Source organism: Streptomyces sp. NPDC020490 (genome assembly GCF_044335305.1).
Classification (GTDB): domain Bacteria; phylum Actinomycetota; class Actinomycetes; order Streptomycetales; family Streptomycetaceae; genus Streptomyces.
Window position 1 is genome coordinate 16,217 of record NZ_JBIRUY010000032.1, and the last position, 106,656, is coordinate 122,872.

The 106,656-nt window shown below is 72.9% G+C and carries 92 protein-coding genes, 2 pseudogenes and 1 riboswitch; of the genes and pseudogenes, 37 read left to right on the forward strand and 57 right to left on the reverse strand.

The window, feature by feature from the left end; genetic code table 11:
- Positions 1-142: 142 nt before the first annotated feature.
- Positions 143-547 (reverse strand): hypothetical protein, encoded by a 405-nt coding sequence (locus ACH4ZX_RS28855; RefSeq protein WP_398278816.1) that lies wholly within the window; start codon positions 545-547, stop codon positions 143-145.
- Positions 548-654: 107 nt separating this feature from the next.
- On the opposite strand from ACH4ZX_RS28855, the gene ACH4ZX_RS28860 reads away from it, so the two are divergent.
- Positions 655-1,143, forward strand: coding sequence for a DUF1877 family protein (locus tag ACH4ZX_RS28860; protein ID WP_398278819.1), 489 nt, complete (start codon positions 655-657; stop codon positions 1,141-1,143).
- A gap of 9 nt (positions 1,144-1,152) precedes the next feature.
- Here ACH4ZX_RS28860 and ACH4ZX_RS28865 read toward each other — a convergent pair whose 3' ends face one another.
- The 3 genes from ACH4ZX_RS28865 to ACH4ZX_RS28875 all read right to left on the reverse strand — a co-directional run bounded on the left by ACH4ZX_RS28865 (position 1,153) and on the right by ACH4ZX_RS28875 (position 4,173).
- Positions 1,153-1,785: a hypothetical protein gene (locus ACH4ZX_RS28865; RefSeq protein ID WP_398278822.1), complete on the reverse strand. Its 633-nt coding sequence runs from the start codon at positions 1,783-1,785 to the stop codon at positions 1,153-1,155.
- 106 nt (positions 1,786-1,891) lie between these two features.
- Positions 1,892-2,407 (reverse strand): hypothetical protein, encoded by a 516-nt coding sequence (locus tag ACH4ZX_RS28870; protein WP_398278825.1) that lies wholly within the window; start codon positions 2,405-2,407, stop codon positions 1,892-1,894.
- Between the two features lie 161 nt (positions 2,408-2,568).
- Complete coding sequence (locus tag ACH4ZX_RS28875; RefSeq protein WP_398278828.1) at positions 2,569-4,173, reverse strand: family 20 glycosylhydrolase; 1,605 nt, start codon at positions 4,171-4,173, stop codon at positions 2,569-2,571.
- A 205-nt stretch (positions 4,174-4,378) separates the two neighbouring features.
- Here ACH4ZX_RS28875 and ACH4ZX_RS28880 point away from each other — a divergent pair, with 205 nt between their 5' ends.
- From ACH4ZX_RS28880 to ACH4ZX_RS28900, 5 genes are all read left to right on the forward strand, one after another.
- Positions 4,379-4,918: a 2-oxo-4-hydroxy-4-carboxy-5-ureidoimidazoline decarboxylase gene (locus ACH4ZX_RS28880; protein ID WP_398278831.1), complete on the forward strand. Its 540-nt coding sequence runs from the start codon at positions 4,379-4,381 to the stop codon at positions 4,916-4,918.
- Positions 4,919-5,171: 253 nt separating this feature from the next.
- Positions 5,172-5,552, forward strand: coding sequence for a succinate dehydrogenase, cytochrome b556 subunit (sdhC, locus tag ACH4ZX_RS28885; protein WP_324789028.1), 381 nt, complete (start codon positions 5,172-5,174; stop codon positions 5,550-5,552).
- A 5-nt stretch (positions 5,553-5,557) separates the two neighbouring features.
- On the forward strand, positions 5,558-6,040 hold the full coding sequence (locus ACH4ZX_RS28890; RefSeq protein ID WP_324789029.1) for a succinate dehydrogenase hydrophobic membrane anchor subunit: 483 nt from the start codon (positions 5,558-5,560) through the stop codon (positions 6,038-6,040).
- 19 nt (positions 6,041-6,059) lie between these two features.
- Positions 6,060-7,814: a succinate dehydrogenase flavoprotein subunit gene (sdhA, locus tag ACH4ZX_RS28895; RefSeq protein WP_398278835.1), complete on the forward strand. Its 1,755-nt coding sequence runs from the start codon at positions 6,060-6,062 to the stop codon at positions 7,812-7,814.
- Entirely contained in the window at positions 7,814-8,575 is a 762-nt protein-coding gene (locus tag ACH4ZX_RS28900) for a succinate dehydrogenase iron-sulfur subunit (RefSeq protein WP_398278838.1), read from the forward strand. The genes sdhA and ACH4ZX_RS28900 overlap by 1 nt, the downstream gene beginning before the upstream one ends.
- A 304-nt stretch (positions 8,576-8,879) precedes the next feature.
- Here the strand turns inward: ACH4ZX_RS28900 and ACH4ZX_RS28905 are convergent, their stop codons facing one another.
- From ACH4ZX_RS28905 to ACH4ZX_RS28915, 3 genes are all read right to left on the reverse strand, one after another.
- Positions 8,880-9,143, reverse strand: a complete 264-nt coding sequence (locus tag ACH4ZX_RS28905) for a TM2 domain-containing protein (protein WP_324789032.1) — start codon at positions 9,141-9,143, stop codon at positions 8,880-8,882.
- Between the two features lie 215 nt (positions 9,144-9,358).
- On the reverse strand, positions 9,359-9,766 hold the full coding sequence (locus tag ACH4ZX_RS28910) for a DUF2752 domain-containing protein (protein ID WP_398278841.1): 408 nt from the start codon (positions 9,764-9,766) through the stop codon (positions 9,359-9,361).
- Complete coding sequence (locus tag ACH4ZX_RS28915) at positions 9,759-10,208, reverse strand: TM2 domain-containing protein (RefSeq protein WP_398278844.1); 450 nt, start codon at positions 10,206-10,208, stop codon at positions 9,759-9,761. Before ACH4ZX_RS28915 ends, ACH4ZX_RS28910 begins: the two co-directional genes overlap by 8 nt.
- Positions 10,209-10,324: 116 nt before the next feature.
- Between ACH4ZX_RS28915 and ACH4ZX_RS28920 the strand changes: the two genes are divergently transcribed.
- Together ACH4ZX_RS28920 and ACH4ZX_RS28925 are read left to right on the forward strand one after the other, a co-directional pair.
- The gene (locus tag ACH4ZX_RS28920; protein ID WP_398278847.1) at positions 10,325-11,074 is read left to right on the forward strand and encodes a TetR family transcriptional regulator; all 750 of its coding nucleotides are present in this window, start codon (positions 10,325-10,327) and stop codon (positions 11,072-11,074) included.
- A gap of 90 nt (positions 11,075-11,164) precedes the next feature.
- On the forward strand, positions 11,165-11,782 hold the full coding sequence (locus ACH4ZX_RS28925) for a Uma2 family endonuclease (protein ID WP_398278850.1): 618 nt from the start codon (positions 11,165-11,167) through the stop codon (positions 11,780-11,782).
- On the opposite strand, the gene ACH4ZX_RS28930 is transcribed toward ACH4ZX_RS28925, so the two are convergent.
- On the reverse strand, positions 11,775-14,183 hold the full coding sequence (locus tag ACH4ZX_RS28930) for an MMPL family transporter (RefSeq protein ID WP_398279054.1): 2,409 nt from the start codon (positions 14,181-14,183) through the stop codon (positions 11,775-11,777). The two genes, ACH4ZX_RS28925 and ACH4ZX_RS28930, sit on opposite strands and share 8 nt — an antisense overlap.
- A gap of 165 nt (positions 14,184-14,348) precedes the next feature.
- Here ACH4ZX_RS28930 and ACH4ZX_RS28935 point away from each other — a divergent pair, with 165 nt between their 5' ends.
- Positions 14,349-15,074, forward strand: coding sequence for a response regulator transcription factor (locus ACH4ZX_RS28935; RefSeq protein WP_398278853.1), 726 nt, complete (start codon positions 14,349-14,351; stop codon positions 15,072-15,074).
- A complete protein-coding gene (locus ACH4ZX_RS28940) occupies positions 15,071-16,525 on the forward strand; it encodes an ATP-binding protein (RefSeq protein ID WP_398278856.1) in 1,455 nt (484 codons plus the stop codon). The genes ACH4ZX_RS28935 and ACH4ZX_RS28940 overlap by 4 nt, the downstream gene beginning before the upstream one ends.
- Before the next feature lie 123 nt (positions 16,526-16,648).
- Here the strand turns inward: ACH4ZX_RS28940 and ACH4ZX_RS28945 are convergent, their stop codons facing one another.
- Positions 16,649-17,371, reverse strand: a complete 723-nt coding sequence (locus tag ACH4ZX_RS28945) for an IclR family transcriptional regulator (RefSeq protein ID WP_398279057.1) — start codon at positions 17,369-17,371, stop codon at positions 16,649-16,651.
- Between the two features lie 132 nt (positions 17,372-17,503).
- Between ACH4ZX_RS28945 and mhpD the strand changes: the two genes are divergently transcribed.
- Genes mhpD through dmpG form a run of 3 tightly spaced genes read left to right on the forward strand, consistent with a single transcriptional unit; the run spans position 17,504 to position 20,381 of the window.
- Positions 17,504-18,355, forward strand: coding sequence for a 2-keto-4-pentenoate hydratase (gene mhpD, locus ACH4ZX_RS28950; RefSeq protein WP_398278859.1), 852 nt, complete (start codon positions 17,504-17,506; stop codon positions 18,353-18,355).
- Entirely contained in the window at positions 18,352-19,323 is a 972-nt protein-coding gene (locus ACH4ZX_RS28955) for an acetaldehyde dehydrogenase (acetylating) (protein WP_398278862.1), read from the forward strand. The genes mhpD and ACH4ZX_RS28955 overlap by 4 nt, the downstream gene beginning before the upstream one ends.
- Positions 19,320-20,381, forward strand: coding sequence for a 4-hydroxy-2-oxovalerate aldolase (dmpG, locus tag ACH4ZX_RS28960; RefSeq protein WP_398278865.1), 1,062 nt, complete (start codon positions 19,320-19,322; stop codon positions 20,379-20,381). The genes ACH4ZX_RS28955 and dmpG overlap by 4 nt, the downstream gene beginning before the upstream one ends.
- An 829-nt stretch (positions 20,382-21,210) precedes the next feature.
- On the opposite strand, the gene ACH4ZX_RS28965 is transcribed toward dmpG, so the two are convergent.
- The gene (locus ACH4ZX_RS28965) at positions 21,211-22,503 is read right to left on the reverse strand and encodes a metallophosphoesterase (RefSeq protein WP_398279061.1); all 1,293 of its coding nucleotides are present in this window, start codon (positions 22,501-22,503) and stop codon (positions 21,211-21,213) included.
- Between the two features lie 133 nt (positions 22,504-22,636).
- Positions 22,637-22,876, reverse strand: coding sequence for an SCO4848 family membrane protein (locus ACH4ZX_RS28970; protein ID WP_351888132.1), 240 nt, complete (start codon positions 22,874-22,876; stop codon positions 22,637-22,639).
- A gap of 91 nt (positions 22,877-22,967) precedes the next feature.
- Here ACH4ZX_RS28970 and ACH4ZX_RS28975 point away from each other — a divergent pair, with 91 nt between their 5' ends.
- The gene (locus ACH4ZX_RS28975; protein ID WP_398278868.1) at positions 22,968-24,245 is read left to right on the forward strand and encodes a D-alanyl-D-alanine carboxypeptidase family protein; all 1,278 of its coding nucleotides are present in this window, start codon (positions 22,968-22,970) and stop codon (positions 24,243-24,245) included.
- On the opposite strand, the gene ACH4ZX_RS28980 is transcribed toward ACH4ZX_RS28975, so the two are convergent.
- The 4 genes from ACH4ZX_RS28980 to ACH4ZX_RS28995 are packed head-to-tail and all read right to left on the reverse strand — an operon-like array spanning position 24,193 to position 27,026.
- On the reverse strand, positions 24,193-25,110 hold the full coding sequence (locus tag ACH4ZX_RS28980; RefSeq protein WP_398278871.1) for a YihY/virulence factor BrkB family protein: 918 nt from the start codon (positions 25,108-25,110) through the stop codon (positions 24,193-24,195). The two genes, ACH4ZX_RS28975 and ACH4ZX_RS28980, sit on opposite strands and share 53 nt — an antisense overlap.
- Complete coding sequence (locus ACH4ZX_RS28985) at positions 25,098-25,565, reverse strand: GtrA family protein (RefSeq protein WP_398278874.1); 468 nt, start codon at positions 25,563-25,565, stop codon at positions 25,098-25,100. Before ACH4ZX_RS28985 ends, ACH4ZX_RS28980 begins: the two co-directional genes overlap by 13 nt.
- A complete protein-coding gene (locus ACH4ZX_RS28990; protein ID WP_398278877.1) occupies positions 25,562-26,542 on the reverse strand; it encodes a decaprenyl-phosphate phosphoribosyltransferase in 981 nt (326 codons plus the stop codon). The genes ACH4ZX_RS28985 and ACH4ZX_RS28990 overlap by 4 nt, the downstream gene beginning before the upstream one ends.
- Positions 26,535-27,026, reverse strand: a complete 492-nt coding sequence (locus ACH4ZX_RS28995) for a phosphatase PAP2 family protein (RefSeq protein WP_398279064.1) — start codon at positions 27,024-27,026, stop codon at positions 26,535-26,537. Before ACH4ZX_RS28995 ends, ACH4ZX_RS28990 begins: the two co-directional genes overlap by 8 nt.
- A gap of 250 nt (positions 27,027-27,276) precedes the next feature.
- Here ACH4ZX_RS28995 and ACH4ZX_RS29000 point away from each other — a divergent pair, with 250 nt between their 5' ends.
- Both ACH4ZX_RS29000 and ACH4ZX_RS29005 read left to right on the forward strand, forming a co-directional pair.
- Positions 27,277-28,626, forward strand: coding sequence for an FAD-binding protein (locus ACH4ZX_RS29000; RefSeq protein ID WP_398278880.1), 1,350 nt, complete (start codon positions 27,277-27,279; stop codon positions 28,624-28,626).
- 11 nt (positions 28,627-28,637) lie between these two features.
- Positions 28,638-29,393, forward strand: coding sequence for a decaprenylphospho-beta-D-erythro-pentofuranosid-2-ulose 2-reductase (locus ACH4ZX_RS29005; protein ID WP_398278883.1), 756 nt, complete (start codon positions 28,638-28,640; stop codon positions 29,391-29,393).
- Between the two features lie 24 nt (positions 29,394-29,417).
- Here the strand turns inward: ACH4ZX_RS29005 and ACH4ZX_RS29010 are convergent, their stop codons facing one another.
- The 3 genes from ACH4ZX_RS29010 to ACH4ZX_RS29020 all read right to left on the reverse strand — a co-directional run bounded on the left by ACH4ZX_RS29010 (position 29,418) and on the right by ACH4ZX_RS29020 (position 32,797).
- Positions 29,418-29,996 carry a 2'-5' RNA ligase family protein gene (locus ACH4ZX_RS29010; protein WP_360751089.1) on the reverse strand — a complete coding sequence of 193 codons (579 nt, stop codon included), beginning with the start codon at positions 29,994-29,996 and terminating at the stop codon, positions 29,418-29,420.
- 140 nt (positions 29,997-30,136) lie between these two features.
- Positions 30,137-31,147, reverse strand: coding sequence for a tryptophan--tRNA ligase (gene trpS, locus ACH4ZX_RS29015; RefSeq protein ID WP_398278886.1), 1,011 nt, complete (start codon positions 31,145-31,147; stop codon positions 30,137-30,139).
- Between the two features lie 195 nt (positions 31,148-31,342).
- Complete coding sequence (locus tag ACH4ZX_RS29020) at positions 31,343-32,797, reverse strand: glycine hydroxymethyltransferase (protein WP_398278889.1); 1,455 nt, start codon at positions 32,795-32,797, stop codon at positions 31,343-31,345.
- A gap of 31 nt (positions 32,798-32,828) precedes the next feature.
- A riboswitch (ZMP/ZTP riboswitch) is annotated at positions 32,829-32,940 on the reverse strand.
- A 90-nt stretch (positions 32,941-33,030) separates the two neighbouring features.
- Between ACH4ZX_RS29020 and rocD the strand changes: the two genes are divergently transcribed.
- A complete protein-coding gene (rocD, locus tag ACH4ZX_RS29025; RefSeq protein WP_398278892.1) occupies positions 33,031-34,236 on the forward strand; it encodes an ornithine--oxo-acid transaminase in 1,206 nt (401 codons plus the stop codon).
- A gap of 19 nt (positions 34,237-34,255) precedes the next feature.
- Here rocD and ACH4ZX_RS29030 read toward each other — a convergent pair whose 3' ends face one another.
- From ACH4ZX_RS29030 to ACH4ZX_RS29040, 3 genes are all read right to left on the reverse strand, one after another.
- Positions 34,256-35,440: a glutathionylspermidine synthase family protein gene (locus tag ACH4ZX_RS29030; RefSeq protein WP_398278895.1), complete on the reverse strand. Its 1,185-nt coding sequence runs from the start codon at positions 35,438-35,440 to the stop codon at positions 34,256-34,258.
- Between the two features lie 6 nt (positions 35,441-35,446).
- The gene (locus ACH4ZX_RS29035; RefSeq protein ID WP_398278898.1) at positions 35,447-35,794 is read right to left on the reverse strand and encodes a hypothetical protein; all 348 of its coding nucleotides are present in this window, start codon (positions 35,792-35,794) and stop codon (positions 35,447-35,449) included.
- An 86-nt stretch (positions 35,795-35,880) separates the two neighbouring features.
- Entirely contained in the window at positions 35,881-37,296 is a 1,416-nt protein-coding gene (locus tag ACH4ZX_RS29040; protein ID WP_398278901.1) for a PLP-dependent aminotransferase family protein, read from the reverse strand.
- Positions 37,297-37,342: 46 nt separating this feature from the next.
- Here ACH4ZX_RS29040 and ACH4ZX_RS29045 point away from each other — a divergent pair, with 46 nt between their 5' ends.
- From ACH4ZX_RS29045 to ACH4ZX_RS29055, 3 genes are read left to right on the forward strand one after another with little or no spacing between them, the layout of a single operon-like run.
- The gene (locus tag ACH4ZX_RS29045; protein ID WP_398278904.1) at positions 37,343-37,843 is read left to right on the forward strand and encodes a carboxymuconolactone decarboxylase family protein; all 501 of its coding nucleotides are present in this window, start codon (positions 37,343-37,345) and stop codon (positions 37,841-37,843) included.
- A complete protein-coding gene (locus ACH4ZX_RS29050) occupies positions 37,840-38,301 on the forward strand; it encodes a carboxymuconolactone decarboxylase family protein (protein WP_398278907.1) in 462 nt (153 codons plus the stop codon). The genes ACH4ZX_RS29045 and ACH4ZX_RS29050 overlap by 4 nt, the downstream gene beginning before the upstream one ends.
- Positions 38,298-39,020 (forward strand): isocitrate lyase/phosphoenolpyruvate mutase family protein, encoded by a 723-nt coding sequence (locus ACH4ZX_RS29055; RefSeq protein ID WP_398278910.1) that lies wholly within the window; start codon positions 38,298-38,300, stop codon positions 39,018-39,020. Before ACH4ZX_RS29050 ends, ACH4ZX_RS29055 begins: the two co-directional genes overlap by 4 nt.
- Positions 39,021-39,050: 30 nt before the next feature.
- Here the strand turns inward: ACH4ZX_RS29055 and ACH4ZX_RS29060 are convergent, their stop codons facing one another.
- The 12 genes from ACH4ZX_RS29060 to ACH4ZX_RS29115 form a co-directional block, all read right to left on the reverse strand.
- Positions 39,051-40,013, reverse strand: a complete 963-nt coding sequence (locus ACH4ZX_RS29060; RefSeq protein WP_398278913.1) for an ABC transporter substrate-binding protein — start codon at positions 40,011-40,013, stop codon at positions 39,051-39,053.
- A gap of 1 nt (position 40,014) precedes the next feature.
- Positions 40,015-41,973, reverse strand: a complete 1,959-nt coding sequence (locus tag ACH4ZX_RS29065) for an ABC transporter permease (RefSeq protein ID WP_398278916.1) — start codon at positions 41,971-41,973, stop codon at positions 40,015-40,017.
- Entirely contained in the window at positions 41,973-43,022 is a 1,050-nt protein-coding gene (locus tag ACH4ZX_RS29070) for a glycine betaine/L-proline ABC transporter ATP-binding protein (RefSeq protein ID WP_398278919.1), read from the reverse strand. Before ACH4ZX_RS29070 ends, ACH4ZX_RS29065 begins: the two co-directional genes overlap by 1 nt.
- Positions 43,019-44,551 carry a GMC family oxidoreductase gene (locus ACH4ZX_RS29075; protein ID WP_398278922.1) on the reverse strand — a complete coding sequence of 511 codons (1,533 nt, stop codon included), beginning with the start codon at positions 44,549-44,551 and terminating at the stop codon, positions 43,019-43,021. The genes ACH4ZX_RS29070 and ACH4ZX_RS29075 overlap by 4 nt, the downstream gene beginning before the upstream one ends.
- Positions 44,552-44,704: 153 nt before the next feature.
- Positions 44,705-46,246, reverse strand: a complete 1,542-nt coding sequence (locus ACH4ZX_RS29080; protein ID WP_398278925.1) for an aldehyde dehydrogenase family protein — start codon at positions 46,244-46,246, stop codon at positions 44,705-44,707.
- A gap of 273 nt (positions 46,247-46,519) precedes the next feature.
- The gene (locus ACH4ZX_RS29085; protein ID WP_398278928.1) at positions 46,520-47,731 is read right to left on the reverse strand and encodes a hypothetical protein; all 1,212 of its coding nucleotides are present in this window, start codon (positions 47,729-47,731) and stop codon (positions 46,520-46,522) included.
- A 10-nt stretch (positions 47,732-47,741) separates the two neighbouring features.
- Complete coding sequence (locus ACH4ZX_RS29090) at positions 47,742-48,101, reverse strand: hypothetical protein (RefSeq protein ID WP_398278931.1); 360 nt, start codon at positions 48,099-48,101, stop codon at positions 47,742-47,744.
- Positions 48,091-49,869: a hypothetical protein gene (locus tag ACH4ZX_RS29095; RefSeq protein ID WP_398279067.1), complete on the reverse strand. Its 1,779-nt coding sequence runs from the start codon at positions 49,867-49,869 to the stop codon at positions 48,091-48,093. Before ACH4ZX_RS29095 ends, ACH4ZX_RS29090 begins: the two co-directional genes overlap by 11 nt.
- Positions 49,870-50,148: 279 nt before the next feature.
- A complete protein-coding gene (locus ACH4ZX_RS29100; protein ID WP_360751119.1) occupies positions 50,149-51,138 on the reverse strand; it encodes a malate dehydrogenase in 990 nt (329 codons plus the stop codon).
- Between the two features lie 416 nt (positions 51,139-51,554).
- Positions 51,555-52,763, reverse strand: a complete 1,209-nt coding sequence (locus tag ACH4ZX_RS29105; protein ID WP_398278934.1) for a DUF2690 domain-containing protein — start codon at positions 52,761-52,763, stop codon at positions 51,555-51,557.
- Positions 52,764-53,341: 578 nt separating this feature from the next.
- Complete coding sequence (locus tag ACH4ZX_RS29110; protein ID WP_398278937.1) at positions 53,342-53,806, reverse strand: DUF3017 domain-containing protein; 465 nt, start codon at positions 53,804-53,806, stop codon at positions 53,342-53,344.
- Positions 53,796-54,650 carry a bifunctional methylenetetrahydrofolate dehydrogenase/methenyltetrahydrofolate cyclohydrolase gene (locus ACH4ZX_RS29115; RefSeq protein ID WP_398278940.1) on the reverse strand — a complete coding sequence of 285 codons (855 nt, stop codon included), beginning with the start codon at positions 54,648-54,650 and terminating at the stop codon, positions 53,796-53,798. The genes ACH4ZX_RS29110 and ACH4ZX_RS29115 overlap by 11 nt, the downstream gene beginning before the upstream one ends.
- Positions 54,651-54,932: 282 nt before the next feature.
- Between ACH4ZX_RS29115 and ACH4ZX_RS29120 the strand changes: the two genes are divergently transcribed.
- Entirely contained in the window at positions 54,933-55,562 is a 630-nt protein-coding gene (locus tag ACH4ZX_RS29120; RefSeq protein WP_398278943.1) for a hypothetical protein, read from the forward strand.
- A 193-nt stretch (positions 55,563-55,755) separates the two neighbouring features.
- Here the strand turns inward: ACH4ZX_RS29120 and purH are convergent, their stop codons facing one another.
- Together purH and purN are read right to left on the reverse strand one after the other, a co-directional pair.
- Positions 55,756-57,321, reverse strand: a complete 1,566-nt coding sequence (gene purH / locus ACH4ZX_RS29125; protein ID WP_398278946.1) for a bifunctional phosphoribosylaminoimidazolecarboxamide formyltransferase/IMP cyclohydrolase — start codon at positions 57,319-57,321, stop codon at positions 55,756-55,758.
- The gene (gene purN, locus ACH4ZX_RS29130; RefSeq protein WP_398278949.1) at positions 57,318-57,947 is read right to left on the reverse strand and encodes a phosphoribosylglycinamide formyltransferase; all 630 of its coding nucleotides are present in this window, start codon (positions 57,945-57,947) and stop codon (positions 57,318-57,320) included. The genes purH and purN overlap by 4 nt, the downstream gene beginning before the upstream one ends.
- A 278-nt stretch (positions 57,948-58,225) precedes the next feature.
- On the opposite strand from purN, the gene ACH4ZX_RS29135 reads away from it, so the two are divergent.
- On the forward strand, positions 58,226-59,047 hold the full coding sequence (locus ACH4ZX_RS29135) for a hypothetical protein (protein ID WP_398278952.1): 822 nt from the start codon (positions 58,226-58,228) through the stop codon (positions 59,045-59,047).
- Between the two features lies 1 nt (position 59,048).
- On the opposite strand, the gene ACH4ZX_RS29140 is transcribed toward ACH4ZX_RS29135, so the two are convergent.
- Entirely contained in the window at positions 59,049-60,755 is a 1,707-nt protein-coding gene (locus ACH4ZX_RS29140) for a DUF6350 family protein (RefSeq protein WP_398278955.1), read from the reverse strand.
- On the opposite strand from ACH4ZX_RS29140, the gene ACH4ZX_RS29145 reads away from it, so the two are divergent.
- Positions 60,690-61,823: an RNA polymerase sigma factor gene (locus ACH4ZX_RS29145; RefSeq protein WP_398278958.1), complete on the forward strand. Its 1,134-nt coding sequence runs from the start codon at positions 60,690-60,692 to the stop codon at positions 61,821-61,823. The two genes, ACH4ZX_RS29140 and ACH4ZX_RS29145, sit on opposite strands and share 66 nt — an antisense overlap.
- Before the next feature lie 179 nt (positions 61,824-62,002).
- Here the strand turns inward: ACH4ZX_RS29145 and sucD are convergent, their stop codons facing one another.
- The 7 genes from sucD to ACH4ZX_RS29180 form a co-directional block, all read right to left on the reverse strand.
- Entirely contained in the window at positions 62,003-62,887 is an 885-nt protein-coding gene (sucD, locus tag ACH4ZX_RS29150; protein WP_398278961.1) for a succinate--CoA ligase subunit alpha, read from the reverse strand.
- Between the two features lie 27 nt (positions 62,888-62,914).
- Positions 62,915-64,096, reverse strand: coding sequence for an ADP-forming succinate--CoA ligase subunit beta (sucC, locus tag ACH4ZX_RS29155; RefSeq protein WP_398278964.1), 1,182 nt, complete (start codon positions 64,094-64,096; stop codon positions 62,915-62,917).
- Positions 64,097-64,625: 529 nt separating this feature from the next.
- Positions 64,626-65,144: a hypothetical protein gene (locus ACH4ZX_RS29160; protein ID WP_398278967.1), complete on the reverse strand. Its 519-nt coding sequence runs from the start codon at positions 65,142-65,144 to the stop codon at positions 64,626-64,628.
- Positions 65,145-65,436: 292 nt separating this feature from the next.
- Positions 65,437-66,477 carry a hypothetical protein gene (locus tag ACH4ZX_RS29165; RefSeq protein ID WP_398278970.1) on the reverse strand — a complete coding sequence of 347 codons (1,041 nt, stop codon included), beginning with the start codon at positions 66,475-66,477 and terminating at the stop codon, positions 65,437-65,439.
- 272 nt (positions 66,478-66,749) lie between these two features.
- A complete protein-coding gene (locus ACH4ZX_RS29170; protein ID WP_398278973.1) occupies positions 66,750-68,009 on the reverse strand; it encodes a VWA domain-containing protein in 1,260 nt (419 codons plus the stop codon).
- A gap of 154 nt (positions 68,010-68,163) precedes the next feature.
- Entirely contained in the window at positions 68,164-70,710 is a 2,547-nt protein-coding gene (locus ACH4ZX_RS29175; protein WP_398278976.1) for a DUF5682 family protein, read from the reverse strand.
- Positions 70,711-70,838: 128 nt separating this feature from the next.
- On the reverse strand, positions 70,839-72,038 hold the full coding sequence (locus ACH4ZX_RS29180; RefSeq protein ID WP_398278979.1) for an AAA family ATPase: 1,200 nt from the start codon (positions 72,036-72,038) through the stop codon (positions 70,839-70,841).
- A gap of 133 nt (positions 72,039-72,171) precedes the next feature.
- On the opposite strand from ACH4ZX_RS29180, the gene ACH4ZX_RS29185 reads away from it, so the two are divergent.
- Positions 72,172-73,521 (forward strand): SWIM zinc finger family protein, encoded by a 1,350-nt coding sequence (locus ACH4ZX_RS29185; protein WP_398278982.1) that lies wholly within the window; start codon positions 72,172-72,174, stop codon positions 73,519-73,521.
- A 250-nt stretch (positions 73,522-73,771) separates the two neighbouring features.
- Positions 73,772-75,403: a DUF5691 domain-containing protein gene (locus tag ACH4ZX_RS29190; protein ID WP_398278984.1), complete on the forward strand. Its 1,632-nt coding sequence runs from the start codon at positions 73,772-73,774 to the stop codon at positions 75,401-75,403.
- Between the two features lie 374 nt (positions 75,404-75,777).
- Here ACH4ZX_RS29190 and ACH4ZX_RS29195 read toward each other — a convergent pair whose 3' ends face one another.
- Complete coding sequence (locus ACH4ZX_RS29195) at positions 75,778-76,194, reverse strand: cobalamin B12-binding domain-containing protein (RefSeq protein ID WP_133927567.1); 417 nt, start codon at positions 76,192-76,194, stop codon at positions 75,778-75,780.
- Between the two features lie 638 nt (positions 76,195-76,832).
- On the opposite strand from ACH4ZX_RS29195, the gene ACH4ZX_RS29200 reads away from it, so the two are divergent.
- Together ACH4ZX_RS29200 and ACH4ZX_RS29205 are read left to right on the forward strand one after the other, a co-directional pair.
- Entirely contained in the window at positions 76,833-77,696 is an 864-nt protein-coding gene (locus tag ACH4ZX_RS29200) for an esterase/lipase family protein (protein WP_398278987.1), read from the forward strand.
- 219 nt (positions 77,697-77,915) lie between these two features.
- Positions 77,916-79,424: a M23 family metallopeptidase gene (locus tag ACH4ZX_RS29205; protein ID WP_398278990.1), complete on the forward strand. Its 1,509-nt coding sequence runs from the start codon at positions 77,916-77,918 to the stop codon at positions 79,422-79,424.
- Between the two features lie 104 nt (positions 79,425-79,528).
- On the opposite strand, the gene pcrA is transcribed toward ACH4ZX_RS29205, so the two are convergent.
- Positions 79,529-82,009 carry a DNA helicase PcrA gene (gene pcrA, locus ACH4ZX_RS29210; RefSeq protein WP_398278993.1) on the reverse strand — a complete coding sequence of 827 codons (2,481 nt, stop codon included), beginning with the start codon at positions 82,007-82,009 and terminating at the stop codon, positions 79,529-79,531.
- Between the two features lie 463 nt (positions 82,010-82,472).
- Here pcrA and ACH4ZX_RS29215 point away from each other — a divergent pair.
- Positions 82,473-83,627: pseudogene (locus ACH4ZX_RS29215) on the forward strand (NlpC/P60 family protein).
- A gap of 67 nt (positions 83,628-83,694) precedes the next feature.
- Here the strand turns inward: ACH4ZX_RS29215 and ACH4ZX_RS29220 are convergent.
- The 4 genes from ACH4ZX_RS29220 to ACH4ZX_RS29235 all read right to left on the reverse strand — a co-directional run bounded on the left by ACH4ZX_RS29220 (position 83,695) and on the right by ACH4ZX_RS29235 (position 85,687).
- Positions 83,695-84,069 carry a VOC family protein gene (locus ACH4ZX_RS29220; RefSeq protein ID WP_398278996.1) on the reverse strand — a complete coding sequence of 125 codons (375 nt, stop codon included), beginning with the start codon at positions 84,067-84,069 and terminating at the stop codon, positions 83,695-83,697.
- Between the two features lie 195 nt (positions 84,070-84,264).
- Positions 84,265-84,618 (reverse strand): hypothetical protein, encoded by a 354-nt coding sequence (locus ACH4ZX_RS29225; RefSeq protein ID WP_398278999.1) that lies wholly within the window; start codon positions 84,616-84,618, stop codon positions 84,265-84,267.
- 11 nt (positions 84,619-84,629) lie between these two features.
- Positions 84,630-84,851, reverse strand: coding sequence for a DUF397 domain-containing protein (locus ACH4ZX_RS29230; RefSeq protein ID WP_398279002.1), 222 nt, complete (start codon positions 84,849-84,851; stop codon positions 84,630-84,632).
- Positions 84,848-85,687 carry a helix-turn-helix domain-containing protein gene (locus ACH4ZX_RS29235; RefSeq protein WP_398279005.1) on the reverse strand — a complete coding sequence of 280 codons (840 nt, stop codon included), beginning with the start codon at positions 85,685-85,687 and terminating at the stop codon, positions 84,848-84,850. Before ACH4ZX_RS29235 ends, ACH4ZX_RS29230 begins: the two co-directional genes overlap by 4 nt.
- Positions 85,688-85,797: 110 nt before the next feature.
- On the opposite strand from ACH4ZX_RS29235, the gene ACH4ZX_RS29240 reads away from it, so the two are divergent.
- Positions 85,798-86,241: an ATP-binding protein gene (locus ACH4ZX_RS29240; protein ID WP_398279008.1), complete on the forward strand. Its 444-nt coding sequence runs from the start codon at positions 85,798-85,800 to the stop codon at positions 86,239-86,241.
- Positions 86,242-86,315: 74 nt separating this feature from the next.
- On the forward strand, positions 86,316-87,860 hold the full coding sequence (locus tag ACH4ZX_RS29245; protein ID WP_398279011.1) for a protein kinase: 1,545 nt from the start codon (positions 86,316-86,318) through the stop codon (positions 87,858-87,860).
- 63 nt (positions 87,861-87,923) lie between these two features.
- On the opposite strand, the gene ACH4ZX_RS29250 is transcribed toward ACH4ZX_RS29245, so the two are convergent.
- Together ACH4ZX_RS29250 and ACH4ZX_RS29255 are read right to left on the reverse strand one after the other, a co-directional pair.
- Positions 87,924-88,646: a LuxR C-terminal-related transcriptional regulator gene (locus ACH4ZX_RS29250; RefSeq protein ID WP_398279014.1), complete on the reverse strand. Its 723-nt coding sequence runs from the start codon at positions 88,644-88,646 to the stop codon at positions 87,924-87,926.
- On the reverse strand, positions 88,643-89,941 hold the full coding sequence (locus tag ACH4ZX_RS29255) for a PspC domain-containing protein (protein WP_398279017.1): 1,299 nt from the start codon (positions 89,939-89,941) through the stop codon (positions 88,643-88,645). The genes ACH4ZX_RS29250 and ACH4ZX_RS29255 overlap by 4 nt, the downstream gene beginning before the upstream one ends.
- A gap of 179 nt (positions 89,942-90,120) precedes the next feature.
- On the opposite strand from ACH4ZX_RS29255, the gene ACH4ZX_RS29260 reads away from it, so the two are divergent.
- Complete coding sequence (locus tag ACH4ZX_RS29260) at positions 90,121-91,644, forward strand: PspC domain-containing protein (RefSeq protein WP_398279020.1); 1,524 nt, start codon at positions 90,121-90,123, stop codon at positions 91,642-91,644.
- Entirely contained in the window at positions 91,631-91,873 is a 243-nt protein-coding gene (locus tag ACH4ZX_RS29265; protein WP_398279023.1) for a hypothetical protein, read from the forward strand. The genes ACH4ZX_RS29260 and ACH4ZX_RS29265 overlap by 14 nt, the downstream gene beginning before the upstream one ends.
- Before the next feature lie 440 nt (positions 91,874-92,313).
- On the opposite strand, the gene ACH4ZX_RS29270 is transcribed toward ACH4ZX_RS29265, so the two are convergent.
- Positions 92,314-93,603: a hypothetical protein gene (locus ACH4ZX_RS29270; RefSeq protein ID WP_398279026.1), complete on the reverse strand. Its 1,290-nt coding sequence runs from the start codon at positions 93,601-93,603 to the stop codon at positions 92,314-92,316.
- Positions 93,604-93,791: 188 nt separating this feature from the next.
- Here ACH4ZX_RS29270 and ACH4ZX_RS29275 point away from each other — a divergent pair, with 188 nt between their 5' ends.
- On the forward strand, positions 93,792-94,676 hold the full coding sequence (locus ACH4ZX_RS29275; protein ID WP_398279029.1) for a DUF4429 domain-containing protein: 885 nt from the start codon (positions 93,792-93,794) through the stop codon (positions 94,674-94,676).
- A gap of 90 nt (positions 94,677-94,766) precedes the next feature.
- Here the strand turns inward: ACH4ZX_RS29275 and ACH4ZX_RS29280 are convergent, their stop codons facing one another.
- Positions 94,767-95,570 carry a class II aldolase/adducin family protein gene (locus ACH4ZX_RS29280; RefSeq protein ID WP_360751186.1) on the reverse strand — a complete coding sequence of 268 codons (804 nt, stop codon included), beginning with the start codon at positions 95,568-95,570 and terminating at the stop codon, positions 94,767-94,769.
- Positions 95,571-95,803: 233 nt separating this feature from the next.
- Here ACH4ZX_RS29280 and ACH4ZX_RS29285 point away from each other — a divergent pair, with 233 nt between their 5' ends.
- A complete protein-coding gene (locus tag ACH4ZX_RS29285) occupies positions 95,804-96,277 on the forward strand; it encodes a pyridoxamine 5'-phosphate oxidase family protein (RefSeq protein ID WP_398279032.1) in 474 nt (157 codons plus the stop codon).
- A 9-nt stretch (positions 96,278-96,286) separates the two neighbouring features.
- On the opposite strand, the gene guaA is transcribed toward ACH4ZX_RS29285, so the two are convergent.
- Positions 96,287-97,864, reverse strand: a complete 1,578-nt coding sequence (gene guaA / locus ACH4ZX_RS29290; RefSeq protein ID WP_324789097.1) for a glutamine-hydrolyzing GMP synthase — start codon at positions 97,862-97,864, stop codon at positions 96,287-96,289.
- A 387-nt stretch (positions 97,865-98,251) separates the two neighbouring features.
- Here guaA and ACH4ZX_RS29295 point away from each other — a divergent pair, with 387 nt between their 5' ends.
- Together ACH4ZX_RS29295 and ACH4ZX_RS29300 are read left to right on the forward strand one after the other, a co-directional pair.
- Positions 98,252-98,641 carry a chorismate mutase gene (locus ACH4ZX_RS29295; protein WP_398279036.1) on the forward strand — a complete coding sequence of 130 codons (390 nt, stop codon included), beginning with the start codon at positions 98,252-98,254 and terminating at the stop codon, positions 98,639-98,641.
- 734 nt (positions 98,642-99,375) lie between these two features.
- Positions 99,376-100,410 carry a cell wall protein gene (locus tag ACH4ZX_RS29300; RefSeq protein ID WP_398279039.1) on the forward strand — a complete coding sequence of 345 codons (1,035 nt, stop codon included), beginning with the start codon at positions 99,376-99,378 and terminating at the stop codon, positions 100,408-100,410.
- Between the two features lie 186 nt (positions 100,411-100,596).
- Here ACH4ZX_RS29300 and ACH4ZX_RS29305 read toward each other — a convergent pair whose 3' ends face one another.
- The 3 genes from ACH4ZX_RS29305 to ACH4ZX_RS29315 form a co-directional block, all read right to left on the reverse strand.
- Complete coding sequence (locus ACH4ZX_RS29305) at positions 100,597-102,405, reverse strand: GMC family oxidoreductase N-terminal domain-containing protein (protein WP_398279042.1); 1,809 nt, start codon at positions 102,403-102,405, stop codon at positions 100,597-100,599.
- An 83-nt stretch (positions 102,406-102,488) separates the two neighbouring features.
- On the reverse strand, positions 102,489-104,102 hold the full coding sequence (locus ACH4ZX_RS29310; protein WP_398279045.1) for a succinic semialdehyde dehydrogenase: 1,614 nt from the start codon (positions 104,100-104,102) through the stop codon (positions 102,489-102,491).
- Between the two features lie 147 nt (positions 104,103-104,249).
- The gene (locus ACH4ZX_RS29315; protein ID WP_398279048.1) at positions 104,250-105,965 is read right to left on the reverse strand and encodes a serine/threonine-protein kinase; all 1,716 of its coding nucleotides are present in this window, start codon (positions 105,963-105,965) and stop codon (positions 104,250-104,252) included.
- A gap of 145 nt (positions 105,966-106,110) precedes the next feature.
- Between ACH4ZX_RS29315 and ACH4ZX_RS29320 the strand changes: the two are divergent.
- Positions 106,111-106,584 (forward strand): annotated as a pseudogene (locus ACH4ZX_RS29320) (tyrosine-type recombinase/integrase); the annotation flags it as partial.
- Positions 106,585-106,656 lie beyond the last annotated feature (72 nt).

Here is a 106,656-nt window from a genome sequence, read left to right on the forward strand (position 1 = left end):
CACCCGTGTTTTGTGGGTGGTCGGCGCCCCCCGCGCCCCCCCCCCCCCCCCCGGGGGGGGGGGGCGCCCGGCCCCGCCCCCCCCCCCCCCCCGCCCCCGGGGGGGGGCCCCCCCCCCGGGGGGGGGGCCCCCCGGCCCGTCGTCACGGCTGACCGGCGCCGCCGGTCGCGTCCCGGCACAGCAGCCGCAGCGAGCCCTGGCCGGCGAAGCAGCGCCGGGCCTCGTCGATGGGGTCCCACAGCCGCCCGTCCGGCGTGCGGATCCAGTGGTCGCCGCCGGACGCCCACCACTCGGCGCCGGTCTGCCGCACGATCACCTCACCGGCGTACGCGCCGAAACCGCGCAGCACCTGGTCCACGGCGGCGTACGGCGGCTGCTCCCGGCGTATCTCGTCGATCATCCGGTCCACCCGCCACAGACTCTGCGCCGAGTAGTCGAGACGCACCCGCGCCCCTTCCCGCATGGTCGCCACCGCGTCCGCCGCCCACCGCACCGGCTTCACCGCGGCCGAGGGCCTCGTGTCCTGCTGCGTCTCCCGCTGTGTCATCGTCGTCACATCACCAAGAGCGTGGTGGTGCCACGAATCGTCACGCCGATCACGGTCCCGGGAGTGTGACGATCGGGCGTCCCGCTGCGCTCTGGTCACTGATGAGCATGTACTTCCACCTCCGCGCGGTGCCGCCCCCGGCCCTGCGCAACAGCGCCGCATGGATGCGCCGGCTGTTCGAGGACGACTGGGACACCGTGCGCGAACGGATCGGCCGGCACCGCGAAGAGGTGCTGGACGGGACCTACCTCGACCACGACCTGCTCTACGCCGGCGCTCCCCCGCACCACGCGCCGGGCGGCCCACGGGCCGACGTGGTGCTGGGCGGGCGGCCGCTCCCGCAGCCCGGGACCGGCAGACCGCCGTTCCTGCTGCTGACCGCGGCCCAGGCGGCGCGGGTCGCCACGTTCCTCCGCTCGGCGGACTTCGAGGGCCTGTGGCAGCTCGCCCGCGACGCCCTGCTGCCCGCCCACGGCGGACCCGCCGCCGAGGAGGAGCTGCACGCCGTCCTCGCCGTGGCGCACCGGGACCTGACCGCGTTCTACGGGCGCACCGCCCGCCACGGCGACGCGGTGGTGAAGTGCCTGCTGCTCTGAGCGCCGGGCTCAGCGCTCAGCACGCCCCCGCGCCCGCCGGGAGACCACCGCGCGCAGCACCCGGCGGCCCTCGACCGACGCCTCCAGGGCGCCCCGGAGGCCGCCCGCGCCGTGCGCGGCGAGCAGTTCCAGGACGGCGATCTGGCGGCGCAGCTCGGCGGCGACCAGCGGCGACGCGCCGTCCGTGCGGCCCTCGCGGCAGGTGTCGACCGACGACGCCCCGTCGGCCACCGGGTCGAGCAGCCGGTGGATCCGGAGGGCGGCGACGGAACAGCCGTCGGCCCACTCCCGCACCGCGGCGGCGGACAGCTCGGCGGGGGCGGCGGCCAGCATCCGGCGGGCCAGCAGCACGGCCTCGTCCTCGCCGGTGCCGTCCGGGCCGGTCGTGCCCTCGCCGGTGCCGTCCCCGTCGGTCGTGCCCTCGCCGATGCCGTCCGCGCCGGTCGCGCCCTCGCCGGCCAGCTTGCCGCGTGCCTGCTGCAGACCGGCGGCCCAGTCGCCGTTGCCGGCCAGGCCGGCCCACAGCGGCCGCAGGGCCTCGTCGTCACCGCCGAGCAGCGGCAGGCACCGATCCAAACAAGCCAGGCCGCTGGCAGCCAGTCCGCGTTCGTCGGCCTGAGCGATCAGTTCCACCAGGCTCATCCACGCCTCCCTCTGCGGGCCCCTGCAGAGTCCTCCGCAGGCCTCAGCAGGCGCCTTCCTGACGGAGCCCGCGCTTCCCCTTACTGCGTGCGACGGGCCGGGAGTGTCACAGCGGCACCACGCCGAGCCGGTCGAGCAGCCGGAAGAAGAGGTTTTCGGCCAAGGGGTCGGTGTCGGGATCGGGGTCGGCGGTCAGCACCTCGAGCAGCGGTTCCTCGGCCACCTCGTGCCCGGCCTCGGCGGCCCAGGCGACGGCCCGGACGGCGGCGTCGCCGGGCTGGAGGAAGTAGTCCTCCACGGTGAGGCCGTCCCGGCCGTCGGCGAGGTAGCCGGCCATCGCGGCGCGCGCCAGACACGTCGTCCACGCCCCGCTCCGGGGCGCCGCCGCCTCCACCACGACGCAGTCGCTGTCCATGACGTACCCGAACAGCGCGGGCGCCCCGGTCTCCCGGGCCAGGACGTTCATGTTCCCGACCTCGCCCTCGCCGTTCGGGTACTCCCACAGCTGCCAGCCGCCGGACGCGGTCCCGCGCCGCACCATGCCCTCGGCCCCGGCCAGCGCGTCCAGCTCCGCCAGCGGCCGCTCGCTGCGGCCCACGACGAAGTACCCCCAGTAGCCCATGTCCCGTTCCCCCACGGCGTTGTCGGCTTCGGCCCGGGCCCGAATACACCACATTCGTACGGCCGTTCGCAGCCGTATCGGGCAACCCGCGCCCCGGCTGGCGGACCGACCCGGGCGGGCCGAAGCGGGCGGGTCAACCCAGGCGGGTCAGCCCGGGCGGGTCAGCCCAGGCGGTCGGCCAGCGCCTTGAACCGCGCCCAGCTCTGCTTCGGCGGTCCCGGGTTCCACAGCTTCTGCACCGTCGCCCGCAGCGGCATCCGGATCCCGGCCGCGACCTGGGCCTCGGTCTGCGAGTTCGCGAGGTCGCACCACACCGCGAAGGACCCGCCGAGGATCTGCCCGTCGTACTTCGCCGGCACCGCCTGGGTGCCGCGCAGGACGCGCGGGGTCCACGCCTCGTAGATGCGCTGCCCGGTCGGGTAGACGAAGGCGTTCGGCTGCCCGAGGACGTAGTAGAGGAACTCGTCGTTGTAGTTGACGACCTCGCGTCCCGCGCTCAGGTACTCCAGCGGCTGCCGCGCGCCGTACTCCTTGCCGGTCCAGTACGCGACCCGGAGGTCCGCCGCGGGCCGCACGGACGAGCTGCGGAAGAAGCCGTCGTTCCACGCGCGCATCGTGCGGCCGTGGGCGCGGACGGTGTCGGCGCGGTCGTTGAGCCAGCCGGTGGTCAGGTCGGCGACGTTCGCGCCGGAGCCGTACCGCTGCCGGGCGGCCGCGGCCAGCTGCGGGTAGGCGGTCTCCGGGCTGGACGCCATCAGCGCCCGGTACTCGTCGCCGCCGAGGTTCCACTGATCGCCGGGGAAGAGGTCGGCGTACTCGTCGAGCAGGTCGTCGACGATCCGGGCGGCGGCGGGCTTGGAGATGTCGACGGCCCCGCTCGCCGCCACGCCCTGCGCGTTGCGCAGCTGCAGCTCGGGGTGCGCGGTGAGCACCGCGCCGAGGTGGCCGGGCGAGTCGATCTCGGGCACGACGGTGATGTGCCGGCTGCGGGCCAGCGCCACGATCTTCCTGACCTGCGCCTTCGTCAGGTGCTCGCGGGAGACGACCTCCGGGTGCGTGCCGGACTCGATCCGGAACCCCTGGTCGTCGGAGAAGTGCAGCCCCAGCTGGTTGAACTTCAGGTCGCCCAGCTCCCGGACCCGGGCCTCGATCCAGCCGGCCGTGAAGTGCTTGCGGGCGATGTCCAGCATGAACCCGCGCACCGGCTTGGCGGGCTCGTCCCGCACCACGCCCTCGGGCGCCGCGGAACCGCCGCGCACCTCCTGCTTGAGCGTGCGCGTGCCGTAGAAGACGCCCGCGTCCGCGGGGGCGCTGATGATCACCCGCCCGCCGCGCACGGTCATGGTGTACGACTCCGGGTCCGCGCCGCCGCCGCGGTTCAGCTCGAGGCGCACATCCCCCGAGCGCGCGTCGCCCTTCTCGCCCGCGTACGTCAGCCCCAGCTCGGAGGCGATCAGCCGGCCCTCGTCCGCGAGGCCCGCGTCGCTCACCACCACCCGCTTCCCGCGCGCCGGGCGCCAGCCCGGCCCGTGGGCCGCGGTGTGGGAGCGGACGGCCGGAATGGTGCGCGGGGCCTGTGAGAGGGGGTACGTGCGGCTCGGGCTCGGGGCCCGGCCGCCGCTGCCGGAGACAGTGGACGCGCCCGCGTTCCCGGCGTCCGACGGCTGCCCCGCCGCGCCCGCCGGCCCGCCGTCGTCGCCGGAGGCCCAGAGACCCAGGCCCGCCGCGAGCCCGACCGTCCCGGCGAACGCGCCCGCGACGATCATCCGCCTGTGCTTGACTGTCCGCGCCGGTGGGCGGCGCCTGTGCTGACTCACAGCGCCAAACCTAAGTCCCTCCGGGGGCGGCATGCGTCCACAAGGCGTTCCCGAAATTACCCGTGCGGGTGAAATTCGGGCATCCGTCGGACACGTCACGCCCCCTCTCGATAACGTTGCGCCACTCCCCTCACAGATTCCCCTGCCGAAACACGTGACGCCCACACACCTTCCCGGCCGGACCGCCATACCGGCGCTGCCCGAGCAGACCCGCGTCCCGTCGTCCGCGACCGCGCTGGACGACTTCAATTCCGCGTCCGCGGACGAGGCACGGCGGCTCCTCCTCGCCTGCCTGCACAGCCCGCCCTGGGCCCGCCGCCTGACCGACCACCGGCCCTACCCGGACGCCGGGTCCCTGCTGGCCGCGGCCGACGAGGCGGCGTACGACCTGGCCCCCGACGATCTGGCGGCGGCCCTCGCCGCGGAGACGCCGACCGCCCTCCCCGACGACACGTACTCCGCGGCCCACACCGCGCTGAGCGCGGCGTACGCCGCCTACGAGGCCCGGTTCGGCCACACCTTCGTCATCTGCCTGGCCGGTCTCGGCCCGGACGAGACGCTGGATCACGTGTTGGAGGGCATCCGGTCACGGTTGGCGAACGATCCGGAGGAGGAACGGACCGTCGCGGCGGACGAGCTGCGGCGGCTGGCCGGACAACGGCTGGCGCAGTCCCTGGCGAACACGCGGCGGTGACCGGCGCGCGGCCCCGCCGCGCCGGCACGACCTGCCACAACGGCACAGCTTGCGACACGCGACAGCACAGGCCGCACCACAAGCCGTCGGCGCTCACCCATCCGCGTGCCACTTCGATCACACCGGTAGACCCGGCGTAAGCACCGCGGGGAACGGTGGCTACGATGCTGGGGGCCGGTGGACCGTACCCGGCCGGGCCCGACCGACAGCACAAGCCGGCGCGGCCCCAATCCCCGCTCCCGGAGGGAATTCCGTGCCGGCTGGAACGCTGTACCGCGGCCGGGAAGGAATGTGGTCCTGGGTGGCTCACCGAGTCACCGGCGTCCTCATCTTCTTCTTCCTGTTCGTTCACGTGCTGGACACCGCTCTCGTCCGTGTCTCCCCCGAGGACTACGACAAGGTCGTAGCCACGTACAAGACCCCGATCGTCGCCGCGCTGGAGTACGGCCTCGTCGCCGCCATCCTCTTCCACGCGCTCAACGGCCTGCGCGTCATCGCCGTCGACTTCTGGTCGAAGGGCCCGCGCTACCAGAAGCAGATGCTCTGGTCCGTCGTCGGCATCTGGGTCGTGCTGATGCTCGGGGCGGTCTACCCCGTCCTCGGCCACGCCGCTCGTGAACTGTTCGGGAGCTGAGACTCATGGCGACCACTGAATCCACCGCTTCGGGCATCGGCCCCGTCGAGGGCGGCTCGGTCTACGGCGTAGACAACCCGGCGCCGCTCATCGAGGCGCCGCGCAAGCGCACCAAGAAGACCCCCAAGTCCACCCGGGGCAACTTCGAGCTGGCGGCATGGCTGTTCATGCGCCTGTCGGGCGTCGTCCTCGTCGTCCTGGTCCTGGGCCACCTGCTGATCCAGCTCGTGCTGGACGGCGGCGTCTCCAAGATCGGCTTCGCCTTCGTGGCCGGCCGCTGGGCCTCCCCGTTCTGGCAGGTCTGGGACCTGCTGATGCTGTGGCTGGCGATGCTGCACGGCGCCAACGGCCTGCGCACGGTCATCAACGACTACGCGGAGCGCGCGAACACCCGGCTGTGGCTGAAGGGCCTGCTCTACACCGCCACGGTGTTCACCATCCTGCTGGGCACGCTGGTGATCTTCACCTTCGACCCGAACATCCGCTAGGCACGGGGCTGCGAGAATCATGAAGATCCACAAGTACGACACCGTCATCGTCGGCGCGGGCGGCGCCGGCATGCGCGCCGCCATCGAGGCCACCAAGCGCAGCCGCACCGCCGTGCTCACCAAGCTCTACCCGACCCGCTCCCACACGGGCGCCGCGCAGGGAGGCATGGCCGCCGCGCTCGCCAACGTGGAGGAGGACAACTGGGAGTGGCACACCTTCGACACGGTCAAGGGCGGTGACTACCTGGTCGACCAGGACGCCGCCGAGATCCTGGCGAAGGAGGCCATCGACTCCGTCCTCGACCTGGAGAAGATGGGCCTGCCGTTCAACCGGACCCCGGACGGCACCATCGACCAGCGCCGCTTCGGCGGTCACTCCCGCAACCACGGCGAGGCCCCGGTCCGCCGGTCCTGCTACGCGGCCGACCGCACCGGCCACATGATCCTCCAGACGCTGTACCAGAACTGCGTCAAGGAGGGCGTGGAGTTCTTCAACGAGTTCTACGTCCTGGACCAGCTGATCACCGAGGTCGACGGCGTCAAGCGGTCGGCCGGCGTGGTCGCGTACGAGCTGGCGACCGGCGAGATCCACGTCTTCCAGGCGAAGGCCGTGATCTACGCCTCCGGCGGCTGCGGCAAGTTCTTCAAGGTGACGTCGAACGCGCACACGCTGACCGGTGACGGCCAGGCGGCCGTGTACCGGCGGGGCATCCCGCTGGAGGACATGGAGTTCTTCCAGTTCCACCCGACCGGCATCTGGCGCATGGGCATCCTGCTGACGGAGGGCGCCCGCGGCGAGGGCGGCATCCTGCGCAACAAGGACGGCGAGCGCTTCATGGAGAAGTACGCGCCGGTCATGAAGGACCTCGCCTCCCGCGACGTCGTCTCCCGCTCCATCTACACGGAGATCCGCGAGGGCCGCGGCTGCGGTCCCGAGGGCGACCACGTCTACCTCGACCTCACCCACCTGCCGCCGGAGCAGCTGGACGCGAAGCTGCCCGACATCACCGAGTTCGCGCGGACCTACCTCGGCATCGAGCCCTACACGGACCCGATCCCGATCCAGCCGACCGCGCACTACGCGATGGGCGGCATCCCGACCAACGTCGAGGGCGAGGTCCTGGCGGACAACACCACCGTCGTCCCCGGCCTGTACGCGGCCGGCGAGGTCGCCTGCGTGTCGGTGCACGGCGCCAACCGCCTGGGCACCAACAGCCTGCTCGACATCAACGTCTTCGGGCGCCGGGCCGGCATCGCCGCGGCGGACTACAGCCGGCAGGCCGACTACGTCGAACTGCCGGAGAACCCGGCCGAGTTCGTCGTCTCGCAGATCGAGCGGCTGCGCGAGTCCACGGGCACCGAGCGGGTGTCGGTGATCCGCCGCGAGCTGCAGGAGACCATGGACGCCAACGTCATGGTGTTCCGCACCGAGCAGACGATCAAGACGGCGGTCGAGAAGATCGCCGAGCTGCGCGAGCGCTACAAGAACGTGGCGATCCAGGACAAGGGCAAGCGGTTCAACACGGACCTCCTCGAGGCGATCGAGCTGGGCAACCTGCTCGACCTGGCCGAGGTCATGGCGGTGTCCGCGCTGGCCCGCAAGGAGTCCCGCGGCGGTCACTACCGCGAGGACTACCCCAACCGCGACGACGTCAACTTCATGCGCCACACCATGGCGTACCGCGAGGTCGGCGCCGACGGGTCGGAAACCGTCCGTCTCGACTACAAGCCGGTCGTCCAGACCCGCTACCAGCCGATGGAGCGTAAGTACTGATGGCAACCCCTGTTCTGGACAAGGTGGAGGCGGGCGCGGCCGCGTCGCCCTACATCACGGTCACCTTCCGGATCCGCCGGTTCAACCCGGAGATCTCGGCCGAGGCGACCTGGGAAGACTTCCAGCTGGAGATCGACCCCAAGGAGCGCGTCCTCGACGGTCTGCACAAGATCAAGTGGGAGCTGGACGGCACACTGACCTTCCGCCGTTCCTGCGCCCACGGCATCTGCGGCTCGGACGCGATGCGGATCAACGGCAAGAACCGCCTGGCGTGCAAGACGCTGATCAAGGACATCAACCCCGAGAAGCCGATCACGGTCGAGCCCATAAAAGGCCTGACGGTCCAGAAGGACCTGGTCGTCGACATGGAGCCGTTCTTCCAGGCGTACCGGGACGTGATGCCCTTCCTGATCACGAAGGACACCAACGAGCCGACGCGCGAGCGTCTGCAGTCGGCCGAGGACCGCGAGCGCTTCGACGACACCACGAAGTGCATCCTGTGCGCCGCCTGCACCTCCTCGTGCCCAGTGTTCTGGAACGACGGCCAGTACTTCGGCCCGGCCGCCATCGTCAACGCGCACCGCTTCATCTTCGACTCGCGTGACGAGGCCGCCGAGCAGCGCCTGGAGATCCTCAACGACCGCGACGGCGTCTGGCGCTGCCGCACGACCTTCAACTGCACGGACGCCTGCCCGCGTGGCATCGAGGTCACGAAGGCGATCGCCGAGGTCAAGCGGGCACTGATCACGCGCCGCTACTGAGCCGGTTCTGAGCCACTTCTGAACCGTCCCCGGCACGGCGACGGGCCCTGTCCCCGGTGACACACCGGGGACAGGGCCTTTTCCGACGGCGCTTCCCGGCGGTGCTGCCCGGCGGAGTGTCGCGACGGCGCCTTGCGACGGTGTTGCCCGGCGGCGCGTCGCGACGGCGCCTTGCGACGGTGTTGCCCGGCGGCGTATCGCGATGGTGTTTGCCCGAGGGGGCTGCCCGGCGGCTGCGGCGGACAGCCCGAGGGGCCGCGCCCATGCGGTGGGAGCGGCCCCTCGGGCACGGAAACGACGGCGGTCAGCCGCGGAGCACGCGGCCCTGCGAGTCGGTGCGGTCGTTGCTGGTGAGGAACATGATGCCGTCGATCAGCGCCCAGACACCCAGGCCGCCGCAGGTGAACAGCTGCGCGATCGCCACGCCGGTGTTGCCGACGTAGAAGCGTCCGGCACCGAAGCCGCCCAGGACGATCTGCAGGACGCCCGCGACGATCTTGGACTTCTCGGAGTAGGGGCGGCCCTGCGGGTCGTTGCCGTAGGGGGACTGGGGAGTGGGGACGGTCATGGCGCTGCTCCTGGCATGTCAGTCGAGATGAGGCGACCGGATGGGATATGTCCGGTCTTGACCCAGGAGGGATCACGTCACGACGTCACGATGCCCCCGCGCCGTTCTTCCCCCCGTGACCAGCGAGCTTAGAGAGGCGGTAGCGCAAGAGGGGAGTGGTGGCGAAAATCCGTTCTTGTTCCGTGATCAAATTCCGTCACTGGCCTGGACCTGGCTCAGACGATGTTGCGCGCCACCGTCCACGCCACCGCCACCGCGAGGACCAGCAGTTGCGCCCGGCGGCTCAGGGCCGGCTGCCAGCGGCGGCCGCGCAGACCCTCCACGATCCAGCGGGCCAGCAGGGCGAGGGCGAAGGGCGAGGCGAGGAGGAGCGCCCTGTTGTCCAGCCAGGCCGCCGCGAAGTGACCGTGCATCAGGTCGTACACCATGCGGGCGCCCCCGCAGGCGGGGCAGAGCAGACCCGTGACGAGACGGAAGGGGCAGCGGGGCAGCAGGTGGCCGGGCTGGTGCGGATCCACGCCGTAGAGGTAGGCGGCACCGGCCGCGCCCGCGACGAGCACCGCGAGCGGCGCCGTCGCCGGCGCTCGCAGCGCGGATCGCGGGGCGGACGGCGCGTCAGCCACGCAGGACGCGTCCCTGGGCGTCGGTCTGACCCTCGCTCACCAGCAGCATGATGCCGTCGATCAGCGCCCAGATCCCGAGGCCGCCGCAGGTGAACAGCTGCGCGAGGCCCATGCCGACGTTGCCGATGTAGAACCGGCCGACCCCGAGGGTGCCCAGGGTGAGCTGGAGGACACCGGCGATGATCTTCGACTTGTCGGAGTACGGGCGCCCGTAGGGGTCGTAGCCGTACGGGGCGTTCGGGTCGAACGGGGCGGCGGCGCCGTAGGGCGGCTGACCGTAGGCGTACGCGCCCGGCTGACCGTACCCGGCCGCGCCGGGCTGGCCGTATCCGGCAGGACCGGGACCGTAGGGGCCCTGGGGACCCGGTCCGTAGGGACCCTGTCCGTGCGGGCCCTGGGGGCCGGAGTCCTGCGGGCCCGGTGCGGGCGGCGTTTCACTCAAGGGAACTGCTCCTGTGGCGGGCGTGTCGTCCGGGGACACGCGAAGATACGACGACCTACCCGATCATCATGCCCGAGCGGCGCGCGGCGCAGAAGCCGTGGTTAGGCTCTCTTACCGTGCCCGCGAAGAACGAAGGCCCCGAAGCGGGCCCCGCGCCGTCCAGCAAGTCCGAGCAGACCCGCACGCTCATCCTCGAGACCGCGATGCGGCTGTTCCGGGAACGCGGTTACGACCGGACGACGATGCGGGCCATAGCCCAGGAGGCCGGGGTCTCCGTCGGCAACGCGTACTACTACTTCGCGGGCAAGGAGCACCTGATCCAGGGCTTCTACGACCGGATCGCCGCCGAGCACCAGGTGGCGGTGCGGGAGGTGCTGGCGCGGGAGACCGACCTGGAGGCGCGGCTCGCCGGCGTGCTGAAGGCGTGGCTGGACATCGCCACGCCGTACCACGAGTTCGCGGTGCAGTTCTTCAAGAACGCCGCCGATCCCGACAGCCCGCTCAGCCCCTTCTCCCCCGAGTCGGAGCACGCGCGCGTGGAGGCGGTCTCCGTCCACCGCGAGGTCCTGGCCGGCGCGACCAGGACGAAGGTGCCGGAGGACCTGCGGGACGTCCTGCCCGAGCTGATGTGGCTCGCCCAGATGGGACTCGTCCTGTACTGGATCTTCGACCGTACGAAGGGCCGCGAGCGCAGTTACCGGCTGGCGGAGCGGGGCGCACGGCTGACGGCCCGCGGGGTGTCGCTGTCCCGGTTCCGGGTGCTGCGGCCGCTGGTGCGGGAGGTGCACGAGCTGTTCACGGACTTCCTGCCGGGGATGACCAGGGTGATGCCGGATCCGGCGGTCAAGGGGCGGCAGGGCGAGTGATCACTTTCGGGTGCAGCGGTTCGAAGGGGACACCGCGGGTCCTGGCTGCCTACGATGATTTTCTCGACACCAGCCCCTAGGAGGCACGCGATGTCCGCTGCATCCGTCGAGCAGCCCTTCGACGACGACGAGCCGTTCTCGCTCACGGCCCTCGCCGACGAGATCATGGAGCGCCATCCGGGCTACCGCGTCGAGATCATCGGAAGCCACCTCCTCGTGACCCCATCCCCGGATGCCCCCCACGCCCGCGCCCTGACCTGCCTCATGATCCCCTTCATCGACGCCGGACTGCACGACGACGAAACCGAGGTCCTCCAGAACGTCGGGCTCTGGCTGCCGACGGGTGCCGAGGACTACGCCATCCCCGACCTCGTGGTCGTCGACGCCGACATCGACGACCACTACATCGAGAACAACGCGTACGACCCGGTCTGCTTCCGTCTCGTCCTGGAGGTCACCTCCGGAAACTGGAAGGACGACCTGAAGACGAAGGTCGCCGCCTACGCGGAGGCCGAGGTGCCGGTCTACGTCGTCGTCGACCGCAAACACCAGCGTCTTCACGTGCTCGCGGAACCCGTCGGGGGGGCGTACCAGTACCACCGCCCGCACGCCCCCGGGGAGCTCGTCACCCTGCCCGACTCCATCGGCGCCAAGGTCACCCTCGACGTCGACCAGATCCTCAAGGCCGGCCAGAAGAAAGCTAGTTGACCGCGTCCACCTCGCCCTCGGTCAACTCCACGTCGTACACCAGCGGTCCCTCCGTGACGACCACGTGCCGCGCCCGCGTCCCGTGCGACGACGCCGTCACCGCCAGCAGGTACGCCCCCGGACCCGGCACCGACACGATGTACGAGCCGTCCGCCAGGGACGTCACGCGGTCCAGCTGACGGCCGCCCTTCGACATCAGCGTCACCGAGGCGTCCTCCACCGGCTCGCCGTCCGGCGTGCGGACGAAGCCGTGGATCACCGAGGCGGGGCCCGGCTCGGCCGGCGCTTCCACGTCCTCCTCCTTGGGCTCCACCGCCAGGTGCGGCAGCCGCTTCTCCAGCCAGCCCGGCAGCCACCAGTTGGACGTGCCCACCAGGTGCATCACGGCCGGCACCAGCGCCGTACGCAGCACGAAGGCGTCGAGCGCCACCGCGGCGGCCAGGCCCACGCCCGCCATCGCCGCGCCCTGGTTGCCGCTGAGGACGAACGCCAGGAACACGCAGACCATGATCAGGGCCGCGGAGTTGATCACGCGGCTGGTCTCGGCCAGGCCGACGCGGACCGCCCGCGCGTTGTCGCGGGTGTGCACCCACTCCTCGTGCATGCGGCTCACCAGGAACACCTGGTAGTCCATGGACAGCCCGAACAGCAGCGACAGCATGATGACCGGCAGGAAGGCGTTGATCGGGCCCTCCTTGCCGAGGCCGAGCAGGTCCAGGCCCCAGCCCCACTGGTAGACCGCGACCAGGACGCCGAAGGAGGACGCCGCGGCGATCAGGTTCATCAGCGCGGCCGTCAGCGGCACCACCAGGGAACGGAAGGCGATCAGGAGCAGCAGGAAGCCCAGCCCGATGATCGTCGCGATGAAGAGCGGCAGGCGGTCGCCGGTCACCGACGCGAAGTCCTTCGAGACGGCCGTCACACCGCCCACGTGCGCCTGTGCGCCCGACCGCGGGATCACGTCGTCGCGCAGGGTGTCGATCAGCCGGTCGGTCTCCTTCGACTGCGGTGACGTGGTCGGCATGACCTGGATCACCGTCACGCCCTTCGCGGGCGGCAGCGCGGCGACCCGGGCGACCCCGGCCGTGTCCTGGATGTCCTTGACCAGCACGGCGGTGTCGCCGCTGACGGCGACCACCTGGAGCGGGCCGTTGAAGCCGGGCCCGAAGCCCTCGGCGAGCAGGTCGTACGCCTTCCTGGTGGTGCTGGACGCTTCGTCGTTGCCCTGGTCGGTGGCGCCGAGGCGCAGCGACAGCACGGGGACGGCGAGGACGGCCATCACGACCAGGGCGAGCACGGCGATGCCGACGGGGCGCTTCTCGACGTTCGCCGACCAGCGGGCCGCGAGTCCGCTCGCCTTCTCCGGCTCGACGGTTCCCTCGGCGGCGAGCCGGCGGCGCTGGCGGCGGCTGAGGACCCGCGGGCCGAGGAAGCCGAGCAGGGCCGGGAGCAGGGTGGTGGCCGCCAGCACGCTCAGCACGACCGTCAGCGAGGTGCCGACGACCACGCCGTCCAGGAACTGCAGGCGCGTCACCAGCATGCCCGCCAGCGCGATGCACACCGTGCCGCCCGCGAACAGCACCGCGCGGCCGGAGGTGTTGAGGGCCGTGACCGCGGCGTCCTCGGGATCCATGCCGCGCAGGATGCCGCGGCGGTGCCGGGTGACGATGAACAGGGCGTAGTCGATGCCGACGCCGAGGCCGATCAGGGAGGCGAGCAGCGGGGCGATGTCGGGGATCTCGAACGTGTGGCTGAGGAGCTGGGTGGAGAACAGGCCGGTGCCGACGCCGAACACCGCGATCGCGATCGGCAGCAGCATCGCCACCAGCGAGCCGAAGGCCAGGAACAGCACCACGGCCGCCGCGACGATGCCGACCATCTCCGACAGGCCCTGCGGCGGCTCCTGCACGCGCCAGATCGCCTGGCCCCCCAACTCGACCTGGAGGCCGTCGCGCCGGGCCTCCTGCGCGGTGTCGACCACGTCCTGGACGAGTTCCTTGGGCACCTCGTTCGCGCGCTTGGCGAAGGTCACCTGGGCGTAGGCGATCTTCCCGTCGCGGCTGATCTGCGCCGCGCCCCGGGGCCCGGCGTACGGGCCGGACACCGCGCCGACGCCGGGCATCTTCGCGATGTCGTCGAGGACGGGCTGGATCCGGGACCGTACCGCCTGGTCCTTCACCGTGCCCTCGTCGACCTTCCACACCACCATGTCGGTGTCGCCGGCAGTGTCCGGGAACGCCTTCTGCATCAGGTCGAAGGCGCTCTTGGAGTCCGTGTCGGGGAGGGAGAAGACGTTCGCGTAGTCCGTGCCCGCGGCCGAGGCCGAGAAGCCCAGCCCGAACAGCGTCCCCACCCACAGCAACAGGACCACCAGCCGGTGCCGGTAGCACCACCGTGCCAATGCCGCCAACTTCAACAGCTCCTCAGTCGATCGGTCGGTCCCCCGGGTCCAGGGCAACAGCATCGGTGCCGCCACGCGCGCGTGGGGGCCGACCCGCCCGACTCTCAAGGAACTCCAAAGAGGTATCACGCCCGGCCCCCGGCGCCCCGCCCGATACTGGTGGGCATGACGACGGTTCCCGGCACGGTACTGGTGGTGGAGGACGAGCCGAGCATCGCGGACGTCCTCGCCATCGCCCTGCGCTACCACCGCTTCGAGGTGCTGACGGCGGGCAGCGTCCGTGAGGCGCTCGCGGTCGTCGAGCGGGCCGGCTCCCCCGCCCGGCCGGGCTCGCGCGGAGCGGCCCCGATCGACGCCGCCCTGCTCGACGTCATGCTCCCGGACGGCGACGGCCGCGCCCTGGGCCGCCGCCTGCGCGCCGAGCGGCCCGAGCTGGCGCTGGTGTTCCTCACCGCGCGCGACGCGCCCGCCGACATCGTCGGCGCGCTCGGCTTCGGCGACGACTACATCACCAAGCCGTTCAACATCGACGAGGTGGTCGCCCGGATCAGCGCGGTGCTGCGGCGCACCCGGCCCGCCGACGTGCTGCCGCAGCGGCCGCCGCTGCGGTACGGCGACCTGGAGCTGGACGAGACGACGTACAGCGTCCACCGCGCGGGACGCACCGTCGAGCTCACCCCCACCGAGTACGCGCTGCTGCGTTTCCTGGTGCGCAACGGCGGCCGGACCGTCTCCAAGGAGCAACTGCTGCGTCATGTCTGGCAGTACGAGCACGCCCCGACCGAGTCGACGGTCGTGGAGACCTACATCAGCTATCTGCGGCGCAAGCTGGACACCCTGGGGGCGCCGGTGATCACCACCCGGCGCGGGGTGGGATACGGGCTGGCGTGAGGGTCCCGCGGCCGCGCTGCAGACGGGGCCTGCACTCGCTGCGGGCCAAGCTGACCCTGGCGAACGTGGCGCTGCTCGCGCTCGGCATCGTCGCGGCGACCGCGGTCAGCCTGATGGGCATGCGGTACTACCTGCTCGACCAGGTCGACACCGAGCTGATCAAGACCCGTGACTCGCTGGGCGGTTCGCAGCTGACGCTGCGGGAGATCGACTCGCTGAGCGTGCTGGGGTTCGTCCGTGACCGGCTGGCGCCGGAGCACACCGACGCGCGGTCGACGCCGGACTCGATCTTCGCGGCGGTCGGCGGGCACGGGGAGCCGCTGAGCGTCATGGGGTTCCGGCCGACCGGGGCGCAGCGGGCCCTCGCCGAGGCCGTCCGCGACCCGGGCGGCCTGGCGCGGGGCGCCGGGCCGCACTCGGTGACCGTGCACGGCGCCTCCTACCGCGTCACCGCGACCCCGCTCGCCGACGGCAGGTTCGTGCTGATGGCCAGCTCCACGGAGGCCCTGCACCGGGGCATCGCCAAGGCCCTCAAGCTCGACCTCACCATCGGCACGTTGCTGCTGATGCTGCTGGCCTGGCTGACGATGGTGTCGGTGAGCCGCCGGATGCGGCCGCTGGAGGACATGGTGGAGACGTCGTCGGCGATCGCCGAGGGCGACCTGACCCGGCGGGTGCCCTCCAGCCACCATCCGACGCAGGAGGTGGAACAGCTGCGGCTCGCCCTGAACTCGATGCTGCACCAGGTCGAGTCGGCGTACCGCACCCGCGAGGACAGCGCGGCCCAGCTGCGCCGCTTCGTCGCGGACGCCTCGCACGAGCTGCGCACCCCGCTGTCCGCGATCCGCGGCTACCTCCAGCTGTACGACAAGGGCATGCTGAGCGATCCCGTGGAGCGGCGGCGGGCCTGGGACCGGGTGCTGGCGGAGACCGACCGGATGGGGCGGCTGGTCGACGAGCTGCTCACGCTGGCCCGCCTCGACCAGCGGCCCGAGCTGCGGTTCCGCAACGTCGACGTCAGCCGGCTGGTGCGGGAGGCGGCCGAAGACCTGCGGGTGCAGCAGCCGGAGCGGCCGATCACGGTCGGCGCCGACGGCTCCCTGCTGGTGCGCGCCGACGAGTCGGGGCTGCGGCAGGTGCTCGGCAACCTGGTGGGCAACGTCCGCACCCACACGCCCGCCGACGTGCCGGTGCGGCTGGGGGTGGAACGGACGGACGGGCTCGTACGGCTGTGTGTCGCGGACGAGGGTCCGGGGCTGGCGGAGGAGGACGCGGCCCGCGTCTTCGACCGGTTCTTCCGCGCCGGAGGGGGCGCGGGCAGCGGGCTGGGCATGGCGATCGTGCAGGGCGTGGTCCAGGCGCACGGCGGCGAGGTGGCGGTGTCGACGGCCCCGGGCAAGGGCCTGGCGGTGACGGTCACCCTGCCGGCCCAGGCGACGGCCCGGTCGTAGGGCTGTAGGGCCGCAGGGCCGGCCGTAGGGCCGCAGGGCTGTAGGGCCGCAGGGCCGGCCGTAGGGCTGTCGGGCCGCAGGGCCGGCCGTAGGGCTTGTAGGGCTCGTCGCGGAGCCGGGGCCTCAGACGCCGCCGCGCAGGCTGCGGGACAGGCCCAGGGCCGCTGTTCTCACGGCCGGGGCCAGTTGGGCGGGGCGGAAGCGGGAGCGGGGGACGGCGACCGAGAGGGCGGCCACGGCCGTGCCGCCGGCGAACACCGGTGCCGCGATGCAGCTCACGCCGAGGGCGGCCTCCTGCTCCTCGTAGGCCAGGCCGGAGACCTGGATCTTCTCCAGCGTCATGCGCAGCCGCGCCGGGTCGGTGATCGAGTACGGGGTGAGGCTCGGCAGCGGGCCGGAGAAGACCTCGTCGGCGAGTTCGGCGCCGGAGAAGGCGAGCAGGGCCTTGCCGACTCCGGTGCAGGTCAGCGGGAGGCTGCCGCCGATGCGGGAGGGCAGTTGCAGGGCCTCGTGACCGTGGATGCGCTCCAGGTAGACCACCTCCAGGCCGTCCCGGACGCCGAGGTGGACGGTCTCGCGGGTGGCCTCGAAGAGATCCTGCAGGAACGGCAGCGCCGCCTCCCGCAGATCACGCCGGTGCGGGACCAGCGAGCCGAGTTCGAACAGCTTCGCGCCGAGCCGGTAGTGGGCGCCCGAGCGTTCCAGCCAGCCGAGGGCCACCAGATCCGCGGCGAGCCGGTGGACGGTCGGTTTGGGCAGGCCCGACCGTTCGGCAAGTTCCGTCAGACGGTACGGACCACCGGTCGGAGGGAAGCATTCCAAGATCAGGGCCGCCTTCTCCAGCATGCTGCCGCCCATGTTGTTCCGCGTCACGGAACAAAGTTTGTCTCGACGGCGCCGCGCTGTCTATACCGGTCCCCATACCCCCGGGGCGCCGAGCCCCGCCCGGTCCCACCACTCCCCTCCTGGAGGTAGCCCGTGCCGACCGTCCCCGACAGCGTCCGGGCGGACGCCGCGCCACCGGACGTGGCCACGGCCGCCGACGCGCTCGCCGAGGCCGCCCGTACCGGCGCCGCCTGCCCGCCGGTGCGCACCCTCTTCACCGACGGCGACATCGACGCCGCCTACGCCGTGCAGCGGCTGAACCTGCGCCGCGGCCAGGCCGCCGGCCGCCGCGTCGTCGGCCGCAAGATCGGCCTGACCTCCCCGGCCGTGCAGCGTCAGCTCGGCGTGGACCAGCCGGACTTCGGCGCCCTGTTCGCGGACATGGCCGTGCCGGACGGCGGCGAGGTGCCCGCCGGGCGGCTGCTGCAGCCCAAGGTGGAGGCCGAGGTCGCGCTCGTACTCGGCCGTGACCTGCCGCACCGGGAGTGCACCGTCGTCGACGTGCTGCGCGCCGTGGACTTCGCGCTGCCCGCCCTGGAGATCGTCGACAGCCGCATCCAGGACTGGGACATCTCCATCGTCGACACCGTCGCCGACAACGCCTCCTGCGGGCTGTACGTCCTCGGCGGCACCCCGGTCCCGCTGACCGCGGTCGACCTGCGCGCGCTGCGGATGACCCTGACCCGCAACGGCGAACCGGTCTCGGAGGGGACCGGCGCCGACTGCCTCGGCGGCCCCCTCAACGCCGCCGTCTGGCTGGCCTCCGCCCTGGCCGCCATGGGCGACCCGCTGCGGGCGGGCGACCTGGTGCTGACCGGGGCCCTCGGCCCGATGGTCCCCGCCGCGCCGGGCGACGTGTTCGAGACCAGCATCCCCGGCCTGGGCTCCGCGCGGGTCGGGTTCGCCGCGGCAGGAGCAGCAGGAGCAGAAGGAGACGACAAGTGAGCAGCGAGACGAACGCCCGGACCAAGGTCGCCGTGATCGGGTCGGGCAACATCGGCACCGACCTCCTGATCAAGGTGCTGCGGCTGTCCGACAGCCTGGAGATCGCGGCCATGGCCGGGATCGACCCGGACTCCGACGGCCTGGCCCGCGCCCGCCGCCTGAAGGTGGCCACCACCCACGAGGGCGTCGACGGCCTGGTGGCGATGGACGAGTTCGCCGACATCGAGATCGTCTTCGACGCCACCTCCGCCGGTGCCCACAAGCGCCACGACGAGGTGCTGCGCCCCCTGGGCCGCACCCTCGTCGACCTCACCCCGGCCGCCATCGGCCCCTACGTGGTGCCCCCGGTCAACGGCGACGCCCACCTCGGCGCGCCGAACGTCAACATGGTCACCTGCGGCGGCCAGGCCACGATCCCGATCGTGGCCGCGGTCTCCGCCGTCACCCCCGTGCACTACGGGGAGATCGTCGCCTCCATCGCCTCCCGCTCCGCGGGCCCCGGCACCCGGGCGAACATCGACGAGTTCACCGAGACCACGTCCTCCGCCGTCGAGCGGGTCGGCGGCGCCGCCCGCGGCAAGGCGATCATCATCCTCAACCCGGCCGAGCCGCCGCTGATCATGCGCGACACCGTGCACTGCCTGGTCTCCGACTGCGACACCGAGGCCGTCACGGCCTCCGTCGAGGAGATGGTCGGGCGCGTGCAGGCGTACGTGCCCGGCTACCGCCTCAAGCAGAAGGTGCAGTTCGACCGGGTGCCGGCCGACGACCCGCTGCGCGCCCTGCTGCCCGCCGCGGCGCGCGGTGAAGGCGCCGAGGCGCTCAAGGTCTCGGTCTTCCTCGAGGTCGAGGGCGCCGCCCACTACCTCCCGGCCTACGCCGGAAATCTCGACATCATGACCTCGGCGGCGCTGCGCACCGCGGAGCGCATGGCCGCACACCGCTCCACCGAGGGGGCCGCACGATGACCACGACCCAGACCGACACGACCACCGACACCGGCGCGTCCGTCCCGCCCGCCCTGTACGTGCAGGACGTGACCCTGCGGGACGGCATGCACGCCGTGCGCCACCGCTACACCGTCGAGCAGGCGTCGGCCATCGCCGCCGCGCTGGACGCGGCCGGCGTCTCCGCGATCGAGATCGCCCACGGCGACGGCCTGGCCGGCTCCAGCATCAACTACGGCGTCGGCGCCCACACCGACTGGGAGTGGATCGAGGCCGTCGTGGGCGCCGTGCGGCAGGCGGTGCCCACCACCCTGCTGCTGCCCGGCATCGGCACCCTGCACGACCTGCGGCAGGCGCACGCCCTCGGCATCCGCTCGGTGCGCGTCGCCACGCACTGCACCGAGGCCGACATCGCGGCCCAGCACATCGCCGCCGCCCGCGAGCTGGGCATGGACGTCGCCGGGTTCCTGATGATGTCCCACATGGCCGAGCCCGCCGAACTGGCCCGCCAGGCCAAGCTGATGGAGTCCTACGGCGCCGACTGCGTCTACGTCACCGACTCCGGCGGCAGGCTCACCATGGACGGCGTGCGCGACCGGTTCCGCGCCTACCGCGACGTCCTCGACCCGGCCACCGAGCTCGGCATCCACGCCCACCACAACCTGGCCCTGGGCGTGGCCAACACCGTCGTCGCCGTCGAGAGCGGCGCCGTGCGCGTCGACGCCTCCCTCGCCGGGCAGGGCGCGGGCGCCGGCAACTGCCCGCTGGAGGCGTTCATCGCCGTCGCCGACCTGTCGGGCTGGAAGCACGGCTGCGACCTGTTCCCGCTGATGGACGCCGCCGACGACCTGGTGCGGCCGCTGCAGGACCGGGAGGTCCGGGTGGACCGCGAGACGCTGAGCCTCGGCTACGCGGGCGTGTACTCCAGCTTCCTGCGGCACGCGGAGACCGCCGCCGCCCGGTACGGCCTGGACACCCGCTCGATCCTGGTCGAGGCCGGCCGACGCGGCATGGTCGGCGGCCAGGAGGACATGATCACGGACATCGCCCTGGACCTGGTCGCGGCCGCGAAGGGCTGACCCCAGCCACCAGGCACCGCCGCCCCGGCCTACGGCACCGATCCCGGCGGGTCACCGATCCCGGCGGGCGCGCCGATCCTGACCGGAGCCTGCCGACCCGGCTCGCGCTACCGGTCCCGGCCCTGCCGGTCCCGGACCGGGGACGGCGATCCCGGCCGGAGCTGCCGGTCCCGGTCAGGCCTGGCGATCCCGGCCAGGGCCACCGTCCCGACGCGGCTGCCAATCCGGCTGGGCCTGCCAGTCCGGCTTCGGCTGCCGATACCGGCTGGGGTCTGCCAGTCCGGCTTGGGCTGCCGATACCGGCTGGGCCTGCCAGTCCGGCAAGGTGTCGCCGATGCCGGCCGGGGCCTGCTGGCCCGGCTCGCGCTGCCGATCCGGCCCGGAGCCTGCTGGTCCCGGGCCGGGGACGGCGATCCCGGCTTGGGCTGCCAATCCCGGACCTGCTGGTCCCAGCTTGGACTGGCGCCCCCCGGAAGGGACCTCCCGATCCAGCTCACGCTGCCGATCCGGCCCGGGGCCTGCCGGTCCCGGGCCGGGGACGGTGATCCCGGCTGGAGCCGCCGGTCCCTGGCCGAGGCCGGCGATCCCGGCCAGGGCCACCAGGCCCGACGGGGCTGCCGATCCAGCTGGGCCCGCCAGTCCGGCTTGGGCTGCCGACCTGGGCGGGGCCTGCCGGTCCCGGCCAGGTGCCGCCGGTCCCTGGCGGAAGCCGGCGACCCCGGCTGGAGCCACCAGGCCCGACGGGGCTGCCGATACCGGCCGGGATCTGCCAGTCCGGCAAGGTGCCCGCCGGTTCCGGGCCGGTGCACGCCGGTGCCGGCTCGCTGGCTCAGGTTCGGGTCGAGGCCAGCTGGATCACCGTGATGTCGGAGGGGGCCGCCACCCGGGTGGGTGGTCCCCAGGCGCCCGCGCCGCGGGTGACGTACAGCTGGGTGTCGCCGTAGCGCTCCAGACCGGCCACGGTCGGGTTCGCGGCGGCCGCGAGGAAGTTGCCCGGCCAGAGCTGGCCGCCGTGCGTGTGGCCGGACAGCTGCAGGTCGACGCCGTGCCGGACGGCCTCGTGGACTTGTACCGGCTGGTGGGCCAGCAGCACGCACGCGCGGGACGGGTCCCGGTCGCCGAGCGCCTTGCCGAAGTCGGGGCCCTGGCCCTCCCGCTCGCCCTGGAGGTCGTTGACGCCGGCCAGGTCGAACCACGGCAGTTCGGTGCGGGCGTTCTCCAGCGGGTGCAGGCCGAGCCGCCGCACCTCCTCGACCCACTGCTCGGCGCCGGAGAAGTACTCGTGGTTGCCGGTGACGAAGTAGGCGGGCGCCGTCAGCTGCCGCAGCGGGGCCGCCGCCGGGCCCAGGTCCCGCACACTGCCGTCCACCAGGTCGCCGACGACGGCGACGAGGTCGGGCCGGGTCGCGTTGACCGTGTCGACGACCTTCTGGGCGAAGCCGCGGCCCAGCACCGGTCCCAGGTGGATGTCGCTGACGACCGCGATGCGGTAACCGTGCGCCGCGCGCGGGAGCTTGGCCAGCGGGACGGTGACCCGTTTCACCCGCGGTCCGCGCAGGACGCCGTACGTGCCGTAGCCCACGGTCCCGGCGGCGGCCGTGGCGGCGGCGCCCGCGACGACGCGGGAGACGAAGAGGCGGCGGGAGGGGCCGGCCGCCGCCTCCGCCACGGGCTCGCGATCTCCGACTGCCCCGGCTTCACCGGCTTTCCCGGTCTCCCCCGCTTCCGCGAGCTCCCCGGGTGCCCGCGCGGCCGACGGCGCGCCTGCGGGCACCGGCTCGGCCTGCGGCACGGCCGCCGCGGTGCGCGCCCGCCGGGTGGGGAGACCGCGCAGCAGGGGCCGTACGGCCTCGCCCGCGACCACCGCCAGCAGCAGGTAGAGCGAGAGCGCAAGCCACAGGAAGCCCGGCCAGGCCAGGGTGCGCTGGAGCCAGAAGGGCGCCCCGGTGCGCTCGGCGACGAGGGCGCCGACCGCCAGCAGCCAGCCGCCGGTGATCAGCGCCGCGCCCGCCCGGCGGGCGAGGCCCGGACCGCGCGTCGTGTCGCGGAACAGCCGGCGCCACAGGTACCAGTTGCCCGTCACCAGGACGCCGAGGACGAGCAGCGCGAAGACGATGCCGATGACCACCGTGCCGTGACCCCCGTTGCCGGTCGTGTCCGTCCCCGCGGGCCGGTGCTCGCCGGTGCGCGGATCGGTGCGTGCGTGTTGCTGCCTGCGGGTTGCTGCGTGCGGGTTGCGGGTCGGTACGTACGGGTTATGAGGTGCGGCGCAATGCGCGCAGTCCGCGCAACCCGATGCCCCCGATGACCGTCCCCAATACGAAGGAGACGACGGCCAGCGTCAGGTGCACCCAGAAGAACGCTGTCGGGTGGCCGTCGTCGAAGGCCTGCCCGCTGCTGTCCTTGATCAGGTTTTTGACGAAAGTGACCCAGATGACCCAGCTCCACACCCCGAAGGCGAGCAGGAACCAGGAGACCGGGCGGCTGAGCTTCATGCGTTCAGTATCGCCGTACCGGTTCCGGTCCGGTGCGCGGGGTGGGCGGGGTGGTGGGACTTCACGGCGGACGGCCGGTACGTTCTCGGTCGTGTCCGCACCCATGAAGACCGCCCGGCGTTCCCTGCTGGCCGCCTCCGCCGTCCTGTCGTCCCTCGCGCTGACCGCGCCCGCCGCCCTGGCAGCGCCCAGCCCCTCCACGAGCCCGTCGGCCACTCCCCCGGCGAGCATGTCGAGCATGGGCGGCGCCCGGCTCGGGCGCCCCGGCACCCAGGCCGACCTGGGCAACGACGCCCCGGTGCTGCCCAAGGGGCTGACCGCGCGCTCGTGGATCGTCGCGGACGCCGAGTCCGGCGAGGTGCTCGCCGCGCACAACGCGCACTGGCGGCTGCCCCCGGCGAGCACGATGAAGATGCTGTTCGCGGACACGGTGCTGCCGAGGTTCCCGAAGACGATGGAGCACAAGGTGGTCCCCACCGACCTGGCGGACGTCGGGGCCGGTTCCAGCATGGTCGGGATAAAGGAGGGCGAGACCTACACCGTCCGGGACCTGTGGCTCGGGGTCTTCCTGCGCTCCGGCAACGACGCCGTGCACGTGCTGGCGGCGATGAACGACGGCGTCGACAACACCGTCGAGGAGATGAACGAGCACGCCGAGGAGTTGCAGGCCCTCGACACGCACGTGGTGACGCCGGACGGCTACGACGCGCCGGGGCAGGTCTCCTCCGCCTACGACCTGACCCTGTTCGCCCGCTCCGGGCTGCAGAAGAAGGACTTCCGCGAGTACTGCTCGACCGTGCGGGCGCAGTTCCCGGGCGAGACGACGAAGAACAAGAAGGGCAAGAAGGTCCGCGGGTCCTTCGAGATCCAGAACACCAACCGGCTGCTGACCGGCGACTCGGACGTCTCCGTCTACCAGGGCATCGCCGGCGTCAAGAACGGCAACACCACGAACGCCGGCGCCACCTTCACCGGCGTCGCCGAGCGCGGCGGGAAGGTGCTGCTCGTCACCGTCATGCACCCGGAGAAGGAAGAGCACAACGAGGTCTACAAGGAGACCTCCCAGCTGTTCGACTGGGGCTTCAAGGCGGTCGGGAAGGTACGGCCGGTCGGTGAGCTGGTGCCGCCGCGGAGCGCCGCGCAGGCCGGCGCGCAGCCGGGCGCCAACGCCACGGCCGGCCGGACGGGCGGGGCCGGCGCGGTGCCGGCGACACCGGCCGTGAGCGCCTCGGCCGGGGGCCGCTCCGGCGGCATGGGGACGGCCCTGGCGATCACCGGCGGGCTGCTGGTGCTGCTCGCGGGGGCCGCGTTCCTGGTCAACCGCCGCTGGCCGCTGCCGGACCTGGTGCGCCGCCGTCCGCGTCCGTGACCTCGGCGACATCGGTGTCCTTGCTCCGCGTCGCCGTCCACGCGGCGCCGAACAGGACCAGCTTCGAGGTGAAGTTGATCCACAGCAGCAGGGCGACCGGCGTGCCGAAGGCGCCGTACATGCTCTTGGCCGCCACGCCCTGCAGGTAGCCGCTCATCAGCGCCTTCAGCACCTCGAAGCCGACCGCGCCGATCAGTGCGGCCACCAGCAGGCGGCGGCGCGGCGGTTCGACGCCGGGCAGCAGGGTCAGGACGTACAGCAGGAGCAGGAAGTCGGCGAGCACCGCGACGGCGAACGCGGCGGCGTACAGCAGGACGCCGCCCCAGCCGCCCTCCTGGATGCCGAGCTGCCGGATGATCCAGCCGACCATCGCGGAGGCGACGGCGGAGGCGGCGAGCGTCACCAGGATCGCGCCGCCGAGGCCGAGCAGGATGCCCAGGTCCTTGGCCTTGCGCAGGAGGGCGTTCTCCTCCTCGTCCGGCAGCTCCCACACCGCCCGCAGGCAGTCGCGCGTCGCGCCCGCCCAGCCGATGCCGGTGAACAGCAGGAGGGCGCCCGCGATGAGGCCGACGGTGCCGGCGTTGCGGACCAGACCCTCGATGTCGAGCTGGTCGGAGATGCCGGGCACCTGCTCGGCGAGCTTGTCCTGGATCTCCTTCTGCCGGCTCTCGCTGAGCGTGGCGGCGGCGATGGCGGCGGCCACGGTGAGCAGCGGGAACAGCGCGACGAAACTGGTGAAGGTCATCGCGGCGGCCAGCCGGGTCCACTTCACCCGGTCCAGGCGCTGGTACGAGCGCCACGCGTGCGTGGTCGTCAGGCGGGCCATGAGCGGCCCGACGACGGGGAGCTTCTTCAGCCAGTCCATGTCCCGACTCTGCCCTCGGCGGAGAAGACCAATGTCCGGGTGCCCCAGAAGCGCAGCACGGTGGCGAGCGCCATGCCGATCCCGGCGCCCGAGACGGTGTCCGCCCGCTGCGAGGTGAGCCCGAGGCCGTAGTGGCTGACGGCGAGGCAGAGCAGCTGGACCAGGGCGCCGGCGGCGTTCACCGCGAAGAAGACGGCGCACGGGCGCGGGCCGCGGGGTCCGCGGCCCCGGTAGGTGCCGAACGCGTTGCCGGCGTACGCCACCGAGCAGCCCGCGACGAAGGACAGCGCCTTGGCGGTGATCGGGCCGAGTCCCGCGGGGCCGCGCAGGCAGGTGAACACGGCGAGGTCGGCGGCGTAGGCGAGGAGGCCCACGGCGGCGAACCCGGCGAGTTCGTGTCTCCACGCGCGCGTGGACGTCGCGGGGCGGCCGCGCGGGAACGGGCGTGCGCTCACCAGTTGGCCACCGCCAGGCCGTACATCGCCAGCCACACCACACCGATGAGGGTGAGCGCGCGGTCGCGCAGCACGACCTCCTCGGGTTCGCCGGCGGTGCCGCGGTCGGCGAAGACCGCGTAGCGCAGGATCGCGAGGATGAAGGCGACCATGGACAGCTGGCGCCAGGGCAGCACGCTGGTGTTCGGGACGCCGCCCTCCTCCAGGGCCCACAGGCAGTAGCCGAGGACGGCGACGCCGGCCGCGAGCTGCCACACGAAGCGCAGGTAGCCGGTGGTGTACTCGGTGAGCAGCGCGCGTGTGGCGCCCGCCTTCCCGGCCATCTGGACGGCCTCGGAGTACCGCTTGGCCGACACCATGAACAGCGCGCCGAAGCCGGTGGTGATGAGGAACCAGCGGGAGAGCGGGATGCCGAGCGCGAGTCCGCCGACCATCGCCCGCATCAGGAATCCGGTCGTGACGACCACCAGGTCGACGACCAGGACGTGCTTGAGGCTGACGCAGTACGCCAGTTGCATGCCGAGGTAGGCCGTCAGCAGCGCCGCGACGGCCGGCGAGACCAGCAGGGCCGCGACGGCCGGCGCCAGCACGCCGAGGGCGCCGCCGACGGCGTAGGCGACGGGCACCGGGACCTGTCCGGCGGCGACCGGGCGGCGGCGTTTGGTGGGGTGGGCGCGGTCGGCCGTCACGTCGCGGGCGTCGTTGATCAGGTAGACGGCCGCGGCGCAGGCGGTGAACAGGGCGAAGACGAACGCGAGTTCGGTGACGGCGTGCCACGAGAACAGCTTGCCCGCGGCGGCGGGAGCGGCGACGACCAGGACGTTCTTGACCCACTGCTTGGGGCGCGCGGTCCTCAGCAGTCCGCCGAGGAGGGTGCCCTTCGGGGGCGGCTCGGGCCGGCGGTGGGGCGTGCGCTGTCCGTGCAGCGCCGGGCCGCGGGTGCGCGCGCCGCCCGTGAGGGGCGCTGTCTCAGTCATGAGCGCCTCCCCGCATCCAGCGCGCCCCGACGCAGGCCGTGAGCGCCCCGAGGAGGGCGCCCGCCGCGACGTCCGAGGGGTAGTGCACGCCGACGACCAGGCGGGAGAGGCACACCGCGGCGGCGAGCGGCGGGATCACGTACGCGCCGAGCGCGCCGTAGGCGACGGCGGCGGCCACCGCGGAGCTCGCGTGCGAGCTGGGGAAGGAGTGCCGGCCGGCGGTGCGCACGAGCGGTTCGACGTGCGCCGGGCGTGGGCGGCGCACCACCCTCTTCACCCCCATGCTGACGGCGTGCGCGCCCGCGGTGAGCGCCGTGCCGCGCAACCAGGCGCCGCGCCGCGCGCCGTCCACGGCGGCTCCCGCGAGACCCGCCGCGAGCCAGACCGCGCCGTGCTCGCCGGCCCACGACAGGGCGCGCGCGGTGGCGGCCACGCGCGGGTCGCCGCCGCGGGCGCGGAGCGCCGAGAGCATCCGGTGGTCCATGCCGTGGGGTGCGTGGGGTGCGTGGGGTGCGTCGGGTGCGTGGGGTGTGTCGGAACCGTCGCGGCGGCCGAGGTCGTCGTGCTCGTCCAGGTGGTCCAGGTGGTCCAGGTGGTCCATGGGAACTCACTGTTCACGCCGACCCCGCCGGAACTCCGTCAATATTGAGCGACATCCCATTAATCACCCATTTCGGGGAGAGAATCCATGTTTCTTAACTAATCGGTCACATGGGGGCGATACGGTCACCGCCATGTCTGTCGAGACCGTTCCCGTCACCGGCTGGGGCCGCACCGCGCCCACCGCGGCCCGTCTGATCCGCCCACGGACGTACGAGGAGGCCGCAGCCGCCGTCCGGGAGTGCGGGGCCCGCGGGGGCATCGCCAGAGGCCTGGGGCGGGCCTACGGGGACGCGGCGCAGAACGCCGGCGGCGCCGTCCTCGACATGACGGCCCTGGACCGGATCCACGCCATCGACGCCGACGGCGGGACCGTGCTGTGCGACGCGGGCGTCTCCCTGCACCGCCTGATGGAGGTGCTGCTGCCGCTCGGCTGGTTCGTGCCGGTGACGCCCGGCACCCGGTACGTGACCGTCGGCGGCGCGATCGGCGCGGACATCCACGGCAAGAACCATCACGTGTCGGGCTCCTTCGCCCGGCACGTGCTGTCCTTCGAACTCCTCACCGCCGACGGCACGATCCGCACGGTGGGCCGCGGCACCCCGCTGTTCGACGCGACCGCCGGCGGCATGGGCCTGACCGGCGTGATCCTGACCGCGACCGTCCGTCTCCTGCCCGTGCAGACGTCCCTGATGGCGGTCGACACCGAGCGCGCGGCGGACCTCGACGACCTGATGGCCCGGCTGACCGCCACCGACCACCGCTACCGCTACTCCGTCGCGTGGATCGACCTGCTCGCGCGCGGCGCGGCGACCGGCCGCGCGGTCCTCACCCGCGGCGACCACGCGCCGCTGGACGCGCTGCCCGCCCGCGCGCGCAGCGCCCCCCTCGCCTTCCGCACCCCGCGCTTCCCGGCGGCGCCCGCCTTCCTGCCGGAGGGGCTGCTCAGCCGCACGACCGTGGGCCTGTTCAACGAGCTGTGGTACCGCAAGGCGCCCCGCGCGCGCACCGGCGAACTGCAGCGGATCTCCACCTTCTTCCACCCCCTCGACGGGGTCCCCCACTGGAACCGGATCTACGGCCGCGGCGGCTTCGTGCAGTACCAGTTCGTCGTCGGCCACGGCCGGGAGGACGCCCTGCGCTCCATCGTGCGGCGCATCTCCGAGCGCCGCTGCCCGTCCTTCCTGGCCGTCCTCAAGCGGTTCGGCGAGGCCGACCCGGGCTGGCTGTCCTTCCCGGTGCCCGGCTGGACGCTCGCCCTGGACGTCCCGGCGAACCTGCCCGGCCTGGGCGGGTTCCTCGACGAGCTGGACGAGGAGGTGGCCGCGGCCGGCGGGCGCGTCTACCTCGCCAAGGACTCCCGGCTGCGTCCCGAACTGCTCGCCGCGATGTATCCGCGCCTCGACGACTTCCGGGCACTGCGCGCGGAGCTGGACCCGCGCGGGGTGTTCACCTCCGACCTCTCCCGCCGTCTCACCCTCTAGGAGTCGCTGTCGTGAAGGACGCCTTCGGCATCCCCCAGTCCCTGCTGGTCCTCGGCGGCACGTCCGACATCGGGCTCGCCACCGCGCGCCGCATGATCGCGCGCCGCACCCGCACCGTCTGGCTGGCCGGACGCCCGTCGCCCGCGCTGGAACGGTCCGCGGACGGCCTGCGCGCGCTGGGCGCGGACGTGCGCACCGTCGCCTTCGACGCGCTCGACCCCGACTCCCACGAGACCGTGCTCGGCAAGGTCTTCGCCGAGGGCGACATCGACATGGTGCTGCTCGCCTTCGGGATCCTCGGCGACCAGGCGCACGACGAGCGCGACCCGTCCGCCGCGGTGCGCGTGGCGCAGACCAACTACACCGGCGCGGTGTCGGCGGGCCTGGTCAGCGCACGCGCCCTGCAGGCGCAGGGCCACGGCTCGCTGGTGGTGCTGTCCTCCGTCGCCGGGGAGCGGGCCCGCCGCGCCAACTTCATCTACGGCTCCAGCAAGGCGGGCCTGGACGCCTTCGCGCAGGGCCTGGGCGACGCGCTGCACGGCACCGGCGTGCACGTGATGGTCGTACGCCCCGGCTTCGTGCGGTCGAAGATGACCGCAGGACTCGCCGAGGCGCCGCTCGCGACCACGCCGCAGGCGGTCGCCGCGGCCGTCGAACTGGGGCTCAGGCGGCGCTCGGAGACGGTGTGGGTGCCGGGGACCCTGCGCGTGGTGATGTCGGCGCTGCGGCACGTGCCGCGGGCGGTGTTCCGGCGGCTGCCCGTGTAGACGCGGTGGACCCGGCGGACGCGGCTACCGGGTGGGCAGCGGCCCGTGCTCCACGTGTCCCGCCTGCGGGGGCACCACCGCGCCCTTGAAGGCGTACTCGCGCAGCTTGCGCCACACGCCGTCCGCGCCCTGCTCGTACAGCGCGAAGCCGGTGCAGGGCCAGGCGGCCTCGTAGTCGGCGAGTTCCTCGAAGGCGCGGTCCATCGACGCGTCGTCGATGCCGTGCGCGACGGTGACGTGGGGGTGGTAGGGGAACTGGAGTTCCCGCGCCACGGGGCCGGAGGCGTCACGGACCTGCTTCTGCAGCCAGGCGCACGCCTCGGCGCCCTCGGCGACCCGCACGTAGACCACCGGCGACAGGGGCCGGAAGGTGCCGGTGCCGGACAGCCGCATGGGGAACGGCCGGCCGGCCGCGGCGACCTCGGTCAGGTGCGCCTCTATGGCGGGCAGCGCCGCGCTGTCGACCTCCGTCGGCGGCAGCAGCGTGACGTGCGTGGGGATGCCGTGCGCCGCGGCGTCGCCGAAGCCCGCGCGCAGCTGTTGGAGCAGGCTGCCGTGAGGCTCCGGGACCGCGATCGACACACCGATCGTTACGGTCCCCACGTCGTCTCCTGTCGTCGTGACGGGTTGGTGTCTGAAGCCGTCCGGTTATCGACTGTACGGCCACGGCCGGGGTGCGGGCAGGCGCAACCGGAGTGATGTGCGGCGCTCTGGCGTCTGCCGCGTCCGCGCGGTGGTGCGCGTCAGTGCTTGGCGGGCAGGAAGCCCACCCGGTCGTACGCCCGGGCGAGCGTCTCCGCGGCGACCGTGCGCGCCTTGTCCGCGCCCTTGGCCAGGATCGAGTCCAGCGTCTCCGGGTCGTCCAGGTACTGCTGGGTGCGCTCCCGGAACGGCGTCACGAACTCGACCATGACCTCGGCGAGGTCCGTCTTGAGCGCACCGTAGCCCTTGCCCTCGTACTTCTGCTCCAGTTCGGTGATTCCCGTCCCGGTGAGCGTCGAGTAGATGGTGAGCAGGTTGCTGACGCCGGGCTTGTCCTCGGTGTCGTAGCGCACCACGGTGTCGGTGTCGGTGACGGCGCTCTTGACCTTCTTGGCGGTGGCCCGCGGCTCGTCCAGAAGGTTGATCAGACCCTTCGGCGTGGACGCCGACTTGCTCATCTTGACCGACGGGTCCTGAAGGTCGTAGATCTTCGCCGTCTCCTTGAGGATGTACGGCTTGGGGATGGTGAAGGTCTCGCCGAAGCGGCCGTTGAAGCGCTCGGCGAGGTCGCGGGTCAGCTCGATGTGCTGGCGCTGGTCCTCGCCGACCGGCACCTCGTGGGCCTGGTACAGCAGGATGTCCGCGACCTGGAGGATCGGGTACGTGAACAGGCCGACGGACGCGCGCTCGGCGCCGTGCCGGGCGGACTTGTCCTTGAACTGGGTCATGCGGGAGGCCTCGCCGAAGCCGGTGAGGCAGTTCATGACCCAGGCGAGCTGGGCGTGCTCGGGAACATGGCTCTGCACGAACAGGGTGCAGCGGTCCGGGTCGAGGCCGGCGGCCAGCAGCTGCGCGGTGGCCAGGCGCGTGTTGGCGCGCAGCTCGGCCGGGTCCTGCGGAACCGTGATCGCGTGCAGGTCGACGACCATGTAGAACGCGTCGTGGGTCTCCTGCAGGTCCACCCACTGGCGGACGGCGCCGAGGTAGTTGCCGAGGTGGAAGGAGCCTGCGGTGGGCTGGATTCCGGAGAGCACTCGCGGACTGCTCGGCATGGCGGGGCCATTCCCCTGAGGGTGGTGGTGGGCGACGGGCGGGCGGTCAGAAGCCATGCTCACCATTCTCTCAGGTACCGGGGGCTGATCCGGAACCGGCCGGAAACAGGTGTGACCCGGTTTCTTCCCGACGGTGTGACGACGGCGGCCCGGCACAGGGCCGGGCCGCCGTCGAGCGGATCACACCGTCGGGCGTCAGCCCAGGTCGATCTCCGGGTACAGCGGGAAACCGGCCACGAGGTCGGTGGCGCGGCGGGAGATCTCGTCGGCGGTCTTCGCGTCGAGGACGTGGGCGGCCTTGGACGGGGCGCCGGACTTGGTGGTGCCGGGCTCGGTCGTGGTCAGCACCCGGTCGATGAGGCCGGCGACCTCGTCCATCTCGGCGGTGCCCAGGCCGCGCGTGGTCAGGGCCGGGGTGCCGACGCGGATGCCGGAGGTGTACCAGGCGCCGTTGGGGTCGGCCGGGATGGCGTTGCGGTTGGTGACGATGCCGGAGTCGAGCAGCGCGGCCTCGGCCTGCCGGCCGGTGAGGCCGTAGGAGGTGGCGACGTCGATCAGGTTGAGGTGGTTGTCGGTGCCGCCGGTGACGAGGGTGGCGCCGCGGCGGGTCAGGCCCTCGGCGAGGGCGCGGGAGTTGTCGACGATGCGCTGGGCGTAGTCCTGGAAGGCGGGCTGCCGGGCCTCGGCGAGGGCGACCGCCTTCGCGGCCATGACGTGCGGGAGCGGGCCGCCCAGCACCATCGGGCAGCCGCGGTCGACCTGGTCCTTGAGGGAGTCGTCGCACAGGACCATGCCGCCGCGCGGGCCGCGCAGCGACTTGTGGGTGGTGGTGGTGACGATCTGGGCGTGCGGGACCGGGTCGAAGTCCCCGGTGAGGACCTTGCCGGCGACGAGGCCGGCGAAGTGGGCCATGTCGACCATGAGCGTGGCGCCGACCTCGTCGGCGATCTCGCGCATGATCCGGAAGTTCACCAGGCGCGGGTAGGCGGAGTAGCCGGCGACGATGATCAGCGGCTTGAACTCGCGGGCCTGGGCGCGCAGGGCGTCGTAGTCGATCAGGCCGGTCGCCGGGTCGGTGCCGTAGGAGCGCTGGTCGAACATCTTGCCGGAGATGTTCGGGCGGAAGCCGTGGGTGAGGTGGCCGCCGGCGTCCAGGGACATGCCGAGCATGCGCTGGTTGCCGAAGGCCTGGCGCAGCTCGGCCCAGTCGGCCTCGGAGAGGTCGTTGATCTGGCGGACGCCGGTCTTCTGCAGGAACGGGACCTCGACCCGGTCGGCGAGGACGGCCCAGAAGGCGACCAGGTTGGCGTCGATGCCGGAGTGCGGCTGGACGTAGGCGTGCCGGGCGCCGAACAGTTCGCGGGCGTGCTCGGCGGCCAGCGACTCCACCGTGTCGACGTTGCGGCAGCCGGCGTAGAAGCGGCGGCCGACGGTGCCCTCGGCGTACTTGTCGCTGAACCAGTTGCCCATCGCCAGCAGGGTGGCCGGGGAGGCGTAGTTCTCGGAGGCGATCAGCTTGAGCATCTCGCGCTGGTCGGCGACCTCCTGGCCGATGGCGTCGGCCACCCGCGGCTCCACGGCGCGGATCACGTCGAGGGCGGCGCGGAAGGCGGTGGACTCGGTGGAGAGGGGCGCGGCGTTGTCGGGCATGAGGACCTCCGGACGTGGCGTTCGGCGTTCACGGTACGGCCCAGGCGCACGGCACACATGTTCTGCTCGGGCCGCTTCCCGATGGTCGGTCCCATCCTCGGACCCTGCGACGGGGGTCCAGCGCGCCAGTCACGGCCCGTCGGCCAGCCTACCGGGCGGGCCGGACGGCCCAGGCGCGGCGTCCAGCATGCGAGCGACGATGGAAGAGGATCCCTCGTCCTCCGGGAGCCGCCGTGACCACCGCACGAGACCTGATCGCCGCCGCCGACGCGCACAGCGCGCACAACTACCACCCGCTGCCCGTGGTGGTCGCCACCGCCGAGGGCGCCTGGGTGACGGACGTGGAGGGGCGGCGGTACCTCGACCTGCTGGCCGGTTACTCCGCGCTCAACTTCGGTCACCGCCACCCGCGGCTGGTCCGGGCGGCGAAGGCGCAGCTGGACCGGGTGACGCTGACGTCGCGGGCGTTCCACCACGACCGGTTCGCGGCCTTCTGCGCGCAGCTCGCCGAGCTGTGCGGGATGGAGATGGTGCTGCCGATGAACACCGGGGCGGAGGCGGTGGAGACCGCGGTGAAGACGGCCCGCAAGTGGGGCTACCGGGTCAAGGGCGTGCCCGCGGAGATGGCGAAGATCGTGGTCGTGGGGAACAACTTCCACGGCCGTACGACGACGCTGATCAGCTTCTCCACCGACCCGGAGGCGCGGGCGGACTACGGGCCGTACACACCGGGCTTCGAGATCGTGCCGTTCGGGGACCTGACGGCGATGCGGGCCGCGGTGACGGAGAACACGGTGGCCGTGCTGCTGGAGCCCGTGCAGGGCGAGGCGGGGGTGATCGTGCCGCCGGCCGGTTACCTGCCGGGGGTGCGGGAGCTGACCCGGGAGCGGAACGTGCTGTTCGTCGCCGACGAGATCCAGTCGGGGCTGGGGCGCACGGGACGGACCTTCGCGTGCGAGCACGAGGGCGTCGTACCGGATGTGTACGTGCTCGGCAAGGCGCTCGGCGGCGGGGTGGTGCCGGTGTCGGCGGTGGTGTCGTCGGCCGCGGTGCTCGGGGTGTTCCGGCCCGGGGAGCACGGGTCGACGTTCGGCGGGAACCCGCTGGCGTGCGCGGTGGCGCTGGAGGTGATCGCGATGCTGCGCACCGGCGAGTTCCAGGCGCGGGCGGCGGAGCTGGGCGGACGTCTGCTGCGGGAGCTGGGCACGCTGAAGGGCACGGGCCGGGTGACGGCGGTGCGGGGGCGCGGACTGTGGGCGGGCGTCGACGTCGCCCCGGCCTGCGGGACCGGCCGCGAGGTGTCCGAGCGGCTCCTGGAGCGGGGCGTGCTGGTGAAGGACACGCACGGCGCGACGATCCGGATCGCGCCGCCGCTGGTGATCGCCGAGCAGGACCTGGACTGGGCGCTCGGCCGGCTCCGGGAGGTGCTGGGGCTGTAGTCAGGTACTGGGGGTGGGATCAGAGGATGACGTGCGGCAGGAAGCGGGCGTACTCGTCCGTGACCGGTCCGGAGGACTCGCGGATGCCGAGGCCCGCCGCCTCGTCCTCGACGACCCACGCGCCCAGCACCACGCGGTTGCCGTCGAAGGACGGCAGCGGCGCCAGCTCCTGGTAGCAGCAGGGCTCCTCGCGGATCTCCGGGTCGGCGCCGGGTTCGTGCAGCGTGATGCCGTCTCCCTCGCGGCCCAGCAGCGGCTTGGCGGCCCAGCCCGTGGTGCGGGCCAGCTCGCGCGGGCCGTCGAGGTGGGCGGCCAGCAGGTTGGGGTGGCCCGGGTACAGCTCCCACAGGATCGCCAGCAGTGCCTTGTTGCTCAGCAGCATCTTCCAGGCGGGCTCGATCCACAGGGTGGAGCCGGTGCCGCCGCCGTTGTCGAGGGTGTCCAGGACGTGGCCGCCGAAGCGGTCGGTGGTGAGCCACTCCCACGGGTAGAGCTTGAAGCAGCTGCGGATGAAGCGGAGCCGGTTGTCGACGAAGCGGCCGGTCAGGGAGTCGAAGCCGATCTCCTCCATGGAGATCCAGTCGGTGTCGAGGCCGGCCTGCTCGGCGGTCTCCTTCAGGTAGGCGACCGTCATCAGGTCCTCGCCGAGTTCGTCGGCCGAGGAGTGCGCGAAGTGCAGCGGGCTGCCGGGCGGCAGCAGGGGCGCCTGCTTGCGCCAGGCGGCGACGAGGCGTTCGTGCAGCGAGTTCCACTGGTCGGCGCCGGGGAAGCGGTCCCGCATCCAGAACCACTGGGGTGAGGCCGCCTCCACCAGTGAGGTGGGGGTGTCGGCGTTGTACTCCAGCAGCTTGGCGGGGCCGGTGCCGTCGTAGCGCAGGTCGAACCGGGCGTAGACGGAGGGGAGTTCGGCACGGCGGTGCCAGGACTCGGCGACCGCCCGCGCGATCCGCGGGTCGGTGATGCCGAGGTCGGCGAAGCGTCCGGCGGTGACGATGTGGCCGGCCGCGGCGAGGCACATGCGGTGCAGTTCCTCGACGGTCTCCTCCAGGGCCTCCACCTCGGGGAGGGTGAAGGAGTAGTAGGCGCTCTCGTCCCAGTAGGGGCGCAGGGAGCCGTCGGGGTGGCGGGTCAGCGGGTAGACGAGCCCCTGCTCCTCGACCGTGCGCTGCCAGTCGGGGCGCGGGGTGATCGGGTGTCTTTCCACGGGTGTTCAGCCGCCCGAGCTGCCCTTGCCGCTGCCGAAGCCGCCGCGGTCGACGCCGCCGTGGCTGCCGCCGCTCGAACTGCCGCCGCCCTTGGCCGGCTTGGTGAAGGAGCCGCCTTCGACCCAGCCGCCCTTCTTCTTCCCGCCGTAGTACCAGACGCCGTTGGCCGGGGACTTGGCGGACTTGCAGTTCTTGTCGGCGACGACCTTGTAGCCCTTGGCGAGGGTGTAGCTGTCGCGGTCGACGCAGCGCTTGTCGGGGTCGGAGGAGCAGGCGGTGAGGGCCGCGGCGAGCAGTCCCATGCCGCCGAGCACGACCGTGCCCGAACGCAGTTGTCTTCGTGTGTCCGCCATGATGCGTCCCCCTGGTGTTGCCCTGATGTCCGGCGCACAGCCTAGAGACCGGCCGGACGGAGCGCGAGGGCGGGGCCGTGGCCTGTCTACGGCAGCACCCGGCACAGCGCCTCCAGCGTCCCGGTCCACCCGTGCTCCGGCGGTGTGCCGTAGCCCACGACGAGCGCGTCCAGGGGCGCCGCGACCGCGTCGGCGTGACGGAAGCGGGACAGGCCCTGCAGGGCGAGGCCCTGCCAGGCGGCGGCCTGCACCACCGGCCGCTCGGTGCCGGGCGGGAGGCGCAGGACGGCGTGCAGGCCGGCCGCAATGCCGGTGACCCGCACGTCGGGTGCGCGGGCGGCGAGGGCCGCGACCAGGGCGTCCCGGCGGCGCCGGTAGCGCAGCCGGGCGGAGCGGACGTGGCGGTCGTAAGCGCCGGAGGTGATGAAGTCCGCCAGGGTGAGCTGGTCCAGCACGCCGCAGGTGTCGGTGCCGCCCTTCGCCGACGCCGCCTCCTCGGCGAGGCCGGGCGGCAGCACCATCCAGGCCAGCCGCAGGCCGGGGGCGAGGGACTTGCTGGCGGTGCCGAGGTAGACGACGCGGTCGGGGTCCAGTCCCTGGAGGGCGCCGACGGGCTGGCGGTCGTAGCGGAACTCGCCGTCGTAGTCGTCCTCCAGGACCAGGCCGCCGGTGCGCCGCGCCCAGTCCAGGACGGCGGCCCGCCGGTCCCGGTGCAGGGGCACGCCCATCGGGAACTGGTGGGCGGGGGTGAGCAGGACGGCGGCGGCGTCCGTCAACACCGTCGGATCGGTGCCCAGTTCGTCGAACGGCAGCGGAGCGGTGCGCAGTCCTGCCGCCTCGAGCACGCTCCAGCTCGGCGGCAGGCCGTACGACTCCACGGCGACCGTCCGCGCCCCGCGCGCCCGCAGCACCGGGCCGAGGATGCGCAGGGCGTGCACGAACCCGGAGCACACCAGGACCCGGTCGGGGTCGGTGCGCACGCCGCGCGCCCGGGCGAGGTAGCCGGCGAGCGCGGTGCGCAGTTCGGCGCGGCCGCGCGGGTCGCCGTAGCCGAGGGCGTGGTACGGGACCGCGTTGAGCACCCGGCGGGCGGACCTGAGCCACTCCGCGCGCGGGAACGCGGACAGGTCGGGGCTGCCGGCGCGCAGGTCGAAGGCGGGGCGGTCGCGGTCACCGGTGTGCGGGCGCGGCGCCGGGCCGGGCCGCCCGCTCTCCCGCCGCCGCGAGGGCGTGGGCGGCACCCCGGGGGCGACCCGCGTGCCCGAGCCCTGCCGGGCGGTCAGCCAGCCCTCGGCCACCAGGTCGGCGTACGCGCCGGCGACCGTGTTGCGGGCGATGCCCAGGTCGGCGGCGAGCGCGCGGGAGGACGGCAGGCGGGTGCCGGGGGCCAGCCGCCCGGTGCGGACGGCCTCGCGCAGGGCGTCGGTGAGGCCCTTGCGCGGGTGCGGGCCGGCCGGCTCCAGATGCAGGTCGACACCCAGAGTGGCCCAAGGTTTCGCCATGGAAGTGGACCATACTCCTGGGCTGCCTCGCTCCTAGGGTCGAGGCATGACCACAGAGGAAACCACCGCCCGGTACGCCCCCGAGCACACCCCCCGCCTGCGCTGGGCGCAGCACGCACCCGAGGTCTACAAGGCGATGGTCCGGCTGGACGCGGCCGCCCGGCAGGGCCTGGACCCCGCCCTGTACGAGCTGGTGAAGATCCGCGCCTCCCAGATCAACCACTGCGCGTTCTGCCTCGACATGCACACCAAGGACGCGCTCGCCGCCGGCGAGAGCGTGGAGCGGATCGTGCAGCTCAGCGCCTGGGAGGAGTCGCGGCACTTCTACACGGAGAAGGAGCTGGCGGCGATCGAGCTGACCGAGGCGATCACGGTCCTGACGGACGGATTCGTGCCGGACGAGGTGTACGACAACGCTGCCAAGTACTTCGAGGAGGCCGAACTGGCGCAGCTGATCGCCGCGATCACGGTGATCAACGCCTGGAACCGGTTCGGGGTGACCACCCGCATGGTCCCGGGCCACTACCGGCCGGGGCAGCACAAGTGAGCCGTACGGAACTGCTGGACCGCGAGGTCGGCAAGGCGATGTCCGCGCTCAGCGCCGCCGCGAAGCACGGCCTCGGCGACCCCGCGCTCGCCGAACTCGTGGTGATCCGGGCCTCGCAGCTCAACCACTGCGCGTTCTGCCTCGACATGCATCTGGCCATCGCCCGCAAGCACGGCGTGAGCGAGAGGCAGCTGGACCTGCTGAGCGCCTGGGAGGAGGCCGGGGACGACGTCTTCGACGCGCGCGAGCGGGCCGCGCTGGCGCTGACGGAGGCGGTGACCGTGCTGACCGGGGACGCCTCCCGGGGAGGTTTCGTGCCGGACGAGGTGTACGAGGAAGCCGCCGGGCACTTCGACGACGTCCGCCTCGCCCACCTGATCGCGCTGATCGTCGCCATCAACAACTGGAACCGGGTGATGGTCGGCCGCCGCATCGAGCCAGGGGGGTACACACCGTGAACCAGGCCGACGTCTTCCGCGCCCTGCACCGCCGCCGGGATCCCGCGGACCCGCTCGTGCTGCCCGGCCCCTGGGACGCGGCCAGCGCCCGGGCCTGCGCCGACGCGGGGTTCCCGGCGCTCGCGATCCCCAGCGCGGGGGTCGCGGCCTCGCTCGGGTACGAGGACGGGCAGACCCCCGCCGACGAGATGTTCGCGGCGGTGGCCCGGATCGTGCGGGCCGTGGACGTGCCGGTGTCGGCGGACGTCGAGGGCGGGTACGGGCTGGCGCCGAAGGAGCTGGTGGAACGGCTGCTGGAGGCCGGGGCGGTCGGCTGCAACCTGGAGGACTCCGCGGACGGCGTGCTGAAGGACCCGCGGGAGCACGCCGAGTGGCTGGCCGAGGTGCGGTACGCGGCCGGCGGGGAGTTGTTCGTCAACGCCCGCGTGGACACCTTCCTGCGGGGCGAGAAGGATCCCGGACGGGCCATCGAGCGGGCCGCGTCGTACGTCGCCGCGGGCGCCGACTGCGTGTATCCCATCGCCGCGCCGGTGAAGGTGCTGCCGTTGCTGCGGTCCGGGATCCAGGGCCCGCTCAACGTGTTCGCGCGGCTGGACGGCGCGGGCCCCTCGCCCACCGAACTCGGTGAACTCGGGGCCACCCGCGTCACGTTCGGGCCGGGGCTGCAGCGCCGGGCGGCGGCTGCCGTCGGGGAGATCGCCGCCGGGCTCGTCCGCTGAGGGCGCCGCGGCCGTGCGGCCCGTCCGGGGTCACGACAGCCACGCCTTCCAGGTGGAGGCGTGGCCGTCCACCCACTTCTTCGCCGCCTGCTCGGGCGTGAGCTTCCGGTCGGCGATCATCAGGGAGACCTCGTTCTGGTCCTCGGTGGTCCACTCGAACTTCTTCAGGAAGGCCGCCGCCCTGCCGCCGGACTTCGCGAAGTCCGCGTTGAGGTACTTCTGCAGCGGGGTGCGCGGGTAGGCGCAGGCGACCTTCGCCGGGTCCGCGTCGCAGCCCTCCTTGTACGGCGGCAGTTTCACCTCGGTCATGGGGACCTTCTCGAACAGCCACTGCGGCGCGTACCAGTACGTGAGGAAGGGCTTCCGTTCCTTGGCGAACTGCCGTATCTGGGTGATCTGCGCGGCCTCGGAGCCGGCGAACACCACCTGGTAGTCCAGCTTCAGGTTCTTCACCAGCGCCTTGTCGTTGGTGACGTAGGACGGGGAGCCGTCCATCAGCTGGCCCTTGCCGCCGCTCTCCGCGGTGCGGAAGAGGGGGGCGTACTTGTCGAGGTTCTTCCAGTCCGTGATGTCGGGGTGCTGTCGGGCCAGGTAGGCGGGCACGAACCAGCCGATGTGCCCGGTCACCCCGAGGTCGCCGCCGCGGGCGATGGTCTTCTTGTCGTCGATGTACCGCTTCTCCTGGTCGGGGTGGCCCCAGTCCTCCAGGATCGCGTCCACCCGGCCCTGGCTGAGCGCGTCCCAGGCGGGGATCTCGTCGACCTGGACGGTGTCGACGCGGTAGCCGAGCTGGTGCTCCAGCAGGTACCGGGCGACGGCCACGTTGGCCTGCGCGCCGACCCAGGACTGCACGGAGAGGGTCACCGTCCGGGCGCCCCGGGCGCCCGCGAACGGGGACGCCTGCCTGGTCATGTCGGCGGCGCCGCAGGCGGTGAGGAGGGAGAGGGCGGCGGCCGCGGCGGCGAGGGCGGCGGCCCTGCGGTTCGCTGCCATGTCACGCACCACCCTTCTCGTGACGCTCCACCGGCTGGGTCACCCGGTCGAGGACCAGCCCCAGGCACACGATCGCCGCGCCCGCCACCAGCCCGGTGGCCAGGTCGCCCTGGGCCAGCCCGAACACCACCTCGTACCCGAGCGCGCCCCCGCCGACCAGGCCGCCGATGATGACGACGGCCAGGACCAGGACCACGCCCTGGTTGACGGCGAGCAGCAACGATCGCCGGGCGAGCGGGAGCTGGACCTGGCGCAGCTGCTGTCCCGGCGTCGCGCCGAGCGAGCGGGCCGACTCCAGCGCGGCCGGGTCGACCTGGCGCAGGCCCTGCGCGGTGATGCGGACGACGGCCGGCAGCGCGTAGACGACGGCCGCCGCGACGGCGGGGGCGCGGCCCACGCCGAACAGCGCCACGACCGGGATCAGGTACACGAACTGCGGCAGCGTCTGCAGGACGTCCAGGACCGGCCGGAGCAGCCGGTCGAAGCGGGCGCTGCGGGCCGCGGCGACACCGGTCGCCACCCCGAGGACGAGGGTGACGGCGACGGCCGCGAGGACCTGGGAGAGGGTGTCCAGGGACGGCTTCCACACGCCCAGCACGCCGGTCGCGGCCATCGCGAGGACGGCGGTGAGCGCGGTGCGCCAGGTGCCGGCCAGCCAGGCCGGGGCGGCGACCAGCAGCAGCACCGCCCACCAGGGCAGCCACTGCAGGCCGCCGCGGACCGGGTCGAGGACCCAGGCGGTGAAGCGGGCCGCCCAGTCGGCGGTGCCGCCCACGACCGGCACGCCCGAGTACAGGTGGGCGGTCATCCAGTCGACGGCCCGGTCGACGGGGCCGGCGATGTCGAGGGTCCAGGCGTCGGGCCAGTCGAGGCGGCCCGCCAGGCGCCCGGCGACGGCGACGGCCACGACAGCGGCGACGGCGGCGGCCGCGTACGGCCGGCGTGCCCGCCGGTGCGTGGTCGTGCCCGAGCCCGCCGCCTCCCCCGCCGCGCCCGTCACCCGGTCCAGGACGACGGCGAGCAGCACGATCGGGATGCCGGCCGCCAGCGCCGCGCCCACGTCGACCGAGGCGAGCGCCTGGTAGACGCGGTCGCCGAGGCCGCCGGCGCCGATGACCGAGGCGATGACGGCCATGGACAGCGCCATCATGATCGTCTGGTTGACGCCGAGCAGGAGCTCCTTGCGGGCCAGCGGCAGGCGTGCGGTCAGCAGGCGCTGGCGGGCGGTGGCGCCGAGCGACTCGACGGCCTCCAGCACCTCCTTGTCGGCGCCGCGCAGCCCGAGGGCGGTGAGCCGGGCCATCGGCGGGGCGGCGTAGACGACGGTGGCGAGGACCGCGGCGGGCACGCCGATGCCGAAGACCAGCACGACGGGGAGCAGGTAGGCGAAGGCGGGCAGCACCTGCATGGTGTCCAGGACCGGGCGCAGGGCGCGGTCGAGCCGGTCGGACAGTCCGGCGCCGAGGCCCAGCAGGGCGCCGACGGCGACCGACACGAGGACGGCGACCGTCATCAGCGCGAGGGTCTGCATGGCCGGCACCCACATGCCGAGCAGTCCGCAGGCGAGGAACGCGGCGGCCGTGCCGAGGGCGAGCCGGACGCCGGCCACGCGCCCGGCGAGGAGCGTGCCGGCGACGGTGACGCCGGCCCAGCCCGCGCCGAGCAGCACCAGGTAGACGGCGCGCACGGAGACGACGACGGCGTTGCTGAGGTGCCCGAAGAAGTACAGGAACAGGGGGTGGCTGTCCCGGTTGTCGACGATCCAGTCGCCGGCCGAGGTCAGCGGACCGGAGAGGTCGACGGTCAGCGCGTGCGGCCAGCTGCCGCCGGCCCAGCGGGCGTCGGCGAGCGGGACGAGGACCGCCGCGGCGAGCGCGAGCAGCAGGAGTTTCCGGGCCGCGCGGTGCCTGAGCAGACCGTCGGGGAGGATGCGGGGGGCGGATGCGGTGACCGTCGCCATCAGGCCGCCTCCCCGATCGGCTCCGTCCCGGCCACCACGCCGAGGAGCCGTTCGTGGTCCACGACGCCCAGGCAGCGGCCGTCCTCGACGACGCAGGCGGGCGCGCCGCGGCGGGCGACGGCCTTGATGGCGTCGGAGACGACCTCGTCGGGCGCGAGCGCGCCGGGGTGGCCGGGTCCGCCGCAGTCGCCGGGGCGCATGGCCGTGCGGACGGTCATGACCTGCTCGCGCGGTACGTCGCGGACGAAGGCGCGCACGTAGTCGTCGGCGGGCGAGCCGACGATCTGCTCGGGGGTGCCGAGCTGCACCACCCGGCCGTCGCGCATCAGGGCGATGCGGTCGCCCAGCTTGAGGGCCTCGCTCAGGTCGTGGGTGATGAAGACCATCGTGCGGCCCTCCTCGCGGTGCAGCCGGGCCACCTCCTCCTGCATGTCGCGCCGGATCAGCGGGTCGAGCGCGCTGAACGGCTCGTCGAACAGCAGCACTTCCGGATCGACCGCCAACGCCCGTGCCAGCCCCACGCGTTGGCGCTGGCCGCCGGACAGCTGGGCCGGCCGGCGCTGTTCCATGCCCTCCAGGCCGACCTTGGCGACGACCTTCTGGGCGCGGGCGCGGCGTTCGGCCTTGCCGACGCCCTGGATCTCCAGGCCGTAGGCCACGTTGTCGAGGACCGTGCGGTGCGGGAGCAGGCCGAAGTGCTGGAAGACCATCGCGGCGCGGTGGCGGCGCAGTTCGCGCAGGCGGGCGCGGTCCATGGCGCGTACGTCCTCGCCGTCGATGGCGATGCTGCCGGCGGTCGGCTCGATCAGCCGGGTCAGGCAGCGCACCAGCGTGGACTTGCCGGAGCCGGACAGGCCCATGACGACGAAGACCTCGCCCTTGCGCACGTCGAAGGAGACGTCCCGGACGGCGGCCGTGCAGCCGGTGCGGGCGCGCAGTTCGGCGGGGTCCAGGCCGGCGAGCCCGGCGTCGGCGGGGACGCGGTCCGCCTTGGGACCGAACACCTTCCACAGGCCGTCCACGGAGAAGACGGGTGCGGGTGCGCTCATCGCGCGTCACCTCCGATCAGGTCGGCGGCCTTCTCACCGACCATGAGCACGGTGACCATCGGGTTGACGGCGGTCATGGCCGGGAAGACGGACGCGTCGGCGATCCGGATGCCGTCCAGGCCGCGGATCCGCAGCTCGGGGTCGACGACGGCGAGTTCGTCGTCGGCGGCGCCCATCCTGCAGGTGCCCGCCGGGTGGTAGACGGTGTGCGCCGCCCTGCGGGCGTACGCGCTCAGTTCCTCGTCCCCGGTGACGTCCGGGCCGGGGCACACCTCGCGCCGGAGCCAGCCCGCGAGGGGTTCGGTCTTCGCGATCTCGCGGGCGATGCGGATGCCGTCGACCAGGGTGCGGGCGTCGTAGTCGTCCTCGTCGGTGAAGTACCGGAAGTCCAGCGCGGGTTTGACGGACGGGTCGGCGCTGGTCAGGTAGAGCCGGCCGCGGCTCCTGGGCTTGGGGATGTTCGGGGTCATCGACACGCCGAACTCGGGCCGCCGGTAGCCCAGTCGCTCCGGATTGTCGGTGAACGGGATCTGGTAGAAGTGGAACATCAGGTCCGGGCCCCGGTGCGCGGGGTCGCGGCGCACGAACAGGCCCGCGTCGGAGTCCATCGCGGAGTTGTCCGGGATCGGGCCGTCCGTCTCCCAGACGATCACCGACTCGGGGTGGTCGAGCAGGTTCTCGCCGACGCCGGGCAGGTCGTGGACGACGGGGACGCCGAGCGCCTCCAGGTCCCGGCGGGGGCCGATGCCGGAGTGCAGCAGCAGGCGCGGGGAGTCGACGGCGCCCGCGCACAGGATCACCTCGCGCCGGGCCCGTACCAGCGTTTCCGTGCCGTCCCCGGCGCGCACGTGCACGCCCTCGGCCCGCCCCGCGGACACCTGGAGCCGGTAGGCCCAGGTCTCCAGCAGGATCGTCAGGTTGGGCCGCTCGTCCATCACCGGGTGCAGATAGGCCACCGACGCCGACGAGCGCTTGTTGTCCTCGGGGTGGTAGGCGAGGTCGAAGAAGCCGACGCCCTCGTCGAACGGCCGCTTGTTGAAGCCCTCGACGCGCGGGACGCCGAGTGCCGCGTGCGCCGCGTCGACGAAGTCGCGGGCGATGGCGTTCCGGTCCTTCTCGTCGACCGGGACGATGTTGTTCTTCAGGCGGGAGTAGTACGCCTCCATGGGCGCGGAACCCCAGCCCTTGGCGCCGGCCGCCTCCCACTCGTCCCAGTCGGAGGGCAGCGGCTTGAAGGCGATCAGGGTGTTGTGGGAGGAGCAGCCGCCCAGGACGCGGGCGCGGCTGTGCCGGATGTGGGAGTTGCCGCGGGGCTGCTCGGTGGTCGGGTAGTCGTAGTCCAGTTCGCCGCCGAGCAGGCCCATCCAGCGGCGCAGGGTCAGCACGTCGTCGCGGCCGACGTCGCTGGGGCCGCCCTCGATGACGGCGACGGTGACGGCGGGGTCCTCGGTGAGGCGGGAGGCGATGACGGAGCCCGCCGTGCCGCCGCCGATGACGACGTAGTCGTAGACGTGGGTTTCTTCGGGCATTGAGGGGTACTCCAGGGGGACTTGCGGGTGGGGGGATCGGCCGGGGTGGGGGTCGGCCGGTTCTGCTTGGGGGTCTGCCGGTTCTGTGTGTGTGTGGGGGGAGCGGATCGGCCGGTTCTGGGGGGGGTGGATCGGCCGGTGGGGGTGGGGGGATCAGCCGGTGAACCAGCGGACGGGCCGGGGGGCGAGGTTGTGGTAGACGTGCTTGGTCTCCCGGTACTCGGCGAGTCCGGCGGGGCCGAGTTCGCGGCCCACTCCGCTCCTGCCGAAGCCGCCCCACTCCGCCTGCGGGAGGTAGGGGTGGAAGTCGTTGATCCAGACGGTGCCGTGGCGCAGCCGGGCGGCGACCCGGCGCGCCCTGGCGAGGTCCGCGCTCCACACGGCGCCCGCGAGGCCGTACTCGGTGTCGTTGGCGAGGGCGACGGCCTCGTCCTCGGTGCGGAAGGTCTCCACGGTCAGGACCGGCCCGAAGACCTCCTCGCGCACGATCCGCATCTCGCGGTGGCACCCGTCGAGGACGGTCGGCTCGTAGAAGTAGCCGCCGGCGGGGCGCGCGTCGCCGGGGTCCGGGCGCCGACCGCCGGCGCGCAGCACCGCGCCCTCGGCGAGCGCGGCGGCGACGTGGTCCTCGACCTTGGCGCGCTGCTGCTCGGAGACCAGGGGCCCGCACTCGACGCCGTCCTCGGTGCCGCGGCCGAGGCGGATGCGGCCCGCCCGGCGGGCGAGTTCCGCGACGAAGCGCTCCCGGACGGACTCCTCGACGACGAGGCGGGAGCCGGCCGAGCAGACCTGGCCGCTGTGGATGAAGGCCGCGTTGAGGGCCTGGTCGACGGCGGTGTCGAAGCCCTCCTCGGTGGCGCAGGCGTCGGCGAAGACGACGTTGGGGTTCTTGCCGCCGAGTTCGAGGGCGACCTTCTTGACGGTCGGGGCGGCGGCCCGCGCCACCTTGACGCCGCTGGCCAGGCCGCCGGTGAAGGAGACCAGGTCGACGTCGGGGTGCTCGGCGAGACGGGCGCCGACCGTGTGGCCCGGCCCGGTGACGATGTTGGCGGCGCCGGCGGGCAGCCCCGCCTCGGCCAGCAGCCCGATCAGGGCGACGGTGGTCAGCGGGGTGATCTCGCTGGGCTTGACGACGAAGGTGTTCCCCGCCGCGAGAGCCGGCGCGATCTTCCAACTCGCTTGCAGCAGGGGGTAGTTCCAGGGGGTGATCAGCGCGCACACGCCGACCGGCTCGTGCCCGACGACACTGTGGACGTCGGGCGAGCCGGCGTCGACGACCCGGCCGGGGGACTCGGCGGCGATCAGGCCGGCGAAGTAGCGGAAGGCGTCGACGACGCAGTCGACGTCGACGCGGCCCTCCTCGACGGTCTTGCCGGTGTCCCGGCTCTCCAGCAGGCCGAGCCGTTCGCGGTCGCGTACGAGGAGATCGGCGACCCGGCGCAGCAGGGCGGCGCGCCCGACGGCCGTGGTGCGCGGCCAGTCGCCGTGGTCGAAGGCGTCGCGGGCGGCGGCGACCGCGAGGTCGGTGTCCTTCTCGTCACCCTCCGCGACCACGGCGAACGCCCGGCCGTCGGCGGGGTCCAGGATCTCGCGGGTCGCGCCGGAGACGGCCTCCCGCCACTCCCCGGCCGCGTGAATGGTGTGCTGCGGCTGGTGCCTCTGCTGCGTCGTCCGCCGTGCCTGATGTCCGGCCATGATCGGTGTGTCGCCTTCCGTTCCGGTTCAGCGCCCCGGTGAGGATGTGCGCCGTCCGGGGACCGGGAGCACATGCCCTCCGGTCCCTGATGCATGCGCGATCCATGGCCGAAAGTGCGCCGTGTCACGGAGCGTGCGGGCGAATGGGGGCGAACCGCGCACCGAAGGCGTGACGCGCGTCACGGAGGCGAAGTCGCCTTCGCACCCGCACAGGTGAGGGCGGGCGCGAAGGCGGAAGGCGGGCGCGAAGGCGAAGGACGGGCTGTCGTCCGGTCAGTCCAGCGCCGGGTCGGCGTCGCAGGTCGTGTACGGCGGGCAGAACCAGTCCAACGCCGTGGTGAGCAGCCTCAGTTCGTCGTCGCGGCCGCCGGATTCGGGACCGTAGGAGGCGATGGCGTAGATGTTGCCGTCCGGGGCGAAGAAACGCTCGTCCACGACGTGCCAGGTGCCGACGTCGGGCTCGCCCTTGATCCTGTCGGCCAGGTACTCCAGGCGCGAGCCCCTGAACTCGCCGTCGTCCAGGGTCTTCAGGTCCAGCTCCTCGAAACCCGCGGGCTTCGGCGTCCGGTCGGAGAGGTACAGCCGGAAGGAGGCGGCCGGGGAGGACTCCTGCACCTGGTAGACCTGCAGCCGGTGCTCGCGGTCCGGGCTGCGGTAGTTGACCACGGCGATGCCGTACTGGGAGGGCACGGTACTGCGCGTCCACCCTTCGGGGACGGCGACCCTGAACCCCTCCTCGTCGTCGTACGACTCGTAGCCGGCGGGAGGCGCGGTGGCCGACGGGGAGGCGGACGCCGTGGACGCGGACGCCGAGGAGGCGGGCGGTCCGGACGACGTCGGTCCGGAGGGCGCGGGACCGGCGGACGTGCTCGCCGCTGCCCGGCCCCGGCCCGGGTCGTCGTTCTTGCCGACCACCAGGGTCAGTACGAGGCTCACGACGACGCCGACGGCGGCGGCCCCGACGACCACGGACCACACGAGCCGCCGCGAGGACCGGCCGGCCGGCGCGTCCGACGACAGCTCCACGGGAGGCGGCCAGCCGACGCCACCGCCACCGGCACCGGCACCGGCACCGGGTTCACCGTACGGCCAGCCGGCGCCGCCCGTACCCGGCCCGTAGGCCGGCCAGCTGCCCGCGCCGACTGTCGGCGCCGCGGGCACGGCCGCGCCGCCGTCCACCACGGTTCCCCCGGCGCCCGGCCCGTGCCACCCGTTCGCCGTGCCGCCCCCGGGCCAGCCGCTCGCCTGTGCCTCGCCGCCGCCCGTCGCACGGGCGGCTTCGGCTGATCCGGCGGCTCCGGTCGGCGCGCCGGCTCCCCCGGCCGTGCCCTGGCCGTCCGCGGTCCCCGCGCCCTCCGCCGCCGGGCCCGGGGCGAAGTCCGGCCGGGCCGGCGGCGGCGCCGTCGGCTGTGCCGCCGGAGGGCTTCCCGGGGCGCCGTCCTCCCAGCGCTGGGTGTCCTCGTTCCAGTACCGTCCCCCGCTCATGGTGTTCCTCTCACATCCCCAGCAGGCCGGCCACGGCGCCGGCCGAGGCGAGGACGCTCAGCAGCGCCTGGGAGTCGGAGAGGAGGGCGCGCAGGCGCTCCCGGCGGGTGGGGTCCGCCTGCCCGGTGCGGGCGAGCTGTTCCTCGGTGTCGGCGAGCGCCTCGTCCAGCGCGGCCGTCTGCTCGGTGCCGCGCACCCGCTCCAGATCGGCGCGCAGCTCGCGCACCGCCTTCAGCAGCGCCTCGGCGTCCTGGTCGCGCACCGCGCCCGGCCCGTGCCGGTGGTGGCTCTCGGCGTGCGCGTGGCTGCCGACGGCGAAGGTGCTGTGCGAGACGTCGCCGAAGCTGACGGTGGGTTCCTCACTGGCCATTGCTGTCGGCTCCCTTCTGCGGCGCGGTGCCGCCCGAGACGCTGGAGGCGGGGGATGCGGTGGATGCGGTGGCGTGGCTGCCGACGGCGAAGGTGGAGTTGTCCACCCGGCCGATGTTCACGTCCCCGTTGCTGATGTTCACGATCTTCTGGACGAACTCGCCGGTCTCGTAACCGCATTCGGCCAGCGCGGCCCGTACCCCGTTCGCCACCCGGTCCTGCAGGCTGCGCAGGTAGCGGGCGACGTCCATGTCCTGGAAGAGGGAGCCGGCCGGGGCGGAGCCCAGCTCGCGCACCGACAGCTCGGGGCCGTCGGGCAGGGCGCCCGCGTAGCCGCCGGTCAGCAGCCGCCACGCGTAGACCAGGCCGCGGCCGAGCTGGGCCAGCGAACGGCCGGCGGACGCGGGCACCAGGACGATCGCCCCGGCGGTCTTGCCGAGGGCGTTGTTGTTGCGGAACCGGTGTGCCGAACGGTCGGCGTCCTTGAAGTCCTGGCGGACCGGCGTCAGCACGTGCGGGGCGATCTCCAGCATGAGCATGCGGCCCTGGGTGTGGATGCGCACGAAGACGGTGACGACCAGCTCCTCCTCCCAGCCGCCGACCCGGATGCGCAGGAAGTGCCGCCGCTTCTCGGCGCCCTCCTCGACCGCGCGCGCCCGGTGCTCCTCGAAGGCGGCCGCGGTGTACGGCGCCTGGTCGCGGCTGAGCAGGCCCTCGACGGGCAGGAACACGCACTCGTCGATCTCCAGCCAGCGCAGCCGGTCGCGGACGCCGGGGCCGGCGTGCGCCGACGGCACCCGGAGCTGTTCGAGCAGCGGCCGGATCTTCTCCAGGACGGTGCGGTTGCTGAGCGGCTGCTGGTGCTCGGTCAGCTCGTCGCGCCTGAGTTCCACGGCGAGCACCCAGGTCTCGTGCGCCGTCCCCGCCCCGCAGAACGGGCGCGCCTCGTGGTACATGACCAGCGGCGCGTGCTGTTCCAGCCGGATGCGCTGCTTCAGCCGCTGGAAGCGGGGGTTGTCGGACTGCTCGGCGGGGTCGCCGGCGGCGTCCGGGAAGCGCTGCGGGGAGAGTTCGGCGGCCAGCGCGCGGCCGAGCTGATTGCGCTGGGCGTGCCGGCACCACGCGATGAGCGCGAACACGCCGAGGGCGAGCCAGGCCTGCCAGGGCTTCGCCAGGCCGTGGAGGGCGTCGGCGCTGGGGACGAGGAGGTCGGTGGCGCTCCCGGAGCCGGAGGAGCCGTAGTAGGCGTCGTACGACGAACCGTAGGAGGAGCCGCTGTCCGAACCGGCGCCGAACGCCTCGTAGACCGTCAGGCCCAGCAGCGCCGCGAAGGCGATACGGCCCCACCAGCGGACGAGGAACGCGGCGGCCAGCCGGTACAGCGGCGGCTGTACGGCACGGCCCCTGATCCAGGGGGCGACGGCGAGGGCCAGGCTGGGCCACAGGAAGAAGAGCAGCAGCCCGCCGCTGAGCGCCCCGCCGACCGCCCACAGGCCGATGACCGCTCCCGCCCACAGCAGTTCCTGGCGGCGGGCGCGCAGGGCGTGGGCCAGGACGCGGGCGGCGTCGAAGCCGAGCGACGGCGCGACGATCCGCTGCTCGTTGAGGTGGAGCTGCTCGATGACCCGGTCGCGGTAACCGGAGTCCAGGTAGGCGCCCGCGCACAACAGCCGGGTCGCCTCGCTGGCGTGCGGCGGGGTGGGCGGTGTCGGCGGCGCTCCCGCGGGCGTCGTCGGCTGCGGTTGCTGCGGCACGTAGGCGGTGCTCACGCCCATCCCCCGATGCGTGGAAAGACCGTTTTCAGACGTCCGGCTGACAGTCCATCAGCATAGAGGGGCGGGCAGCTCCCGCGACACCGGAATCCCCGCGGACCGCCCTGGCGGGTGCCGCTGCGGACAGCGGCGGGCAGCGGCGGGCAGCGGCGGCGGAAACGGGCGCGGGCCCCGTCCGGACAACACCGGAACGGGGCCCGTTCGGGCTGGCGCGGCTCGCGCCGCGAGGGCTTTACGGGCTCGTGGCGGAGAGCGCCGGGGCCGCGGAGCCTGCCGTCAGACGAGGCCGAGGGAGCGGACCGCCTCGCGCTCCTCCTCGAGCTCCTTGACGGAGGCGTCGATGCGGGTGCGGGAGAACTCGTTGATCTCCAGGCCCTGGACGATCTCGTACTTGCCGTCCTTGCAGGTGACCGGGAAGGAGGAGATGAGACCCTCCGGGACGCCGTAGGAGCCGTCCGACGGGATGCCCATGGAGGTCCAGTCGCCCTCGGCGGTGCCGTTGACCCAGGTGTGGATGTGGTCGATGGCGGCGTTGGCGGCGGAGGCGGCGGACGACGCGCCACGGGCCTCGATGATCGCGGCGCCGCGCTTGGCGACGGTCGGGATGAAGTCCTCGGCCAGCCACTTCTCGTCGTTCACGGCCTCGGCGGCGTTCTTGCCGGCGACCGTGGCGTGGAAGATGTCCGGGTACTGGGTGGCGGAGTGGTTGCCCCAGATGGTCAGGCGCTTGATGTCGGCGACCGTGGTGCCCGTCTTCTTCGCGAGCTGGGTGAGCGCGCGGTTGTGGTCGAGGCGGGTCATGGCGGTGAAGCGCTCGGCGGGTACGTCCGGCGCGGCGGCCTGGGCGATCAGCGCGTTGGTGTTGGCCGGGTTGCCGACGACGAGGACCCTGATGTCGTCCGCGGCGTTGTCGTTGATGGCCTTGCCCTGCGGCTTGAAGATGCCGCCGTTGGCCTCCAGCAGGTCACCGCGCTCCATGCCCTTGGTGCGCGGGCGGGCACCCACGAGGAGGGCGACGTTGGCGCCGTCGAAGGCCACGTTCGGGTCGTCGGTGATGTCGATGCCCTGCAGGAGCGGGAACGCGCAGTCGTCCAGCTCCATGGCCGTGCCCTCGGCGGCCTTCAGCGCCGGGGTGATCTCCAGCAGGCGCAGCTTGACCGGCACGTCCGCGCCGAGCAGCTGGCCGGAGGCGATGCGGAAGAGCAGGGCGTAACCGATCTGGCCGGCCGCGCCGGTGACGGTGACGTTCACGGGAGTGCGGGTCATGGCGTTCTCCGTATGACAGCTGGCGGTGGGCGTCCTTGCCCGGGGGTGCGGACGTGCGAATGATCGATCTCTTGGTATCAAGAGATCCACCGGTCAGGCTATCGCGCATCCGGGATCCCGGACGTCCGGGGTTGTGTGGCCCGTCCCACAGAGTGACGCCGCCGCGACAGGGACGACGCCACGACACGGGACGACACCGCGGCACGGGAAGGCGGCGCGGGCCGGGCCCGGTGGCGGTGGCGGTGGCGCGCGGCATGGGACGGCGGCCGCCCGTCCGGGAGAGGAGGGACGGAGACGGCCGCCTGGTGGGGGTCCCGACTGTGCCGGACTCCCGTGGGGGTACGGTTCGCGTGCCCGGGACGCGGGCGCCTAATCCTGGCGCCGGAATTTTCTTTCGCGGACGTCCCCCGCCCGGCTCACTCCGTGCAGCCCCGCTGCCCGGATGCCAGCGTCGCGCACGCCGTCGCGTCGCCCGCGTCCTTCACGCCCACCATCGGCGTGTACGCGATCGTGTCGCCGGCCGTGGTGATGCTGTCGGTCTGCCGCGCCTTGCCCGCCGACACCTGGACCTGGTCGCCCTGCACGCCCTGGGTGATGCGGCCCCAGGCGGCGTCGCAGGTCTTGCTGTAGCGGACCTCGACGGTGGTCGTGCCGACGGTGGCGGTCTTGGCGGTGGTCACCGCGGTGGCGTCCTTGGTGCAGCCCATGCTCTCCGCGTCCTTGCCGGTGCAGGAGTCGCCGCTGCACTTCACGCCGGGCGGCAGGTCGGTGGCGACGCTGGCGGAGGGCGAGGGGGACTTCTTCTCGCCCTCGTCGTCCTTGCCCCGGCCGTCGGCCAGGTAGAACACGCCCGCGATCACGACCAGCACGCCGACGGCGCCCGCGAGGAACATCGTCAGCCGCCGCTTGCCGCCGCTCCCGCCGGCGGACCCGCCGCCGTGCCGTGGACCCTGCGCGGGCTCGCCGTACGGGCTCGGGGTGCCCGGCGTCCGGCCGGCACCGCCGGGGGCCGGCGTCCCGGCGCCCGGACGGCGGCCGCCGGACGCGGCCGGGCCCCGGTAGCCGGCCATGTTCCACGAGTTGGTGCCGTGTCCGCCGGAGGACGGCCCGGCGCCCTCGGCGCCGCCGCCGGGCCGCGGGCCCGTCCTGTCGTCCACCGGGTCCGGGCCCGCCGGACGCGGCGGGACCGTCGGGGCGACGCCCGCCGGTCCGGCGACGCCGGGTGTCGCCGCCGCTCCGCCGCTCCTGCGGGACTGCTTGCCCTTGGCGTTCGCCGGGGGCGTGGCCAGTTCGCTGAGCGCGGCGCGCGCCTGCGAGATCCGGATCGCCTCCATGGTCATGTCATGGCGCATCTCCGAACGGCTCCAGGCACGCTCGGCGAGCTCCCACATCGTCGTCAGGTGGATCGGATTGGTGCCCGTGACCTCGGCCAGCGCGACGATGGCGCCCTTGGGCGCGAGCAGCCGGCCGTTCAGGTAACGCTCCCAGGACGTCTTGCTGTAGCCGGTGCGGTCGGCCACGGACGCGATGCTCAGTCCACTGCGGTCCACGAGCCGCCGCAACTGGCTCGCGAACTCCCTGATCTGCGGATCCAGGTCCTCCGGCAAGGCCTTCCAACGAGGCATCGCTTCCCCCCTCTTCCCCCGGTGTGGTGCTGTTCTTCGCCCCCGCGCGTGGTGCCCTCTGCCGAGACCCCCTCTGGCTACCCGCAGGGATGCGCCGACTCAGGATCTCAGTTCCCGGGGTGGGGGCGCACGGGTGCGTCGGGGCCGGGGCATGCACCGTCGCACGCCGGCCGGGCCACGGTCCAGTCTCCCACCGACCGCCCCCTGCGGCCGACCCCACCGGTACCGCCGGTTCCAGTGGTCCCGCGGGTCCCGCCGACTTCATGGGTTCCGCCGGTCACGCTGGTCTCGCTGGTCCGGTCACGCCGGTCACGCCGGTCACGCCGGTCACGCAAGCGTCGGCGCTCTCGTCGGTTGCCCGGTCGGTGCGAGGGACGGCGCCGGGCGGTGCGCGGTTCCCGCGTCCGTGGCGAAGCGCGGACACCGTAGCGAAACGGTCACCTCCGTGCCACAGCGCGCGGACAGCCGTTGAACAGGCGGTTCACCGCGGGAGAGGGTTGATCCGTGCGGCGGCCCGTCCTTGCTCGGGGGAGGGGACGGGCCGTCCCGCGCGGGCCGTCGCCGCGCGGGCCGCGCGGCTAACCGCTGACCGTGAAGTGCAGGGTGTCCTTCAGGAACGGGATCTGCAGCCAGGGGTTCGGCTGGACCATCAGCGCCAGCAGCACGATCGCCAGCCCGAGGGCCCCGTAGGTGACGATGTCCGTGAAGCGGGAGCGCACGGCGAGCATGCCGACGTCGGGCAGCAGCCAGCGCAGGACACCGCCGGCGACCAGCGCGATGCCGATCAGCAGCGTGCCGTACCGGAAGGCGTCGAGGGCGGTCAGCAGCAGGCCGACCGCGACCAGGCCCAGCACGGTGAGGACCGGCCACTGCCGGGCGGGCGCCGGGGCGTCGCCCGGCGCGGCCCGGCCGCCGCCCTCGGGGCGGGCGGTGTCCCGGGTGAACAGCGGGAAGCGGCGGGTGACGCGGCGCGGCCTGCCCTCGGCGTCCGGCGCGCTGACCGCGTCCCGCACCTGGAGGTCGTCGGTGTCCTCAGCCGGCACAGCGCTCCGCCGCCTCGACCACGTTGACGAGCAGCTGGGCCCGGGTCATCGGACCGACGCCGCCGGGGTTGGGGGAGATCCAGCCGGCCACCTCGGCCACGTCCGGGTGGACGTCGCCCACGATCTTGCCCTCGGCGCTGCGGGAGACGCCCACGTCGAGGACGGCGGCGCCCGGCTTGACGTCCTCGGGACGGATCAGGTGGGCGGAGCCGGCGGCCGCGACGATGATGTCGGCACGCTTCAGGTGCGCCGACAGGTCGCGCGTCCCCGTGTGGCACTGGGTCACCGTCGCGTTCTCGGAGCGGCGGGTGAGCAGCAGCGGCATCGGCCGGCCGATGGTGACACCGCGGCCGACGACCACGACCTCGGCACCCTTGATCTCCACGCCGTAGCGGCGCAGCAGGGTGAGCACGCCGTTGGGGGTGCAGGGCAGCGGGGCCGGCTCGTTCAGGACCAGGCGGCCGAGGTTCATCGGGTGCAGGCCGTCGGCGTCCTTGTCGGGGTCCATCAGCTCGAGGATGCGGTTCTCGTCGATGCCCTTGGGCAGCGGCAGCTGGACGATGTAGCCGGTGCAGGCCGGGTCCTCGTTCAGCTCGCGCACGACCGCCTCGATCTCCTGCTGCGTCGCCGTGGCCGGCAGCTCGCGCTGGATGGAGGCGATGCCGACCTGGGCGCAGTCGCGGTGCTTGCCGGCGACGTACTTCTGGCTGCCGGGGTCGTCCCCGACCAGGATGGTGCCGAGGCCGGGCGTGACGCCCTTCTCCTTCAGCGCCGCCACGCGGGCGGTCAGATCGGACTTGATCGCGGCTGCGGTGGCCTTGCCATCGAGAATCTGGGCGGTCATGGCCCCATCCTCGCGGATGACGGCCCCCCGGTTCCAATCCGGGTCCCTCCGGAGGGCACGGCGCCGCTCCCCCGGTGTCCGGCCATGATCAGCGATGTTGCACTTGCACAACACCTGCGGAATGCGGCTGGACAAGTAAGTCACTGGTAAAGAACGATGGCAGAACAGTGCCGCGGGCAGCTCATCGGGGGGACGCACCGCAGACTCGGATTCTTTTCGGATCTTCCTCCGTACGGCGCCGCGCGTCGTCCCCGCACCTGGAGCAACGGAGGAAACCCCGCCATGAGTTTCGGCGATCCCAACAACCCCTACGGCCCGCCCCCGGGCCAGCAGCCGGGCTACCCCCAGGGTCAGCAGCCGGGGTATCCGCAGGGTCAGCAGCCGGGTTACCCCCAGGGCCAGCCGGGCTACGGCTACCCGCAGCAGCAGCCTCCCGGCTACGGTTACCCCGCCGCTCCCGCGCCCCAGTCCTACGGCGGCGCCCCGATGATGACGACGATGCCGGGCACCGTGAGCGCGGCCCGCATCCTGCTGTGGGTCATCGTCGCCCTGCAGCTGCTGGGCGTGGCCCTGTTCGCCTTCAGCGCCGCGACCATCCAGGCCGCCAAGAACGGCTCCCTCGACAACGAGGCGGCCTTCGAGCAGCTCAAGAACTACTCGACCGGCGCGCTGTGGGGCTTCACGGTGTTCGCGCTGGCCTGGGGCGTGTTCGCGCTCATGCTGGCGGTGAAGTTCAACACCGGCGGCAACGGCGTGCGCGTGGCGGCGATGATCTTCGGCATCATCACCGCGGTCCTCGGCATCTACCCGTTCATCATCGTGGGCCTCATCCACACGGTGCTCGGCATCCTGATCGCCGTGTTCGTCGGCAACGCCAACGGCAACGCCTGGTTCAACCGAGCGCGTTACTGAGCCGGCGGGGCCGCTCGCGCCGAGCCGTCCGCGCCGCGGGAACGCCGAAACACCGAAACACCGAGGGCCGTGTCCCGCCTCGCAGGGAGGGACACGGCCCTGCCGCGTCACGCGGACGCCGCGATCAGCGGACGCCGCGATCAGCGGACGCCGCGATCGACGGAGGTCGCGGTCAGGCGACGCGACGCCGCGATCAGTGGAAGAAGTGCCGCGTGCCGGTGAAGTACATCGTGATGCCGGCCTTCTCGGCGGCCTCGACGACCAGTTCGTCGCGGACCGAGCCGCCGGGCTGGACGATGGCCTTGATCCCGGCCTCGCTCAGCACGTCGATGTTGTCCGGGAAGGGGAAGAAGGCGTCCGACGCCGCGTAGGAGCCCCGGGCCCGCTCCTCGCCGGCCCGCTGGACGGCCAGCCGGCAGGAGTCCACGCGGTTGACCTGGCCCATGCCGACGCCGACCGAGGCGCCGTCCTTGGCGAGCAGGATGGCGTTGGACTTGACCGCCCGGCACGCCTTCCAGGCGAAGGCCAGCTCGGCGAGCCCGGCCTCGGACAGCGCCTCGCCGGTCGCGAGCGTCCAGCCCGCGGGGTCGTCGCCGTCGGCCTGGAGGCGGTCGGTGACCTGCACCAGGATGCCGCCGTCGACGGGCTTGACCTCGACCGGGTTCGCCGGGGCGCCGGGCGCCCTCAGCACACGGATGTTCTTCTTCTTGGTGAGGGCCTCCAGCGCGCCGTCCTCGTAGTCGGGCGCGACGATGACCTCGGTGAAGATCTCCGCGACCTGCTCCGCCATCTCCTTGCTGACCGGCCGGTTGACGGCGATGACGCCGCCGAACGCCGACAGCGGGTCGCAGGCGTGCGCCTTGCGGTGCGCCTCGGCGACGTCCGCGCCGACCGCGATGCCGCACGGGTTGGCGTGCTTGATGATCGCGACGCACGGCTCGGCGTGGTCGTACGCGGCACGGCGGGCGGCGTCCGTGTCCGTGTAGTTGTTGTACGACATCTCCTTGCCGTGCAGCTGCTCGGCCTCGGCGAGGCCGCCGCCGGTGCCGTCGACGTAGAGGGCGGCGGGCTGGTGCGGGTTCTCGCCGTAGCGCAGGGTGTTCTTGCGCTCCCAGGTGGCGCCGAGGAAGTCGGGGAACCGCGACTCGTCGACGGGCGCGTAGGAGGAGGCGAACCAGCTCGCGACGGCGACGTCGTAGGCGGCGGTGTGCTGGAAGGCCTCGGCGGCGAGCCGCTTGCGGGCGGCGAGGTCGAAGCCGCCGTCCTTGACCGCGGACAGGACGTCGGCGTACCGGGCGGGGCTGGTGACGACCGCGACCGAGGGGTGGTTCTTGGCGGCGGCGCGGACCATCGACGGGCCGCCGATGTCGATCTGCTCGACGCACTCGTCGGGCGTGGCGCCGGAGGCGACGGTCTCCCGGAACGGGTAGAGGTTGACGACGACGAGGTCGAACGGCTCGAAGCCCAGCTCGGCGAGCTGCTGCCGGTGGCTGTCCAGGCGCAGGTCGGCCAGGATGCCCGCGTGGACCTTCGGGTGCAGGGTCTTGACCCGGCCGTCCAGGCACTCGGGGAAGCCGGTGAGTTCCTCGACCTTGGTGACGGGGACGCCGGCGGCGGCGATCTTCGCGGCGGTGGAACCGGTGGAGACGAGCTCCACGCCCGCCTCGTTCAGGCCGCGGGCGAGCTCCTCGAGCCCGGACTTGTCGTAGACGCTGACGAGCGCCCGGCGAATCGGCCGCTTGTTGCTCTCGGCGGTCACTGGATAACTACCTTTCGTCCCTCGATGCGATAGCCGTTGCGGGCGAGGCGCCCCACGACCTCGACGAGCAGCCTTCGCTCGACTTCCTTGATGCGCTCGTGCAGAGCGCTCTCGTCGTCCTCGTCCCGGACCTCCACCACGCCCTGGGCGATGATCGGTCCGGTGTCGACGCCGTCGTCGACGAAGTGGACGGTGCAGCCGGTGACCTTGGCGCCGTACGCGAGGGCGTCCCGCACGCCGTGGGCTCCGGGGAAACTGGGCAGGAGGGCGGGGTGCGTGTTGACGAACCGGCCGCCGAATCGGGCCAGGAACTCCTTGCCCACGATCTTCATGAAGCCCGCCGACACCACGAGGTCGGGCCGGTACGCGGAGACGGCCTCGGCGAGGGCGGCGTCCCACGCCTCACGGGTGTCGTGGTCCTTGACCCGGCACACGAAGGTGGGCAGTCCGGCGCGCTCGGCGCGGGCGAGGCCCTCGATGCCCTCCCGGTCCGCGCCGACGGCCACGATCTCGGCTCCGTACGCCTCGGCGCCGGTGGTCGCGATGGTGTCGAGGAGCGCCTGCAGGTTCGTACCGGATCCGGAGACCAGCACGACGAGGCGCTTGGCCACGGGCTTGGCGGCCACGGTGGGGCCCTTTCTCGGGGAGGCGTTTGTATGGTCGTACGAATGCTTCGCGCCCCCGGATACGGGGAAGTCTACGAAGCGGCCGACCGTCAGCAACGATACCGGCACACCGGACGGCCCCCGTGGGACGGGGGCGTGGCCGGAAGGTAGCGTCTGCGGGGAGCGGGCTCGGGAACGCGGCAGGCGTGCGGAGCGTTTCCGGGGTGACAGCTCAGGCCGGGCCGGTCCGCCGGACCCACCACAGCCACCGTACTCGCCAAGGGGAAGACGCTCACTTGATGCCGGACCGCAGTCTGCGACTCCTCGCCCTCCCCCCGCTTCCGGCGCAGGAAGGGGAGCACAGCCGCGTGCTGCTGCGGGAGCGGCCCGCCTCGCCTACCGACGCGCCCTCGGGCGGGACGAGGGGTGACGGGCGTGAGGGGGCCGCGCAGGAGGACAACCCGTTCGCGCCGCCGCCGGAGGGCGCTCCGGACCGGCCCTGGCAGCCGCGCCGCCCGGTGGGACGGGACTCCGGGGGCCGCGGGGGCTCCGGGGACTCGGGGGGCTCGGGGGGCTCCGACGGCTCGTCCGGCGAGGGCGGGCGTTCACCCTGGGGCAGCCAGTGGAGCGACCGCCAGCCCGGCCGTTCCTCCGGCGGCTTCGGCGAACGCCCCGGCGCTCAGCGCGGCGACAGCGAGGGCCCCAAGAGCCCCGGTCCCGGCGCGAACATGCGCTGGGACCCCACCGACCCCGTCCAGCGCCGTGCCCGGTACGCGCTGCTGGGCGGCATGTGGGCGTTCTTCTTCTCCCTGTTCGGCTGGCCGTACGTGGCCCTGCTGCTCGGCGCGCTCTCGCTGTACTGGGGCATCAGCGCGCTGCGCGCCAAGCCGCGCGCCGGCGCCGGCCCCGAGGCCGCCGGCCGCCCGCAGACGACGGCGGCGGTGAGCGGCCTGGTCACGGCGTCCCTGGCCATCCTCCTGGTCGCCGCGAACTTCGCCGCGCACCTGGTCTACAGCGACTACTACACCTGCCGGAGCGACGCCCTCACCAGCGAGGCGAGGCAGTCCTGCAGCCAGCACCTGCCGAAGGAACTGCGCGGAGTGCTGGACGCGAACAGCTGACCTACCGCGGCTCCTCGGGCTTGCTCGGCCGGTCCGGCTCGGGGGACTCCTGATGCTCGCCCGGCTGCTGCGGCTGCCGCGGCTCCTGCGGCTTCTGCGGGCCGGGCGCCTGCTCCGGGGGTTCGGGGGGCAGGGCGTCCCAGGGCTGGAAGCCGGCGTCGTCCAAGCCGGGGAAGGTGTACGCCTCGGTGTCGTCGGCGCCGGGGACGCGAGCCGACGGCGGGCCGCCGGGCCGGCCGGACGCACGGCGCGCGAATGAGGGCAGCCACAGCCGCGGACGGCGGCGGGCGGGGTGCACGGGCACAGATGCGGGCGCGGGCGCGGGTGTGGGCGCGGGTGCGGGTGCGGGTGCGGGCGAGGGCGCGGATGCGAGCCCGGGTGTGGGCGAGGGCGCGGATGCGAGCCCGGGTGCGGGTGTGGGCGAGGGCGCGGGTGTGGGCGCGGGTGCGAGCCCGGGTCCTGGTGTGGGTGCGGCGCGATGGCGGGGCCGTCGGGCCAGTGCCGTCGGGAGCGCCGTGACCGCCGTCCACAGCAGGGCCGCGCCGCCCGTCTGCCACCACACCGGACCGAACCGGGCGAGCGCCGCCACGCCGAGCGGCCCGCCCGCCAGAGCCGCGAGCACCGCCATCGCGCCCCCGCACATCAGCGCCGCCAGCCCGGCCGTTGCTGCGGTCCACCCGCGCGGGCGGACGCCGTCCCCGTCCGCGGCCCGCCCCACGAGCCACCCCACCGTCACCCCGGCCGCCGCCGGCACCACCGCCGCCACCCAGTTCACCGGCCCCCCGGCCCCCGGTTCCGGCACCGCCGCCAGGAGCGGGAACGACGGCAACGAGGGCACCGGCGCCGACGAGAAGGGTGCGACGACATGGCCGGCCTTCAGGGCGAAACCGGGGCCGAGCGCGTACGCCGCCGCCCAGACCGCCGCGTTCGGCAGCAGCGCCACGCACAGCAGCAGCACCGCGAACCGGCCGGACCAGCCCTCCGTCAGCCGCAGCAGGGACGCCCCCGCCGCCCCGCCGTGCCGGACCAGGGAGACCGCCAGCAACAGCGCCCCGCCGCCGACGAGCACCGCCGCCCCGCCCGCCGCGGCCCGTGCGGCCACGACCAGGCGGTCCCGGGCACCGGCCCCGGGCAGGAACCTTCGCACCGGCGCCGGCAGGAAGACCGGCACGCCGTCCACCGCCCCGTACGGACGGCCGTACACCACTCCGTACGGACGGCCGTACGCCACTCCGTACGGACGGCCGTACGCCACTCCGTACGGACGGCCGTACGCCACTCCGTACGGACGGCCGTACGCCGTCCACACGCCCGCCCCGGCCGCCGCCGCGGTGACCAGCGGCAGGCTCACCGCGGTCCCCGCCCATGAGGGCCGCAGTTCGCCGCCCGACGCGTACAGCGCGGCGGCCGCGGCGACGGCGAGGTAGCCGACGACGACGCCCGTCCACGCCGTGCGGCCCGGCACGAGCGGTTCGCCGGCCTCGCCCGCGTCCGCCGTGTCCCGGGCCGCCCGGTGCAGCAGCCACACGGGGAGCGCGAGGAGCAGCAGCGGGGTGACGCCGACCGGTGCCGGGACGCCGGACAGGGTGTCGGTGCGGACCAGTTCCGCGCCGTGCGCGAGCAGCCACAGCGCGGCGGCGACGTGCAACACGCCGCGGGGGCCGGTGTCGGGGTACGGCGAGCTGATCCACAGCACGGTCACCAGCATGGCGAACGCCCCGAGCCCGAGCCCGGCGGCGACCGCACCGCCCACGAGGCCGGCGGCCGGCCGGGGCGCTCGGCGGCGCCTCCGGGCGAGCTGCGGCGGCAACGGCGATCGGCGAGAGGTCATCCGGGTCACGCCCGCCATGCTCCCAACGACACGCTCTTTCCCGTCGTAACCGCCGAACCTCCGATGTGTCGCCCAATATATGGTTATGTACTTTTTCGTACGAAGGGGCGCGCAGTGACGCGGAGCCACGAGACAGGCCAGGAGACCGACCTGACGCCCGCTCAGGCATTCGACGCGTTGTACGCGTTCTGCGCCCCCGCCCTCGTACGGCAGGCCTACCTCCTCACCGGGCGGCGCGAGGCGGCACGCGAGGCGGTCGAGCGGGCCTTCCACCTCGCCTGGCAGCGCTGGCCCGAGGTGGCCCGCGACCCGGATCCGGCGGGCTGGGTGCGGGCGGCCGCACACGAGTGCGCGCTCTCCCCCTGGCACCGCCTCCGCCCGCGCCACCGGCATCCCGAACCGCCGCCGGCCGACCCCGCCCACCGCGCGCTGCTCCAGGTCCTGCGGAACCTCCCGCCGCCCCACCGCCGCACCCTCGTGCTGTACGACGGCGTCGGCCTGGACCTGCCGGAGACCGCGGCGGAGACGGAGGCGAGCACCCCGGCGACGGCACACCGGCTGCTGCACGCGCGCGAGGCGGTCGCCGCGTGCCTGCCGGAGCTGGCGGACCCCGGAGTACTGCGCCGGCGGCTGGCCGAGGTGGCCTCCGCGGAACGGCTGCGGGCCGCCGCCCCGACGGCCGTGCGCACGGGCTGCGAGCGCCGGGCGCGTTTCTGGACGCGGGCGGCGATCGCCTTCACCGCCTCGCTGATCGCGACGACGGCGCTGACCCTGCGCACCGCGCCGACACACTACGAGCCCCCGGTCCCGCCCGGGAAGACCGTGCAGGGGCTGCCGCCGCGGGTCGCGCCGGGGCCGCTGTCGCAGCGCGAGGCACGGTTGCGGGCCAAGCTGCGCTCCCAGGTCGTCCGGGGCCCGGAGCGACTGCTGCCCGCGCCGCGGTGACACCTTCCGACGCGGTCCGGTGACGCGCCGCGGTGCCACACCCCCGGTGGCGCGCCGCGCTGACGCACCCCGCTGACGACGGTGGGCCCGCCCCCGGGAAGGGGGCGGGCCCACGAGCCGTGCGGACGGCCGGACGGCCGGACTGCCGGACGGCCGGGTTCAGCCGGGTTCAGCCGGGTTCAGCCGGCCAGGATCTCGCGCGCCAGCTTCGCCGTCTCGGTCGGCGTCTTGCCGACCTTGACGCCGGCGGCCTCGAGGGCCTCCTTCTTCGCCTGCGCGGTGCCGGAGGAACCGGAGACGATGGCGCCGGCGTGGCCCATCGTCTTGCCCTCGGGCGCGGTGAAGCCCGCGACGTAGCCGACGACCGGCTTGGTCACGTTCTCCTTGATGAAGGCCGCGGCCCGCTCCTCGGCGTCGCCGCCGATCTCACCGATCATGACGATCAGGTCGGTGTCGGGGTCGTCCTGGAAGGCGGCCAGGGCGTCGATGTGGGTGGTGCCGATGATCGGGTCACCGCCGATGCCGACGGCCGTGGAGAAGCCGATGTCCCGCAGCTCGTACATCATCTGGTACGTCAGCGTGCCCGACTTCGACACCAGGCCGATGCGGCCCGGCTTGGTGATGTCGCCCGGGATGATGCCGACGTTGGACTGGCCCGGGGTGATGATGCCGGGGCAGTTCGGGCCGATGATGCGGGTCTTGTTGCCGTTCTTGCCGGCGTACGCCCAGAAGGCGGCCGTGTCGTGCACGGCGATGCCCTCGGTGATCACGACGGCCAGCGGGATCTCGGCGTCGATGGCCTCGTCGACCGCGTCCTTGGTGAACTTCTCCGGCACGAAGATGACGGAGACGTTGGCGCCGGTCTTCTCGATGGCCTCCTTGACGGTGCCGAACACCGGTACCTCGGTGCCGTCGAAGTCCACGGTCTGACCCGCCTTGCGCGGGTTCACGCCGCCCACGACGTGAGTGCCGTCACCGATCATGAGCTTGGTGTGCTTCATGCCGGTGGCGCCGGTCATGCCCTGGACGATGACCTTGCTGTCCTTGTTGAGCCAGATAGCCATGGTGTGTTGTGTCCTCGTCCTGAGTGCTTACTTGGCGGCGTGGGCCAGCTCGGCGGCCTTGTCGGCCGCGCCGTCCATGGTGTCGACGCGCTGGACCAGCGGGTGGTTGGCGTCGGTGAGGATCTGTCGGCCCAGGTCGGCGTTGTTGCCGTCGAGGCGGACGACGAGCGGCTTGGTGACCTCCTCGCCGCGGTCCTCCAGGAGCTTCAGGGCCTGGACGATGCCGTTGGCGACCTCGTCACAGGCGGTGATGCCACCGAAGACGTTGACGAACACGGACTTGACGTCCGGGTCGCCGAGGATGATCTCCAGGCCGTTCGCCATGACCTGGGCGGAGGCGCCGCCGCCGATGTCGAGGAAGTTGGCCGGCTTGACGCCGCCGTGGTTCTCACCGGCGTACGCGACGACGTCCAGGGTGCTCATGACGAGGCCGGCGCCGTTGCCGATGATGCCGACCTCGCCGTCGAGCTTGACGTAGTTGAGGTTCTTCGCCTTGGCCGCGGCCTCCAGGGGGTTGGCCGCCGCCTTGTCGTGGAGTTCCTCGAAGTCGGGGTGACGGAACTCGGCGTTGTCGTCCAGCGACACCTTGCCGTCGAGGGCGATGACCTCACCGGAGGCCACCTTCGCCAGCGGGTTCACCTCGACCAGGAGGGCGTCCTCCTTGATGAAGGTGTCCCACAGCCTGACGAGGACGTTCGCGACCTTGTCCGCGACCTCGGCCGGGAACTTGGCGGCCGCGACGATCTCACGGGCCTTGGCCTCGTCCACACCGTCGATGGCGTCGATGGCGACCTTGGCGACGGCCTCCGGACGGGTGGCCGCCACCTCCTCGATCTCCATGCCGCCCTCGACGGAGGCGATGGAGAGGAAGGTGCGGTTGGCACGGTCGAGGAGGAACGAGACGTAGTACTCCTCGAGGATCTCCGGAGCGGTCTCGGCGATCATCACCTTGTGGACCGTGTGGCCCTTGATGTCCATGCCGAGGATGTCCGTCGCGCGGGCGACGGCCTCGTCCGGGGTGGCGGCGAGCTTCACGCCACCGGCCTTGCCGCGGCCGCCGACCTTCACCTGGGCCTTGACGACGGACTTGCCACCGAGGCGCTCAGTGGCTGCGCGGGCCGCCTCAGGCGTGTCGATGACTTCACCGGCCAGCACCGGTACATCGTGCTTGGCGAAGAGGTCCCTCGCCTGGTACTCGAACAGGTCCACGCGCTTCCGTCCCTATCAGTGATCTCGCGGTTCGTTGGATGCGTGGGCGTGCCGCGAAGGGCAACGTGACGTCCGCCGTCTGTCACAAGGGAGGCGCACACGGTGTCCGAGCGCGCGGCATGTCCGTCTCGCAGGTTATCGCCGCTGGCGGAGGGTCTCTAAATCGCGGGTCACACCTGAGCGGTGATACCTGTCACATGATGCCACGCTCACTGGCACGGCGTGCCGACGGTGAGGAGGGCGGGAGGAGAGCCCGAGGAGGCCGCGAGGAGACGGGGAAGGGCCTCACCGGGCTGGGGTTGACCCGGTGAGGTCCCCTGAACAGCCCCGGAGGTGCGCGAAGAGGCCACCTGCGGGGTTCCGGGCGGACGGTCCCCACCCCAATGGGGACCGCCCGGCCCGTTCCGCGGAGGTCCGGCCGGACGAATCCGACGGCTTTCGGCCGTCCGGGTCCTTCGGCTCCGCGAGTCGAGCGCGCGCCGCGTGACGGCGCGCGGGGTGCCGCGGGGGCGCTTTCGCGCCGGGGCGGTCAGCTTTGGTGGGTGCTGCTCTGGTGCCCGGGGGGCATCGTGTCGGCGATGACCTGCACGCCGGTGACGGCCGGCCCGGCGAGCGGGCAGCCCGCCGCCTCGCCGGTGCCGGTCAGGTCCTGCGCGACACCGTCGAGGCCGGTCTGGGCGGAGGCGAGCGCCTCCTCCCGCTCCGGTGCGAAGACGGAGAGCGGGCCGAAGAGGTAGTCGACCTCGCCCTGGCGGTCCCGCGCGGGGCTCACGTCCGGCACGGGGCTCACGTCCGGCACGTCGGACACGTGCGGCAGGTGCGGCAGGTGCGGCAGGTGCGGTACGTGCGGTACGTGCGGCACATCCGGCACGGATATGGGGGCGGTGGCGACCGTTCGGACGGCGGCCGTGGGCCAGGCCTGCACGGCGCGGGCGGTCCTCGCTGCACGGCCGGCTCTGGCGCCGCGGATGGCCTCGGCGACCCTCCAGCCCCTGGACGTCCTGATGCCGGCGGCTGTGACGAGGGAGCGGCGGATGTTCTTGTTCATGAACGCGTCGGATCCTTCGGATCTCGGTAGCGCTCCCTGGCTCATCGGGACGCCCGTCACCGGAGTGGTGCACCCGAGTGGTGCACCGGATTGGTGCGTGGGGGTCCTGGGCGTTCCCGGGCCTGGGAGGCTGGGTGACATTTCCGGGGCCGGTTCCGGTCGTGGTCCGGGGAGTCGGGTGGACCAGCGGAGCCGGCGGCTTGCGTCCGGAGACCGACGAGGAGTCCGGACGGACGGGCAGACCTGTTCCGCCCCCGCGCGGCAGGTCTGTGGCGGGGGAAGGGGCTGCTGCCTAGGCGGGGGAAACCGGAATGTCCCGGTGCCTGTCCCGGGCCTGGGTCGTGGTGGAGCGCGCGATGGCGCCGGGCACGAGCCGCAGGGGTGCGCGGTCGTTCAGGGCCACGGCGGAGGCGTCCCCATGACGCGAGGTGCCGGTGTCGGCGGCGGCGCGGTTGCCCAAGGCGGCGGCCGGGTCACCGGCGGGCGACTGGTGCGCGGGGGCGTACCCGGCAACGGCGGCCCGCTGTTCCCCGCCCCGCGTCACGACACCGGCCGCGTCGGCGAGCCGCGGTCCGTACGCCGCGCGGCTCGACGCGTTCGTCCCGGGCCGGCGCTCGGCGGACGGGTCCTCGGCGGAGTGCTCCGCCGCGCCCTGCTGCGGCGCCGAGGTGGCCGGCACCGGCGCCGTCTGCCCCGGAAGCGTGGGCAGGCCGGGCGAGCCGGGGAGACCGGGGACCGACGGCGCTCCGGGCACCGACGGCAGACCGGGGTTCCCGGGCAGGGACGGGGAGTCGGGCAGCGGGAGGGAGGGCAGCGACGACAGCGGCGGTATCCGCTCCGTCACCTCACCGAGCGCGGCGGTCACGGTCTCCACCACGTCACCGACCGGTTGCACGATCCGCTCGTCCACGGACCGCAGGACCTGCTCGGTCAGCGGCCGCAGGACATCGCCGCCGGCCGGGGAAGCCGAGGGCTCCCGCGGAGCGGAGGCGACGGAGTCGGCGGTGACGGCGGAGTCTGCGGAGTCGGCGGAGTCGGCGGAGTCGGCGGAGTCGGCGGAGTCGGCGGGAGTGTCCGCCGCAGCCGACGGCAGGGGCTCGGCCGCCGGAGCCGCTGGCACCGCCGGGACCGCCGGCACCGCCGGCCCCAGAGCTGCCGGTGCCGCCGGAGTCGCCGCCGAGGGGACACTCTCCGCCGCCTGTGCCCGGGCTCCGCAGAGGAACCCGAGCGCGAGCAGTCCGCCCACCAGCAGCACCACGTGCAGCACACGCCGTCCGGCCGCCGCGCGCATCACGCGCAGGGCGGCACCGGGCAGAGCGGCCGGCGTGCTCAAGGGAACGGTTCCTCCCGTGCTGCGGAACGGATCGGGCGATTCGGCGAGCGAAGGCAGGGCGAGCTGACGAGCGACTGGTGCCGAGTCACGAGCCGACGCGGCGCGGCGCGGTAGGAGGCGCGGGACGCGACACACCGCTGACGCGGCGTCGGATGACCGGGCATCGATCCTCGCACGGCCCTCCCGAGGTTGTGCAAGCCCCCTGTTACCGATGGGTAGTCATGTCCTGTTTTGCTGAGCGCACGCGTCGCGCTGAGCGCACGTGCCGCCCGTCACACGGTTTCCGGTATCGGAAGCGGCCGCTTCTCGATCGCCGCCGCCATCACCTCCGGGAACAGATCCGGGGTGCAGGCGAACGCCGGCGCCCCCAGCGCGGCGAGCGCGGCCGCGTGCTCCCTGTCGTAGGCGGGCGCCCCTTCGTCGGACAACGCGAGCAGCGCCACGAACTGCACCCCCGAGGCCTTCATCGCCGCCACCCGCTTGAGCATCTCGTCCCGGATGCCTCCCTCGTAGAGATCGCTGATCAGCACGACCACCGTGTCCGCCGGACGGGTGATCTGCGACTGGCAGTAGGCCAGCGCGCGGTTGATGTCCGTGCCGCCGCCGAGCTGGGTGCCGAACAGCACGTCCACCGGGTCGTCGAGCTGGTCGGTGAGGTCGACGACCGCCGTGTCGAAGACGACGAGCCGGGTGTTGATGGACCGCATGGAGGCGAGCACCGCTCCGAACACGGACGCGTAGACCACCGACGCCGCCATCGACCCCGACTGGTCGATGCACAGCACGACGTCCTTCTTCACCGACTGCGACGCCCGCCCGTATCCGATGAGCCGCTCCGGCACGACCGTCCGGTGTTCCGGCAGGTAGTTCTTCAGGTTGGCGGCGATCGTGCGGTTCCAGTCGATGTCGTGGTGGCGCGGCCGGTTGACGCGGGCACTGCGGTCCAGGGCGCCGGTGAGGGTGGCCCGGGTGCGGCTGGCGAGCCGCTTCTCCAGGTCTTCCACGACCCGGCGCACGACGGCCCGCGCCGTCTCCTTCGTTGTCTCCGGCATCGCCTTGTTGAGGGAGAGCAGGGTGCCGACGAGGTGCACGTCGGCCTCCACCGCCTCCAGCATCTCCGGTTCCAGCAGCAGCGTGGACAGGCCGAGCCGGTCGATGGCGTCGCGCTGCATGACCTGGACGACGGAGGAGGGGAAGTAGGTCCGGATGTCGCCGAGCCACCGCGCCACGGACGGCGCCGACGCCCCCAGCCCGGCCGAACGGTCCCGCCCGGCCCTCGTCTGCCGGTCTCCCTTGCCGTAGAGGGCGGTCAGCGCCGCGTCCATCGCGGCGTCCTGCCCCGACAGAGCGCACCCGGTGCCGTCGGCCGCGTCGCCCCCGAGCACCAGCCGCCAGCGCCTGAGCCGCTCCCGCGCCGGGTCCGCCGCCGCCCGAGCCGACGCTGTCTGTGCCGCCGCGGTCTGCGTCTTCGCTGTCTGCGTCGTCGCTGCCCGCGTCGTCGCTGTCTGCGTCTTCGCTGTCTGTGGCGTCATCGGCGGGCCCCCGGGCGAGGTCGCTCCCACAGCGGGATCACCGGGACGGCCGTCCTCGGACCGGCGTGCGCCCGCAGCGCCCGAGGCGTCCCCCCGTCCGGTCCAGCACCCGCCGTCTCCGCCCCCGCCCTGGGCCTGCTCGTCACGTCGACGGTCATGCCGTCACCCCCACAAGATCGTTGTCGTCGGCGGCCTCGGCCGCTCCGTCCAGTCCCAGCAGCAGCCGCACCACCGGCAGCACCGCGTCCGCGCGCCCCGGGTCGAGTGCGGCCGCGAAGCCGGGTATGCCCGGGCCGCCCGCCGCCGTGCCGCCCCGGTGCGCGGGCCCGCGCCGGACCAGTTCGCCCAGGGTTCGGCGGACGCCCGGTTCGTACGCGGAGAACGTGCGCCGCAGCAGGGGCAGCACATCCGTGAACGCCTCCGCCGGCACCCCCGTCAGCCAGGCGTCCACCAGGCCGAGCAGCCGCTCGTCGTGCACGAGCAGCATCCCGCCGCCCGAGCCGCCGCCGACGAAGCCCTCGATCCAGGCGGCCGCGTCCCCGGGCGGCGTCCCCGGCGACAGCACGAGCCCCATGAGCCGCGCCGCCTCCTCCTGCGCCAGCTCCCCGTCGTCCAGCAGCAGCCGCACCGCCCGCCCCCGGACGACGCCGGGCACGGTGTCCCGCAGTCCCAGCACCCGCAGCACCGTGTGCCAGCGTCCGCCGAGGTCGGGGTGACCCGGCACAGGAACGTCGCCCAGCAGCCCCACCGCCCCGTGCACCGCGTCCACGTGGCCCCGCATCTGCTCCGCCGCCTCCGCGTCCAGGGCGGCGCAGGCCGGCGGCAGCCCGACGAAGACCCGCTCGGCGAGCCCCGCGGCGACCTCGGCGAGCGCGCCGGTGTGTGTGCCGCGCACGTCGCCGTACCGCAGGGAACGCACCAGGGCCGGCAGGGCCTGGGCCAGGTGACCGACGTCCGCGTCGAGCGCCGCCCGGTCGGCGAGCACCCGCATCACCACGGGGAGCGCGTCCGGCAGTCCGGCCAGCAGGCATCGCTCGGCGAGACCGGTGACCTCGGCAAGCGACTGCGCGGCCGCGGCGTCGGCCTCCGCCCTGGCGGTCGCGGCGGCGAGCACGGTCGTGCCCCACACGCCCGCCTCGGCCACGCGCACGGACAACTCGGGCTCCCAGCACAGCCGCCACGTCTCCCGGAAGGTGCCCGTGCTGCCCCGTGAGGCCCGCGGCTCGCCCCATGTGATGCCGAGCAGCCGCAGCCGGTGCAGCAGCCGGCTGCGCTCGGCGTCGGTGTCCTTGCGCAGGTCCAGCTCCAGTTCCCGTTCGGCCGCCTCCGGCTTCAGCCGCAGCCGGCGCTGGATCCGGACGAGGTCCCGCTGCAACGGCACCGCGGGCGCCGCCTGCGGCACCTCCCCCAGCACGTCCCCGACGACCAACCGGTCGTGCACCAGCGCCAGCGGCACGTCGGAGCCCTCGCACATCACCGCCCGCACGGCGTCGGTCGTCTCGCCGAGCCCCGGCAGCGGACGGCCCCGCATCACGGCGAGCGTCTCGGCCAGCCGCACCGCCTCGATGACATGGGCCGAGGAGACAAGCCGGTCCTCCTCCCGCAGCAGTCCGGCCACCTTCGTCATCCACCGCTCGACCGGCCGGTCCGGCGCGCCGAACAGATGCCCGTACCAGCCCGGCGACTCGATGCCCGCGCCGTACCCGCTGGCCCGGGACAGCCGCCGGTGGGTCCACGGCACCCACGTCATGTCCGTCTTGACCTTGGGCAGCCCCTTCAGCAGCGCCCGGTCGGCGGAGACCGCCGTCCCGCGGCGCAGCGCGGGCACGTGCCAGGCCCCGCAGACCACGGCCACGCCGTCGCCGAACTCGCGCCGCGCCGCCCGCACCTGGAGCCGCATGTACGCCTCCCGCACGAGGTCCCGGTCATGCCCTCCGCTGCCGTATGCCTCCCGCAGCGCGCCCATGGCCTCCTCGAGCACGGCGAACGGCGCGAAGGCGTCCTTCTCGCCCGCACCCCGGTGCTCGACGACGTCCTCCCACCAGCGCTCGGGATCGTCGTAACCGGCCGCGTCGGCGAGCACGGCGAGGGGGTCGACCCGGACGTCGACGCCCGGGCCGGACTCCTCGGCACACCCGCCGTCCGGGCCCTCGCCGTCTCCCCGCAGGTTCACCTGCCGGTTGCCCTCCGGGTTCCCGGGCGCGCCGACCCGTCCGCCCGCGGAGACGTCCTCGCCGACGGAGCCGCCCTCACCCGCGGAGCCGTCCTCGTCCGGGGCCGCCGCCTCGTCGGCTGCGTCGCCCGCGGCTCCGCCGGGTTGCGCGCCTGCCGGTTCCTGGCTCCCCCACGCCAGGGTGTGGGTGGCCGGCAGGTCGATAAAACGGGCGGGCACCTCGTGCTCCAGCGCCCAGCGGATCGCGACCCACTCCGGGGAGAACTCGGCCAGCGGCCAGAACGCCGAGCGGCCCGGTTCGTCCACGGCGTGGGCGAGGAGGGCGACCGGCGGCCGCATGTCCTCGTCGGCGGCGAGCGGGATCAGCGCGCTGGCCTCGGGCGGGCCCTCGATCAGCACCGCCTCCGGCCGGGCCGCGTCCAGCGCCGCCCGCACGGCCCGCGCCGAGCCCGGCCCGTGGTGCCGGACGCCCAGCAACCACGGCCCCGGCCCGGGCACCGCCGCCGCGGTCTCGTCAACACCTGTCACAGCCTCCCCCTCGCTCCGCCGTCCCGCCCGGGCCCGCGCCGGGCCGGTCCTCCCGGCCCGGGTGGGCCGCCGGGCCCCGCGAACCGTCACCGTCCGGCCTGCGCCGGACCGCTCCCCTCCGGTTCCGTTCACGCGCTGACCTCCCGGCAGGCGCGGTAGAAGTCCGTCCAGCCGTCACGCTCGCGGACCACCGCCTCCAGGTACTCCTGCCAGACGACCCGGTCGGCCGCCGGATCGCGGACCACGGCGCCGAGGATGCCCGCGGCGACGTCGGCGGCCCGCAGCACGCCGTCGCCGAAGTGGGCGGCCAGGGCGAGGCCGCCCGTGACGACCGAGATCGCCTCCGCCGTGGACAGCGTGCCGCTCGGCGACTTCACCTTCGTGCGTCCGTCGGACGTGACCCCGTCGCGCAGCTCGCGGAAGACGGTGACGACGCGGCGGATCTCGTCGACGCCGTCGGGCACGGCGGGCAGGTCGAGGGAGCGGCCGATCTGGTCGACGCGGCGCGAGACGATGTCGACCTCGGCCTCGACGCTCTCCGGCAGCGGCAGCACCACCGTGTTGAACCGGCGGCGCAGGGCGCTGGAGAGGTCGTTGACGCCGCGGTCGCGGTCGTTGGCCGTGGCGATCAGGTTGAATCCGCGGACCGCCTGCACCTCCTGCCCCAGCTCCGGTATCGGCAGGGTCTTCTCCGACAGGATCGTGATGAGCGTGTCCTGGACGTCGGCCGGGATGCGGGTCAGCTCCTCGACGCGGGCCGTCATGCCCTCCGCCATGGCCCGCATGACCGGGCTGGGCACGAGCGCGTCCCGGCTCGGGCCGTGCGCCAGCAGCTGCGCGTAGTTCCAGCCGTACCGGATCGCCTCCTCCGGCGTGCCCGCGGTGCCCTGCACCAGCAGCGTGGAGTCGCCGCTGACCGCCGCGGCCAGGTGCTCGGACACCCAGGTCTTCGCGGTGCCGGGCACCCCGAGCAGGAGCAGGGCGCGGTCGGTGGCGAGCGTGGTGACCGCGACCTCGACGATGCGGCGCGGGCCCACGTACTTCGGCGTGATCACCGTGCCGTCGGGCAGGGTGCCGCCGAGCAGGTAGGTGGCCACCGCCCACGGCGACAGCTTCCAGCGGGCCGGGCGCGGGCGGTCGTCGTGCGCGGCCAGCGCCGCGAGCTCGTCGGCGAAGGCGTCCTCGGCGTGCGGCCGCAGAGCCTCCGCTCCGTGCGCGGGCGGCTGGGTGCCCGCGGCCGCGGTGGCAGGGGCGCCCGTGCCCGGATTCGCGGGCGCGGACCCGTTCCCGCTCTGTTCGACGGACATCGGTTCTGCGGACACAGTCATGGCTGAGGCCCCCTCCAGCTCGGCCGGTTCGGATCTGCCACCAACCGTGCACCATGCCACTGACAATGCGTTCTGACCTGCGGAAACGTGCCCGCGAGGCCGATTGTCAGTGGCGGGTTCTACCTTCGATGGCATGACTCAGCAGGGGGTGCGCTGGAGCGCGGACCAGGTGCTGGCGCTGGCGCCTGACGCCGCGTCACGCAAAGCGGGCAGCAAACTCGCCACGGCCGGGCCGTGGTCGGAGGCGGGCAGTTCCGGGGAGGGGACGGTGTGGGGGCTGTGCAAGGGCAGCGGCAGTACGCCGTACCGGACGGTCGTGGACATCGCGGACGCATCCGGTCCGGCGTACAAGTGCAGTTGTCCGAGCCGTAAGTTCCCGTGCAAGCACGCGCTCGGGCTGCTGCTGCTCTGGGCCGGCGACGAGGGGGCGGTGCCGCCGGGAGCGGCGCCGGAATGGGCGGAGCAGTGGCGGCAGGGCAGACGCAGGCGGGCTGCGGAGAAGCGGACGGCGGGTGACGCGGGATCGCCGCCCGGTGACCCGGAGGCGGCGCGGCGCCGGGCCGAGCGCCGGGCCGAGCGGATCACCGCGGGCGCGACCGAGCTGGAGCAGCGCCTTGCCGACCTGCTGCGCGGCGGCCTGGCCGGCGCGGAGCAGGCGGGCTACGGGCTGTGGGAGGAGACGGCGGCCCGCATGGTCGACGCCCAGGCGCCCGGACTGGCCGCCCGGGTGCGGGAGCTGGGGGCGATCCCGTCGTCCGGGCCCGGCTGGCCGGTGCGGCTGCTGGAGGAGTGCGCGCTGCTGCACCTCCTCGACCAGGGCTGGCTGCACCGCGAGCGGCTGCCGGCCGGCCTGGCGACGACGGTCGGCGCGCGCGTCGGGCTGCCCGCCTCGGCGGACGGACCGCCGGTCCGGGACCGCTGGCTCGTGCTCGCCCAGTACGACACGGCGGACGCCCGCCTGACGACCCGGCGTATCTGGCTGTACGGCGCGGACTCGGACCGCACAGCGCTGCTGCTGTCCTACGGCGCCGGGGGCCGGGCTCCGGAGCTGGCGCTGCCCGTGGGGCTGGCCCTGGAGGCGGAGGTGTCCGCGTATCCGGGCGCGGGGCAGCCGCGGGTGGCCCTGGGTGAGCAGTTCGCGCCGCCCGCCCCGGCGGACATCAGACCGCCGGGGGTGACGACGGCCGAGGCAGCCGCCCGGTACGGCGAGGCGCTGCGGGACGATCCCTGGCTGGACTCCGTCCCGGTCACCCTCGACCGGGTCGTGCCGGCCCCGGACGGCGACTCGTGGCAGCTGGCGGACGCCGACGATGACACGGCGGTGCCGCTCACCCCGGCCGCCCGTGCCCGCCCCGGCCTGTGGCGCCTCGTCGCCCTCTCGGGCGGCGCCCCCGTCAAGGTCTTCGGAGAGTTCGGCCACCAGGGCTTCGCTCCGCTGGCGGCCTGGCCGGAGGGCGCGGGCGAGGTGGTGCCGCTGTGCTGAGCCGCCCACTCACCACGCCGAGCCACCCACTCGCCACGCCGAGCCATCCCCTCACCGCCCCGAGATTCCCACTCGCCGCCCCGAGCGGCGGCCCGCTCGCCGTGCGGAGCGGTGTCGCCGCACCCCACCTCCTCAGCGACTCACCCGTTCACACCCCTTCACACCTGATACGCGCATATGTCACGTTTCCCTGGACACCCGAAGTGGACGACCTGTCGACCGCTTCCGGGCACCGGCAGAGAGGAACCGCATGAGCAGCACCCCCGCCCCTGTGGACGCCCCCGCGCAGAGCGCCTGGGAGGAACTGGTGACGGCGGCGCTGCTCGGGACGGAACGGCGGACGCCGCCGGGTGGCACTCCGGGGCGGGACGCCCCCGTGGCCCTGCTGGACACAGCGGCCGCGGAGACGGTGCGGCGACGGGCCGGGCTGCGGCCGGCCCGGGCCGCCGAGCGGCTGCGGCCGGCGCCCGAGGACCGGCGCCCGGCGCTGCCCGCCGCGGCAGCGCGCAGGCTCGCGATGCTGCTGGCCGACCGCCCCGGCACGGGCGGCGGCGGGCGCCGGGGCACCACGCCGGACCTGATGGAGCTGCTGCCCCAGTGGCTCGCGGCGGCCAACGACCGCGGTTTCGCGGCACCCGCGCCCATGCTGCCCGCGCTGCTGGACGCGGCCAGAGGGCGTACGGATCTGCGTCCGGCGGTGCTGGCCTTCGCCGGGCCCCGGGCCGTGTGGCTCGCCCGGATGAACCCGGACTGGCGGTTCGCGCTGCGCGCCGCCCCGGGCGGGGGGACGACGCTGCCCGCCCTCGACGAGACCGACGAGGTGCGGCGGCTGTGGCAGCAGGGACTGTTCGCCGAGCGGGTCGCTCTGCTGGCCGCCCTGCGCGCCCGGGAGCCCGCCGCCGCCCGGGAACTGCTCGCGACGACCTGGCCGACGGAGCGGGCCGAGGACCGCCTCATGTTCCTCGACTCACTGCGGACCGGGCTCGGCGCGCAGGACGAACCCTTCCTGGAACAGGCGCTGTCCGACCGCAGCCGCAACGTCCGGGCGACGGCCGCCGAACTGCTCTCCGCACTGCCGGATTCGGCGCTCGCCGCCCGCGTGGCCGCGCGGGCCGAGGCCTGCGTGGCCATCGACCGCACCGGGGACACGCCGACGATCCTCGTCGAGGCGCCGCACGAGTGCGACGCCGCCATGGAGCGCGACGGTGTCGTGGCCAAGGCCCCCGCGGGACGGGGCGAGCGGTCGTGGTGGCTGGGCCAGCTGGTGGAGGCGGCCCCGCTGGGGACGTGGACCGTGCGGCTCGGCCGCCGTACACCGCAGGAGATCGTGGCGTTGCCGGTGGCGGACGACTGGCAGGGGGAACTGCACGCCGCATGGTGCCGGGCGGCCGTACGGCAGCGGAACGCCGCGTGGGCGCGGGCGCTGCTGGGCTCCCCGGCCGCCCCGGAGGCGGGCGGCCCGGGAGCGGTGTCGCTGGCCGAGCGGGCCAAGCTGCTCGGCACGCTGGGCGCCGCCGAGCGGGCCGAATGGGTGGCCGGGTTCATCTCCGCGCACGGGCTGTCCGAGGCGTTCCAGTTGCTCGGGATGTGCGCGGTGCCATGGGCCGCACCGCTCGGGCGGGCGGTGGTCGACGCCCTCAACATCGCGCGGGACGCAGGGAGTTACCCATGGAGTTTCAGTGGAGTGATGGGACTGGCCGAGCGCTGTCTCGATCCCTCGGAGGCGAGCCGCCTCGACGCCCTGCTGGCGGTGCCGGACGAGCCGGAGGACGCGTCACCCGGAGCCGGCGGGTACTGGGCGGAGGCGTTCCAGCGGCTGGTCACGACGTTGCGGTTGCGGGCGGCGATGACCGAGGAGCTGGATGCCGGGAAGGCCGGCTGAGCCTCCGCCCGCGCGACCGCCTGCCCCGCCAGGTCGGCGTGCCCCGCCGGGTGTCGCGCCCCCGGGCCTCGCTCCGGCCCGTACGCTCTCGCCCTCGACCTCGCCCTCGCCCTCTCCCGCCGGACGGGCCGTGGGCCCTCCGTCAGCCGGACAACCCATGGACCGCCCGCCGGCCAGCCCGGCCGCTGAACGCCCGTCGGCCGGACCGGCCACGGAACACCCATGGGCCGGACCGGCCACGGAACACCCATGGGCCGGACGGACCACGGAAAACCCGGGGACCGGAAGGGCCGCGGAAAGCCCGTGGGCCGGACAGGCCGCGGGTCGCCGACCGGCACCGGAAACGGCGGGCGCCGGTCACGTCCCCGGAGGCGCTACGCCTCCGCGGGCTGCCGGACGTTCGCCCGTACCCAGTCCACGATCGACTGCGTGGTCGCGCCGGGCGTGAAGATCTCCGCGACGCCCTTCTCCTTCAGCGGCGGGATGTCCGCCTCGGGGATGATGCCGCCGCCGAAGACCAGGATGTCCTCCGCATCCCGCTCCTTGAGCAGGTCGATCACGGCGGCGAAGAGCGTGTTGTGCGCGCCGGAGAGGATGGACAGCCCGATCGCGTCGGCGTCCTCCTGGATCGCGGTGTCGACGATCTGCTCGGGGGTCTGGTGGAGCCCGGTGTAGATGACCTCCATACCGGCGTCGCGCAGCGCCCGCGCGATCACCTTGGCTCCCCGATCGTGGCCGTCGAGCCCCGGCTTGGCCACCACCACGCGGATCGGACCGGCTGCCACACCCATCACTGCCTCCATGAAGCGACTACATCCATCCGTACCGACAAGTACCGCACACTTCGCGCACGCCGTGCACCTCACCCGCCCGACGCGTACGCCACGTACGCCACGTACGCCACGTACGCGACGCGTCACGCACGGCGCACGTTCCGCCGCACACCGCTCGGGTCGTGCCGTCACGGCACGGACGCCCCGCGCCACACCGCCCGGGGAAGTGAACGAACGTTATCGCCAGCATCCCGCACCCGGCAGTTTCGCGGCGCACAGCGAGGGGGAAATCACACAGTGAGACACGTTCACCGCGCACCGCTCCGGCGGGTAGCGCACCAGGAGCCGCAACGAGGTCGCCGCACCACCACGCCGCAGACCGCGCGCCGGGGTGGTGCGGCGCTTCGATCAGGACACGAAGGGCACGCAGGGCAGGTCAGGCACGACAGCGGGGAGCCTCGCCGGCACACCGGCACGGGATCCCGGCACGTCGGTGGCGTCACGGACGCGACAGGCTCCACCCGCGTCATGTGCGCCGCACGCCGCGTCCGCCCCGCGTCGTCCGCTCGCGCCCCGTCGAGCGCCTCTGCCACGGCATACCGCGAGTGCACACGGGGGACAGCGCCGTTCTCCTGCGTGCCGACAGGAGGTCGGCCATGAAGGTCAGCGGGGTACTGCCTTTCCTCCCGTTCTGCCAGCGGCTGCTGCCCAGCAGGCTGGCGGGTCTCTCCCTGACCCTCCTGAAGGCGACGGCCCTGGAGATCGCGATCCTGGCGGGACACCTCCTGCTGTACCCCTCGGGCATCATCCAGGAGCGCAGGAGCCCGGCGGCCCCGCTCCCCTCACCGGACGGCGCCACGCAGCTGCCGACCGAGACCGGCCCCCCGGTCGTCCTCCTGCACGGCTTCATAGACAACCGCTCGGTCTTCGTCCTGTTGCGCCGCAGCCTCGCCCAGCACGGCAGGCAGCGGATCGAGTCGCTCAACTACTCCCCGCTGACGTGCGACGTCCGCACCGCCGCCGAGCTGCTCGGCCGGCACATAGAGGAGATCTGCGAGCGCACCGGCAGCAGGCAGGTCGACGTCGTCGGGCACAGCCTCGGCGGACTGATCGCGCGGTACTACGTGCAGTGCCTCGGCGGCGACACGCGCGTCCGGACGCTGGTCACGCTCGGCACCCCGCACTCCGGCACCCGGGTGGCGCCGCTGGCGAACGCTCACCCGATCGTGCGCCAGATGCGCCCCGGGTCCCCGGTGGTGGAGGAGCTGTCCCGGCCGGCACCCGGCTGCCGTACGCAGTTCGTCAGCTTCTGGAGCGACCTGGACCACCTGATGGTCCCGCTGGAGAGCGCCTGCATCGACCACCCGGACCTGCTGGCGCAGAACGTACGGGTGAGCGGGATCGGGCACCTCGCCCTGCCGGTGCACCCGGCCGTCGCGACCGGCATACGGCGGGCGCTCGACGCCCCGGGCGAAGGAGCGGAAGCCGCCGCCCACACCGGCGGCCTCACCGTGGCCTGACCGCCCGGCAGCCCACCCCTGACCGCCCGGCAGCCCGCCCCGGAATCGAACAGTCTTCGAACATAGGGCCAAAGCCGTGTCCGCGCTCCCCCGAAACACGTCCGAATGCCCTTTTCCTTCGCGCACAAAACCTGTTGAAGATTGTCGCGCCCGCATACCGCCGGGTACAGTCGCCGCACTGCTCTGGCAGCCCCTGTTGTCGAGGCGAAAGAGAAGTTGGTGAACGACCGTCACCCGTCGGGGACCATGACCACCCCGGCCCAGGCTTCCGACGCCGCCTCCGCGCACTACGCGCCGTACGGCACCCAGGAAGCCCAGTACGGCGACTTCACCACCTATGGCGGCCACGACGCCGCGGGCTTCACCGCGACCGGCCACGCCACCACGACCTTCGCCGCGGACCCCCTCTTCGGCAGCCTCCCGGGCGAGGACACCGGCCCCTACGACGCCACGGCCTGGACGACGGGTGTCCAGCACACCGCGGTCTACGACGCCTACGCGGCCCGGCACCACGCCGCCTACGACACCGGCGTGTACGACGCGACCGCCTGGGGCGCCGACCAGCAGCGGCTCTCCACCGTCCCGCCGCAGGCCACCGGGGCCGATGTCTCGGGGCAGTGGGACGCGAACGCGTGGCTGCAGCCCGACGCTTCGGGCGGCCCGTCCGACCAGACCCAGCACTGGGAATGGGGCACGCAGACCTTCGAGACCGGCACGTACGACGCCACGGAGTGGAACTCCGACGGCTCACCGGCCGGCGACACGCCCGCGGCCGACGGCTACGAGCCCGATCCGTTCGACCAGCAGGAGACCGCCGTCTTCGAACCGGCCGGGCCGGACGCGTACGACGCCCCCACCCCGGACGACGGCGAACCGGAGATGGCCGCCACCGGCGAACTGCCCTCCGTCGGCCCGCTCCCCGACGACCAGCTCCTCGACGACCAGGAAGAGGTCGTTCCGGCTCCCGTCTCACGCGCGGCCGCGCGCAACGGGGCGCGTTCCCGCCGCCGCCCGCCCGCCAAGCGCTCCGCTCTGCTGACGATCGCCGTGCCCTCGGCGTGCGTGATGGGCGTGGCCGGCATCGCCGCCGCCTCCGTCGGCACCCTGAGCGGCGACAAGGACACCTCCACGACGGCTTCGGACGCGCACGCGGTGAAACCGTCCACCGCCAACAACAAGCTGGACACCCAGCTCAAGATCCTCTCCGCCGGCGCCGACGACTTCGCCGACCGGGCCAGTCGCACGCAGGAACGTATCGACCTCAAGGCGCAACAGGAGGCCGAGAAGAAGAAGGCGGCCGCCGAGGCCGCCCTCAAGGAGCGGCTGCGCCCCAAGTACGCCCTGCCGGTCGCGCAGCACGGCCTCAGCGCCTACTTCGGCCAGGCCGGCATCAACTGGATGTCCGTGCACACCGGCATCGACTTCCCGGTCTCGTACGGCACGACGGTGATGGCCGCCACCGACGGGACCGTCCGCACGCAGTGGAACAGCGCCTACGGCAACATGTTGATCGTGACGGCGAAGGACGGCACGGAGACGTGGTACTGCCACCTCTCCAGCTACCGCGTCGCCTCCGGTACGACGGTCAAGGCGGGCGACCCGATCGCGTACTCCGGGAACTCGGGCAACTCGACCGGCCCGCACCTGCACTTCGAGGTGCGGCCGGGCGGAGGGGCGGCCATAGACCCGCTCGCCTGGCTGCGCAGCCACGGGCTCGACCCGAACTGACCCCCCGCAACCACCCGCCCCCGTGAGCCCCCGCCTTCCCGACGGGGGCTCTCCGGCTTCCAGCCCCGACTTCCGGTCACCCGCCACCGGCCACCGGCCACCGGCTAGAGCTTCTCCACCGGTGCGTACCTCAGCAGCAGCCGCTTCGGCTTGGTGTCGCCGAAGTCGATCGTCGCCTCGGCGTTCGCGCCCGTGCCCTTGACGCCCACGACCGTGCCGAGTCCGAACTGGTCGTGCGTCACCCGGTCCCCGACGGCCAGCGAGACCACCGGCTTCTCGGACGTCCGGCGGGTGGCGAACCCGGACGCGCCCGACGCCGAGGAACGCGAGCGGGAGGACGACAGCGAGGCCGCCACCCCGGACGCCGGACCGGAGGACACCGGAGACATGGCGCCCGTGCGCTTCCAGTCGACGTGGTGCGGCGGGATCTCCTCCAGGAAGCGGGAGGGCGGGTTGTACGACGGCTGCCCCCAGGCGCTGCGCATCGACGAGCGCGTCAGATAGAGCCGTTCACGCGCGCGCGTGATGCCGACGTACGCCAGGCGCCGCTCCTCCTCCAGTTCCTTGGTCTGTCCGAGGGCGCGCATGTGCGGGAAGACGCCGTCCTCCATGCCGGTGAGGAAGACCACCGGGAACTCCAGGCCCTTGGCGGTGTGCAGGGTCATCAGGGTGATGACGCCGTCGCCGTCCTCCTCGTCGGGGATCTGGTCGGAGTCGGCGACCAGGGCGACCTGTTCGAGGAAGTCGGCCAGCGTGCCGGCCTCGCCTTCGCCTCGCTCCTGCTCGAACTCCAACGCCACTGCGGCGAGTTCCTGGAGGTTCTCGATGCGGGTCTCGTCCTGCGGGTCGGTGGAGGCCTGCAACTCGGCGAGGTAGCCGGTGCGTTCGAGCACCGCCTCCAGGACGGTCGCCGGGCCCGCGCCGGACTCGACGATCGTGCGGAGGTCCTCCATCAGCGTGTTGAACCGCTTGACGGCGTTGGTGGAGCGCGCCGCCATGCCGTACGCCTCGTCGACGCGGCGCAGCGCCTGCGGGAAGCTGATCTTCTCGCGCTGGGAGAGGGCGTCGATCATGGCCTCGGCGCGGTCGCCGATGCCCCGCTTGGGCACGTTGAGGATGCGGCGCAGCGGCACCGTGTCCTCCGGGTTGGCCAGCACCCGCAGGTAGGCCAGGACGTCCCGGACCTCCTTGCGCTCGTAGAAGCGGACGCCGCCGACGACCTTGTAGGGCAGGCCGACACGGATGAAGACCTCTTCGAAGACACGGGACTGCGCGTTGGTGCGGTAGAAGACTGCGACGTCGCCGGCCTTGGCCTCGCCCGCGTCCGTGAGGCGGTCTATCTCGTCGGCGACGAACTGCGCCTCGTCGTGCTCGGTGTCCGCGACGTAGCCGGTGATGCGCGCGCCCGTGCCCGCGTTGGTCCACAGGTTCTTCGGGCGGCGGGACTCGTTGCGCTCGATGACGGCGTTGGCCGCGCTGAGGATCGTCTGGGTGGAGCGGTAGTTCTGCTCCAGCAGGATCGTCGTCGCGTCCGGGTAGTCCTCCTCGAACTGGAGGATGTTGCGGATGGTCGCGCCGCGGAAGGCGTAGATCGACTGGTCGGCGTCGCCGACGACGCACAGTTCGGCGGGCGGGAGGTCGTGCTCGTTCGGCGGGACGTCCTCGTCATGGGCGCCGGTTCCGACGAGTTCGCGCACGAGCGCGTACTGGGCGTGGTTGGTGTCCTGGTACTCGTCGACCAGCACGTGCCGGAAGCGGCGGCGGTAGTGCTCGGCGACGTCCGGGAACGCGCGCAGCAGGTTGACCGTCGTCATGATCAGGTCGTCGAAGTCGAGGGCGTTCGCCTCGCGCAGCCGCGACTGGTACAGGGCGTAGGCCTGGGCGAGGGTCTTCTCGAAGCCGTCGGTGGCCTGCGCTGCGAAGTCCTCCTCGTCGATCAGCTCGTTCTTCAGGTTGCTGATCTTGGCGCTGAAGGACTTGGGCGGGTAGCGCTTCGGGTCGAGGTCCAGGTCACGGCAGACGAGGGCCATCAGGCGCTTGGAGTCGGCGGCGTCGTAGATCGAGAACGACGACGTGAACCCGAGCTTCTTGCTCTCCCGGCGCAGGATGCGCACGCACGCGCTGTGGAACGTCATCACCCACATCGCGTTCGCGCGGGGGCCGACGAGCTGCTCGACGCGCTCCTTCATCTCGCCCGCGGCCTTGTTGGTGAAGGTGATCGCGAGGATCTGGCCCGGGTGGACGTCCCGCTCGGCAAGCAGGTGGGCGATGCGGTGGGTGAGCACCCGGGTCTTGCCGGAGCCGGCGCCGGCCACGATGAGCAGGGGGGTGCCGTGGTGCACGACGGCGGCGCGCTGGTTGTCGTTCAGCCCCTCCAGGAGCGCGGCCGCGTCGACCGGGGGCCGGGGGGCGCCGTCACGGTAGTACGCGTCCCGGTCCGGCGGCACGTCGAACTTCCCGCCGAACAGATCGTCCGGAACGGGTTCCGGCACATGATCGTCCTCGGGCGGCGGCGGAGGTTCCTCCTCGTGCCCGCGGGGGGCCTGGAGGTCCGCCAGGAAGCTGTCGTCAAAGAGGCTGCTCATCGCTCTCCGAGTCTAGGGCGCCCCACCGACAGCCCGCCGCCGCCCTGAGAACATCGCCGGATCCGGCGACACCGCCCCCTGGGGCACGCTCCGTGCCGATCCATCACCTTCGGTGACCGTCACCGCGGGTCCTGTGAAAGGTCACGAAAATGTATCGGGCATATCGAACATCAACCTTCACAGGAGCCACGCGAGTTGGCTACGGTGCCGGGCAGGCCGAACGACCCCCACCGGCGAACGTCGCCGGGCCGTGCGGCCTCCGCCGAGTCCGGCGCGCCGCCGCGCTTCCGGAGCCGGGGACCCAACCGACCTTGGGGTGAATCGGCCCACTCTCCGTCCGGGGAGAAGGCCGTAGGGCAACCCTTCCGATCCACCCGCCCGAACCCTCCCCCAGTGCCTGAACGGCCTGGGAGGTACCCCCACCGCAAACTCGGTAGGCGGAGCATGGAAGGAGTCGCCTCCCTTGGCGTCGCACCGCAAGTCGCGCCCCGCGGGTACGCGCGTGGCCGGCATCCGCACCCCCGCCCTCGCCACCGCCGCCCTCACCTCCGTGGCCCTGCTGTCCCAGTCGGCCAACGCCGCCCCCGTCGCCGACGGGAAGCCGAGCCTGGAGGAGGTCGAGAAGAAGGTCGACGACCTGTACCGTCAGGCCGAGTCGGCGACCGAGAAGTACAACGCGGCCAAGGAGAAGACCGCGAAGCAGCGCAAGCACGTCGACACCCTCCTCGACGACGTCGCCAAGCGCACTCAGAAGCTGAACGAGGCGCGGGAGGAACTCGGCTCCTTCGCCGCGGCCCAGTACCGCACCGGCGCCGCCGCACCCGACACCGCGACCTTCTTGCTCGCGGACTCGCCTCAGGACTACTTCGACCAGACCCAGCTGATGAGCCGGCTCACCGGCCGTCAGAAGCAGGCCGTCGACGACTACGTCACCGAGCAGTCCGCGACGATGAAGAAGCGCCAGGAGGCCACCAAGAGCCTCGAGACGCTCACCGAGTCGCAGGGCGACCTCCAGGCGGCCAAGTCCACCGTCCAGAAGAAGCTCTCCGACGCGCGTCAGCTCCTGTCGAAGCTGACCGCCGAGGAGAAGGCGCGGCTGGCGGCGATCGAGAAGAAGCAGGAGGAGGCCGCGCGCCAAGCGGCCGAGCTGGCCGCTCAGCAGGCGGCGCAGCAGAAGGCGCAGGAACAGAGCGGCAGCGCGTCGACGGGCTCGACCTCGACCTCGACTTCGGGGAGCTCGACCACCGACTCGTCCTACGCCACCAAGGCCGAGAAGGCGATCGCCTTCGCCCGCGCGCAGATCGGCTAGCCGTACGTCTGGGGCGCCACCGGCCCCGACTCCTACGACTGCTCCGGCCTCACCCAGGCCGCCTGGAAGGCCGCCGGCGTGGCCCTTCCGCGCACCACCTACGACCAGGTGAACGCGGGCACCACCGTCTCGCTCGCCGACGCGCAGCCCGGCGACCTGATCTTCTTCTACGACGACATCAGCCACGTCGGCCTCTACATCGGCAACGGCATGATGATCCACGCCCCGAAGCCGGGCGCGTACGTCCGCGAGGAGTCGGTCTACTACGGCGGCGCGTCGATCATCCACAGCGTGGTCCGGCCGGCCTGAGCGAAGACGTGCAGCCCTGACCTGGTCGAGCGCCCTGTCCCGGGTGCCCGACCAGGCTCTGCCCCGGCTACAGATACGGGCGGGTGATCAACTCGATCGCGTGGCCGGCGGGGTCCTTGAAGTACACGCCCCGGCCGCCGTGCTCGTTGTTGGTCTCACCGGGGCGTCGCATCTGCGGGTCGGCCCAGTGCTCGACGCCCTGGTCACAGAGCCGCCGGTAGGCCCGGTCGAACAGTTCGTCGTCGATCAGGAACGCGTAGTGCTGCATCTGGATCTCCACCGGCGGCTCGGCGAACTGCAGCAGCACACCGTCGGGGAGCTGAATGTTGGTGAAGGGGCCCCAGGAAGGCGCTTCCGCCACTTCCAGCAGCTCCCGGAAGAAGCGGGCCGACTCGTGGCGGTCCTTGGCGGCGATGATGGTGTGGTTGAACGTGACTGTCATACGGCTGACCTCAGAATCGCTCGGCACGACAAACGGACTCGCGGTGCACGAGCACCTGGAGGTCCGCGTCCCGAACTGAGGGAGTGCCGCCTCGGCAGCCGCCATGCGATCAGCCCACCACCGGGTGGCCAATCCGTGTGTGGCGTAGCGCCGGTCCGGTGTTCACGTCAGGTGACGCTACTCGGCCCCTTCGGGTCAGGTCCAGAGCACCGCGATGAAGATGTTGGTCATGGTGAGCAGGCCCACCAGACCGAAGAGGCCCTTGTCCACCTTCTCGTCGTCCCGCTTGACGTAGACGAGACCGAGGATGACGACCAGGACGGCGAGCTTCACGCCGATCTTTATGTTGTTGACCTCGTGGCCCTCGGCCTGGTGGATGCCGACCAGGGCCACGCCGGTGATCAGCATGGTCAGCGCGCCGTGGAGCATCGAGGGCACGAAGCGGGCGGTGCCGTTGCCCATCGCCTTCATCTGGGTGAGGAAGCCGCCGAGCAGCGCGGCGATGCCGATGATGTGCAGGCCGACGAAGAGATGGATGAGTACGTCCATGAGGCCGGAGCTTAGACAGCGCCCCGGACACCACCCGACACCGGCCCTCCCCCGACGGCGGCGTACGCGACGAACGCGGCCCAGGCCGTCCCGGCGACAGCGAAACGGGGGCTCTCGGAGCCTAGCTTCGAGTCCCGGACGTGGATGGTGCGGGGGCAGGGGGCGACTTCTATACAGTTGCCGCCCTGATCATCGCTGTAGCTGGACTTGAACCACACCAGGCTGTCGATCACAGCTCCTCCGCCACCCTTCCGATGAACTCCGCTGACTCCTCAATACTGAGGGCATGCATGCGGATCATGGAATGCCTTTGGCTCAATGCACTCACCTTGTCCGGACGGGCGTGCAGCACACTCACCTCCGGCCCCTCAACATAGGCAAATGCGTCATGCTCCGGTGACTCCAGCAAGACCATCGGCCCCGCGAGGGCGACGCCGCTGCACCGGCCGATGGGCAGCACTTGGACGGACACGTTACGCAACTGGCCGACTTTCAAAAGGTGCCTGATCTGGGCCCTCATGACATCGCTGCCGCCGATGCCCGTCCGCAGCGCAGCTTCGTAGATCAGGAAGCTGTAAAGCACACTGATCCGCCGGGTCACCGCTTCTTGACGGCGCAGCCTCGCAGCCACGCGTTCGGCAACCGTCTCGTCATCCAGAGGCGGGCAGCTTCCCCCGATCAGCGCTCGCGCGTATTCCTCCGTCTGCAACAAGCCAGGAATGAGCAGCGGCTCGTAACAGGAGAAGCTGATGGCCTCGGCCTCGATGGCCATGAACTCCTGCGACCGCGCCGGGAACGGCTCCGGCTTCAGGTACTCCTGAGCCGCGACGAGTTTGCCGCCCGCCCCGCACACCTGGTCGGCGATCTGCAACAGCCGCAGCGTGGGCCGACGGCGGCCGTTCTCCATGGACTTGACGTACTCGTAGTCGTAACCGGCCTCCTTGGCCAGCGCCTCGCGGCCGACGCCGGCTTCCGCGCGCCACAACTTGATCTGGCTGCCGCAGTACCGCCACGCGATCGGCGGCTGGGAGTTCACGTCGGTCGTCACGTACACCTCCACCGGGTTCACGACAGGTACGGTCACTCGCCGTACCCGCGCCGTCACTCGCGAGGCTACGCACGACCCGGGACCGTGAACTGGCCGAACGTCAGAACTTCCACGCAAGGGATGAACAGCGCATGCAGACCCCGTGGCCCCAACTCCCCACGACAGCCGCCCCGAAGGACATCGAGTGGCGGCTGCCGCGTCACGCGCGCAGCGTGGGCAGGGCACGTGCGCTGTTCCGTGAGCAGGCGGCCTCCTGGGGGCTGCCGCAGGACGTGACCGACACGGCGGAACTCCTCCTGAGCGAGCTGATGACGAACGCCTACCGTCACGCGAAGGTCCCGGCCGGCCGCGAGATCCGGGCCCGCTGCGTGGTCACCGAGGACCGGGTCCGCGTCACGGTGACCGGTGCGAACAACGCACTCCCCGAGCCGGGCCAGGCATCGCTGGACGACGAGTCGGGCCGGGGGCTCGCGCTGGTGGCGGCGCTGGCGGACGACTGGGGCGCGGAGAGGCGGGAGTGTGGGATCGGCAAGGAAGTGTGGTGCGAACTCCTGACGAAGACCCCACAAGGCTGAGGGTCATGCTGCTGCCCGGCAGGCGTGTGGCAGGGTCTTCCCGCAGGCCGGTGCCGGCGACTCAGGGGGGAAGCGTGGAGCGAAGGATCTTGGCGCAGCGCTACGAGCTGGTGGAGCAGCTCGGGCGCGGCGGCATGGGGACTGTGTACCGGGCGGTCGACCGTCGGCTGCGCCGGGAGGTCGCCGTGAAGACCCTCTCCGCGGAGCTGGCGCGGCAGCCCCAGTTCCTCGCCCGGTTCCGGCGAGAGGCGCATGCCGCCGCCGCGCTCAACCACCCCGGCATAGCCACCGTTCACGACGCGGGTGAGGGCTCCGGAGACGGTTCCGCCGAGCCGTACCTGGTGATGGAGTACGTGAAGGGCCGGACGCTGAGCGATGTCGTGGGCGACGGCCCCATGCCGGTCGCGCAGGCAGTGGACATCACCGGACAGGTGCTGGAGGCTCTTGAACACAGCCACCGGCAGGCCATCGTGCACCGGGACATCAAGCCGGCAAACGTCATCCTCACGCGCGGCGGTACGGTCAAGGTGCTCGACTTCGGCATCGCCAAGGCACTCAGCGAAGCGGCGACCCGCCTCACCGGCACCGGAGTTGCGGTCGGCACGCCCGCTTACCTGTCACCCGAGCAGATCGTCGGGGACGAGACCGACCACCGTACGGACCTGTACGCCGTGGGCTGCCTCCTGTACGAACTCGTGACGGGGCGCCCCCCGTTCACCGGCGAATCACCGTTCTCCGTGATGCACCAGCACCTGGCCGCGGAGCCCGTGGCGCCGTCCTGCCTGCGGCCGGAGCTGCCTGCTGCGATGGACACGGTCATTCTGCGCGCTCTGCGAAAGAGCCGGGATGACCGCTTCCCGGACGCGGCTGCGATGAGGGTCTCGCTCGCCGAGGCCGCACTGGTCGCCCCCGCGTCCGTGTCCCCGTCTCCCACCGAGGTCGATCCGGCGGCCAGGACGATGACGCGCCCGGCCGTCGCTCCGCGGGCCTCCGCCGACAGTACCCCGCCGACCCCCTCCCCGAACCGGCGCCGGATGGGGGTGGTCGTCCAGCCGTCGGCCGAGGGCCTGCTCGCGCTGCTCGGCTGTCTGCTGTCCGTGATGGTCTCCCGGACCGACGCCATCGAGATCGACCGCTTCCGCCAAGTGGCCTTGCTGGCCGGGGTGTTCGGATCAGTGCTGCTGCTGTGGTCGGCACGGCTCGCCTGCGCCGTGGCCTGGGGCCCGGTGGCCGAGGCGGTGGCCGTGCAGTCGGGTCTCGCCCGCCAGTACATCGGCTGGGACACCCACTACGTCGTCGTGACTCTCATCCTCGGTGCGGTCGCCGCCGTCTGTCTCGTCGCCGGGTACCGCGACGCGCCTGGGGGCGGGTTCGCTCTCGTCGCCTTCTGGTTCACCGGCCTCACCTGCGTCTGGTTCTTCCTCGACGACCTCCGCAAGATCGGCGTGTTCTACGCCCTGCTCCTGGGCGTCACGATCGCCGTCGGCACGCACGTACTCAAGTCACGCGCCCAGCCACCACAGGGCACAGACCGCGGCGAGACACGCAACGACGAGCGGGACGCGGAGAATCCGGCGGCCGATCCCCACAGAGAACAGTCGGCACCCGCATCTCCATGAGGCGCCACGGGGACGCTACGAGGTTCGGCAGCCGGGGGGGCCGTCGGCTCGCGTGCCGGACGGTCACACCAGCCGTCGTGCCGTGGCCCAGCGGGTCAGTTCGTGGCGGTTGGAGAGTTGGAGCTTGCGCAGGACCGCGGAGACGTGGGATTCGACGGTCTTGACGGAGATGAACAGTTGCTTGGCGATCTCCTTGTAGGCGTAGCCGCGGGCGATCAGGCGCAGCACCTCGCGTTCGCGCTGGGTGAGACGGTCGAGGTCCTCGTCGACCGGCGGGGCGTCGGTGGAGGCGAAGGCGTCGAGGACGAAGCCGGCCAGGCGCGGGGAGAAGACCGCGTCGCCCTCCTGGACGCGGAAGATCGAGCCGATGAGGTCGGCGCCGGTGATGGTCTTGGTGACATAGCCGCGGGCACCGCCGCGGATCACGCCGATCACGTCCTCCGCCGCGTCCGAGACGGACAGCGCGAGGAAGCGGACGGGCTGCTCGGCGTCGGCCATCAAGGGGGCGCAGCGGCGCAGGACTTCGACTCCGCCGCCGCCCGGGAGGTGGACGTCGAGGAGGACGACCTCGGGGCGGGTCGCGGTGATGACGGTGACCGCCTGGTCGACGTCCGCGGCCTCCCCGACGACTTCGACGCCGGTCTGCTCGGTCTGGCCGATCTCGGCCTGCACGCCCGTACGGAACATGCGGTGGTCGTCGACGAGGACCACGCGCACGTGGCGCCTGCCCGCGCCGTCGCCGGCCGGCTCCATGGGCTCCGCGTTCGCCTCGGTCGAGTCGCTCATGACGTCTTCTCCGCCCTCTCCATCTCCAGTTCGACCTCCGTGCCGCCGCCCGGCACCGCGCGTACTCGCGCCGTGCCGCCGTTGCGCTCCATGCGGCCGATGATCGATTCTCTGACGCCCATGCGGTCGGCGGGTATCGAGTCGAGGTCGAAGCCGGGGCCGCGGTCCCGGACGGACACGAAGACCGTTCTGCCCTCGACTTCGGCATAGACCTGTACGGCGCCGCCGTCGCCACCGTACTTCGCGGCGTTGACCATTGCCTCACGCGCGGCCTGCATCTGCGCTCCGGTCCTGTCGTCGAGCGGGCAGTCGCCGACGACGACGACCTCTATCGGGACGCCGTGCTTGTCCTCGACCTCGGCGGCGTTGCGCCGGACCGCGTCGGCGAGGTTGTCGGGCTCGTCGGCCTCTTCCTTGCCGGTGCCCTCGGGTTTGTAGAGCCAGGTGCGCAGGTCGCGCTCCTGGGCACGGGCGAGACGGCGGACCTCGCCCGCGTTCTCCGCGTTGCGCTGGATCAGGGTCAGGGTGTGCAGCACCGAGTCGTGCACGTGGGCGGCGACTTCGGCGCGCTCCTGGGCGCGGATGCGCATCAGGCGTTCCTCGGACAGATCCTGCGTCATGCGGACGAGGTACGGCCCCGCGAGGAGCGTTATGCCGACGAGGACGGCGAGGGCGGCCTGGAGAACGGAGCCGAGGTGGGCGGCGGAGCCCTGCAGGACGAAGATGCCGGTGACACCGGCGGTGACGAGGAGGACACCGCCTGCGGAACGCAGCAGGGTGAGGGTGCGCCGACGGCGGCCGACCTCCATCCAGCGTGCCCGGCGGGCGTTGTCCGCCTGGCGCCAGACCAGCGCGACGCCCGCGCCGACGAGCACCGCGGGCCAGAGGTAGGCCTTGGCCGCGCCGCCCAGCTGCACATTGCTCACGAAGACCATGGCCAGCACGACCATGAGGAGCAGGGCGACGATCTGGCCCTTGTCCGGTCTGCGCGCCACGAGCCGACGCCGGCCGTCCGGCGAGGTCTCGGTGGAGACGAGGGACGGCTTCTGGCCGCCGGCCCCGCCGACACCGCCGACGCCGAGGGGTACGAAGAACCAGAAGGCCGCGTACAGCAGCGCGCCCAGGCCGTCCCCCATGAACAGGCCGACGAAGACGAGCCGCACCCAGATCACGGGCAGGCCGAGATGCCCGGCGAGCCCCCGCGCCACACCACCGAGCCAGCGTCCGTCACTGCTGCGGTAGAGCTTGCGCGGCGGCCGCGGTTCGACGAGTGGCGCTGCTGCGGCTTCCGGCATGCCAACGATGGTCACACGACGGGCCTGCCCGGGCATCAGGGTCGGCCCCGGAGACTCCCCTGATCTTCGCCCGCCCGGTCCGTCGAACGTTTCCCGGGCTCCGGGTCAGGGGCGATTTCAGGGTCCGGCCAGGGTCGTTCCGACTGCCGCGACGGCGGCCCGGCCGTCACCATGGAGTCATGACAGAACACGAGCGCGCCGCGACGGGTCCGGGACCCGGCTCCGGCCCGCGCCCCGCTCCGGGCGCCGGGCCGCAGGACGCCGCGCCCGCCGCGCCCGCCGCGGACTCCGCGGATGCCTCGTCCACGGCCACCGCGGGGCCTGGGCCCTCGGGTCCCGGGGCCGCCGCCCCCACCGGTGCGGGCGGCCACACGGACCCCGGCGCGGGCGCGCGGGCGGGCGCGGGCACGGAAAGAGAGGGGGAACCGGCGCCCATGCCGCTCCGGCGGGACCGGCGGTACAAGATGCTCGGCGGGGTGTGCGCCGGGCTCGGGCGGCAGTGCGACATGGATCCGGTGATATTCCGGATCACGCTCGTGGTGCTCTCCGCGACCGGTGGGCTCGGCCTGATCTTCTACGGCTTCGCGTGGCTCTTCGTCCCGTACGAGGACGAGGACGAGAACGAGGTCCGAAAGCTGCTGACCGGCCGCGTCGACGGGTCGGCGCTGGCGGCCGTGCTGTTCGCGCTGGTCGGCTGCGGCGTGTTCCTGTCGATGCTGAAGAACGGCGGCGTGCTGGCCTTCGCCGTCGTCCTCTCCCTCCTCCTCGCGGGCGCCGGGTACTGGTCGCGGCAGCGTGACACCCCCGACCCCGACCCGCTGGCCGCCCAGGCCGTCGCCGACGCCCCGCCGGAGGCCAAGGCGCCGCCGGTTCCCGCCGCGTACCCCTCCTGGTGGCGCGACCCCATCGTCAAGGACGGCACGCATGTGGGCGGCACCGGATACCTGTGGGGGCCCCAGGACTCCCGCGACCGGGACATCGCGGCCGCGGTCAACATCGGCCTGGGCAACTACTGGCACAACCGCGCGGACATACGCACCCCGCGCCCCCCGGCACCGCCCCGGCCGCGCGGGCCGCGCTGGACAGGCGGCTGGGTCTTCCTGCTCGCCCTGCTCGCGGGTGGGCTGGGCACGCGCCTGACGTGGGACGACCATCCTCTCGGCACCAGCCTGCAGACCGGCCTGTCCTGCGCGCTCGTCGTCTTCGGCCTGGGCATAGCGATCAGTGCCTTCCTGGGGCGCACCGGTGCCGGCTCGGTCCTGCTGGCGGTGATCACGGCGGGGCTGCTCGCCGGATCGGCGGCCCTGCCCGGCGACATCGGCACGCACTGGGCACGCACCACCTGGCAGCCGATCGCGGTGGCCGACGTACGGCCGACGTACGACCTCGGCAGCGGCGTCGGCACCCTGGACCTGACCCGGCTGCACGTGGCCAAGGGGCAGACGGTGAGCACGAACGCCGAAGTCGGCATGGGCCGGCTCAAGGTGATCGTGCCGCGGGACGTGACCGTGCGGCTGAGCATCGACGTGGGCGTGGGCGACATCCAGTTGCCGGGTGACGATCAGAAGGACGTGGACGTGGAGCCGGGCAAGCATCAGGAGGTGACCCTGTCGCCGACGACGGGTGGCAAGAGCAGCGGCACGCTCGACCTGGATCTCCAGGTCGGCCTGGGACAGGCGGAGGTCAGCCGTGCTGCGTCATGAGTTCCAGCCCGGGAAGCTGGTCGCCGGTCTGTTCCTCGCCCTCGCGGGCGTCATCTACGCCGGGGACGCGGGCGGCGCCTGGGAGGCACCGTGGTTCGTGGCGCTCCCGGTCGTCACGGTCGGCCTGTTCCTGGCCGGCGCGGTGGGCCTGCTGGCCCGGTCCGTGCGCCGGCGCCGCAGAGCGGGGCGCGAGGAGTCGGCGGCGGCGCGGCCGGACGCCAAGGTCTGACCCGGACGCCGTCGGCTGCGAGGGCTGCGCGGCCGGACACCGAGGTCCCAGCGGGACGCCGTCGGATCCGAGCCGGGAGCTACCGGTACCTCTCCGCCCACCGCCGTCACAGCGCGGCGTACCGGGTGGCGGCTCCCGCCAGTCGCCGTCACCATCGGGCGGACGCCGCCAAGCCGTCGTCCGCCCAGCCGTCGTCCGCCCAGCCGTTGTCCGCCCAGCCGTTGTCCGCCAGGCTGTCGCCTGTCAGGCGTCGCCACCAGCCCGTCATCCACCCGGCTGTCTGCCGGGCCCCGTCGCCGCTAGTCCGTCGTCCGCCCGGCCATCGTCTTGCCCGCGTGCTGCCACCCGCCCGCCGACGGGTCGTCCCAGCAGCCGGGCAACCGGGCAGTCCGGCCGTCCGGCCGTCCGTCAGTAGGTCGGTCCGGCCGTCGGTCGGCCGGTCAGTCCGTCACCTCGATCGCGTACCGGTTGGTCTCCACCCCGGCCGCGGTGACGACCTGTACCTCCACCCGCCCGGGCTCCACGTCCGCCGGTACCGGCACTGTCAGGACCGCGTCCGTCGGGTTGCTGAAACCGCCGGTCACGGGGACCAGCGGCACGTGGACGTGGACCGCGCCGACGCGTACGACCATCCGCGCCAGCCGGTCGGCGGCCCCGGCGCCCGGCGGGACGAAACCGGCACCGCGGATCTCGATGTCGTCGCCGGTCCGGATCGGCGCGTCGAGGTCGCCGGCCTCGCGGGCGCGCACCACGGAGAGGATGACGGGCCGGCCGCCCTCGGCGTACTTCCCGGCCACGTACGTCGCCGCCGACACCAGCACCACCACGCCGAGCCCCCAGGGCAGGTCCGGCAGCTGGTCCGGGCGCCGCGCCAGCCGGACCACGCCGAACAGCAGCGCGACCGCGCTGATCACGACGTACTGGATGTCGGCGAACGTCCCCCGGCCCGCGTCGTCCGTCAGCAGGTCGGCCGCCCTGGGCCGGTCGGCACGTACCTTCTGCAGCCGTTGCCCGAGCACCCGCAGCCCGACCACCCGCCGCACCAGCACGGCGATCCCGCACACCACCGCGAGGACGGTCACCACACCGGCCCCACGGGCGAGGTCCAGTCCCGAGATCAGCGCGTCGCGTTCCGTGTGGTGGGAGGCCGCGGCGAGACGCCCCGCCAGCACCAGCACGGCGTAGGCGACGAAGAGCACCCACGCCGCCGCGACCGTGCGGGAGGTGGACAGCCGGTTGTCCTCGCCGATGACCGGGGCCAGCGCACCGCCCCGCGCGCGGTGGAACCACGACGCTGCCGTCAGCGCACCGGCCACCAGCAGCGCGGCCAGCAGACCGGCCGTCCGGGCCGACGTCCAGCCGGCGCCGATCGCGGTGAGGGACTGGCACAGGAGCAGGACGAACACCAGCGCCCACACCACGCACACCGTCCGCCGCCACAGCCGTGCCAGCCATGCCTGGCCCTCGGCGCGGCCGCGCTCGGCGACGAGTCCCGCGGACTGGGCGAGTTCCTCCGAGACCCACTGGCGGGAGGCCGAGGCCGAGTGGGCGACCGCGGCGGGCAGCCCCTGTCCGGCGGCGAACTCGTCGCGCTGGAGCAGGAACGCGGCGACCGCCCGCCGATGTCCCTCGCGTGCCCCGTGCGGGCAGTCCCCGCATGTGCAGCCGCCCCCGTGGGCACCTCCGCGCGCGCCCGCGCCCGCGCCGCCCCTCGCCTCCTGCACCGCCACGCCCGACGCCCGCCTTCCCCACGTGCCCGACGACCGGCGGCCCCTCTCCGGCAGTGGGCCGCTGTCCTTCGACTCCGGTGTGATGAAAGCGCATTGTGCCCTATGTGACACGTCCCGCATCCGGCAGGTCCGGTCAGCGCGGGGTGACGCGCGGGCGGCCGTGTTGACCCGGCTGCGAGAATTTCCCTATGGCCGAGATCATCCAGCGGGACGGGACCTGGGCCTTCGACGGCACCACGGTCAGAATCACGCCGGGCCTGCACCGCTCCGTACCCCTGTTCCGGCAGACGTACGGGGAGATCGCCGTGCCCCTGGAGGCCGTCTCAGGCGTCGTCTTCGAGCCGGAGCGCAAGCGCGGGCGGCTGCGGATGCGGCTGCGTGAGGGGGCCGACCCGCTGCTGCAGGCGACCGGCGGCAGACTGCCCGAGCCGGCCGACCCCTACCGGCTGCTGGTGGACGCCGACCGCGGCGGGGTGGCCGAGTACGTCGCCGAGGAGATCCGTCACGCGCTGCTGCTGGACCAGATCCCCAAGGAGCCGACGAAGGCGTATCTGCTGCCCGGGCCGCCGGTGCCGGTCTCGGTCCGTTCCTCCGACGGCACCGTCTCCTTCGACGGCGCCCAGGTGCGGATCGACTGGTCCGACACCTCCGACCGGGTCAAGCGGGCGACCGGGCCGCGGATCATCGGCATGGGCGACCTGGTGCAGGTGGAGTGGCTGCCCAACTCCGGTTACGAGGACGGCTTCCTGCGGTTCGTGACCCGCGAGACGGTCTTCTCCAAGCTGCCGCCGGAGAAGGATCCGTACGCCCTGGATCTGTGGGGCAGCGCCCGCCGCGATCTGCTGACCGCGCTGGTCGCCACCGCGGTGACCGCGCGGCTGCCGCATCCGTCCATCCGCACAGGTGTGGACCACGCGGACCGGCGGCAGCTCACCGCCGCCGTCCCGGCGGCCGCCGACCATCACGACGTACTCCTGCGCAGGCTGCGGGAGCTGGGCGAACTGCACCGGGACGGGGTGCTGACGGACGAGGAGTTCGCGATGACCAAGGCCGCGGTGCTGCGCGGTTTCTAGGACCGGCCCGCCATGCCCGCACTGCCCGCTCACCCGCCATGCCCGCACCGGCCGGGTCAGCAAGCCGGGTTCAGGGACAGCACGCAGGGTTCAGGTCAGCAGGTCGGGTTCGCTGCGGCTGATGTCCTGCCACATCGGCTGGTAGTTGATCCACGCCACCAGGTCGCCGCCGAGCTGTTCGCGGGTCGCCGTGGCCAGTTTGTGATCGATGAGGAGTGGCCGGCCGGCCGCCTTCGCCGCCAGCTGCACCTGGCAGGAGCGTTCCATGGACACGAACCACCAGGCCGCCGCGTCCACCGAGTCGCCGACGGTCAGCAGGCCGTGGTTGCGCAGCACGAGCGCCTTGCGCGAGCCGAGCGCGGTGGCGATGCGCCGGCCCTCCTCGGCGTCGACGGCCACGCCGGTGTAGGCGTCGTAGAGGGCGTGGTCCTCGTAGAAGGCGCAGCTTTCCTGGGTGATGGGGTCCAGCAGGTCGCCGAGCGCGGACAGGGCCCGGCCGCCCACCGAGTGGCAGTGCGCCACGGCCACCACGTCGGGGCGGGCGGCGTGGACCTGGGCGTGCACGGTGAAGGCGGCCTGGTTGACGTGGTAGCGGCCCTCGATCACCTGGCCGTCCGAGTTGGCGAGCACCAGGTCGCTCACCGTGACGTGCTTGAACGGGATCCCGAACGGGTTGACCCAGAAGCAGGTGCTGTACTCGGGGTCGCGGGCGGTGATGTGGCCCGAGACCCCGTCCTCGAATCCGAGCCGCCCGAAGATCCGCAGCGCGCCCGCGAGCCGTTCCTTGCGGTGCCGGCGTTCGTCCTCGACCGATTCGTGCATGGGCGGCATGGCGAACCGCAGCCGGTCGGTCGGGAGAGCGGGGGGCGGAGTGGGCCCGGGCGTCCCGTGCATGTGTCCTCCAGCACTGGGGTGCGTTACGGGGCGGAAGTTACCCTCGGTCAGCCCAGGAGAACAGAGATGTTCTGTAAAGATGAGCGCTCAACCGTTCCGGGGCTTCGCGGGTCCGGCCCGCGACCGGCGCCGCACCGTTGGATGCACCGTTGGATGCACCGTTGGACGCGCCCTTGGACGCATCGCCGGAAAAGCAGACAGAAGGTGTCGGGTATCGGCGTCAGACTCGCCGTATGACAGCGAACTGGGGCGCCTTCAGCGCCGCCGAACCCGCGCTCGCCTCCCTGGTCGAGGAGCGCTTCGGAGCCTTCACCCACCACGTCCTGGCCACCCTGCGCAGGGACGGGTCGCCGCGCACCACCGGCCTGGAGGTGCGTTTCCTGCACGGCGAGCTGTGGTTCGGCATGATGCCGGACTCGCTCAAGGCGCTCGACCTGCGCCGCGACCCGCGCTTCGCACTCCAGGCGAACCCGGGCAAGGGGACGTCGATGGGCGGCGGTGACGTGCGGATCGGCGGCCGCGCGATCGAGGTGGACGATCCGGCGGCGAAGGCGGCGTACGTGAAAGAGGTGGAACCGCCTGAGCCGTTCCACCTCTTCCGCACCGAGCTGACGGAGGTCGTGCGGACCTGCGTCGAGGCCGACACGTACCTGGTCGTCGAGGTCTGGAAGCCCGGAGAGCCGGTGCGCACCCTCAAACGGACCTGACCGGGGAGGTCACTCCCACTCGATGGTGCCCGGCGGCTTCGAGGTCACGTCGAGGACGACGCGGTTGACGTCCTTGACCTCGTTGGTGATCCGGGTGGAGATCTTCGCGAGGACGTCGTACGGCAGCCGCGACCAGTCGGCGGTCATGGCGTCCTCGGAGGAGACGGGGCGCAGGACGATCGGGTGGCCGTAGGTGCGGCCGTCGCCCTGGACGCCGACGCTGCGGACGTCCGCGAGCAGCACCACCGGGCACTGCCAGATGTCCCGGTCGAGTCCGGCCGCGGTCAGTTCCTCGCGGGCGATGGCGTCGGCCTCGCGCAGGAGGTCCAGCCGCTCCTTGGTGACCTCGCCGACGATGCGGATGCCGAGGCCGGGGCCGGGGAACGGCTGCCGCTGGACGATCTCCTCCGGCAGGCCCAGCTCCTGGCCGACCATCCGGACCTCGTCCTTGAACAGCTTGCGCAGCGGCTCCACGAGCTTGAACTCGAGGTCCTCGGGGAGGCCGCCGACGTTGTGGTGGGACTTGATGTTGGCGGTGCCGGTGCCGCCGCCGGACTCGACCACGTCCGGGTAGAGCGTGCCCTGGACCAGGAACTCGACCGCGGGACCCTCGTCCGCGATGATCTCGGCCTGCGCCTGCTCGAAGACGCGGATGAACTCGCGTCCGATGATCTTCCGCTTCTCCTCGGGGTCGGAGACCCCCTTGAGCGCGGTGAGGAAGCGCTCCTCGGCGTCGACGACCTTCAGCTGGACGCCGGTCGCGGCGACGAAGTCCTTCTCGACCTGCTCGGTCTCGCCCTTGCGCATCAGGCCGTGGTCGACGTACACGCAGGTCAGCTGGGAGCCGATGGCCTTCTGGACGAGCGCGGCGGCCACCGCGGAGTCCACGCCGCCGGACAGGCCGCAGATCGCGCGCTTGTCGCCGACGAGCTCGCGGATGGCGGCGACCTGCTCCTCGATGACGTTGCCGGTGGTCCAGTCCGGGCTCAGGCCGGCGCCGCGGTAGAGGAAGTGCTCCAGCACCTGCTGGCCGTGCGTGGAGTGCATGACCTCGGGGTGGTACTGGACGCCGTACAGCTTCTTCTCGTCGTTCTCGAAGGCGGCGACCGGTACGACGTCGGTGGACGCCGTGACGGTGAAGCCCTCGGGCGCGGCGGAGCAGGCGTCGCCGTGCGACATCCACACGTGCTGCTCGGCCGGGGTGCCCTCGAAGAGGGTGGAGGACGGCTTGGAGACGTGCAGGTCGGTCCGGCCGTACTCGCGGGCGCCGGTGTTGTCCACGGTGCCGCCGAGCGCCTGTGCCATCAGCTGGAAGCCGTAGCACATGCCGAAGACCGGGACGCCGGAGTCGAAGATCGCGCGGTCCAGGCGGGGGGCGCCCTCCTCGTACACGGACGAGGGGCCGCCGGAGAGGATGATCGCCGCCGGGTTCTTCGCGAGCATCTCCGCCACCGGCATGGTGCTCGGCACGATCTCGCTGTAGACCCGGGCCTCGCGGACTCGACGGGCGATGAGCTGGGCGTACTGCGCGCCGAAGTCGACGACCAGGACGGTGTCGGGGGCGGCGGCGGGGGTCGCTGATGACACGGGTTGCCTTCCGGCGGTGAGCGAGGTGAGTGTGGGTCCGAGTCTACCGGGCCCCGCGGCGCCCCTTCCGGGACGAGTCCGGTCCCCTCCCGGGATGAGCCCGGTTCCCTGCCAGGACGGGCCCGGCTCCCTCCCGGGACGGGTCCGGTCTCAGTATGCGAACCGTCTTGGACACCGCCGCCCCGCCCGGCATACTGGCCCCATGCTCACGCACCCGACCTTCGTCTTTACCTATGGCATCCGGCCCGCCGGCTGCCATGGTCGTGCTGCTTGAGCAACTGACAAGCGACTTCCCAGGCGCCCCGGGCCGACAAGGTCCGGGGCGTCTGGCGTTTCCGGGCCTTGCCGCTCCGGGGCACCCCACCCGCAAGACGAGGAGCCCCCGACATGACCGCCACCGACACGACCACCCCCGGAACCACCGCCCCCCGCGCCACCACCCCCGGCACGACCTCCAACGGCCCGGCCGCCCGCACGATCCCCACCCCCACCGGCCCCACCCCCGCCGACCTGACCGGCGCCCGCACCCCCGAGGCCGCCGACGTGATCGCCGGCGCCCGTGAGCGCATCGACGCGCTCGACGACCGGATCATCGGCCTGATCCAGGAACGCATGGCCGTCTCGGCCGTCATCCAGGAAGCCCGGATCACCTCCGGCGGGCGGCGCGTGAACCTCTCCCGGGAGATGGAGGTCCTCGGCCACTACAGGGAGGCCCTGGGCAAGCCGGGCACCTCCCTGGCCATGACGCTCCTCGAACTGTGCCGCGGTCGCATCTGAGTTCGCCCCCTCCTCTCACCCGTACGGTGCGTGACCGCCTCACGGGCGGCGTCGTTGGTGGTGGTGTCCGTGCCAGCCAGGGGCGGGCCCGAAAGAACCACGCGTGGCTCGCCGGAGCGATGAGACGTGCGGATCGTGCCGTGCGTCGTGGGACCTCGCTCCGGATTCGTGACCGGACGGCAGGGGACAGCAGCCCGGTCACTCTTGAGGACGGTCGGCTCCGGGGACGCCCGGAGCCGACCGTTGGAACCTGCGAAAACACACAACTCCGGGTGAAACGGTTGCGGGGGACGCGTCCGGCGAGCAGGATGCAGGCAAGCCCAAGTCCCGCCTCGGCCAACCGCCTTGCACTGTGCTGACGCACCGCCAGAGGTCGACACCACCCGTGCGCCCAGGACGCGCCGGGGCGGCGACCCGGGGCGCATGGAGAGCAAGCGGCGCAATCCCCCGGCGCCGCCCCGAGGCACCGGCGCTGCCCTGACGCCGGTGCTGACGAAGAAGGGCCCCGCGGCCGGTTCCGCGGGGCCCTTCGCGTGCCCGCCCCGCCCGCCCCGCCCCGCCCAGCCCCGCGGGACACGCGACTTCCACTCGACACGTGATCCAGGTCACACAAGAAACCCGTGAATACGAAGACAACCATTCGCAGGTGCCGCCGATCCAACGTGCAGAACCAAGGGCCACATCCCCGCGCCCCACACGCGGAGCCCTCCACACCGGACTCCCTTGAGGTCTTCATGAAGCTTCGCCGTGCCATGGCGGTCGCCGCCGCGACCGCCGCCATCGCGCCGTTAACGCTGCTGTCCGCGCCCGTCGCGTTCGCGGAGGACACGCCCTTGACAGCCTCCAGCGAGAGCGGATCCGCCTCACCGTCCGAGACCCCGAGCGACACGGCGTCCGCGACCCCGTCCGACACCGGCCTGCCGTCCGACTCGGACCCCGCGCCGAGCGATTCCACGTCCTCGTCGGCGTCCGCGAGCACCTCCGCCAGCGCGTCCGCGAGCGAGTCGGGCGAGCCCGAGCCCTCCGGGTCGGCCGAGCCGAGCGAGGACCCGACCGACCCGGACGTCCCGTTCTGCGAGGACGTCGACTCCGGCTACAGCGGCGCGAAGGTGTCCGCGGACATCAAGGGCCTGCCGGGCAAGATCGTGGCGGGCGACGGCTTCCACTCCTTCAAGCTGGTCGTCACCAACGACTCGAAGACGACCGTCGACGGCGTCGCCTTCTACGCCGAGGTGGAGAACTACGAGCTGGACGAGTCGAAGTACCTGAGCCCGTACGTCGACCTGGAGTTCAAGAACCCCGAGACCGGCTCCTGGGACCGGATCGGCGACGACAACTGGGCCGGCGACTACTTCTTCTACGTCGACGAGCTCAAGTCCGGCGCCAGCCGCACGGTCGACCTGCGCGTCGGCATCGACGCCAAGGCCCCGGCCGGTGACGCCTACTCCTTCGGCTCCGGCGCCTACCTCGACAACGTCGACGGACAGGACTGCATCGCCGAGGGCTGGGCGCAGTACGACTTCACCGTGCTGAAGGCCGGATCCGCCAACCCCGACCCGGGCACCGCCACCCCGGGCGACAACGGCGGCAAGGACTCGGTGAAGAAGCCGCAGGGCGACGTCAGCGCCCTGCCGACCGGCAACCTCGCCGACACCGGCGCGAACTCCGTGCTGCCGACGGTCGGCCTCATGAGCGGCGTCGCGGTCCTCCTCGGCGCGGGCGTGGTGGTCGCGGCCCGCCGGCGCAGGAACGGGGCCGACGCCGCGTAACCAGCGCGCGGCGCAAGCCGAAGCGCGACGCAAGACGGGAGAAGGACCTGTGCTCGGAGGGGGGCGCGGGTCCTTCTCCATGTCCGTCGACGGGCCGGCCGGTGTGCCCGTCGGCCGGTCGACCGGTCGCCCCATGGGCCCATCGGCCGGCCGACCAGTGGGCCCATCGGCCCGCCGGCCCGTCGGCTACTTCTTCGGCGGCACCGTCGGCACCCCGAGGAACGGCAGCCGCAGCGCGGCGAACGCCTCCGCCGGGACCGCCGGCGCCTGCGGCTCCACCGGCTTCAGCCGCTCGTACGCCGCCCCCTGCCGCGGGCGCTGGTCCGGCTCGCCCTTGTTGGGCCAGAACGACATGGCGCGCTCGGCCTGGGCGGTGATGGTGAGGGACGGGTTCACGCCCAGGTTGGCCGAGACCGCGGCGCCGTCGACGACGGAGATGCCGGGGTGGCCGTAGAGGCGGTGGTAGGGGTCGATGACGCCTGTCTCGCGGGAGGCGCCGATCGCGCAGCCGCCGAGGAAGTGGGCGGTCAGCGGCGTGCCCATCAGCTCGCCGACGTTGCTGCCGGGGAAGCCGTTGATCTCCGCCGCGATCGCCGCCGCGCCCTCCGACGCGGCCTTGATCTGCAAGGGGTTGGGGGCGCCGTGACCCTGGCGTGCCGTCAGCAGGCCCTTGCCGACGCCGCCCGGTTTCAGGTAAGTCGTCAGGGAGTTGTCCAGCGACTGCATCACCAGGCCGATGATGGTCCGCTCCGACCAGCGCCGGTTGGACAGCGAGCGCAGTACCAGCATCGGGTGGCGGGCGGCGTTGCGCAGCCAGGCCAGCGCCCTGGAGGAGCCCTCCGCGTACGGCACCTGGAGGACCGACAGGCTGCCCATCGAGTTGGAACCCTTGCCGTAGCGGACCGGCTCGATGTGGGTGTTCTCGTCCGGGTGGACCGAGGACGTGATGGCGACTCCGCGGGTGAAGTCGACCTTCGGCTCGCCCGTCACCCTGCGGTAGCGCCGGCTGTCGGTCTGCGCGCCGACCAGCGCCTCGGAGTTGGTGCGGGTCAGCTCGCCCAGCTTGTCGGAGATCCGGGGCAGCCGACCGGTCGCCTTCATGCGGTGCAGCAGGGTCTGGGTGCCGTAGGTGCCGGCGGCGAGGACGACCTGGCGGGCCCGGAAGGTGCGGCCGCGGCCCTTCTTGCGGTCGTCCGTGGGCAGGGTGGCGACGGCGTACCCGCCGCGCGAGTCGTCCGTGACGGACACCACCGTCGTCATCGGGTGCACGACCGCGCCCGCCTTCTCGGCGAGGAACAGGTAGTTCTCGTTGAGGGTGTTCTTCGCGCCGTGCCGGCAGCCGGTCATGCACTCGCCGCACTCGGTGCAGGCGGTGCGCTCCGGGCCCACGCCGCCGAAGTAGGGGTCGGGCACCCGCTCGCCCGGCTTGGCCTTCGCCTTCCCGTCCGCGTCCTCGCCGTCGCCGAAGAACACCCCGACCGGCGCCATGTGGAAGGTGTCGCCGTAGCCCATCCGCTCGGCCGCCGCCTTCAGGTGCACGTCGGACGGGGTCATGGTCGGGTTGAGCCGGACGCCGAGCATGCGCCGGGCCTGGTCGTAGTACGGCTTGAGCTCCTCCTGCCAGTCGGTGATGGAGCGCCACTGCGGGTCCTCGAAGAAGGCCTTCGGGGGCACGTAGAGGGTGTTGGCGTAGTTGAGGGAGCCGCCGCCGACGCCCGCCCCGGCCAGCACCATGACGTTGCCCAGCAGGTGGATGCGCTGGATGCCGTACATGCCGAGCTTCGGGGCCCAGAGGTAGTTCTTCAGGTCCCAGGAGTTCTTGGGCAGCGCCTCGCGGGTGAAGCGGCGGCCGGCCTCCAGTACGCCGACGCGGTAGCCCTTCTCGGTCAGGCGCAGGGCGGTGACGCTGCCGCCGAAACCCGATCCGACGACGATGACGTCATAGTCGTACGCAGCGTCGTCGTCCTGCGTGCGGACAGAGGTCTCCTGTGACACGTGCTCTCCTCGTCGAGAACTGTCGAGAACTTGAGAACGGGTGCTGTCCGGGGGCCCTCGGACAAGGGCCCCCGGGAGGCTCCCTAGCGGAAGCGGAACGCCTTCATCAGCCTGAGGCTCCTGCTCATGAATGCCGCGTACTTCTCGTCGTCCATGCCCAGTGACGGCGCCATGGGCAGCAGGCGCTGCTGGGCGACCGTCTGGGCCTCCGTGTACTTGAGGATGCCCTCGGAGCCGTGGCGGCGGCCGAGGCCGGAGTCCTTCATGCCGCCCATCGGGGACTGGACGCTGCCGTAGGCGGGGGCGTAGCCCTCGTTGACGTTCACCGTGCCGGTGCGCAGCCGGGCGGCGACCTGGCGGCCGCGCCGGCCGTCCTTCGTCCACACCGAGGCGTTCAGGCCGTACGGCGTGGAGTTGGCGAGTTCGATCGCCTCCTCCTCGGTGCGGAAGCGGTAGACCGACACGACCGGGCCGAAGGTCTCCTCCGTGCACACCGACATCGGCTCCGTGACGCCGTCGAGGATGGTCGGCTCGAAGAAGTACGGGCCGATGTCCGGCCGGGCCACCCCGCCCGCGACGACCTGCGCGCCCTTGGCGACGGCCTCCTCGACGTGCCGGGTGACGGTCTCCAGCTGCCGCTCGCCGACCAGGGAGCCCATGTCGGCGCCGTACGCGAGGGACCTGCCGAGCCGCATGGCCTTCGTGCGGGCGGCGAAGCGCTCCAGGAAGGCGTCCGCGACCGACTCGTGGACGTAGAGCCGCTCGATGGAGATGCACAGCTGCCCGGCGGAGGAGAAGCAGGCGCGGACCGCACCGGCGGCCGCCTTCTCGATGTCGGCGTCCTCCAGGACCAGCATGGCGTTCTTGCCGCCGAGTTCGAGGGAGACGCCGACCAGGCGGGCGGCGGCGCCCTGGGCGACCTCGCGGCCGGTGCGGGTGGAGCCGGTGAAGGAGACGTAGTCGGCGTGCCGGACGATCTCCGGGCCGACGACCGGGCCGTCGCCGATGACGACCTGGAAGACGTCGGCGGGCAGGCCGGCCTCGACGAGCAGGTCCCGGGCCCACAGGGCGGTCAGGCAGGTCTCCGTGTCCGGCTTCATCACGACCGCGTTGCCCGCGGCGAAGGCGGGCAGCGCGTCGCCGACCGACAGCTCCAGGGGGTAGTTCCAGGGGGCGATCTGGCCGACGACGCCGCGCGGGTGGCGCAGTTCGGTGACCTTCGTCAGCGTGGGCATGGCGCCCGCGTGCCGCTTGGGCCGCAGGTAGGCGGGGGCCTTGCGGCCGTAGTGCCGGGACGCGACGGCGACGGCCTGCACCTCCTCGTGGGCGTGCAGGCGGGCCTTGCCGGTCTCCAACTGGATCAGGTCGAGGACCTCCGCCTGGCGTTCGAGGACGAGGTCGTGGAAGCGCAGCAGCACGGCGGCACGCTGCCGCACCGGGGTCTGTTCCCAGACGGCCTGGGCGCGGCGGGCCGCCTCGAACGCCCCCGCCACGTCCTCGGGCGTGGACTCCGGCAGGTCGGCCAGCTTCTCGCCGGTGAAGGGCGTGTGGTTCGCGGTGCGCCCGGAGCCGGCCACGCCCTTGGTCAGCCGGGCGACCAGCTCGGGGGTGACCACCTGAGCGGCGGTGCGGGCGCCCTCGGGGGCGGGGGCGAGAGGATTCGTGCCGGTCTTGGCCGGGGCCTGCGCGTCCGTCATGAGGCGCAGGGTATGCCGCGACGGAAACTTTGGGTACCCGTCGGTAACGCGGCTTCACCGACTGCACACATGCCGCCAGTGGCTACTGGCAACGAATGCCCTGATCAGGGGTTGTGTGGACTGGACATGGGCCGGACCGGGGCCGGTTCAGCTTTTCTCGACGGTGAGGCGGTCCCGTGCGCCCTTGAACAGGGCCGTTCCGTCCTTCTCGGCCGCGGTGCCCTTCGGCATGGTCACGCGCAGCCAGTACATCCGGTCGTCGCCGGTGCGGACGATCAGTTCCATGACCCGGGTGGGCGTGTGATCGAGACCGTAGGTGGTGTCGACGAGTACGGCCTCGTCGCCGCGGAAGGTGGTGGAGGTGTACTGGGTGCGCGCGTCCCCGTAGCGGGAGTCCCAGACGGCGTGCGCCTCCTCCGCCTGGTCCTTCAGGGAGGCGGGCGCCTTGTCCCACTGGGCGAGGCGGACCTGGATCGCGCCGCCCGCCGCGTACACGACCGTCCGGGGCGAGTCGCTCCCGCCCCCGCCACCGTCCCGTGCGGTCACCCGGTACGCGCCCGGCAGGTACAGGACGGCGTCCATGCCCTTCTCCCGGTGCCCGGCCCAGCCGCCTCCGGCCGACGTGGCGGGCGTCGATGCCTCCGCGGACGTGGACGCCTCCGCGGCCGCGGGAGCGGAACGGTAGGTGGCGGTGTGCCCGGTGATCGCGTCGCTGTGGGAGTCGCCGAGTAAGGAGACGCCGAACCAGGCGGCACCGACGAGGAGAGCACCGAGCAGGGCCATGGGGGCGGGGTGGCGGAGGAGGGACCGCCTGCGGGTCGGGCTGGTTCCTTGAGCCGTGGTCTCGGGATCGGAGTCGGGGGGCGTCCGGGGAGTCCCGGCCGGGGTGGCGGCGGGGGCCGGGACCGCCCCGGAGGCCGCCCCGCCGGCCGCCGAACCGAGCCGTACGGTGCCCTGGTCGTCGCCGAACTCCACGAGTCCGTCCCCGTCCTGGGCCTCCGCCTCCTCGATCACCGGCACCGGCCATCCCTCGGCGACGGCCTCCAGTACCGCGCCGGTCTCCTCCGGGCCGGGCCGTCGCTCGGCGTCCTTCGCCAGCAACCGGGTGATCAGCGGGCCCAGCGGGCCGGCCTGCTTCGGCTCGGGCGGGTCGGCGGCTATGACCGCGGTCAGCGTCGATTCCGGCGTCGTACGCCGGAACGGGGACCGGCCCTCGACGGCCGCGTACAACAGCACGCCCAGGGACCACAGATCGGACGCGGGCCCCGCACCCCGGCCCGACATCCGCTCCGGCGCGACGAACTCCAGCGAGCCGACGAACTCCCCGCTGACAGTGAGGGATTCCTCGCCCTGGACGTGGGCGATGCCGAAGTCGGTGAGGACGACGCGGCCACGGGGACCGAGCAGCACGTTGGCGGGCTTGACGTCACGGTGCACGATGCCGACGGCGTGCGCGGCCCGCAGGGCGCCGAGGACGGCGAGCCCGATGCGGGCGGCCTCGCGCGCCTCGACCGGGCCGCGCGCGAGCCGCTGGTGCAAGGACTCGCCCCGGACCAACTCCATGACGATCCACGGCAGTCCGTCCTCCTCCTCGGCGACGACGTCGTGGATCGAGACGGCGGAGGGATGGTCCACGCGGGCGGCGGCGCGGGCCTCGCGGTACAGGCGGTGGGCGGCGCGCCGGTGTTCGTCGCCCTCCGGGCCGCCGGGCAACCGGGGCTCCTTGACGGCGACTTCACGCTGCACGAGCTCGTCGTAGGCCCGCCAGACGGTGCCCATCCCGCCGGAGCCGATGCGCTCGGCCAGCCGGTAGCGGCCGTCGATCAGCCGTCCGTCGCGCACCTGTTCCCCGCCTTCGCTCATGCCTCATGAGTACCGTGCGGAACACAGGCTTGTCGACGCGACATCACCCCCGCCACGCACCGAGGGCGAGCCGCGCCCCGTTCCGCCGCACGTCCACGGCACCCGTACCCCCGAAATGCGCGGGGACCACCAACTCGTTGTCGTTCTCGCACGTCTCACTGCCAAGGATGTCCGCACCCTCCTCAACCGCCTCCGCACCACCTGCCAGTGCTGCACCCAGGGGCTGGACACCGAACGGAAGAAGTGCTGCGCGGTCGGCGAGTGCTGCCAGAAGCGGCTGTCCGCCTTGACCGTGACCTACGTGCACTCGGTCCTCAAGTCCGCACTGGAACAAGCCGTCCGCGAAGACGAGCTGCCGCGCAACGTCGCCCGCAACGTCAAGACCACCATGCACCAGCCCAGGCGCTTCCGTCCGCTCGCAGCGGCCGAGGCTCGCCAGTTCCTCGACGCGGCCCACGCCGACCGGCTCCACGCGCTCTACGAACTCGCCCTCCGCACCGGACTCCGCAAGGGCGAACTCCTCGGCCTCCACTGGGAAGACCGCGACCTCACCACAGGAACGGCCATCATCCGCCGCTCCCTCCAGCGCACCCGCACCCAAGGCTTGCGCAAGTTCCCGGGATCGCCCAACTGGCGTGAGAGTGTCGCTGGTTGGGGTGGATGACAGAGCGGACACGGGATCCGTGATCAT

Coding starts and splice junctions, on each gene's coding strand:
- ACH4ZX_RS28855 (WP_398278816.1), bottom strand. CDS start 547: ATGACACAGCGGGAGACGCAGCAGGACACGAGGCCCTCGGCCGCGGTG.
- ACH4ZX_RS28860 (WP_398278819.1), top strand. CDS start 655: ATGTACTTCCACCTCCGCGCGGTGCCGCCCCCGGCCCTGCGCAACAGC.
- ACH4ZX_RS28865 (WP_398278822.1), bottom strand. CDS start 1,785: ATGAGCCTGGTGGAACTGATCGCTCAGGCCGACGAACGCGGACTGGCT.
- ACH4ZX_RS28870 (WP_398278825.1), bottom strand. CDS start 2,407: ATGGGCTACTGGGGGTACTTCGTCGTGGGCCGCAGCGAGCGGCCGCTG.
- ACH4ZX_RS28875 (WP_398278828.1), bottom strand. CDS start 4,173: ATGATCGTCGCGGGCGCGTTCGCCGGGACGGTCGGGCTCGCGGCGGGC.
- ACH4ZX_RS28890 (WP_324789029.1), top strand. CDS start 5,558: ATGGCGACCACTGAATCCACCGCTTCGGGCATCGGCCCCGTCGAGGGC.
- sdhA (WP_398278835.1), top strand. CDS start 6,060: ATGAAGATCCACAAGTACGACACCGTCATCGTCGGCGCGGGCGGCGCC.
- ACH4ZX_RS28900 (WP_398278838.1), top strand. CDS start 7,814: ATGGCAACCCCTGTTCTGGACAAGGTGGAGGCGGGCGCGGCCGCGTCG.
- ACH4ZX_RS28905 (WP_324789032.1), bottom strand. CDS start 9,143: ATGACCGTCCCCACTCCCCAGTCCCCCTACGGCAACGACCCGCAGGGC.
- ACH4ZX_RS28925 (WP_398278850.1), top strand. CDS start 11,165: ATGTCCGCTGCATCCGTCGAGCAGCCCTTCGACGACGACGAGCCGTTC.
- ACH4ZX_RS28935 (WP_398278853.1), top strand. CDS start 14,349: ATGACGACGGTTCCCGGCACGGTACTGGTGGTGGAGGACGAGCCGAGC.
- ACH4ZX_RS28945 (WP_398279057.1), bottom strand. CDS start 17,371: ATGCTGGAGAAGGCGGCCCTGATCTTGGAATGCTTCCCTCCGACCGGT.
- dmpG (WP_398278865.1), top strand. CDS start 19,320: ATGACCACGACCCAGACCGACACGACCACCGACACCGGCGCGTCCGTC.
- ACH4ZX_RS28970 (WP_351888132.1), bottom strand. CDS start 22,876: ATGAAGCTCAGCCGCCCGGTCTCCTGGTTCCTGCTCGCCTTCGGGGTG.
- ACH4ZX_RS28980 (WP_398278871.1), bottom strand. CDS start 25,110: ATGGACTGGCTGAAGAAGCTCCCCGTCGTCGGGCCGCTCATGGCCCGC.
- ACH4ZX_RS28990 (WP_398278877.1), bottom strand. CDS start 26,542: ATGACTGAGACAGCGCCCCTCACGGGCGGCGCGCGCACCCGCGGCCCG.
- ACH4ZX_RS28995 (WP_398279064.1), bottom strand. CDS start 27,026: ATGGACCACCGGATGCTCTCGGCGCTCCGCGCCCGCGGCGGCGACCCG.
- ACH4ZX_RS29000 (WP_398278880.1), top strand. CDS start 27,277: ATGTCTGTCGAGACCGTTCCCGTCACCGGCTGGGGCCGCACCGCGCCC.
- trpS (WP_398278886.1), bottom strand. CDS start 31,147: ATGCCGAGCAGTCCGCGAGTGCTCTCCGGAATCCAGCCCACCGCAGGC.
- ACH4ZX_RS29020 (WP_398278889.1), bottom strand. CDS start 32,797: ATGCCCGACAACGCCGCGCCCCTCTCCACCGAGTCCACCGCCTTCCGC.
- ACH4ZX_RS29035 (WP_398278898.1), bottom strand. CDS start 35,794: ATGGCGGACACACGAAGACAACTGCGTTCGGGCACGGTCGTGCTCGGC.
- ACH4ZX_RS29040 (WP_398278901.1), bottom strand. CDS start 37,296: ATGGCGAAACCTTGGGCCACTCTGGGTGTCGACCTGCATCTGGAGCCG.
- ACH4ZX_RS29045 (WP_398278904.1), top strand. CDS start 37,343: ATGACCACAGAGGAAACCACCGCCCGGTACGCCCCCGAGCACACCCCC.
- ACH4ZX_RS29060 (WP_398278913.1), bottom strand. CDS start 40,013: ATGGCAGCGAACCGCAGGGCCGCCGCCCTCGCCGCCGCGGCCGCCGCC.
- ACH4ZX_RS29065 (WP_398278916.1), bottom strand. CDS start 41,973: ATGGCGACGGTCACCGCATCCGCCCCCCGCATCCTCCCCGACGGTCTG.
- ACH4ZX_RS29070 (WP_398278919.1), bottom strand. CDS start 43,022: ATGAGCGCACCCGCACCCGTCTTCTCCGTGGACGGCCTGTGGAAGGTG.
- ACH4ZX_RS29075 (WP_398278922.1), bottom strand. CDS start 44,551: ATGCCCGAAGAAACCCACGTCTACGACTACGTCGTCATCGGCGGCGGC.
- ACH4ZX_RS29080 (WP_398278925.1), bottom strand. CDS start 46,246: ATGGCCGGACATCAGGCACGGCGGACGACGCAGCAGAGGCACCAGCCG.
- ACH4ZX_RS29085 (WP_398278928.1), bottom strand. CDS start 47,731: ATGAGCGGGGGACGGTACTGGAACGAGGACACCCAGCGCTGGGAGGAC.
- ACH4ZX_RS29090 (WP_398278931.1), bottom strand. CDS start 48,101: ATGGCCAGTGAGGAACCCACCGTCAGCTTCGGCGACGTCTCGCACAGC.
- ACH4ZX_RS29100 (WP_360751119.1), bottom strand. CDS start 51,138: ATGACCCGCACTCCCGTGAACGTCACCGTCACCGGCGCGGCCGGCCAG.
- ACH4ZX_RS29105 (WP_398278934.1), bottom strand. CDS start 52,763: ATGCCTCGTTGGAAGGCCTTGCCGGAGGACCTGGATCCGCAGATCAGG.
- ACH4ZX_RS29115 (WP_398278940.1), bottom strand. CDS start 54,650: ATGACCGCCCAGATTCTCGATGGCAAGGCCACCGCAGCCGCGATCAAG.
- ACH4ZX_RS29120 (WP_398278943.1), top strand. CDS start 54,933: ATGAGTTTCGGCGATCCCAACAACCCCTACGGCCCGCCCCCGGGCCAG.
- ACH4ZX_RS29135 (WP_398278952.1), top strand. CDS start 58,226: ATGCCGGACCGCAGTCTGCGACTCCTCGCCCTCCCCCCGCTTCCGGCG.
- ACH4ZX_RS29140 (WP_398278955.1), bottom strand. CDS start 60,755: ATGCTGGTGACCGTGCTGTGGATCAGCTCGCCGTACCCCGACACCGGC.
- sucD (WP_398278961.1), bottom strand. CDS start 62,887: ATGGCTATCTGGCTCAACAAGGACAGCAAGGTCATCGTCCAGGGCATG.
- ACH4ZX_RS29160 (WP_398278967.1), bottom strand. CDS start 65,144: ATGAACAAGAACATCCGCCGCTCCCTCGTCACAGCCGCCGGCATCAGG.
- ACH4ZX_RS29170 (WP_398278973.1), bottom strand. CDS start 68,009: ATGACGCCACAGACAGCGAAGACGCAGACAGCGACGACGCGGGCAGCG.
- ACH4ZX_RS29180 (WP_398278979.1), bottom strand. CDS start 72,038: ATGACTGTGTCCGCAGAACCGATGTCCGTCGAACAGAGCGGGAACGGG.
- ACH4ZX_RS29185 (WP_398278982.1), top strand. CDS start 72,172: ATGACTCAGCAGGGGGTGCGCTGGAGCGCGGACCAGGTGCTGGCGCTG.
- ACH4ZX_RS29190 (WP_398278984.1), top strand. CDS start 73,772: ATGAGCAGCACCCCCGCCCCTGTGGACGCCCCCGCGCAGAGCGCCTGG.
- ACH4ZX_RS29195 (WP_133927567.1), bottom strand. CDS start 76,194: ATGGGTGTGGCAGCCGGTCCGATCCGCGTGGTGGTGGCCAAGCCGGGG.
- ACH4ZX_RS29200 (WP_398278987.1), top strand. CDS start 76,833: ATGAAGGTCAGCGGGGTACTGCCTTTCCTCCCGTTCTGCCAGCGGCTG.
- pcrA (WP_398278993.1), bottom strand. CDS start 82,009: ATGAGCAGCCTCTTTGACGACAGCTTCCTGGCGGACCTCCAGGCCCCC.
- ACH4ZX_RS29220 (WP_398278996.1), bottom strand. CDS start 84,069: ATGACAGTCACGTTCAACCACACCATCATCGCCGCCAAGGACCGCCAC.
- ACH4ZX_RS29225 (WP_398278999.1), bottom strand. CDS start 84,618: ATGGACGTACTCATCCATCTCTTCGTCGGCCTGCACATCATCGGCATC.
- ACH4ZX_RS29240 (WP_398279008.1), top strand. CDS start 85,798: ATGCAGACCCCGTGGCCCCAACTCCCCACGACAGCCGCCCCGAAGGAC.
- ACH4ZX_RS29250 (WP_398279014.1), bottom strand. CDS start 88,646: ATGAGCGACTCGACCGAGGCGAACGCGGAGCCCATGGAGCCGGCCGGC.
- ACH4ZX_RS29255 (WP_398279017.1), bottom strand. CDS start 89,941: ATGCCGGAAGCCGCAGCAGCGCCACTCGTCGAACCGCGGCCGCCGCGC.
- ACH4ZX_RS29260 (WP_398279020.1), top strand. CDS start 90,121: ATGACAGAACACGAGCGCGCCGCGACGGGTCCGGGACCCGGCTCCGGC.
- ACH4ZX_RS29275 (WP_398279029.1), top strand. CDS start 93,792: ATGGCCGAGATCATCCAGCGGGACGGGACCTGGGCCTTCGACGGCACC.
- ACH4ZX_RS29280 (WP_360751186.1), bottom strand. CDS start 95,570: ATGCACGGGACGCCCGGGCCCACTCCGCCCCCCGCTCTCCCGACCGAC.
- ACH4ZX_RS29285 (WP_398279032.1), top strand. CDS start 95,804: ATGACAGCGAACTGGGGCGCCTTCAGCGCCGCCGAACCCGCGCTCGCC.
- ACH4ZX_RS29295 (WP_398279036.1), top strand. CDS start 98,252: ATGACCGCCACCGACACGACCACCCCCGGAACCACCGCCCCCCGCGCC.
- ACH4ZX_RS29300 (WP_398279039.1), top strand. CDS start 99,376: ATGAAGCTTCGCCGTGCCATGGCGGTCGCCGCCGCGACCGCCGCCATC.
- ACH4ZX_RS29310 (WP_398279045.1), bottom strand. CDS start 104,102: ATGACGGACGCGCAGGCCCCGGCCAAGACCGGCACGAATCCTCTCGCC.
- ACH4ZX_RS29315 (WP_398279048.1), bottom strand. CDS start 105,965: ATGAGCGAAGGCGGGGAACAGGTGCGCGACGGACGGCTGATCGACGGC.